This is a genomic window from Bacillus sp. SW14 (assembly GCF_047608225.1).
Lineage (GTDB): Bacteria > Bacillota > Bacilli > Bacillales > Bacillaceae > Bacillus > Bacillus subtilis_G.
Genome location: NZ_JBLKRW010000001.1, coordinates 1,618,873 through 1,731,852, shown reverse-complemented (window position 1 = coordinate 1,731,852; position 112,980 = coordinate 1,618,873). Strand labels below are relative to the sequence as shown.

The following is a 112,980-nucleotide window of genomic DNA, read 5'->3' as shown; positions in this document are numbered from 1 at the left end:
TTCGGGATATATTTACTCTTCTGTTTTTCGTTTCCGAAGTAAAAAATAGGATTTGTGCCGACCGAGGTATGAACGGAAAGAATGACACCGACAGCCGCGCTGATTTTAGAAATCTCATGAATCGCCAAAATATAAGAAACAACATCCGCTCCAGCGCCGCCGTATCGTTCCGGCAACGGTATTCCCATCAGGCCGTGTTCACCCATTTTTTTGATGAGCTGAAACGGAAATTCGTCCGTTTCCTCCATGATTTTCGCAGCGGGAGCAATTTCTTTTCGGGCAAAATCACGCACCATTTTTCGCATCATGACTTGCTCTTGGGTTTCATGCAACTCGCCACCCCCGGATGAAATGAAATGAACTTCAGAAAGTCCTCTCCACATATTGATAAAAGCCGCGTCCGCTCTTTTTGCCGAGCCAACCCGCTTTGACGTATTTGCGAAGCAGCGGACAAGGACGATACTTGGAATCGCCAAGGCCGGAATGAAGAACTTCCATAATCGCTAAACACGTATCAAGCCCGATAAAATCCGCTAGTCTAAGCGGTCCCATGGGATGGTTCATACCCAGCTTCATCACCTCGTCTATTGCCTCGGGCTTCGCCACCCCCTCATACACGCAATAGATGGCTTCATTAATCATCGGAAGAAGCACGCGGTTGGAAACAAACCCCGGAAAATCATTGACTTCTACCGGTGTTTTCCCCATCTTTTCCGCTAATCCCATAACATCTAAGGCCGTTTCCTCTGATGTAGCCAAGCCGCGAATCACTTCAACCAGCTTCATCACAGGGACAGGATTCATAAAATGCATGCCAATGACTCGTTCAGGCCGGTTTGTCACAGCAGCGATTTCTGTAATAGGCAAGGAAGATGTATTGCTGGCCAAAATCGTATGAGGCGGGCATATGTGATCAAGTGTGTTAAACATTTCGGTTTTCGCCGCCATGTTTTCTGCGATAGCTTCAATCACAATGTCCGCATGCTTTGCCTCCTCAAGCGTTTGAGAGAGCGAAATGCGGCTGATCATACCCTTCATTTCCGCTTCGGTCTTTCTCCCTTTCTCAACATCACGGGTCAGCTGTTTCTTCAACCGTTTCAATCCTGCCTCCGCAGCCTCTGGGTTCACATCGTACATCCTCACATCAAAGCCTGCGTCGGCAGCTGTTTGAGCGATCCCGCTTCCCATCTGTCCTGCACCGGCCACCATAATATGTTTCATCTCCATTTAAATCCCCTTTTTCGTCATTGTTTTAATGAACATGCACTAAGACAGCATCTCCCTGAGCCGCACCGCTGCAAATGGCGGCAACGCCCAGTCCCCCTCCCCGGCGCTTTAATTCATAAATAAGCGTCATAAGAATTCTTGCTCCGCTTGCACCGATCGGGTGGCCGAGCGCGATCGCACCGCCATTCACATTTACTTTTTCAAGATCGAAACCGACGATTTTTTCACATGTCAAAACAACAGAAGCAAACGCTTCATTTATTTCAAACAAGTCAATATCTTGAATGGTTAAACCGTTCTTTTTCAGCAGCTTGTTGATTGCAAATCCCGGGGCTGCCGCCAGCTCGTGCGCTTGCATTCCCATCGTCGAAAAACCAAGAATGGTAGCCAGAGGCGGTGTGCCAAGTTCAGCAGCTTTGTCCTCAGACATCAGCACAAACGCGCCAGCTCCGTCATTGACCCCGGGAGCATTGCCGGCTGTGACAGAACCGTCACTTGTATAAATCGGTGAAAGTTTCGCAAGTTGATCCAGACTTGTGTCACGGCGAATCGCTTCATCTTTGTCAACAATGTTTGTTTTACCTTTTCGTCCGATCCAGCTGACGGGAACCATTTCATCCTGAAACTTTCCTTTATCGGCAGCCTTAGCTGCCCGCGCATGACTTCTTAGCGCCCATTCATCCTGATCCCCGCGTGAGATTCCATATTCCTCGGCCGCTGTATTTCCGTGAACAGCCATATGCACCTCGTCAAACGCGCACATTAACCCGTCATAAACCATTAAGTCCCTAAGCTCGCCGTCTCCCATCCGTGCTCCCCAGCGCCCGGCGGGGACGGCATACGGAATATTGCTCATGCTTTCCATTCCCCCGGCAACAAGAATGTCCGCATCTTGCGCCCGAATCATTTGATCACATAAGGTGACAGCGCGCAGTCCGGATGCGCAGACTTTATTCAGCGTTTCTGACGGCACATGCCAAGGCATTCCAGCCAGACGGGCAGCTTGCCGGGAAGGTATCTGCCCTGAGCCGGCTTGGACAACCATGCCCATGACAGTTCCTTCAACCTCGTCTCCAGAGACGCCAGCGCGATGCAACGCCTCCTTCATCGCAATGCCTCCAAGCTCCGCAGCTTTCACCTCTTTCAACGCTCCACCGAACTTGCCAAATGGTGTTCTTGCGGCACTTACAATGACTGTATTCCTCATGGTTTCACCTCATTCAGAAGATAGACAGCGCTTACAATTTCTAGTTGTCTTCTATGAATGTATGCTTTGTAACGGGCTTGAATGAATGAAAAAAGAAGGCTGCGCCAACAGCCTCCTTCTAAAACAACTATTTATTTTTCAACAATGCCAAAGCCTTTGCAGGAAAATCGGTGAAAATGCCGTCCGCCCCCGCTTCAAAGAGACACTTCATATCTTCCGGCCGATTGACTGTATACGGCCTTACCTTGATCGAACTGTTCCTCATTTTTTTCAGTACTTCATCCGCGGTCCCCGGGCTGTTCAGCTTAGGGTGATAGCCGGAAGCCGGAATCGATGTGATATACCGGTCAGCCTGATAAAGCACATCTGAAGTCAACACCGCCCGTTCAATATGGGGAGCGAGCCGTCCGCATAGCGCCAAGCTTTCATGGTTAAATGTGGACAGGATCACTCTTTCCTCTATTTTGAATCGCTTCACTGACTCCAGCAACTTTTCTTCCATGCCTTCATATCGGATCACACTGTTTTTTAATTCAATGTTAATAAGGAAATCCTTTTTTTCCGCCCACGAGAGAACGTCTTCTAGCAGCGGCACTTGGACATCACTGTATGTTCGACCGTGACCAGCAGCCACATTCGCAGTCTTTATCACATCATACGCTGTATCCTTCACGAATCCTTTGAGCGATGTCGTCCGGTCAAGCCTTTCATCATGGATCACAACAATACGTCCGTCTTTTGACAGCTGCACATCAAGCTCTATCCCATCCGCTCCGGCTTCAATTCCTTTTTCAAAGGCTAGCATTGTATTTTCGGGAAATTGGCCAGATGCCCCCCGATGGGCAAAAATCTTTGTCATCGTTTCACCTCAAGCCCTAAAGTTTCCTGTTTTCTCCATTATACTGTTTTTAGTGCTTCCACTCTAGGATTAAGGCTGTATTACAATCTACTGTTCGTAATAAGAATCAATGCCATTGAAAGTCGCATCCGCGGCCTTTTGCTGATATTTCGCGAAAACCATCATGAGGGTTCCACATTTTTCAAAAACCTTTTAAAGAATATTTCTTTACAGAAGTTAAAGCTATGAAAAATTCGTTCTCCTCTGGCTGCAGCGGTCTTTACTTAAGCCTTCAAGGACCCCGAAAAGGAGCGGAGAAAACACCTCGCTGTAACTCAAGATATTCAGCTGGTAAAGCAGATCAATTGCATTAATTTTTATATATAGGCTAGAATATTTGCGAATCCAAACGAAGGAAGATGATCAAATGAACCCTAAGTATAAACCGCTGTTTGAACCATTTACGTTTAAAAGCGGCGTTACAATCGACAACCGGATCACAGTAGCACCAATGACTCATTACGCTTCTAATGAAGACGGTACGATATCTGAAGCAGAGCTTGACTACATCATCCCCCGCTCAAAAGAGATGGGAATGGTGATTACAGCCTGCGCAAACGTCACACCGGACGGAAAAGCATTTCCCGGGCAGCCGGCCATCCACGATGACTCGAACATTTCAGGTTTAAAAAAATTAGCGCAAGCCATTCAGGCGCAAGGTGCTAAAGCCGTTGTGCAAATTCACCACGGCGGCATTGAATGCCCGTCTGAGCTCGTTCCGCAACAAGATGTCGTAGCGCCAAGTGACGTATTTGATAACGGCAAGCAAATTGCCCGCGCTTTAACAGAAGAAGAAACGGAAAATATCGTAAAGGCATTTGGAGAAGCGACAAGACGCGCCATTGAAGCCGGCTTTGACGGTGTCGAAATTCACGGCGCGAACGGATACTTGATCCAGCAGTTTTATTCTCCGAAAACCAATCAGCGCACAGACCGCTGGGGAGGAAGCGATGAAAAACGGTTAGCCTTCCCGCTTGCTATTGTCGATGAAGTAAAAAAAACTATTGCAGAACATGCGAAGGGCGCGTTCTTAGTGGGCTACCGCTTGTCTCCGGAAGAACCTGAGACACCAGGATTAACAATGACTGAAACCTTTACGCTTGTTGATGCTTTAGGGAATAAAGAATTGGATTACCTTCATATCTCACTGATGGACGTGAACTCAAATGCGCGCCGCGGTGCAGATCCGGATCGCACACGCATGGACTTATTGAATGAACGTGTCGGAAACAAAGTGCCGCTGATCGCCGTCGGTTCCATTCATTCCGCAGATGACGCGCTGGCCGTGATCGAAAGCGGCATTCCGCTAGTCGCAATGGGACGCGAAATTTTAGTTGACCTTGACTGGACTGTGAAAGTAAAAGAAGGCCGGGAAAAACAAATCGAAACCGTAATCAAAGGAACAGATAAAGAAAAATATCACTTACCTGAACCGCTATGGCAAGCCATTGTGAACACGCCTGGCTGGGTGCCTTATAAAGACTAATGTGTTGAGGCTGCCGAAACGCTTCGGCAGTCTTTTTCAACTTTAAATAAATAGTTTACGTAAACATCTAAACAGCAAGAGAAGAAGCTCGCCAGCTGCTTCTGGAAGCAAATCTAGGAGAAGCCCGTCACGCTTTCTTGCTTTTTTCTTTTTCATTCGTACGTCTCCTTTGTTCATGTATGCTTCCTTACTTACGATTTTACAGAGAAAGGGTTTCAATTTGATTCTGATTGCTTGGCTTTGATTCTCCAAGCAGAGAAAACACAAGAAACCATGACTGTAAATGAGATAAAGTCGATCAAGGTGCCTAGTATGCGTGATTCTGTAATGATGTTCGAATTGACGCAAAGCGCAAGAATAAATAGCGCAATGAACAATCCATACTTTTCAAACACATGCATCACTCCTTGCGGAAAATAGATCCTTCCTATCATTATATATCCCCAAAACAAAACGCCTCCTATTTATCAGCGCGAACCAATAAATAAAAGACGTTTGATTTAATCGTCGCTTGATATTCTCATGCTTAAGAAGCCTTATGTTCTAATCTCAGCTTATCCGCAACCATCGCAATGAATTCGCTGTTGGTAGGCTTAGCTTTTGTCATGCTGACTGTATAACCGAACAGCGAGGAAATGGAATCAATGTTTCCTCTGCTCCATGCGACTTCAATCGCGTGGCGGATTGCTCTTTCTACACGGCTAGCGGTTGTGTTGAATTTTTTGGCGATGTCCGGATAGAGAACTTTTGTAATGCTGCCGAGCAATTCGATGTCATTGTATACCATTGAGATTGCTTCGCGCAGATAGAGATACCCTTTAATATGCGCTGGGACGCCGATTTCATGGATAATGCTTGTAATGCTCGCGTCGAGATTTTTCTTCTTTGGTTCAGGCTGGCTGCTGCGTATAATGCTGCTTTGCGATGATGGTGCGCGATGCGTCACGCTGCTTGCATTCCCGCTGACCTGGCGGATATGTCCGACAAGGTTTTCCATATCAAACGGTTTGAGAATAAAGTAGGAAGCGCCTAAATCGACGGCCTTTTTCGTGACATCTTCCTGTCCAAAGGCTGTCAGCATAATGACATTCGGCTGTTTCTTCAGTTCTGATTCCCTCAGCCGCTCTAAAACCGCAAGTCCGTCCAAATGCGGCATAATAATATCTAATACGAGCACATCGGGATCTTTTTCTTTAAACAACGACAGGCATTCCTGTCCATTGTAAGCAACACCGATGACTTCCATGTCTTCCTGTCCTTCAATATATTCACTCAACAGGCTTACCAGCTCTCGATTATCGTCAGCAACACAAACTTTAATTTTCTCCACGTTTCTTCCTCCCCAAATGTAGTTAACAGGATTCACCCTTGCTACATGTTTACATTCGACAAAACCGCTATATACCCTCTAAAAAAATCATAATAACCAATATTAGTGGCATATCTTTGTTTTTCTATGTTTTTCTCCGTTTTTCGACTAAATATGAAATTTGACAAATAAGGAAACGTGAATTTGTCGAAAAATCTTCTTTTGTACATTTTACCGTATGTATTCTGAGAAGTGAAGAGGGATCAAAGCAAAAAAACTGCCGGAAATTCCGGCAGTCAGCTTGCTTTTTCTTTTCCGTAAATATCAATTCCCGCTTCTGACAGCATCCATTCAATATGAACGCCGTAGCCGCTTGTCGGGTCATTTACAAACACATGGGTGACAGCGCCGATCACTTTGCCATTTTGGATGATCGGGCTTCCGCTCATTCCCTGAACGATGCCGCCTGTTTCTTTTAATAGCCTCGGATCGGTTATTTTCAAGACCATTCCTTTTGTTGCCGGGAATTTTTGCGGGGTTGTGCTGACGATTTCAATATCAAATTTTTCTACCTTGTCATCATTAATGACCGTTAAAATTTCAGCCGGACCTTTTTTGACTTCAGTAGAAAACGCAACCGGCAGTCCTTGATCTGAAATCTTGTTTTGAATCGGCTGATGCAGTGTCCCGAAAATCCCAAACGGGCTGTTTCTGTTAATATCCCCGATCGTTTTGCGTTCTGAGGAAAATCGCGCCAGTTTTTCTCCCGGATTTCCGCCTGTCCCTTTTTCAATTGATGTTACAGTTGATTTAACGATTTCTCCATTCTCCACTACAATCGGTTTCTTTGTGTCCATGTCGGAAATCACGTGGCCAAGTGCTCCGTATTTTTTTGACTTCGGTTCATAAAAGGTCATAGTGCCGATGCCAGCGGCAGAATCCCTGATATATAACCCAATTCTGAACTTGCCTTCTGCTTCATCCTTTTCCGGAATGAGCTTTGTTTTGATTTTCTGTTTATCACGTTTAATAAGCAAATCTAAAGATTCGCCGGTTTTACCGGCATTCTGAATAAATGGGGCCACATCATTCATTTTTTCAATTTTCTGTCCATTCATCTCAATAATGATGTCGCCCGCTTCAATACCGGCCGTTTCTCCCGGGGATTTTTTACCTTCACTAGTGTTGATTTGATGAAATCCGACGACAAGAACACCGACGGAATGAAGTTTAACACCAATCGATTGTCCGCCAGGTATGACTTTTAAATCAGGAAGAACTTGCACTTTTGTTTTTTTGATTGGAAATCCCGCAAGATCGTATACTAACTCTGATTCACCTGATTTTTTGCCTGTCACCTTGACTTCATGCGGGTCTTTCTTTACTGTAAACGCTTCTGAAGATTCTTGTGTATGAGCGTTTACCGATAAACCCGTTTCAATCGCTTGTGTTTGGGTTTCAAATACTCTCATTTGCGTTGGAATCAGTAAATACTCTTTTAGCGGTTTGCATAAACCTACACTTAATAACGAAACAAGGAGAATTAAACCTACTGCTTTTCTGATGTTATCGGGCATTTACTACTTCACTCTCCTCGCTCCTATCCCACACCTTCTTTATGACTTGCTGCTACATCATTTAATTTTGCCTTCTGACGCCTTATTTATAACTGTCATATAAAGAAAAACATTGGATATACTGATGAACGAATGGATGTGCGCGAAAAAAATAAGCTGCGCTTTTCGCGCAGCTCACCCCGTTGTTTTGACTTGGTCCGCTTGTCTTAAAAGTTCTTTTGCATGGCGTTTCGTTAAGTCTGTTACTTCGACTCCTGCAATCATACGCCCGATTTCCGTTACCTTTTCCTGCTTAGACAGCGGTTTGACATGTGTTGTCGTTCTGCCGTCTTTTAACTCCTTCGCAATATAAAGATGCGTATCTGCCATGGCAGCCACCTGAGGCAAGTGTGTAATACACAGTACTTGCGATCCTATTGACACTTTATGGATCTTCTCAGCGATTGCCTGTGCGACTCTGCCGCTTACACCGGTATCAACCTCATCGAATATAATCGACGTCACATCCTGTTGAGAGGAAAAAATGCTTTTAATAGCTAGCATCACCCGTGACAGCTCTCCTCCGGAAGCGACTTTCGAAAGGGATTTCAGCGGTTCGCCTGTATTGGTTGAAATTAAAAACTTCACCAAATCAATCCCTTGTTCAGTCATCTGAACAGGCTGGCCGTTTACAATCGGCGCCTCCTCATTTCGGGGCGCTGTTCTGATCTTAAATTCCGTATCAAAAGTTGATTTTTCCATGTAGAGGCTTTTTAATTCCCGATGAATCTCATCAGCCAGCTTTTTCGCCCATGCTTTGCGGATTTTTGAAACATTTGCCGCTTCCACTGCGACATCTTTGCCGACTGAGTCAAGCTCCTTCTTCACGCTTTGAAGATGGCTGTCCCTGTTTTCAATTTGGTCAATCTCTTCTTCAATTTTAGAAGCGTATTCCAAGATATCCTCAACAGATGCACCGTATTTTCGTTTCAGCTGTTTGATTTCATTAAGGCGCGTCTCAATATAGTTCAGGCGTTCCGGATCATATTCAAGTTCATCGAGCATATTTCTCATCTGAAATGTAGCGTCCTCCAGAAGATAGTAGGAGTTCGAAACATTTTCAGACAGTTTTTTCAGCGGTTCGTTAATATCGGATATATCTTCAAGCTGCGCTGATGCCATTCCGACCCAGTCCAGTCCGCCCTGCTCGCTGCGAAGCGCGTTATATGCATTTTGCAGCGATTCATATATCTTCTCAAAGTTTGAAATTTGCTGGCGCTCTTCCTGAAGCTGCTCATCTTCATTAAGCTCGAGCTTAGCCGATTCGATTTCTTCGAGCTGAAATTGAATGAGATCAAGACGGTGGGCCATTTCCTGTTCGCTTTCAGAAAGCTGCTTTAGCTTTTTAAGCAGCTTCATATACCTCTGGTACCCTTCCTGATACGTTTGAAGCGCGCTTTCCGCTTCGGCTCCGGCAAACTTGTCCAAAAGCTGGAGATGATTTTCATCCTCCATTAACAGCTGGTTATCGTGCTGCCCGTGAATATCTAATAAAAGCCTGCCGATCTCTCTTAGCGAGGCAATCGTGACAAGCTTGCCATTAACTCGGCAAACGCTTTTTCCGCTCGTGCTGATATCCCTTCTCATGATGATCATTTCGTCTGAAACGTCAATTCCCTGCTCAGCGCATACGTCAAAAACGGGATGGCCGCTCTCCAATAGAAACAACCCTTCAAGCTCGGCTTTTGTCTCCCCATATCTGACAAATTCGGATGAGCCGCGGCCTCCGACTAAAAGAGAAATGGCATCTATGATGATGGACTTGCCGGCTCCGGTTTCTCCTGTTAAAACCGTGAGCCCGCGTTCAAAAGAAACCGTCAGTTCCTCAATAATGGCAAAGTTTTTAATGGATAGTTCAGCTAACAAACAGCATTACACCTCTTTATCTTTATTAGATTTTCTATTACAGCAGCTCAAGCAGCCTGTTTTTTACGCCGTCTGTATCTTCAGGAGTCCGGCAAATCATTAAAATCGTGTCATCTCCGCAAATGGTTCCCATTATTTCATCCCAGTCCAAATTGTCCATCAGCGCCCCGATTGCCTGGGCGTTGCCGGGCATCGTTTTCAGCACAATCATATGGCTTGCTGAGTCTATTTTCACAAATGCGTCCATCAGTGCCCGCTTCAGTTTGGACAGCGGATTGAAACGCTGGTCTGCCGGAAGGCTGTATTTGTAAGAGCCGTTATTCGTAGGCACTTTCACTAGGTGAAGCTCTTTAATATCGCGTGAAACCGTGGCTTGCGTCACTTTGTATCCATCCTGCTTCAGCATGTCAACCAATTCGTCCTGCGTTTCGATTTCATTGCTTGTAATGATCTCTCTGATTTTAATATGCCTCTGGCCTTTGTTCATGTAAGCACCTCTATTTCCAGCTTATCTGTTCTTTTATGTTATATGTTTCTCTGCAAAATGTACATAAATGCAGAAAAAAGGAATAATAGCGCCCTATTATTCCGGTACATCTGCTTTTTTTTCTTTTAACGTCGCATGTGCCTCTTCTACAACGCGGATGATCTCTACTTCCGGCAGCTCCTGTCCTTCCTGTCCCTCTCCCGGCCAATGCAAATGAAGGAGAAATTCAATATTTCCGTCTCCTCCCGTGATTGGAGAAAATGACAGGCCTTTGCAAATATAGCCTTCTGCAGCAGAAAAACTGATCATTCGCTTGAGAACATCAGCATGTACTTTAGGATCTCTGACAATCCCTTTTTTGCCGACGGATTCACGTCCCGCTTCAAACTGCGGCTTAACAAGAGCCATGCAGTCACTGCCAGGCACAAGCAATGTTTTGAGGACAGGCAGGATAAGCCGCAGTGAAATAAAGGACACGTCAATCGTAGCAAACTCCGGCATGCCCTTTGTAAAGTCTGCCGGTGTTGCGTAACGGAAGTTTGTCCGTTCCATCACGACGACCCGTTCATCCTGTCTAAGCTTCCACGCAAGCTGATTGTAGCCTACATCTACCGCGTATGACTGTTTAGCACCGTTTTGCAGAGCGCAGTCCGTAAAACCGCCGGTGGAGGAGCCAATATCAATCATGATTTTATCCTTAACAGAGATGGGAAACTCCTTCAGCGCTTTTTCAAGCTTTAAGCCGCCTCTGCTCACATATTTCAGCGGGTTTCCTTTGACTGTTAACGGCAGATCGCGGTCAATTTTTTCCCCAGCCTTGTCCAAGCGGTTTTCGTTTGAATAGACGATTCCCGCCATAATGGCTCTCTTGGCTTTTTCCCGCGTTTCCGCCAACCCTCTTTCTACTAGTAATACATCTAATCGTTCTTTCTTTGACGTCATGATCCAATTCCTTTGTGTGTCTTCGGCGGCATCAGTAATCTAATGCGGTTTGCTGCCTGCTGTTTTGTTAGTCCAATTTCTTCAAGGAGCGCCGTTACGCTTCCGTGTTCAATAAACCGATCCGGGATACCCATTCTGTCAATCGGTGTAAGGAATTCACCTTGATCATGAGCGAATTCTAAAATCGAGCTTCCGAAACCGCCTTCTAAGACCGCTTCTTCAATCGTTAAAATCGGCAAGCCTTCTTTTAAGATATCCTTCATCATTTTTTCATCCATCGGCTTAATAAAACGCGCATTGACAACGCGCACGGACAGGCCTTCTTTTTGCAGCTCTTCAGCTGCTTCAAGCGCCATTTCGATTGTTGTTCCAAATGTTAAGATGACTGCGTCGTTCCCCGGGCGCAACACTTCCCACGTGCCGATCGGAATCGTTTTCAGCTGTTCATCCATTTTTACGCCGAGTCCGTTTCCGCGCGGAAAACGCATCGCAATCGGGCCTTCGTCATAGCTGAGTGCTGTATGAACCATATGCTGTCCTTCATTTTCATCTTTCGGCATCATTAAGACCATGTTTGGAATGTGGCGCATAAATGCAATATCAAACACGCCTTGGTGTGTCTCTCCGTCAGCGCCCACAAGCCCTGCACGGTCAATGCCAATAAACACATTGGCGTTTTGGCGGCAGATGTCATGAACCACTTGGTCATATGCCCTTTGCAGGAAGGTTGAATAAATCGCCAAAAACGGCTTCATCCCCTGCATTGCCATAGCTGCAGCCATCGTTGCCGCATGCTGTTCGGCGATTCCTACGTCAAACATGCGATCAGGGAATTCGTTTGCGAAGCCTTCAAGCTTTGAGCCGACAGGCATAGCCGGCGTAATGGCTACAATGCGTCCGTCCTCTCGCGCCATTCGCTGCACAGTCCCGCTGACAAGACCGCTCCATGAAGGTGCTGCGGCTTTCGGTTTTACAAAGTCACCGGTATTAATTTTATATGGTCCGGTACCGTGCCATGTTCCGATCGTATCGGTCTCAGCCGGTTTGTACCCCTTCCCTTTTTTCGTGATGACATGCAGGAGAACAGGGCCTTTCGTTTTTTTGGCGTATTGAAGATTCTCAATCAACTCATGGTAAGAATGTCCGTCCACCGGGCCTAAATACGTAAAACCAAGCTCTTCAAAAAACATGCCCGAGACAAGCATGTATTTCAGGCTGTCTTTCACGCGTTCCGCCGTGGCGGCAAGTTTGCCCCCAACTGCCGGGATCTTTTTAAACAAGTATTCGAGCTCATCTTTCACCCACTGGTATTTACCGGCAGTGCGCAGCCGTCCGAGCATAGAATGAATGGCTCCGACATTCGGGGCAATACTCATTTCATTATCATTTAGGATGACAATCATGTCTTTTTTCTCGTCGCCGATGTGGTTCAGCGCTTCAAGCGCCATTCCGCCTGTCAGCGCACCGTCACCGATGATCGGAATAATAAATTCATCGGTTCCTTTTATATCACGCGCGGCTGCCATTCCCATCGCACCTGACAGAGAGGTTGAGCTATGCCCTGTTTCCCAAACATCATGCTCGCTTTCACTCCGCTTTGGGAATCCGCAAAGCCCTTTGTACTGGCGAAGCGTCGCAAATTCTTTTCCGCGTCCTGTCAGCAGCTTGTGGACATACGACTGGTGGCCTACGTCCCACAGAAATTTGTCTTTCGGGCTGTTAAATTCCTTATGCAGCGCAACAGTAAGCTCTACGACACCTAAGTTTGGGCCGATATGGCCGCCGGAAGCGGATAACGTTGTAATTAAAAATTGGCGGATTTCATCACTTAATTTTTCTAATTCATCAATGGACTTGTTTTTTAAAAATGACGGGTCCTGTATTGATAAAAGATCCAAAGCGGATCAACTCACTTTCAGCATGAATTTCTGCAATGATACATGTCTTCCGCATGCCGAGCTGGACAATGGCCAGTTCTCAGACATAAAAAAAGACAAACGGGCTTTTCTCTTTCATTTTTCATATAAACTGCTTACATTTTACCATATCTCGTGCAGCCGCTTCAAATTAGGATCGGTTTAGTGATCTCTAGCCGCAATTAAATCACAAAGCTCATATAAAAGCTCTTTTTGAAGAGAGAGTCCGCCGATCAAACGCTTCGCCTCTTTTATGTGAACATCCAATTTATGTTTGGCCCCTTCCAGTGACAGAAGGGACGGGTAAGTCGATTTGTCGTTTGTTGTATCCGAGCCGACACGTTTGCCGATTTTCTCTTCACTGCCTTCTAAATCTAAAATATCGTCTCTGATTTGAAAACCAATTCCAATATGGCTGCTGAAGGTACGCAGTGTTTCAATGTCTTCTTCAGGCACATCCGCCAAAATAGCACCGGCGGTTACGCAAAAACCGAGAAGCTTAGCGGTTTTCCGTTCATGAATGGATTCAAGTTCTTCAAGCGTGACCTGGCGGTTCTCCGCTTCCATATCAGCTACTTGTCCACCGACCATGCCTTCAGTGCCTGCTGCTGAAATCAGTTCATTCACAAGCCGAAGGCGCTTTTCTGCTGACACCCCGTCCGACAAGTGGGAGGTGATCAGCTTAAAGCTTTCCGTGAGCAGCCCGTCACCCGCTAATACTGCTGTCGCTTCACCGAACACTTTATGGTTTGTCGGCTTCCCGCGGCGTAAATCGTCATCATCCATACAAGGAAGGTCATCGTGAATTAACGAATACGTGTGAATCATTTCGACAGCACAACCTACCGGAATGCCGTCCTTTTCACTTTTCCCATATGCCTTTAAAACGGCCAGTACAATGAGAGGACGCAGCCGCTTTCCGCCAGCCTCAAGGGAATACAGCATAGACTTTTTTAATGAGTCCGGCATATCGAGCTTTTCTGTATAGACAGAAAGCTGATTTTCAATCGTTTTTTTCCGCTCCGCCAGAAAAGCCGTTAATTTATTTGTCACCTTCGTCTTCCTCCTGAACACTAAAAGGTGCCAGTTCGCCGTCTTCTTTTAAAATGAAATCCATTTGTTTTTCGACTTTTTGCAGCTTTTCGTGGCACATTTTTGAAAGAGCCATGCCTTCTTGGAAATAGTTAATCGCTTGCTCTAAAGGCACATCGCCCTCTTCAAGCTTTGACACAATGCTCTCAAGCCCTTTCATCGCTTCTTCAAATGTCATGTTTTCATTTTTTTTCACGTCTGTCATTTTTCTTCCCCTCTCTTTTCTAATACTTCACAGGTCAGCACGCCATCCTTCAGCTTGACTTCAAGCTGGTCCTTCTCTTCTATCTGACTGACACTTTTAATGAGTTCGTCTTCTTTATAAGCCAAGCTGTATCCTCTTTCCATCACTTGAAGAGGACTCAACGCATTTAGCTTGCCAAGAACCGTCTGAAATTGGGAATGCAGCTGTTTCATTTGGATAGTCATATTTTTTCTCAGCTGATTTGTCTGTTCCTCATATCGTGTTCTCGCTTGCTTCAGCTGTTCATGAGGGTGCAGCGCTTCTAATCTGTACGTTTCACGCTCCAGCTGTCTGCTTTTTCGATCTAAAAGAGCGGTTAACTGTGATTGAAACTGCTGATAGGCAAGGTCAAACTGCTGCTCTTTTTGGGCATACAACCGCTTTGGAAAACGAAAGGCATACGAGGATTGCAGCGTTTGAATCCGTTCTTTTTTCTGGCCGAGATGCTGTTGCATTGCTCTTGTCATTCTAACTTCCGCTGTTTTTGTCCGTTCGATTAAATCAGTTGTATGCGGTACGGCAATCTCAGCTGCTCCTGTCGGCGTCGCGGCTCTGATATCAGCGACAAAATCACTGATCGTAAAGTCCGTTTCATGCCCGACTGCCGATATAACCGGAATGTTAGAAGCAAAGATCGCGCGTGCTACAATTTCTTCATTAAATGCCCACAGTTCTTCTATCGAACCGCCGCCTCTCCCAACAATTAATACGTCGCAAACCTCTTTTTCATTTGCCTCTTCAATGCGCGTAACGATGGATCTGCTCGCATTTTCGCCTTGTACGAGCGCTGGAAGAACAATGACTTTTACAAGGGGATATCTTCTTTTTAGAGTTGTAATGACGTCTCTGACAGCGGCACCCGTTGGAGATGTCACAACCCCGATTGTGGCTGGAAATGCGGGGATTTGTTTTTTATAGCGGTCGTCAAATAAACCTTCTCCGGCAAGCTTCTTTTTTAACTCTTCGTACGCTAAATAAAGCGCTCCGACCCCGTCAGGCTGCATTTCTTTAGCATATAATTGGTAGTTTCCGCTCGGTTCATATACGGAAATTCCGCCTCTGACCAGCACCTTCATGCCGTTTTCAGGTTTAAAAGGCAGACGCTCGCTCTGTCTTGCGAACATCACCGACTGCATTCTGGCGTTTTCGTCTTTCAATGTGAAATAAATGTGGCCTCTTGTATGTATTTTTACATTCGATAATTCGCCTTTAATCCAAATATTTTCAAGGTGAGGATCTACATCGAATTTTCGTTTTATATACTTTGTCAGCGCTGAGACGGTAACATACGCTGTTTCACCCATGTCTCAAACTCCTCTCATAAGCATTCCTGCACCATAACTAAAGAAAACCCGCCCTGGCTGTAGGAGCCTGAAGAAGCGGGTATCGTGCTCATATTCACGGCGGGCAAAATCTCCCGCCTGTGAACATCTCCAATTATCTATGATAACGTACGTTTCGCAGATTTAACAGTATTATGTGCAAGCATCGTGATAGTCATTGGACCAACTCCGCCAGGGACTGGCGTGATGAAGGACGCTTTTTCCTTTGCTCCTTCAAATTCAACGTCTCCGCAAAGCTTTCCGTTTTCCAGTCGGTTAACGCCGACGTCAATCACAACAGCGCCCTCTTTGATCTGGTCTGCATTGATGAAATTGGCTCTGCCGACTGCCACCACCAGGATGTCCGCTTTTTTCGTATGTTCGGTTATATTTTCTGTTCTTGAATGACAGTAAGTAACCGTCGCGTTCTCATTTAATAAAAGCTGGCCGACAGGTTTGCCGACAATATTGCTTCGGCCGACTACAACAACCTCTTTACCGGAAAGGTCGATATTGGTTTTCTTCAAAAGCTCAACAATTCCGTGAGGCGTGCAAGGAAGAAACGTATCTTCGCCAAGCAACATTTTCCCTACGTTTAACGGATGAAAACCGTCTACATCTTTATCAGGAGAGATACGTTCGATCACCGCTTTTTCAGAGATATGGTCTGGAAGCGGGAGCTGAACGAGGATGCCGTGAAACTCAGGGTCTTGATTGTATTGATCGATAATGGAAAGCAGTTCCGTTTCTGTTAGACTGCTGTCGAATTGATCGAGCTTGAAATTCATTCCCATAGTTTCAGCCGCTTTTTTCTTTCCTCGCACGTAAGAGTGAGAAGCAGGATCATCTCCAATCAAAATAACTGCGAGCCCGGGAGTGACGCCTTGCTTTTTAAGCTCTTCTACCTCTTTTGCCAATTGTTCGCGTTTTTCTCTAGCCGTTTCTTTTCCGTCGATGATTGTTGCAGTCATTTTCTTTCCTCCTATGATTGTTCAATATCAGATTTAATGTTAGAAAGAACCCCGTTTACAAACTTTGTCGCTTTGTCATCACCAAACCGTTTTGCCAGCTCAATCGCTTCGTTCATAGAGACATTCACCGGAATGTCTTCGGCATACGCCATTTCATATGCTCCCAGACGCAAAATCGCGCGGTCAACATTGGCAATCCGATCGAGCTTCCAATTCACCAGATGATTGGAGATCATTTCATCAAGCTGGACTTGGTGTTCCAATACCCCGTGTACAAGCTGTTCAAAGAAAGGATCTGTTTTTTCTTCATCCAATGCGTGTTCTATGGCTTCATTCACTGCAATATCGCTGATATCAATTTGAAATAGTGCCTGCAAAGCTTTTTCTCTTGCTGTTCTTCTTTTCATTTTCTTTCTCCTTTGATCCTCTTTATCCGCTTGTCGTTAAGCCATAAAGAGATCATAACATATTTTTTTCGTATCCGCATATTGAAATCAAGGTTTTTTCACCCTATTACCGAATATTTTCACACACCTTGATATGATCATTCGGATTTCACGATCATGAAGAAACTCGGCTGCCTTGAGCCGGCTTTCTTCATGCTTTGAAATAAAGGGTAACGTGTAAAAAAACCAAAGGGCCGCCCTCCCCTTGGTTTCTTGTTAAGCCATTTTACATTTCTTCGTCGATTTGGACTTCCTGGGCTTTTGTGTCAAATTGAATGCCGACGATATGAATATTGATCTCGTTAATCGAAAGAGACGTCATATTTAATAAGGTTTGACGAATGTTTTCCTGAACGGACGCTGCAACTTTCGGAATTGAAACGCCGAATGTAACGACGCAGTATACATCGATCGTAATGCCGTCATCCGCCAGGTCGACTTTGACACCTTTGCCATGATTTACTTTACCGAAGCGTTCGACGACACCTGTCGCAAAGTTTCCGCGCATTTCGGCAACACCATCAACTTCTGAAGCTGCTATGCCGGCAATGACCTCGATGACTTCCGGTGCAATCTCAACCTTACCTAAATGCGTATCTTCTTGATTCATTTTAAGCAAGCTGTTGTCTTTCATTCAATTCACCTCCGTAAAAATTATGAGCCCATTACATCATATGTTTCTAAAAATTTCGTATTAAACTCTCCGCCAACAAATGTTTCATGTTCAAGCAGTTTTAAGTGGAATGGGATTGTTGTCTCAATGCCTTCAATGACGAATTCGCTCAATGCGCGCTTCATGCGGGCAATCGCTTCATCTCTCGTTTTTCCGTATGTGATCACTTTTGCAATCATGCTGTCATAGTACGGAGGGATGGAATAGCCCGGGTAAGCAGCTGAATCTACACGGACACCAAGACCGCCCGGAGGCAGGTACATTTTAATTTCACCAGGAGACGGCATGAAATTTTTACTTGGATTTTCTGCGTTGATTCGGCATTCGATCGCCCAGCCTTGGAATTCGACATCTTCTTGGTTAAGGCTCAGTTCCATTCCTGATGCCACTTTGATTTGTTCCTTAATCAAGTCTGTTCCCGTCACCATTTCTGTGACTGGGTGCTCCACCTGGATTCTCGTGTTCATTTCCATAAAGTAGTAGCGCTGTTCTTTGTAGTCATAAATAAATTCAACTGTTCCCGCGCCTGAATAGCCAACTGCTTTTGCAGCCTTAACCGCTGCATCTCCCATCTGCTCCCTGATTTCTGAATCAAGCGCCGGAGATGGTGTTTCTTCCAAAAGCTTTTGCAGGCGTCTTTGAATCGAGCAGTCGCGTTCACCTAAATGGATGGTATTTCCGTAGTTATCGGCAAGCACTTGGATCTCAACGTGACGAAAATCTTCTATGTATTTTTCGATGTAAACACCTGGATTTCCGAATGCTGTTGCAGCTTCCTGCTGTGTAATCTTAATGCCTTTGATCAGTTCCTCTTCGGTGCGGGCAACCCTGATTCCTTTTCCGCCTCCGCCTGCGGTGGCTTTTATAATTACAGGATACCCAATTTCATTAGCAAGTGAAACCGCTTCTTCCATATTTTCTATAATTCCTTGCGAACCCGGCACGATCGGCACGCCGGCCTGTTTCATCGTTTCCCTCGCAACGTCTTTTGTTCCCATTTTTGAAATGGCGTCAGCGCTCGGGCCGACAAATGTGACGTTAACTTCTTCACATAATTCCGCGAAATCTGCATTTTCAGCTAAAAATCCATATCCCGGATGAATAGCATCCGTTCCTGTCAGCTTCGCAACACTCACAATATTTGTAACATTTAAATAGCTGTCTTTTGATGCTTTCGGCCCGATACAAAAAGCTTCATCAGCCATTTGAACATGAAGGGCATCTTTATCAGCTTCTGAATAAACAGCGACAGTCTCAACTCCGAGCTCTTTGCAGGCTCTGATGATTCTGACAGCAATTTCTCCTCTGTTGGCGATCAATAGCTTTTTAATCATGTTAAGTCTCCTTACTCTGCTTTCACAAGAAATAGAGGTTGTCCGTATTCGACCAGCTGGCCGTTTTCTACTAACACTTCAACGATTTCACCTTTTACTTCCGCTTCAATTTCGTTGAAAAGCTTCATCGCTTCTACAATGCAGACAACTGTGTTTTCATTTACTTTTGAACCGGCTGTTACATATGGGCCAGCTTCAGGTGATGAAGACGCATAAAACGTTCCTACCATTGGTGAAGTGATTTTATGCAGATTCTCATCTTGCTTCGGTGCTTCTTGGGCAGGTGCCGGCGCTGCTTGCTGCGCTTGCGGCTGAACTGCCTGCGGAGCCTGTGCCTGCACTGGTGCTGACGGTGCCTGCTGCATCACTTGAACAGTGCCTGCTTCATGTTTTTTCAGTTTTAAGGAAACACCTTCATTTTCATATACGAATTCATCAATTGCAGACTCGTCAATTGCTTTAATCAGCTCGTGGATTTCTTTAATATTTAACATTCAATCGCACTCCTATGTATAAAATGTCTTTTTTTATAGGTTACTACTAAAAGTACATACTATGTTTATCTTACAGGAGCGGACTTTTGAATTCAACTCTAATATGATTGGCACACAAAAAGCCCGCTGCTTAAGCGGGCGTATTTTTCATCTTATTTACTTGGATGGCTCAAATGTGACAGCGACGTCTTTCATTGTTTTGATTTCTTTTGCCACAAGGTCTATGATGGCTGTCGCCTTAGATTTAGAATGTTTGTCTGATTTGACTGTAATGTTGATTTTATCTCCTTCAGCATTGACGAGCGCGTCTTTGTAGCCTTGTGTTTTAATAAGGGTTTCCAGCTGTTTTTCTGTTCCTTCCACTTCACTGAGAGCCGTCATTTTATCATATGCTTCGCTCTTTTCCTTTGCTGTCGCATCATCGCTTGACACTATGGCATTCAGCTCTTCTCTTTCTTTGCTTCTGGTATCTTCTAAATCTAGACGGTATGTTGTAAACAAATCATCATCGGCTGTTTCTGTTACCACAGTTCCTTTTTCACTTGCTTCAGCGGATGTTTCCTTGTCTGCTGATGAATCTTTCGTGCCCTTTGTTCCATCTTCTTTTTCCGTTTCTGTTTCAGTTTCCGGACCGCTTTTTTCCTTCGTGTCTTGCTTGGCAGGCGCTTTTTCAGTTGCGACCTCTCCTGAGTCAGACGCATTTTTTTCACTTTTCATTTGCACGGCATTTTTGCTTTCCGGAGACATGATATAGTAGACGCTTAACACCACGACAAGACTAAGCATTGTTAATAGCCAAACGGTTTGTTTTTTGAGCATTTATGAATCCTCCTTTATTTTTTTAGGGGCAACCGCAACCCGGTGGCTTGGAACATCCAGGACCCGTGTCACCGCTTCAATAATCGTTTGTTTTATTTGAACGTTGTCCACTCCTTGAGCAACAACGAGTACACCGCGTATATCAGGTTTTTTCGTTTGGACGACGACGGGTGTTTCTTTATCGCCGTTTTTGATCATCACAATTTCTTCTTCCGATGTCTGGTCTGTGACGCTTCTTGTCCCGCCCTCTTTGTCTGTTTCTTCAGTGGTTGTATTTTTGTTTGATTTGTTTTTTTCATATACTTTCAGCGACGTTGCATCAACATTCACGACAACCGAGACATCGTCTACACCTATGATCGTTTCAAGAATTTCTTTCAGCTGATTTTCGTATTCTTTTTCATAATCATCGATCGAGTTTTTAGGTTCATCAGATTTTGAGGCTTTAAACACTTCGGCTGTTTTCCCTTTGCCGGCTGCGGTATCCTGTGATGATACCGCCGTTATCGGTTTGGCGTTTTCCGTTTTCTCCGGCGATGAAAACAGATGGCTGACGAGCATGAAGGAAACTCCGAGAACAAAAACGAACAGAAAGTAATGATATTTGGTCAGCTTCGGCTTTTCGCCGTGCTTCGTTTGCCCCGGAAGAAACTGCTTTTTCAATACATTCCATAATCCGTTTTTATTCATTGCCGACACTCTCCCCGCCTTCCATTTGAACCGTAATTTTCTCACTTTCGATCTCCCAAATGTCCGCAAGCTGTGACTGGATCTGTTTTGCTTCTTTTTGTTCGGCTGCATCTTTTGTTGTATACGCATGATCTGTGTCAATGCGAACCGGCGCGACCGTTTGGACCGTGTTTTCAGAAGACGGGGCCATATACACGCTGATTGTTTTAATATCCTCTTCTGAATCTACCTTTTCTCCTGCCGTGAGTTTGATGTGGTCTACTTTGTATTCATCATGACTGAATCTCTCCTCCGCTTTCTTTTTTAGTTGGACAGCCATTTCTTCTAAAATATATGCACGCTGGGAAGCTTGTATTTCTATTTTTTTTGAATTGATTTGATTTTTTATGTCGGCAGACTCTGACTGCCTGTTTTTTGTGAGGTATTCAAAGATGACTTCAGGATCTGTGTTGAAAAGCTTGAAAATCGGTGTAAGCATGACGACAATCAAGAGCAGGCTGACCACCATTTTTGCGTACTTTTGCATGCTGGAGCTCGGCAGCAGCATATCAATCACAATTGCAAATAGGATAAACAATACGATGGTGGTAAGCCATTCAGTTAGAAAACTCATCCGCAAGCCTCCTTTATTTCATCATCATCGTGAGGTTTCCGGCTGTGATGATGACGGTAAGGCTTAAAAAAAACATGAGGGACACAATGGCGAGAGCTGCAAAAATATAAATGACGCTTTTGCTGATGACATCGAGGCAAGTAATGACGGGTCCGCCTCCAAGCGGCTGAAGAATCGCGGCTGCCAGCTTATAAATAAAAGCGAGGGAAAGCACTTTGATTGCCGGAAAGGCCGCGATACAGATTAAAATAGCAACACCGAGAATCCCTACGGTATTTTTCAGCAATAAGGAAGCGCTGATCACTGTATCTGTCGCGTCTGTAAACATTCGGCCAAGAACGGGAATAAAGTTTCCGGTTATAAATTTAGCCGTTCTGAGCGTAATGCCGTCTGTCACTGCAGCTGAGGCTCCCTGAACAGAAATAACACCGAGAAAGATGGTGAGAAACACGGCCAGTGCTCCGATGGCGATATTCCTGAGCAGGTTGGCCAGCTGCGTTACTTTGTATTGTTCAGTCATAGTGCTGACAATGCTTAGAATCGCTGATAAGAAAATCAGCGGCATGACGATATTCTGAATTAATAGACCGCTCGTATTCATCAGAAAGAGGATAACAGGATGAAAGAAGGCTGCAGATACAGCTCCGCCTGAGGAAGCCAAAAGCGCCAAGAGGAGCGGAATGAGCGCCAATATAAAGCTGGTCATCGTCTGAATGGCCTCCGTCGCATAATTGATTGCCACATGAAAACTGTTCAGCGCAAGAATAATCAACACCATATACACAATTGAATAGGCGACCTTGCTGACGGTGCTTTTCTGAAACGCATTTTGCAGAAGCTGCAGGATGACGCAAAAAATGGTGAGTAAAATTAATGTGCCCAGCAGCTTGCCGTTGGCTAGCACTTCATGAAACAAATAAGAAAAGAGAGCTTTCAGCCATTCTTGCGGTGAAAATGATTTATCGCCATTGATAAACTCAATTAAGCTGCCTTTTTGGCTTTCCGGCAGCAGTCCGCCATATTCTGTCATAATGTCATTCCAAAATTCACCGATCTTGTCTGTTTCAAGCGAGGCCGCTGTCCTTTCCGCTAATTGCTCAGCTGTTTCAGCATGTTCATCCGCTTGTTCGGCATCACCGGCTGCTTGTACCAATTCTGCACGGCCCGCTATGATCAGCACGGCCAGAACTAAAGCCCAGTGGAAACGCTTCAATCTACCGCCTCCCTTCGGTTATGACATAGAAGGTATAAGTCCGAGAATCGTTTCAATAATGACTGTTATAATAGGCACAGCCATAACAAGAATTAAAATTTTCCCCGCCAATTCTATTTTCGAGGCGATGGCCCCTTGACCGGCATCTTTTGTAAGCTGCGCCCCGAATTCAGCGATATAGGCGATTCCGATAATCTTTAAAATGGTTTCAACATAGACCATGTTGACGTTTGCGTTAATTGCAATTTTTTCTATCATTCGAATAATGTCGTAGATTTGGTCTACCAAATAAAGAAAAATAGCACAGCCTGCAAACACGACGATTAAAAACGCAAAAGTCGGCTTTTGTTCTTTAACAATTAAAGAAAGGAAGGTGGCGATCAGCCCTAAACCTACAATTTGAACAATGTCAATCTGCAAGCCCCCCCTATCCTTGGAATAAAAACACAGCTTTTATCTTTTTAAATAGGTCGTCTACAATTGTGGCGACCATAAATAAAATATAGATAAAACCTAACAGCGTCACCCACTGGGCATATTCTTTTTTGCCCATCTGATCCAAAATCGTGTGTAAAAAAGCCACCACGATTCCCACTCCGGCGATTTGAAATATCACGTTCACGTCTACTCCCATTTTATTTTTGCTCCCCTCACGTTTACATCAATAGAAGAATGAGTAACAAGCCCGCTAAAAAGCCTAAACTTTTTATCATCTTTTCATTTTTCGCCTGTGCCTGCTCAGCATCCGCTTCCGAGGCTTCCAAGTGTGTAAGCGCCAGCTTGATGTGCTTTTGTTGCGAGATTCGGTCATGAATCCCGAGCGTCTCGCCAAATTGCTTCAGCACTTCATATTCGCTTTTTTTCAAAGACATGGTGTCCCACACCTTCTTTAAGCTTTGCTCCCACGCGGTTTTTGCGGAATCGCTGCCCTTGTCCAGCTGATTACTGAATGTGGTAAAAAGAGCCGAAACAGGCTGTGCCAGCTGCTTGGCAATCTGCTGTGAAGCGATATGAAGCGGTGTATGGCCGTACATGATTTCAGCCTCGAGGGATTGGAGCGCCGCACGCAGCTGGCGGATTTGCCGCGGTCGTTCCGTATAAACTTTCGCCATCTCAAAACCTGTCCATGTTGTCGCCACCACAATGAATACAGCACCCAGCAGCTTCAGCATGTCTTCACGCCCATCGTCCCAGACAGCACATTTCCATCTTTGTCATAAATGCGGCTTATTGTGCCCGGCCCCTTCGCTCTCGATAATTCCAAATAGCGGTCAAAGGCTCTTTCTTCCCACAATCGCTTTAATGAAGGCCGTTTCATCAGATCAGATATGCTCCAGCCATGCGCCGATACGATGACTGAAACACCTGCATGCAGCGCTTCAAGAAGTGCGTCTGTATCTTCCATACGCCCGATTTCATCGACAATGATCACCTCAGGGCTCATAGACCGAATCATCATCATCAGGCCCTCAGCCTTTGGACAGGCGTCTAACACGTCAATCCTCTGCCCGAATTGATGCTGGGGAATACCGCGCAGGCATCCGGCAATTTCTGACCGTTCATCGACGATTCCTGTCTTTACGGGCGACATGCGTTTTTTGCCGGTGCTCGAGAGTCTCGCAAGATCTCGGAGAAGTGTTGTTTTTCCAGTTTGCGGCGGACCGATAATCAGCGTATTCAACCAGCTGTCTTGATATAAGTATGGAAGCAGCGGCTCCGCAATCCCCAGTTTTTGCCGGGCAATTCGTATATTAAAAGATGCGATGTCACGGAGGCCTTTCACACCTCCGTTTTCCGTAATGACTCTGCCTGCCAGCCCGACTCTGTGGCCGCCTCTGATCGTGACATACCCTTTCTTCAGCTCTTCTTCGAGCGTATACATACTATAGTTGCTGAGCCGGCTGAGAATCAGATGGGCATCCTCGGCCGTACCCGCATAGGATAAAAAAACAGGTTGTCCTTTTCGAATTAATTCAACAGGGCGGTTGACCCGAATTCTGACTTCTTCGATTTCCAGCCATTGATGTTCCGGTATTTCAGAAAGGGCGTTTTTCATGGATTCAGGGAGAACCTCAGCGATTTCATTCAAACAGAGCCTCCTCCTTTCTACCGATTGGCTTCTTTAAAATGTATGATGTGAGGCAGAGTTTATGACAAGCCTCTCTTTATTTATGAACACCCGCCAAAATTAAAACAACACCCGTAAAAATCAGAATCAGCTTTGCATACGACAGCTGCCCGGCAATTTGATAGATTCCGACAGTCATGGTGATGATAAAAATCAGCGGACCGACAATAGCGAGAATGCTGTTAACCACAACCGCCTTCCGGACATCATTTGTCACAAGCATGATAATCGCTGCCGTCAGCTCAATCATAGAGGATAAAACGCGCAATCCGGCCATTGTTAAAACAGTAGAATTGATATTTCCAAGCAAAAATTTCATAGCACTCTCCCAACCTCCCATTTTTTTATATGATATGCTCTAGCTTGCGGAAGTAGTCTTGTCATTTTCGTATAAAAGGAAGATTCTCTTTTTAGGCACAAAAAAAGCCTGCTCCCATTTGGGAACAGACTTCTCTTTTCTTTCTATGCTCTTGAAACGTATGAACCGTCAGATGTATTGACAACAAGTTTGTCGCCTTCATTTACAAAGAACGGCACGTTTACAATAAGTCCGGTTTCGGTTTTCGCAGGTTTTGTACCGCCAGATGCTGTATCACCTTTAATGCCGGGTTCAGTTTCAACAACTTTCAGTTCAACTGTGTTTGGAAGTTCGATACCGAGCGTTTCTTCTTGGTACATCATGATATGCACAGACATGTTTTCAAGCAGGTATTTTAATTCCTCTTCGATTTGAGTCTCGCTTAGTTCAAGCTGCTCATAAGAAGAAGTATCCATAAATACGTGCTGGTCTCCGTTTGCATATAGATATTGCATTGTTTTTGTTTCGATTTGCGCTTTCGCTACTTTTTCACCAGCGCGGAATGTTTTTTCCTGAATCGCGCCAGTTCGAAGATTGCGGAGTTTAGAACGGACAAACGCCGCGCCTTTACCAGGTTTTACATGCTGGAAGTCAACGACGCGCCAAATGCCGCCGTCTACTTCGATTGTTAATCCTGTACGGAAATCGTTAACTGAAATCATGTTTAATGTCCTCCTATATTCCAATCACAAAATAATAAGTTCTTTTGGGGAATGGGTGATTGTCCGGTTGCCGTTTTCTGTAATCACGATGTCATCTTCTATGCGGACACCGCCTGTTTCTGGTATGTAAATGCCCGGCTCCACTGTCACCACCATGCCCGGTTCAAGGATAGCTGAAGATCTGACGGACAATCCCGGTGATTCATGAACCTCCATGCCGAGCCCGTGTCCGGTTGAATGGCCAAAATATTCACCGTAGCCTTTTGCCGCAATGTGATCCCTTGTGAGGGCGTCAGCCTCTTTTCCTGTCATTCCCGGCTTAATATGTGCGACGCCTAATGCCTGAGCATCAAATACGACCTGATAAATCTCCTTCAATTGGTCACTTGGCTCACCTACAGCGACCGTACGGGTAATATCAGAACAATATCCTTTATAATAAGCGCCAAAATCAAGCGTAACTAGGTCTCCGCTTTCAATCAGTTTGTCACTGGCCACACCATGCGGAAGGCTTGACCGAAGGCCCGAGGCAACAATCATATCAAAAGAAGAGCTGTCAGCTCCCTGGCTTCTCATATAAAACTCCAGCTCATTGGCAACAGCGATTTCAGAAATGCCGGGTTTCATAAACGTCAAGATATGTCTGAAGGCATCATCTGCAATCTTCGCAGCTTCCTCTAATATCTTAATCTCTTCATTAGACTTAATCAAGCGCAACTTTTCCACGGATTCAGCCACAGGCACTAATTCAGCCTCACTGATAACTGCGCTGTACGACGCATATGTGCCGTATGTCATGCTGTTTTGCTCAAAGCCGAGGCGTTTGATGCCGAACGCTTCAATCGTGTCGGCGGTGGTCTGAATCAGGCTTCCGCCATGCTCAATGATTTCAAAGCCCTTTACCTGAACCTTCGCCTGCTCTGTATAACGAAAATCCGTAATAAACGCCGCCCTATCACCTGATATAACAGCCAGACCCGCTGAACCTGTAAATCCTGTCATATAGCGTACATTCGTGCTGCTTGTGATCAGCATTCCGTCAATCCCCAGCTGTCCAAACTGGTCTCTTAATTTCTCTAGCTTCATCTTGATTCTCCCCCTTGCTGGCTTAATAAGTAGCGAATCGCAAGCTTATAGCCTTCAGCTCCAAGACCGACAATCTGCCCTTTCGCAACCGGAGCAATGACCGACTGATGTCTGAATTCCTCCCTGGCATATAAGTTTGATAAATGCACCTCAACCACAGGAAGGCCGATGCTCGAAACAGCATCCCTGATTGCATAGCTGTAATGGCTCAGCGCTCCGGGGTTCAGAACTATGCCGTCGTATTGCTCCGCTGCCTCATGGATGGCATCAATCAAATCACCTTCGTGATTAGACTGGAAGAAAGTGATCTGGATATGTAAGGCTTCAGCAAATTGAAAAAGATCTGTTTCTATGTCGGTCAGTGTCTGGCGGCCGAATACCTTCGGCTCACGCTTCCCCAGCCGATTGACATTCGGCCCGTTCAAAATCAAAAAATGAGGCACATGAATCTCTCCTTTTCGTGAGGGTATCTCATGTAAAAAAATGTCCACTTCTCGTGAACATTTTATCATACTGGAAAAGGATAATACACTATTCTCTATGCACTGTTCCCAGCGCACGTGCCAGCTTCTCCGAATTCAGCTCATTGTATTCAAATGAGATGGAATAACCGACAAACAGCCCGTAAAGCAAATAAATGCAAATGGTCGTAATAACTGTATCAGCTTTCAGTTCGGTCACCGCGCGCACATCAGGAAAAATGGGATTAAAAACAAAAAACACGAGCATCCAAAGCAGAAAGCCATATAAAATACCCGGCCACATTGTTTTTAACCGTTTCAATAGAAGAAAATATAGGAATGCTGCGCCGATTGAAAGAATTCCGATTAAAATAATGCTGATTACTGTCCCCAGTCCATGTTTTTTCCACTCTCCGAGTACAAACGGCTGCAAAATCATATTGGGACTGACTTCGGAAAAATGAAACAAATACGCAATATAAGCGATGAAACTCCATAATACGCCTCCGAAAAAACCTGTTGCCGCCACCCTGCTGGCCATCGGAACAGGCGGTCCCTGCTTCTCATTCGATTGTTCATGTTGTTCTGTCTTTTTTTCGCTTGTCATCATGGCACCTCCAGTTAAAGTGTGCCCAAAAAATGAAATGTCAATAAAAAAGCTCACACTTTTTGACAGCTGCGAGTAAAATTTGAAATTAACGGGTATAATGCATGTAGATAAAGCAAGGCTAGACAATTTTTCAGCCTGTCAATCTAGAGGTTTAGCGCTGTTTCCTGTACAATAGAGTGAAAGGAAATGGTTAGCAATCCTAAAGAAATAGGCAGGTTGATAATATGTCAAAACATAAAATTCCGCCCGCTTACGGCGGTCAGGCAGTTGTGGAAGGCGTTATGTTTGGAGGAAAGCATCATTACGTTACAGCAATCAGAAGAACGGACGGAAGCATTGACTTCTTTAAGCTTCCCCGCAAACGCAACCCGAAACTGAACATCGTGAAAAAGATTCCGTTTTTACGAGGGATCGCGGCCATTATTGAAGCGAGCGCAAACGGCACCAAGCATTTGAATTTTTCTAGCGAACGTTACGGGCTTGATCCATCTGAAGACGAGACACTTGAGCAGGAAGAAAAAAAATCCTCCGGGCTGTCTATGTATCTCAGCCTCGCGGTTATCGGCGTCTTATCATTTTTGTTCAGTAAATTTGTATTTACATTGGTTCCTGTTTTCTTAGCTGAACTGACAAGGCCGGTTTTTTCATCGGACACAGCGCAAATCGCGGTTGAAAGCCTATTTAAGTTGGTTTTGCTGCTCGGTTACATTTATTTTTTATCCATGACACCGCTCATTAAAAGAGTGTTTCAATATCATGGAGCCGAACATAAAGTCATAAACTGTTATGAACAGAATTTGCCAATTACAGTAGAGAATGTTCAAAACCAATCTCGGCTTCATTACCGCTGCGGATCAAGCTTTATTTTATTTACGATTATTGTCGGCATGTTTGTCTATTTGCTCGTTCCGACAGATCCGCTTTGGCTGCGTGTTATAGATCGTGTCGCGCTGATACCGGTCGTACTCGGCATATCCTTTGAAGTTCTGCAGCTGACAAACAAAGTGCGTGATATACCCGGACTGAAATTCCTTGGGTATCCGGGGCTCTGGCTTCAGCTGTTAACAACAAAAGAGCCTAAGGATGACCAGGTTGAAGTTGCAATCGAAAGCTTTAACGAGCTTCTCAGACTCGAAGAAATGTCTGCACAAAATCAGAAGCCTTCTCACAACGTCATCTAATATCCGTTGCCCTGCTATTACTTTCGGAGGTGGACAGTTATGAATCATCGTGTACAACCTATTATTGCTGTATTAATTGCGCTGGGAGCGTTCGGTTTCCTCTATGTACTGGTAACCAATCCCGGAGAAATGGCAAAAATGGCGGTAACCGTCATCGTGGCAGGTATCATTATTTATTTTATTGTGAAATATGTAATGAATCGAAATGCGGGCAGCGAAGGAGCGGCCTTCAAAAAAGCGGCGAAACAATCCCGGCGCCGGATGAAAGAACAAAAAGCAAAGCACCGCGCCGGACATAAGGGACGTGTCAGCCACCTGCGCAGCGTTCCGAGCGCCAGCAAGCCTAAGCCGATGATTCTCAAGAAAAAAAGCCAGACTCAGCTGACTGTTATAGAAGGGAAAAAAAATAAAAAGAAAAACAGAGCGCTTTTTTAATAGGTCCACTGTTTTAAAAACTGCTCTGTCCGTCTTTTACCTAGCTCAATCAGGGCTAGTTTTTTTTGTTGTGTTAAATGAAATTCGGTCGCCATGACGTCATCAACCGGGAGAAAAATGATGTTTTGTTCATAGCGTGACGCAATGTGCCTTGCGTCATGTGCATCCTTCATCGTTTCAAACAGGGCGCCGAACAGTTCGAATGCGTTGCGGATATTTTTTCGCGGACGCTCCCTTTCCCGCGGTGCAAGCGTCACACCGATAACAGGGCGTTTTCTTTCCTTTGAAAACAGCCAGATGGGAAAATTGCTTAGCACCCCTCCGTCAACAACCGTGGCGGTGTCTGTGTCCGTTTTTAATTTTATCGGTTCAAAGAAATACGGAATGCTGCAGCTCATTCTTACCGCCCTGGCAACCGGAAACATATCGGGATTTAACCCGTAACGGACCAAATCGTCCGGCAAAACAATCATGGTGCCGTTTGTCAGATCAGAAGCGATAAGGCGCAGAGACCCCTTCTGCAAATCACCGAAAACCCTTATGCCTTTCGCTCTTAACAGATCAGCAATCCATTTTTCTATCGTATCGCCTTTATATAAGCCAAGACGCCAGTAAATGGACACCCACTGAAGCATTTTCAAGGGGAGAAATGAGTACCGCTGGTCCAGCAATTTCTCTCCGTCCACTTCTTCAATTAAAGCATGGATTTCTTTACTGGTGTAACCTGAGGCAATGAAGGCGGCTATAATTGCGCCCGCGCTTGTACCCGCAAGCCGTTTAAAGCGGAAGCCTTTTTCCTCAAGCGCTTCATAAGCGCCTGCCAGAGCAATGCCTTTTACTCCGCCGCCGGAAAATACACCGTCAATATACATCTCATTCCCCTCCCCCTCCATCCAATCGTTTATTACCATTTTAAGAAAACATGCGAAGAAATAGACCAACGAATGACGCGCGGCGCAGCGAATTAAAAAAAGACGGCCTCCTTCGAGACCGCCTTTTTACTGATTATGATGTTCTGTTTTCTTTTGGATTGATTTCAGATCTTTTTTACGCGCATCATCTTCTTCAAAATATTGAACAAGATCCCCGATGCGATCAATGCTGTTCCAGCTTAAATGATGTTCGATTCCTTCGACATCGTTATATATTTTCTCTTCATCAACACCAATGATTCTTAAAAACTGCTCAAGCAATTCATGTCTGTATACCAGCCGTTTGCCTATTTTTTTCCCTTTAGACGTTAACACGAGACCGCGATATTTTTCATAAATTAAATATTCGTCTTTATCTAGTTTTTGAACCATTTTCGTTACAGAGGAGGGATGGACTGCCAATGCTTCCGCAATATCGGAAACCCGTGCATATCCTTTTTCTTCAATCAGCATATAAATCTGTTCAATATAATCTTCCATACTTGGTGTCGTCATCGAAACCCTCCCAAAAAGCACCTTAACTTTATAAACCATTACAAGTTTACACTAATGAACTTGAAAAAACAAGGATGCTCCGCGGGCCAAAAGCCCTGTTTACCGCTTGTAATTCCATTCATCTGAAGCGTATTTTGTTTCTGCCAAGTGATGTACAAAATCAAGCTCTTCCTGAGATAGTTCGTATGGCTCCAAATGAATGTTAAGGCCTGTTTCAAATCCTTCTTTAAAGGCTTTACGGGCCTCATCCATCGTTACCTGTTTTTCAGTGAGTTCATTAATGGCAACCGCTTTATTTTTGAAATTGCGCTGCATCCGCTCTCTGACTCTTTCACTCGGATACAAGAACAAATCAAACAGCTTGTCCTCATCTAAGTCGAGCAGAATGGATCCGTGCTGAAGAATCACGCCTTTTTGCCTCGTTTGCGCGCTTCCCGCCACCTTGCGTCCCTCAACCACTAGCTCATACCATGAGGGCGCGTCAAAACAAACGGATGACCGCGGGTTTTTTAAGCTTTCTTTTTCTTTGTCAGTTCTCGGAATGGCAAAATAAGCGTCCAGACCAAGATTTCTAAAGCCTTGGAGTATGCCTTCTGAAATGACCCGGTATGCCTCAGTGACCGTTGCCGGCATTTCGGGATGTTCTTCTGAAACAATCACGCTGTATGTCAATTCCTGATCGTGCAGCACACCTCTCCCGCCGGTCGGGCGTCTGACGAATCCGAGATTATACTTATGTACGGCTTCAAAATTGATTTCCTTTTTAATATTTTGAAAATACCCTACAGAAAGAGTCGCCGGATTCCAGCCGTAAAAACGGATAACCGGGGGAATTTTTTCTTCGCTGTGCCAATATAAAAGCGCTTCATCAAGCGCCATATTGAATGCAGGATTTGCATTGCCTGAGTCTATAAACCGCCAAGTTTCTTTTTCCATTTTGAGACCTTCCTTACCGTTTTAATAGAATTAGTTTATCAAACTGCCGGGAAAATGAAAAATATTTTCGTTTCATTATGGATGACAATCGCGCCATGCTTTACTATAATAGTATTTGTCGAAAACGGCTCTATGGCCTTGTTTTACGAAACAGGGTTTTGATTTTATATGCTAAAGGAGTAGGATCACATTGTCTAATATGATCGTTTTGATTATTTTTGCTGCGTTTATCGTGTATATGATTGCTTCATATGTCTATCAGCAGCGAATTATGAAAACACTTACGGAAGAAGAATTCCGCGCGGGTTACCGAAAAGCGCAGCTCATTGATGTCCGTGAACCAAATGAGTTTGAGGGCGGGCATATTTTAGGCGCCCGCAACATCCCGCTTTCCCAGCTGAAACAGAGAAAAAATGAAATCCGTCCGGACAAGCCCGTTTATCTGTACTGCCAAAACAGCGTCCGCAGCGGACGCGCGGCACAAACCCTGCGCAAAAACGGCTGCACTGAGATTTACAACCTAAAAGGCGGCTTTAAAAAATGGGGCGGAAAGATTAAAGCAAAGAATTAAAGCAAACAGCTGTCTTTTTACAGACAGCTGTTTTTTTACTTCTCTTTCGTCTCATACCTGAGCACTGGATGTCTCGCCGCTTTTGTTTCATCCATTCTTTTTACAATTGTCGTATGTGGCGCCTCCTGGACGATCTCCGGATTCTCCTCCGCTTCTCTTGCGATTTGAATCATAGCGTCGATAAACGCATCCAAGGTTTCCTTTGATTCCGTCTCTGTCGGCTCAATCATAAGGCATTCTTCAACATTAAGCGGGAAATAAATCGTAGGCGGATGATAGCCGAAATCAAGCAGCCGTTTTGCTATATCAAGCGTACGCACCCCCAGCTTTTTCTGCCGCTTACCTGACAATACAAATTCATGCTTGCAATGACGGTCAAACGGAAGATCGTAATAAGGCGCGAGCTTTCTCATCATATAGTTGGCGTTTAACACTGCGTTCTCCGTAACAGCCTTTAACCCGTCAGGCCCCATGGAGCGGATATACGCATACGCTCTGACATTGATGCCGAAGTTGCCGTAATACGGCTTTACGCGGCCGATCGAATGAGGGCGGTCATCATCAAATGTAAAGCGGCCTTCCTTTTTGATTAAAACTGGTTTTGGCAAATAAGGAATCAGATCTTTTTTTACACCGACAGGGCCTGAGCCGGGACCTCCGCCGCCATGAGGGCCAGTGAATGTTTTATGCAGGTTGAGGTGCACTACGTCAAATCCCATATCGCCCGGTCTCGCTTTGCTTAAAACCGCATTTAAATTGGCGCCGTCATAGTACAATTTCCCCCCCGCTTGGTGAACAATTTCCGCCATCTCGGTGATCTGCTCCTCAAACAAGCCAAGCGTGTTCGGATTCGTCAGCATCAGAGCAGCAGTTTCTTCATTCACTGATCTTTTTAAATCCGCCAGATCGACAAGCCCATTTTCATTCGATTTCACCGTAATCGTTTCAAAGCCAGCTACTGTCGCTGAAGCAGGATTTGTCCCGTGCGCGGAATCAGGAACAATGACCTTTGTCCGCTTGAAATCCCCGCGCGCTTCATGATAGGCGCGGATCATCATCAGCCCCGTCCATTCGCCATGCGCCCCGGCAGCTGGCTGAAGCGTAACCTCATCCATTCCCGTAATTTCCTCGAGGTGCTCACTTAAATCATATAAAAGCTCTAAAGCGCCTTGCACCGTGTCTTCATCTTGAAGAGGATGAATTGCAGCAAAACCGGGGATGCGCGCGATTTTTTCATTGATTTTCGGATTGTATTTCATTGTGCAAGAACCGAGAGGATAAAAGCCGGAATCCACCCCGTGATTCCGTTTGGACAGCGCTGTATAATGGCGCATGATATCCAGCTCAGACACCTCCGGCAGCTCTGCGTCCTCGCCACGAATATAGGTGTCTGATAAGAGGTCCTCCAATTCGACTTCCGGTACATCGAGCTCCGGCAGACTGTAGCCGATGCGGCCTTCTCTGGAAAGCTCAAAAATAAGTGCCTGATCTTGATTACTCATGGCGATCCCCCAATTCCTGAATGAGTGCGTCAATTTCTTCTTTTGTTCTCAGCTCCGTTACAGCAATCAGCATATGACAGTCCAGCTCCGGATACGTCAGCCCAAGATCGTATCCGCCGATGATGCCTTTTGCCAGCAAACGCTGGTTCACAGCTTTCACCGGTTCATCCAATTTGATGACAAATTCATTAAACATCGGTCCGTCAAATATGACGGGGAGGCCCGCTTTTTTTGCTTCTTGCTTTGCATAGTTGGCTTTTAGTAGATTTTGGCGGGCGATTTCTTTTACGCCGTTTTTCCCGAGAGCTGTCATGGCAACAGAAGCTGCCAGCGCATTTAAAGCTTGGTTCGAGCATATATTTGATGTCGCTTTATCCCTGCGGATATGCTGTTCTCTTGCTTGTAATGTAAGCACAAAGCCTCTTTTTCCATTTTCGTCTTCCGTTTGTCCGACGAGACGGCCTGGCATCTTTCTCATTAATTTTTTGGTGACGGCGAAAAAGCCGCAATGCGGGCCGCCATATGCTGATGGAATGCCGAAAGGCTGCGCATCGCCGACGACGATATCAGCCTGAAACTTGCCCGGCGGAGCGAGCTGGCCTAACGCAAGCGGGTTGGCTGACACAATAAACATGGATTTCCCTTGATGAGAAATAGGTTCAATATCCTTTAACGGCTCGACCCGGCCAAAAAAATTCGGGTACTGAACGATCACTGCGGCTGTATCCTCGCAAACGGTTTGGCGCAAAGCGTCAAGATCGGTAACGCCATCTGCAGCGGGGACTTCAACGACTTCAATATACTGACCTTTTGCGTACGTTTTCAGCACTTCTCTCGATTCAGGATGCACGGTTTTTGACACAACGATTTTTTTCTTTTTCGTATGGCCGGAAGCAAGCATTGCCGCTTCTGCCAAGGCTGTTCCGCCGTCATACATAGAGGAGTTGGCGATATCCATTCCTGTCAGTTCACAGATCATCGTTTGGAATTCGAAAATGGCCTGAAGCTCCCCTTGCGAAATTTCCGGCTGGTAGGGTGTATATGCCGTATAAAACTCAGAGCGTGAAATGACATGATCCACAATCACAGGCTGGTAGTGGTCATATACACCCGCTCCCAAGAAAGACGCGTGTTGTAAGGTATCCTTATTTTTAGAGGCCAGCTTTGTCAGTTCTCTTGTGAGTTCCGTTTCTGACTTCGCTTTTTTGATTTGATACTCTTTTTTATATTTGACGTTTTCCGGTATATCAGCAAATAGTTCATCGATGCCCCTTACGCCGATAGCGGCAAGCATTTCTTGTTTATCCTCTTCTGTTGCGGGCAAATAACGGTGCTTCATGTGTTGACTCCTCTCCCCAAGAAAAAATATTAGCGTTTATAAAATGGTGTTTTAACAACCTTTGCTTTCACTAATTTTTTGCGAATCTCCACCTCTACAACTGTCCCGATTTCACTCGCTTCCGCAGCAACTAGGGCAAGGCCGACGTTTTTCCCAAAGGTCGGCGACTGCGTGCCGGTTGTAACCTTTCCGGCAGGCTTGCCATTATAGAACACTTCATATCCGTGCCGCGGTATCCCTTTTTCGATCATTTCGAGACCGACAATCTTCCTCATTGCTCCGTTTTCTTTTTGTTCGCTCAATACTGACTTGCCGAAAAAATCAGACTCCTTTTTGTGTTTTACGGCAAAGCCTATACCTGCTTCAATCGGTGTAATATCCCGGGTCAGCTCCTGTCCGTAAAGCGGGAGCTTCGCTTCAAACCGGAGGGTATCGCGTGCGCCGAGACCGCATGGAATCAGCCCATATGCTTCCCCCGCATCAATAATTTGTCTCCATATATACACAGCATCCTCATTGCGGCAGTAAATTTCATACCCGTCCTCACCCGTATAGCCGGTGCGCGAAATAAGTGCTTTGCAGCCGCTGATATCAGCTTCATCGATAAACGCAAACGGCTTTAATGCAGATAAATCTGAAGACGTAAGCGTTTTTAAGATTGTTTCTGCTTTTGGACCCTGTACAGCTAAGAGCGCGATCTGATCAGACAAATTATCAATCTGCACATCACCTGCGGCATGTTCTTTCATCCAAGCCAAATCTTTATCTATATTAGATGCATTAATGACCAGCAAATAACTGTTCTCACCTTTTTGATAGATAAGTAAATCATCGACGGTTCCGCCATCCGAATAGCACATCGCCGTATATTGCGCACGACCTGGCGTTAACGCGGAAACATCATTGGTCATCAGCCTTTGCAAAAAAGACAGACTATCGTTTCCTGACACTTCGATCTCTCCCATATGAGATACATCAAACAGCCCGGCCGCAGTTCGGACAGCCTCGTGTTCCTTTTTTATAGAAGAAAATTGAACAGGAAGCTCCCAGCCCCCGAAATCAATCGTTTTCCCTCCATATTCCTTATACAGGTCAAATAACGGCGTTCTTTTCAGCATCGAATTCCTCCCCTTTTTTAACGGCGCAGCTAAAAAAACATACAAAAAAGGACAGAGAAACACCTCATGTAAAATGAAGGTTCTCTGTCCTGGCACCTGAAAGTTTACTTTGCATACGCAAAGACGTCCCCTTTGGTGGTTTGCGCATCCGCACAAACACTCTCCAGAGTTGCGTCGAGCAAGAGTTCTTTTGCCTGAGAGATTCACTCCGCAGTTTGCTCCTTCGGCGCCTGTATCCCGAAGTTCTCGGTCAGGTCTCTCCCCTTGCTGTCATTCGCTCATATTTTCATGCTGTTATGGACATACTATAGCAATATCTTACATCAAATACATACTCATATCCTACCACCATCACTATATGCTGGGCAACAGCAATTTGGGCAGATTTTTCTTATATTGTGCATTTTAAGAATCGAAGAATAAGAAAGGCGGTTTCAAAACAATGGACGCTGAAATAATCTACGATGCAAAATGGCCTGATGAATTCGCTGAAAGACTTCAACATGATGGCCCGTGGGCGAACTGGGAACTGTACAAGCTTTCTGCAGAAATCCAGAAAACATTAGCCATTCCTGAATTTGAAGGCTTACGGGCCCCTTTATACCTGCCTTCCTTTACGCCGCTCCCGCACCAGCTTGAGGTTGCGCAAAAAGTGGTTGAAAAAATGAACGGGAAAGCGATTTTAGCAGACGAGGTAGGCCTTGGGAAAACGGTTGAAGCGGGACTGATTCTAAAAGAATATATGATTCGCGGTTTAGCCAAAAAAATATTGATCCTTGTGCCCGCTTCCCTTGTATCACAGTGGGTCAAAGAGCTTCAGGAAAAATTTTTGATTCCGGCTGTTGAACAAAAAAAAAGCTATGTATGGGAGCAATGCGATATTGTCGTATCATCAATCGATACCGCAAAGCGCTCGCCCCACCGTGAAATCGTGCTGTCAATCCCATATGATCTCGTGATTATTGATGAGGCGCACAAACTGAAAAATAGTAAAACGAAGAACTATGAATTTGTCCGGAATCTCGTAAAAAAATATTGCCTGCTGCTTACCGCGACGCCAATTCAAAACCGTATTGAAGAAATTTTCAATTTGGTGTCCTTATTAAAACCCGGCCATTTAGGCAGTCAAAATCACTTTCAGGAAGAGTTCGCTAACAAGAAATCCAGTTTAGAAGCGCATGAGCATTTAAAAGATCTTGTGAATAAAGTCATGATCCGAAACAGGCGGCATGATACCGGGCTGACTTGGAAACAGCGCCATGTTGAAACAGTGCCGATTGAATTTTCTCCATCAGAGCAGGCGCTTTATGATGAAATTTCCCGCCTGAAGGAAGGCATCGATAAGCCGGCCAGCATGTTCTCGATTATGACATTGCAAAGAGAATGCTGTTCGAGCAGAGAAGCAGTATATATGACGCTGAAAAAAATGCTTGATCAAAAAGAAAAACAAGCACCGGCCATTGATGAACGCACCATTTCGGTTTTAATAGACCGCATCAACCAAGTCACACAAAACTCTAAAGCACTGCAAGTCGTTGATCTGATCAAGAAGATAGACGATAAGGTCATCATTTTCACAGAATACCGGGCAACCCAGATTTACCTGCAATGGTTTCTTCAGCAAAACGGCATCAGCTCCGTGCCGTTCAGAGGCGGATTTAAACGCGGGAAAAAAGACTGGATGAAGGATCTTTTCCGCGAAAAAGTCCAGGTTCTGATTGCAACTGAAGCCGGCGGAGAAGGGATTAACCTGCAATTTTGCAATCACATGATCAACTATGACCTGCCATGGAATCCGATGCGTCTTGAGCAAAGAATCGGAAGAATTCACAGGCTCGGACAGGAACGTGACGTGCACATTTACAACATGGCGACAAAACATACTGTGGAAGAGCATATTTTAAAGCTCCTGTATGAAAAAATTCACCTGTTTGAAAAAGTGGTCGGCGAACTTGATGATATATTAACGAAAATTCAAGTGAACAATTTTGAAGAACATCTGCACGATATTTTGTGCCATTCAGCAACAGAGGAAGACATGAAAATCAAAATGGACAACTTAACTTCATTTTTGTCTTATAAAAAACAGCAGCCTGCTGAAAAAAGAGGATCTTAACCTGTAAGGAGGTTTTATAAGTGAGACAGCAAGAGATTCACGATTTTCTGCTTCGTTTTTTTCAGGCAAACAGCTGCCCGATCGTCGATCAAGGTTCCGGCTATATGACAGTGCAGCTTACAGTTGAAATGGACAAACAGATCATGAACCGCCCTTTCTACTGGCACTGGCGCGAGAAGACAGGCGGCGATCCGAATCCAATGAAAATCACTTTTATTACAGATAAGGAAACCGCTCCAAAAGACCTAGATGGCGAATTTATTTATTTTGGGGCGCCGCGCCTCTTTCAAATTTTCAAAGCTGTTAAACAAAATGGGAGATTTACCAGAATGTATGAGAAAATTGAATCAGCCGGAGCCAAAGTCCCACTTCAACCTTGGCTTGGTATAAATGTCACGATTTCATACCAGTCCGACATGAAAAAGGATAAGCTATTGTCACTAGGTCTTCATCTAGTCTCTGGAACCATAATTGAACATTTTCAAAGCAAGCTGACACACCTTTCATTGACGTCGCAAATAAGCGACTATTGCTTCACCATATCGCCTATGATCAAACCAGCAAGCGGCCTTACGCGGATGGAAAACTATATTGCTAAATCCGCCATGCAGGAGCCGTCAGACTGGGCAGAACAGGCGGTAAACAGGTGGAAGAATGATATGTCATTGCTTGACAAGTTTTATGAGCATGTAGAAGAAAAACCAGAAGAGTATCATCTAGAAAAACAGGCGCTGAAATCCTTGTATCAACCAAAGATATTGGTGGAAATTGAAAATGGCGGATTATTTTATTTGCAAAATAATATTTCAAGCTAACTTTTTTAACATTCGACATCGTTCTCGTTTTTTTTGAAAAAATGCGATTATAATAAAGGTATACTGGAAAAAAATTCTGGCAATTTCAATGGCAAATGACTTCCAGAGACGCTGAAGGCATACAATGAGTCATGGCCGGACTGGCTGAAATACATAAACAAGTATTTTAGGAGGAGAAACTGCATGAAAAATGCAAAACAAGAGCACTTCGAATTAGATCAAGAATGGGTTAAATTGATGATGAAAGCCAAAGAGGCAAATATCAGCCCGGAAGAAATACGAAAATATTTACTTTTAAACAAAAAGTCTGCTCATCCTGGTCCGGCAACCAGAAGTCATACCGTAAATCCTTTCTGAATGTGCTATAATATCACAAGGAAGGTGATGACATTGATTGGCCAGCGTATTAAACAATACCGTAAAGAAAAAGGCTACTCACTATCAGAACTAGCTGAAAAAGCTGGGGTAGCGAAGTCTTATTTAAGCTCAATAGAACGAAATCTACAAACGAACCCCTCCATTCAATTTCTCGAAAAAGTCTCCGCTGTTCTGGACGTCTCGGTTCATACTTTGCTCGATGAGAAACATGAAACCGAATACGATGGTCAATTAGATAGTGAATGGGAGAAATTGGTTCGCGATGCAATGACATCCGGGGTATCGAAAAAACAATTTCGTGAATTTTTAGATTATCAAAAATGGAGAAAATCTCAAAAAGAGGAGTAGTGCCCGAGCAGAGGCACTGACTCCTCTTTTGTCAATCAACATAGAAACAGCCCAGTACTCGATATACTGGGCCATGTCTTTTTTATTGCTATTAATTTTTATCCTCACTGTGCGCTTTTTCATTTTCTTTAATGTAACCGTCTTTATCAGTATGTTCCTTTTTGATTGTCAAGCCGTTCCACTGTGTCGCTTCGAATGAGAATTGAAGCTGCACTGAGTTGCCTTGATATTTATTTTGAACCATTAGCCCGTTTTCGTCTTTTGTTTTATCGTCTTTGAATTGGATCTCCATTTGGACTTGGTCAAAATCAATCGGTGTTTTTGGAATACCATCATATTCAGGAGCAGTTTTACCGTCAATAGTTGCTACATTGACTTTACCGCTTGCATGTAAGAATTTAGGGTCAATTTGTTTTTTGATTTTTTCAGCAGCTGCTGCATCATTCTTAGCGGACATCAAATACAAGTCCTTGAGGTTTGCATCATCTAAAATAATATTTTTCGGGTATCCATTGCCGCCCTCTTTTCCAACTGTCAATAGAGTCACTTCAAACTGGCTGAGAAAATCTTCTGCAGATGTATTGCTGCCGCCGTTTGCTTTAAATTCACCGTAATTCAGTGCCATTAATACTTCTTTGATCGCAAGTGAGCCGTTATTTTCAAAATGGAAGTCTTTCGTCAATTTGTCTCCCGGCTTTAGATTTGACAGGTTAACACTCGCTGAATTTTCTTTAGCAGATAAATCAAGTGTACCTGATGCAAAAGTAGCATCCGTTGATTTAATGTCGTTAAATGCTGCCCATGTTCCTCCTCCTACTAAAGCTAATCCTAATGCCGCCGAAGCCACTCCTAAACTTAATTTCTTTTTCATACCCATGGCAAACTCCCCTTTTATTGAATGATTTATATCGAAACCTGTTGCCAGGTTTACAACTGAAGTTAAGTGGACATGGTGCTGTCCTTTGTATCTGTTTCCAAAGCTTTTGTCTTTCTTTCAATTTCTCTAATGGCGCTTGTGATCGTCACAAAAGCGTACATCAGCAGCATCACACCGGGAACAATCAGTAAAACAGCAGTTCCGATTGGCTGACTGGCAAAATGAAGCATATAGCCGGCATACGGAAGCTGAAAACCCGTATATTGCGCGCGGACATTTTCTTCCGATACTAGCGCTGAATCAGCTGCGGCGTTATTGTCCCCTTTTGTTTTAAATAACAAATGGCCTCCTTGCTTCGTCACGTCAACAATCCTGTGGGTGACCGCCGTATTTGCATCCTGCATAAATGTAATGACGTCACCCTTTTGGAGCTCTTTCACATCGGTGATTTCCTTGACCAATATTAAAGAACCTGTGTTGAACTCGGGCTCCATTGAACCCGAGAGAACTGATTTCAGCGTGTATCCAAACACTGCCGGCTCTCCCCCGGATGAACGTGTTGATATCACGACAAGCGTAAGTACAATAATGAGAGTAAAGATGATCACGTAGAGAATATTACTGATCAGCTTCATTGCTTTTTTCATCCTCTTCCCCGCTTTCCTTCACAACTGATTGAGTACCTTTTTCTTCCGTTACTGCTTCTTGAGATGCATCCTCTTTATTTGGTTTTTCTTGCACATCCTTTTGCGGTGTTTCCTTCTCCTTTTTGACCGCATGCTTTGTTTCTTTTTTCGGGACTGTCGGTTTTTCATCGCACCTTGCAAGCGTCATTGGCTCCGACCACTCAAATGTACTGCCGTCTGCCGGATAGCCGGCCGGTTGATATACTTTAAATGCATAAATGCCGGGTTTCATTTTTTTCTTCGTCTCAATTTTATAAAGTGAATCGCCAATTTGATTGGAAATGAACCCTTTTTCGATCACGTTCCCATCCTTTAGCGGTTTGCGGGCATTTTTCAGCTTATGAAGCTCCCACTTCCACTTTGATTTCTTCAGTTTCTCGCCTGTATTTTTAAGCTCAGCAAATAAAGTGACAGGTGAGCATACAGTACCTTTTGTATCCGTTTGATCTGACAGATGCAAATCACTTTGATCCCAGCGTTTATCGTAATGGCAGTTTTTATCTGTATGCTGAAAATCTTTACACGATTGAAGCGAAGCATTAAATGTTTCTATATCATGAAAAACAGCGCTTGTATCACCGGAAAATTGTAAGCATATCGCGGCAGTCAGACTAAAAATGACTGAAAGCTGAAAAAAAAGCAGCACTTTTAGTTTCGTCTTCGCCTTTTGCTGATTGTAGAACAATCGAAACATATCTTACCTCCTGTAAAACACTGTAACTTATTATGACAATTGTTCTTTTTAAAGAACCACACAAATTGAGTATAATCAACGTTTAATGGATTGAAAAACACCAAAATTGACCGTTTAGTTCGTTTAAAAGAACATATTCATCATCTTACTAAGCCTTACTCAGTATTGCTCATCTTTTTGAAATTTTTAGATTGTTATGTGAGAAAGTAAATGCATATCCAAGTTCGATTTGGAAATCATAAACAAGGAAAGGGTGACAGCATAATGTTCAAACAGTGTGTGATTTGTCTTTCTCTTCTCGTTTTCGGCACCCCTGCCGCTCACGCAGAAGAAGTGCCGCTTGTGACCGCCGCCCGTCACATATCTAAATGGGAAGAGCTTGCAGTAAAAGAAGCAAAAAAAAGATACCCGCTCGCACAGGTACTGTTCAAACAAAAAGTATGGGACCGCAAAAGAAAAGATGAGGCAGTGAAGCAATACCATTTAACCCTAAGAGAAGGATCAAAGGAATTCGGCGTATTTGTCACGATTTCATTCAATCCCTATAGCCAAAAGGTTAATAAAATTGCCATATTAGAAGAATATCAATAAGGTCCTCCATTTTAGAAGGACCTTATTCGCTATAGCAGTGCAATTATTTTTTTCGCTTCAGCCATAACCTGAAACCATAGGGTAAAATACCGAACCACTGCTGTGAGGCAGGTGTTTTTGTTTCTTTCCGCACCTCTTTTCGTTCTTTTCGTTCATCTTTCGGAGTATCTATATATTTGACAAATTGCTGAGTCATGTATTTGACATAATCATTTGTTTTCACGTGATCACCTCATCATTCAATTATTATGAGTGTTGGCTCACAGGACTTTTTTTATACCCTTTCTTTGCTTTATTCTGTCCAGCTCAGCAGTTGTTTCTGTTTTTGATCAAACACTAGCTGTGCAGTTCTTTCTGTTCCCGACTCCGTCATGGCTTTTAAATTGATTTCTTTTTGCTCTTTTATCGATGTATCATGAATGTCATAAGAAACCTGCCCATATGTAAACTGCTGTGAACCCTTTTGGCCTTTCCGTTGCTCAAGAATATGCCGCATAGACAAAAGCGCGCCATTCTGAAGTAAATTCTCTCCTGTGTAAAACTCTTTTGTTTCCTTTTCAAACATGCAGCGTGAAATATATTGAGCAGCAGTAAAGTTCACGATCAGCAGTACAAGCGCGGACACAAAAAGAACAGCGGGATAAACAAACCCTCTCGTGCGGTACATTCACCCTCCTCCTAAATACCGATAAACCGGAAAAGCAGTTTGATACACTTTTTGATTCTCACTCTCAATTTTTAACAAAACCATCCCATTTTCAATATCGGCTTTCATGACTGTAATATGATCTAGTATCGGAACATGCCCTTTGCCATCTACCCTTTTTCTTATCATTGATTGATAGGTTTCAAAACGGATGTCTTGCCCGGAAAGATTGGTGCAAATCAATACGCTCCCATGCTCAGTTGTCTTGACTGCGCGGGACTGCTTGCACTCGTTCATCATCTGCTCCACCGAAATCATCCATTCTTGCTCTGTTAAACCGTCATGTCCCTGTTGGCGTGACAAAAACAGATGGAAGATCATAGCTAACGATCCTGATATGAGTAAAAAGACAGAAAGCGAAAATAATACGTTAAGAAGCGTATAGCCAGTCTGTCCGCATAATGCTGAGGCAAAATGGTTTTTCTTTATAAGCTGCTGCTGAGATGCATACGTTTTGATCATGACCCTTCTCCTCCCACTTCAGCGCATAGATCTTATTGTTCTTTATAACCGTTTTTGAAGCATCTCTTTCACCAGTCATTATATATTCGCCAATGCTTTCATTCATTATCTGGTAGCCGGTTTCTCGTGATTCCGCCATCTTTTCATCAGCTATCAGCTTGCTCCACATGGGAACGACTGTCAGCAGCAGAAACAGCCACAGACTTAGCGCAGACATTGTTTCTATTGTAGAAAATCCTTTATTTTCTCTCCACATTGACTCTCCCGCTCCCTAAATAAACTGTTATGTCGTAAGCGGCATGTCCTTTTACTCGTATTTTTCCGCCTGCATTCGGATGCCCTTTCTCATTAAATTCCAAACGGTCTTTTAATGTCAGCGGCTCTATAGAAAGTCCTGTTGGATAGGGACGTTCAATCACCGTATCATCCATGATTAATTGATAGTCTTTTCCCTGAAAGAGAATTTTCGTTCTTTGATGACTGGACATTGCAGTCTGCTGTGCAAGCATAATATCGTTTTTCAGCTGCCATGCCGCCTGACGAACCGCTGTATTGCCATAAACAGGAGGAAGTGCGGTAAACACGGCAATCAAGAGGATAGAGGCGAGGCTTAACACAAGTAAGCTTTCTAAAAGAGTAAATCCCTCCTCCTCGTTTAATTTAATGTTCAACCTTAACTTCTCCGCCAGTGATGACAATATGCTTCCCATCTGGACAAACCGCATCCTTTTTCACATAGCCCTCTGACTGTAAATCGGCAAGGTTCGGTGTCTGTCCTTCATGATCGAGCTCATATGCAGTCATTTGTGCCTTAATCATGTTTTGCAGGCCCTCACAGCCCTTTTTCTGAATGGTTTGATTATGTTTCGTGACGTTCGGTATCGTAATTAAAAGCAAGATTGAAATAATAAAGAGCACAATTAGCATTTCAACAAGAGTGAATCCTTTCTCATTCATCGGCCTCTTCCTTTCACATTTGATTCATCATCTGATACATAGGCAAGAGCATAGACAAATACACAATTAAGATCATCGCAGCAACAAATCCATAAATCATAGGCTGAAGGATGCCTGTCCATTTCTGCACCTTGTGTTCCAGCCGCTGCAATATGAACTGGCTGTATGTGAAAAGCTCCCTGTCTAGGCGGCCGCTCAGCTGGCCGTGAGATATGACTTTTGAAAAATCTGTTTCATAAAAAGGGCTGTCACAAATAGCGGCTTCAATAGATTCACCAGCTTTTAACCGTTCAATCACTTGCTCAGCCTCGCAGTGGTAGAAAGGGAGAAACGATTGATGTTTAAATGCATTAAGGCTGTCATAAATTGAGAGGCCTGATTTTAAAAGGCTGCTTAGCTGCAAAGAAAAAAAGTAGCTGTTAAACAGCCTGACAAGTTTTCCAACTAAAGGTATCCTGACACAAATAAGCATTTGCCGGACAGGTGACTTTTTCTTAAACACCAACGAATAATAAAGCCCGATACCTGCTGCAAAAAGAGCAGCCGAAACGACCATCAGATCACTATGCTGAAAACAAGCGAAAAGCATATCGGTTGAACGTGAGGTTTCCATATTCATCGATTGATAAATACCGGAAAACTGCGGAATGATGATGGACTGTAACATATAAAACATGACAGCGACTGTAAAGATGAGGAAAAGCGGATAGCGCAGCACCCTTTTCAGCTGGTCTGCCTGTGCGATTTTTCGTTCCAGCAGCTCTCCGCTCTGGATCATGGAAGCAGGCAATTCACCATGTGTTACAGCAAAATAACAAATACCTATGGCTTCCTTATGAAATGACAAACTCTTTAATACTTGATAAAACGGAGCCCCTTCCCTCAAATGAGTGACCGCGTCAGCCAAGTCGGCCACCTGCCTCTTCTTCATCTGAAGCTCCATCAGGCGTAATCCATCCAGAAGCGTATATCCGCCCGCCATCATTTCACCAAGCCGCTTTAATAACAAGGCTTGATCCTTTAGCGGCCAAGTTTTTCTAATCTGTTTCATGATAAACCCACCGGTCATAGTTGTTTGTCGTCAAGTAGCCAAGTGCAATTCCTTTTCTGATAATTTGACGCAGTGTTTGATATTGGTAATTTGCATGATTGCCTTTTGCCTCCTGAATACACTGCTGAAGGTTTTTTCCGTAAAGCAGCTCATAAACGCTTACTCTTCTGGTGTTTCGAGACTGGTGGCAATATACCGATGAACATCTGTTTTCACAAAACGGGCAAGCTAAATCAACCAAGCGCTGAGCCGCTATCGCAATGACGGTCTGTTCGATTTCATTCATATTGATGCCGAATTCAAGCAGCCTGTAAATCGCGCCCTTCGCATCTCTCGTATGAAGGCTCGTCAGCACTAAATGCCCCGTCATCGCTGCTCGCACGGCAATTTTAGCTGTTTCCGCGTCTCTGATCTCACCTAAAATAATCATATCCGGGTCATGGCGCAAAATAGCCTTAAGCCCTGCCGAATATGTCACACCGGCTTTTTCATTCACCTGCACCTGAAGAACATCCTCGTCCCTTGTTTCAACAGGGTCTTCCAGTGTGACAATATTTCGATTAAAGTGTTTTTTTGCATATTGAACGAGAGAGTATAATGTGGTGGTCTTCCCTGAGCCAGTTGGCCCGGTAAAAATGAGCATGCCGTGAGAATGTTTTAAAAATGAGAGTAAAGTGGCTCCTGTCTTAGGAAATAACGACAGTTTATGAATTGATGGGATATTGTATTGAGGCATCACTCTGATCACGAGGCTTTCTTCATTAATAGTGGGAAGTGTTGACATTCTTAAATGAACATTTCCCTTTCCCAGTTTTAACGTAAGCGAACCATTTTGCGGCTTTCTCCTTTCCCCTATGTCCATCGCTGAGAGAAATTTAAAATGTGAAATCAGTCTTACGCACTCTTCTTTTTTCATGTTCCTTTTTTTCAGCAAGGCGTGATCTACCCGAAAATGAATGATGGCGTCCTGCTCCCTCGGCACAATGTGAATGTCAGAAGCCTTTGTTGAATACGCCTCTTCAATCAAGGTTCTGCTTATCGTTTCTATTGAATCCAATTTGATTCCCTCTCCTTTCAATGCGTATTGTAGAAAAATAAGGACTGGTAATCAAACGGAGAAAAAGTGATTTTCCGGAGATGTTATATGCCGAAAAATCAATTTCTGCTGACAGAAAAGATTGTTTCAGCTGAATGTTCCTCCTTGATTTTATTATTTTTCTTAATAAAAAAGCAGGCATGATGACCATCATGCCTGCTTTCCTCTATCTTTCATTATGCTGATTTAGAAATTTCACTTAATGCTTCTCCGGCTTTTTGGTCTGTATTTTTCTCAACGGAAAGATCGCCTAATGCAACAATACCGGCAATTCGTTCGTTTTGAAGAATCGGTAAACGGCGGATTTGGTGCTCTGCCATAAGCTGACTCGCTTCTTCAGCAGACATATCAGGGTGGCCGGATACGATGTCAGCGCTCATGATGTCTCTTGCTTTTGCATCCATCTGATTCTCAGCTAAGCATCTCGTCACAATATCCCGATCAGAAACAATTCCCTTAAGTGTGTCGTTTTCACAGACTGGAATAGAACCGACATTGGAGTCTTTCATCTGTTTCGCTAGTTCTGTGATTGAAGCGGTTGGTTCACAGCATTCTACATTCTTCGTCATAATGTCTCTTATTTTCATTTCAATTCCTCCTTTACCGTGTTCTATTTATTTTTTATCCGCTGCACAAAAAATGAAACATCCTACAGTGTCTGCCTTTTTTGAGATTTCTTTTTCTTCTTTCCCTCCTGCAGCATATCTCCCGTCCAGCCTTTCTTCTTCAAATAGAGGTAGATCAGGACCGTAGACGTGCCAATCAATAAGAGCGATAAGAGATATCCGTATTTCCAATTCAGCTCAGGCATCACTGAAAAGTTCATCCCCCAGAGGGCCCCAAGTGCTGTAACCGGCGTAAAAAGCGTCGTGAAAATGGTCAGCGCTTTGAATATTTCATTTCCCCTGTGAGAGGTAATGACTTCCTCTGAATGCAGCAGACTATTAAGCTCCCCTTCAAATTCACTGATGTATGTAAACCCCCTGTCAATTTTGAGTTGTGTCCGCTGATAAACCTTTTTATCTTCATGTTGAGACAAGAAGGTTTCTTTCAATGCCATTTCAATTTTTTTAGTGTTTAGGATTAAGTTTTTCCAGATCATCAGCTCATGGTGCAAGAGATGGACACGGTTTAAAATGCTTTTGCTATTGTCGTCTTTGATTTGCCATCTGAGCTTTCTCAGCTTTACTTCAAATTCATCTAAACCGATTAGATACGCATTCATTAACTCGCTGAGAAGGATCAAAAATCCCTCCATGGTGCTATCTGCTCTTTCCATTTGCTGGACAACTTGTTTTCCCTTAATCCCATTCAAAATCGAAAAATCAAAGTTTATTGTAAAAAAATATTGTCTGGTAATATAAAAGTGAAAAACGGTATGGTCTTTTTCCTCACCCAGCCCCTGATCATATATAATTGAGCCAAATACTGCTTCATTTTCCGTTTCAGTTGTGTCCACACGCAAAAAGTTAATATGATGGTTATTTTCAAACCACTTTTCGCATTGAGGCCAGTGAGAAAAATGGATCAGATCTCTTGCCTTATCTCTTTCCTGAGGCCCCATTTGGTACCAAAACCAATCCTTTCCCGTATGTGCCTTCATGTCAAGCTCCTCCAAACTTTTATTCTTTTGTTCTTTAATTGCCCAAGAAAGGCCTCGCTAAACCAGTCAGCCGCTTCAACACATGTTTTGTGAGCATTTTCCTGTGGTATGGAAAAAAGAAAGACATCGGAAAAGGGAGGTGCATGCCTTCCTTGGAGAAGGCAGTTGTTTTGGAATTTGTCAATTTACTAGCAGTCGCTATTCTCATTTTGTTAACAGGATTTTTTGTTGCCGCAGAATTTTCAATCGTAAAAGTGCGGCGTTCCAGAATTGATCAGCTTGTCGCAAAAGGAAAGAAAGGCGCTAAAGCAGCAAAGCATGTCATCACTCACCTTGATGAATATTTATCAGCCTGCCAGCTGGGCATCACAGTGGCAGCTTTAGGATTGGGCTGGCTGGGGGAACCGACCGTGCAAACCTTACTTCGTCCCCTTTTTCATAAAGCAGGCTTGAATGAGTCGCTCACCCACCTTCTTTCACTTGTCATTGCCTTTTTAGCGGTGACGTATTTAAATGTCGTCATAGGGGAGCTGGCGCCAAAGAGCTTCGCCATTCAAAAAGCAGAAAGCATTACATTGATGCTTGCCAAACCGCTTATTTGGTTTTATAAAATCATGTTTCCATTCATTTGGCTGCTGAACCACTCTGCCCGGTTGATTACAGGGTTGTTTGGGCTGAAGCCGGCATCAGAGCATGAACTGGCGTATACAGAGGAAGAACTGCGGGTTCTTTTAGCTGAAAGCTATAAAAGCGGTGAAATCAGAAAAAGTGAATTAAGGTATATGGATAATATCTTCACCTTCGATAAACGAATGGCTAAGGAAATCATGGTGCCGCGAAATGAAATGGTCAGTTTGTCACTTGATGAAGACTCAATCCCAAGTCTGCAGGAAACAGTAAAGCAAACAAAATATACACGGTACCCAGTTGTAAGAGAGGATAAAGATAACGTTATGGGCGTAATCAATATGAAAGAAGTGCTGTTTTCAATGCTGGCGAAAGATTTTTCACTGAACAAGCAGCATATTGAACCTTTCATTCAGCCCGTTATCCATGTTATTGAGACAATTCCTATTTATAAATTACTGCTGAAAATGCAAAAGGAACGCACCCATATGGCGATTCTCATTGATGAATATGGCGGAACTTCCGGTTTGGTCACTGTCGAGGATATTATCGAAGAAATTGTAGGAGAAATCCGCGATGAATTTGACGAGGATGAGGTGCCTCATATCCGCGAGCTCGGAAAGAATCACTACTTATTAAATGCAAAGTTATTAATCAGCGATGTAAACAACCTGCTTGGAACAGATTTATCAGAAGCTGAAGTGGACACCTTGGGCGGCTGGTTTCTGACACAAAACATAGACGCCGAGGCTGAAAGTGTGATTGAATATGATGGCTACTCTTTTAAGGTAAAAGACATTGACAGCCATCACATTTTATTCATAGAAGTTAAAAAAGCTGAATAGCCCACGGGAGGCTGTCCAGCTTTTTTCCAGAATGAACATGGTTGTGATTGTTCAGGGTATTATGATTCTTCTATCTTAAATCCTTTATTGGCCAGGGCTTTAGCAAGACTTTGCTCGGTTTTTACATTCGAAAAATCCAGACCCAGCTTCACCACAGTTTGGGCAATTTCTGGCCTGATTCCTGAAATAATCGTCTCAATTCCGAGTAGTTTGGTGCTGTCAATCACTTTAAAAATTTGATAAGCCACCATTGTATCGACGATGGGAACGCCCGAAATATCTAAAAATAAATAGGAAAGTTTTAACGCTGAGCACTGCTGCAGCACCGACTCCAAAATCGTCCTCGCTCTGCACGTATCAATTTCACCGACAAGCGGAAGAATCCCTATCCCCTCAGAGATCGGCATAATCGGCGCACTCAATTCATTAATCATTTCTTTTTGTGCGTTTAATTGTATCATCGTGACCTGGGAATATTCTTCAGTAAACACTTCGATGATCTCATCAATGGTTTGATTCAAGATCCGGCTCCACTCATAAATGTCCTGAATGCTGATTTCTTGAGAAGAGGCTTCGCTGAATGTCTGAATCCATTTAAACATGATGTGCCTGAAGGCGTTAAGTTGGCCGACACTTTCTGTTACAGTCACTTCATGAACGGCACGGTCTCTGGCGCATTGAAGAGACCATCGATTGAGCTCATCCTTTACGTCTTCTGCTTTACTAAGGGGTTTCGCCACGATGGTCACTAATGATTCATGCTGGTCTTTTAACTTTTGTTCTAATTTCTTTTGATCTTGAGCGGAATGCAGCCCACTTCCTTTTGACATGCAAGTTTCCAGCCATTGTTTGATAATATCTTCTTTGTGCTCTCTTAAATACTGATCAAGAGCTATCATCTTAATGAGCTACCTCCTGTTTTTTTGAAAAATATATGTTTCCTATGTATAATGCGTCTTCCTCAGCACATACTATGTTTACATTCGATGGGCTATAGCCAAGCGGTAAGGCAATGGACTTTGACTCCGTGATCGTTGGTTCGAATCCAGCTAGCCCAGTTTCTGAACAGGTGAAAAACCGAAGATAAGCTGATTCGTAAAAATCAGCGGATCTTCGGTTTTTCATCATGCAGATTGATGAACCGTTTTCTTCTTCGATAGCTTCAACAGTTCTCCCGGATTATAACCGATCACCAGCTTTTTGTTGTCCACAAGAATCGGACGTCGCAAAAGCTTCGGCTTCTCGATTAAAAGTTCCAGCACCTCATTTACCGTCATCTCTTCGATGTTTAGATTTAAATCTTTGAAGGTCTGGCTTCTTGTCGCTAAAATTTCATCAATACCTTCTGTCGTTAACGATAAAATGTACCTTAATTCTTCTATTGTCGGGGTTTCTCTGAATAAGTGCCGTTCGTTAAATTCAATTTGATGCGCTTTAAGCCAATGTTTTGTTTTTCGACATGACGTGCAGCTTGGATATGAGTAAAAAATTAATTGTTCCATTCGTTTTTTCCTCCTAGTTAACCATCTCTTTGTAGAATAACTACCCGGATCATTTTTTATTTAAACCATTTAAAGAACTTTTTTTCGGCTTATTTTAAAAAAAACAGCCATATAATAGAAAACGCAATCAAAGGAACAAATTCCATTTGTATAACAACAATGAAAATGTTTACATTTCTAGGTGTGATCTATTATAATAACAGTCAGAGGTACTCTCGGGAGGGGATAAAAATGAATCGCATGTTCCGGGTGTTAGGATTTTGGACGGGAATTTTTGCAGTCATGTTTTATTTAGGTGATATGAAAGATGCTTCCCTATTATTTTTTGGACAGACGATCCTATTTGTATTTCTATCGTATTTGAACTTAACTGAACGCATGTATATTTATATTTTTGGCGCTTATTTAACGATTTTCTTTGCCGGCTTTACATATTACTCAATTTTTATTATGGTGCCCGGCGGCGGAGGCCATTAAATGCAAAAAGAGACAAACCTTATCGGTTTGTCTCTTTTATTACAATGAAAACCCATTTAAAAACGGATTTTGATCCTGCTCATTCTGCACGTCTGTTTCAGGTCCATGGCCGCTTAACACCAGCGTGTGCTCCGGCAGCGTAAGCAGTTTTTCATGAATGGACGTCAGCAGCGTCTCTTGATCGCCGCCTATCAAATCCGTACGCCCTATGCCGCCTTGAAACAGGACATCTCCGGAGATCACCAAGTCTGCATCCTTCACGTAGTAAGAAACACTGCCTGGCGAATGTCCCGGCGTAAATAATGTTTCCAAATGAAACGGTCCGATATTGAGCTCACCGTCTCCTTCAATCAGATGATCTGCAGGCTTAGCTGTGATTTCTATCCCTCTCAGCATGCCGGAGCCGTTTAAGGAGGCATCCGTAAGCCAATTCTTTTCATTCTGATGCAGGTAAACAGGGATATCCCATTTTTCTCTCACTTCATCCAGCGCTCCAATATGGTCGAAATGGGCATGTGTAAGCAAAATGGCTAAAGGCGTCAGCCCTTTATCTTTTATGTATTGATTGATTTTATTTCCTTCTCCGCCTGGATCAAAAATCAGGCATTGATCATCATTGATGAGAAAATATGCGTTCGCTTGAATCGGCCCAACTGGCATTCGTCTCCATTTCACTATGATCACCTCTTTCTTTTTATGCTCCTATTATGAGGGTTTTTGAAAAAAGATTCAAACAATCGCAATGAAAACGCTATCGACAAACCTCTAAAAAACAGGTAGAATAAAAATGGAAAGAATTGCAGGTTTTTCAATGTAAAGGGGGCTGCGTAATGTTACTTGTCGTGATTTTCGGCCTTGTCGCTCTTTTCGCTTTATGGGGAGTCTTGCGTTCTGTTAAAAATAGAAATATACTTGGATTTTTAATGGCCGGAGCCACCTTATTTGTCTTTGGCTGGTTTACGGTGATGACCGTGATAAACAGCGGCTATCCAACCGCACATTAAAACCTGTATCCCATTGGATACAGGTTTGTTTTTATTGCTGTAAACGTTTATTGACACTTTCTATTTTGCTTTCAAGCGTCGTTTTTTTGTCACGTCTGTCATCAATTCGGATGTTTGTTGCCACTCTGTGCAGCCCTTTTTGAAACGGTGCTTCGTGAATTTCCTGAATAACTGTGAAAAGGTCACTGAGTTCTCCCTCGATCAGCGTGTTCATCGGTGTTAGCTGGTATTTGATTTTCCCTTCAGCTTGATATCCTTCTAAAATTTTTTGGACATCGGCCACGTAAGCACTCACACTAGGTGTTTCCGTTCCGATTGGGATAATGGTTACATCTGCGATAGCCATCGTTATTCCATCTCCTTTTGATCAATGATGAGTTGCTTCATTTCATGTGATTCCAATAAAATGATCTGTTCAAAATGAAAGCCGTATAGCGCATATTTCCCGTTCGGAGAAATTTGTATCGGCTCCATTTTCGGCAGGGAGAAAAGATCGCTTGCCTTTCCCGATGCCACATTGACAGCTGCGAGCTTATATGAATCGCCGCTTTCTTTAAACGTATAAAAAAGAGCTTTTGCTTCATCATAATCATACTCCATCGGAGCCAAATTTGTATATTTTGTTTGGAGCGGCCATTCCGCTGTAACTGGCGATTTTGTTTGCGGCGTATTAAACTGATACGTCCCTTTTTGTCCGGAAGCTGATTTGACAGTAAAACTCATTTGATGGAAAGAATCAAAGAAAAGAACATCATCCTCGAGCTTTTCTTCCGTATTGGAGGCCGTATCGAATGTATATAAAGGCCCTGACTTATCCTCTCTTCCCTCTTTTACATAACCAAATGTACTTTTGGATGTCCAATGAATAAATGGAACCTGTACCGGACTTAAGGAAGACTCGTCTTTTTTGGCATTCACCTGATATGTATGGAAATCCCAGTTTTCAGAGAATACCGTAACCATCATTTGATAAGGATCATACTGGTTCCAAGCAGCCTCGAGCTCATACGTTTCATATTCTTTTTGGTAAAGCGTCTCTCCTTTTGCATTAAGCAAAACCACTGCTGTCTTTTGGCTGTGCGTAACTTGCAGCAGAATCATCTGCTTTTTCGGATTGATTTGAACATCAACGATTTGGCCATCCGTCCGATAAAGCTTTTTCGCTTTGCCGGTATAGATGCGGTACGAAAAAAGCTCTGTTTTCGTCGGATCGGACCCAGTATATAAAATTGTGCTGTTATTCAGCCATCCTTCAGCTCCATCCGCTTTTTCCGCGGAAAGCGGAATGATGTCTTTTTCCTCATCTTTTGCCGCCGATGCTTGTTTTTGCTGCTGATGAGATGGTTCGCATGCCGTTAAACTAAACAGCAAAGCCGACAGCAGAATGAAACAAACTGATCTCATCAGCCTTCCCCTCCGATCATCTTTATTGTCGCATATTTGCTGCGGCAGAAAAAAGAAAAAGTTTTCAGTTACTCATGAAAAAATAGCGACCTCCATAAAATGCCGTTTGTCGCATTATAAATATGTGAAAACTGCTGAAACGGCAAAGGATTTTGACCTTTTCCAAGTTCCACCGTATATCCTTCTTTAAAATAATAGTGAATAAACCAATCGCGAAATCCCGCATAGCTGTCTATATCCCTTATCCCTTTATAAATGTTCCCGCTTAACTTCTCAAAATCCTTTATGACTGCAGCAGATTCTTCAGGTTCAAGGCCTTTGTAGCCCCAATAAATTTCTTCTCCCTGAGTATGGAGGGCCAGCAGTCTGTCAGGCGGATTCTCCGTTATCAGACGGTACATCGCGATGGATTCCGGTTCCGTAAGCGGAGTGATTCCCGGAAAATCGCGGTAGGTCGGTGCTGTCGGTTTGCGGTGTTTCTCAATTTCCCATAATGACGGAAATTGTTTATTTAAATCAACGCCGTTTATGTTTGCCTTCCATTCATTAAAATTCGGACGATGGCCATTTAGCCGTTCGAGCTCTTCTTTTCTGGTTTCCATGCCTTCTGATCCGTTCAAGACAAGATCAACGCCATCCGGATTAACAAGAGGAACGAGAGACAGAGATGTACTGCTGAACATCTTCATGGGAGAAAAGCCGAAGAAAGGCGAGTTGCAGCATAATGACATGCAATATTCCTTAAACCATTTTAGCAGGACAGACGTGGTGATCCACTCATTCGCATGAAACGAGGCGTTCATATGAACCTTTTTTACAGCATGCTCTCCACCTGCCTTCAGCTCCCAGATTGGTCTGCCAAGTACAGAACGGCCAATTTTTCGGCATGAAACAAAGGGAAATACATCAATAATCTTCTTTACTTCCTTTTCAACACCTGCATCATCATAGATTTTTTCTTGCTCTACCCAGTTATCAGAAAGATCAAGCTGCCGAGGCTGTAAAAAGCTCTTGATCTCCTGAATGGTTTGAAGCTCCTTATCGTTATTCTCTTCAATCAAATAACCAGGACAATACAATTGGTGCTTCTGTGCGGTGCGATTTGCGCTTTTAAGCAGTTCCTCGTCTATCTTCAGTTCTCTCGCCACTCTGGTCAAGTTGTGCTTGATCTCAGGTTTCACCGTAATAAACGCCATCATCATCCCCCTTTTTTGTTACTATATGACAGCGTGTTTATAAAAAGAAAGCCTCCCGCCACTTTGTTGGGGGAGACATTGTGATTACGATGCCTGATCGATCATTTGTTTTTCTTTTCGTTTGGACGAATGGTCCAGCCTTTTCTGATCATAAAAACGCAACAAATCACCATAGATGATTTCATCAGAAAGTGACAGCTCCTGTTTCGCTTTATCAGCAAATGCTTCACATTGTTTTGCCTCTTTTAGCGGCTTACCGGTCTCTTTGTCATAACAAACACCGTCAGTATATACAACCTGATCCGTGATAAAACTCCCGTCCCGGAGCACTGTAAAGTCCATTTTTTCCTCTGAAAGCAGATCGTTGCCAAATTGAATTTGATCTTTCGTTTCAATCCCTAAAAGATTCATCAGCGTCGGCCTGATATCAATTTGTCCGCCTACTGTTTCAATGGTTTGCGGCTTTTTATCAGTAATACCGGGAATATGAATGACAAGCGGCACCTTTTGGAGCTGTACTTCTTCAAATGGTGTAATCTCTTTCCCTAAAAATTGCCCCATCGCTTCATTATGGTTTTCCGATATACCATAATGGTCACCGTATAATACGATAATAGATTTGTCGTATAATCCGTCTTCTCTCAGCTTTTCGATAAACCGTTTCAGCGCCTCATCCTGATAGCGTACGGTCGGGAAGTATTTATTTAGCGTCTGGCTGCTTGAATCATATTCATCAATCAATTTGTCCTCTTCATCAAGATCAAACGGGAAGTGGTTCGTCAGTGTGATCAGCCTTGAGTAGAACGGCTGAGGCAGATTTTTCATCAGCTCTGAAGACTGCTCAAAAAATTCTTTGTCCTTCAGTCCCCAGCCGACTGAATTTTTGTCAGTAACATCATAAGAGTTAATATCTAAAAACGAATCATATCCAAGCGATTCATACATTAAATCCCGATTCCAAAAGCTTTTATTATTAGCGTGAAGGACAGCTGAATAGTAACCGCTGTTTTTCAGAATCTCAGGTGCGGCCCTGTATTCGTTGCCCGCATTTGTAAAAAACACGGCGCCTCTTCCAAGCGGATATAGTGAATTGTCCACGATAAATTCAGAATCCGATGTTTTTCCCTGGCCGGTTTGGTGGTAAACATTATTGAAATTGTAGCTCTGTTTTATAAAGTCATTCAGAAAAGGCGTGATTTCTTTTCCATTCACCTTTTCATTGACCACAAAGCTTTGCGTCGACTCTAAGGATACGAGAATGACGTTCCTGCCTTTTGCAGCGCCGAATAAACTTTTGTTGGCGTCTTTCGCATTAGCAGTTACGTAGTTTTCAATTTCCGTCAGGCTGTTGCTGTCAGCCAAGGCTCTTTGTGCAGACTGCTTCGACTGAAGAACACCGTCGTAAATATGAAAATTAAACAAACTGATGTTTTTAACAAGCATTTCTCTGTCAAATGAACGTGTCAATAGCTGAGGTCTTTCTGCTTCAGACAAGCCCAAATTGAAGAAATAAACAGAAGCAACAAACAGAAAATATGCCGCCCGTTCATTTTTCGTGGAGGGAATGTCCGATTGAAAAGCTTTTTGCCCAATGTGAAGCCATATTAAAACCGCAATATCTACAACCAATAGAAGGTCTGTCGGCTCTAGAAGTGTTCCGATGCTGCTTCCGAGATCACCCATATTGCTCGTTTGAAAAAGAACAGGAATCGTTAAGAAATCATTGTAAAAACGGTAAAAAACCATATTTGCCAGCAATACAAACGTGACAAGACAGCTCATCGCAATCATGTAACGATTTCTGTTTTTGCCTTTTAAAAACAGGCTGAAGCCAAAAATGAACAGCAAAAAGCTCAATGGGTTGATAAACAGAATAAATTCCTGCGTTAGATTGTCGATCTTAATATGAAAACTGGTTTTGTAAACAGCATACGTTTTCAGCCACATCAATAAAATGGCAATCAGCATAAATGAAAACTTCGAAAAAAACGTTTTTCGCATTTCAACCTCCTATGCAGCACGCTCGAAAAATCAGTCTATTCCTAACATTCTCATTATCACATCAATTTAAATCTTAACCTGAACATAACAAAAAATCAATTTCATTTATACAATTTTAACAATTTTGGTGTTTCATCCATTCGTTTTTAGCAATCCAAGCGCCGCCGATAACGCCGGCATCATTTCCAAGTGTAGCAATTGAAATATCAGCCGCTTCTGCCGCCCGTGGAAACGCGCATTTGCGGAATGTTTTCTCGACTTTTGATCTCAGCAGTTCTCCAGCTCTCGAAACGCCGCCGCCCAGAACGATTTTTGACGGATTAAGCGAGCTTGCCAAATTTCCGAGCACCAAACCAAGGTGTTCGGATACATAATCAATGACTTCAAGAGCAATTTCGTCATTTTCACCCGCCGCTTCAAATACATCCCTCGCTGACAATTGTTCAGATGCTTGTAAACGTGTCGTCTGCTTAGCATCTGCAATTTTCTCTTTTGCAATTCTTACAATTCCGGTTGCGGACGCTATTGTTTCGATACAGCCCGTCTTTCCGCAGTTGCAAGGCGCTCCGCCTTCAGGAATGCTGCAAATATGGCCGATTTCCCCGCCGGCGCCATTTATGCCATGTACAATTTCACCATTTACAATGATACCGCCGCCAACTCCCGTGCCAAGCGTCACGAGAATGACGTCTTTTGCGCCGTCACCCGCTCCCTTCCACATTTCCCCGAGCGCAGCAATATTCGCGTCGTTTTCTATCACAGCCGGGATGCCGGTTTCTGTCTCCAGATGGTTCTTTAAAGCATAGTTTTTCCACCCCAGATTTACTGTTTCATAAACGACTCCGGCTGCCATATCTACAGGACCTGGTGCGCCCATTCCGATGTATTTAATGATATGCTTCGGTTTTTGCAGCTCATCCAGCTTGCTGTCGATTGTTTTTGCAATCGCAACGGTAATGGTATCGCCGGTTTTATCAGTCGGGACTTCCCACTTATGCTGAATTTCACCATATTGATTAATAAAAGCGAGTTTAATCGTCGTTCCTCCCAGATCAATGCCTGCAAACCATATCTCGTCCATTTTTATCACCTTAGCCTTTACATCTTTCGTTTTTTTGTTTGTTCCAATTCTTTTCGAAGGACAGCTGCCGCTTTGGCCCATTGCTCTTTCTCAATCATATGGTTCATGTATAATTCCTTTAATTCATCCAGCATAAACTCTATTTCAAGCTCTCTGTCTCCAAAATAAACAATGTGGCCAAACGTTTTTAACAGCTGCTGCACATCATAAAATGTATTCATTTTTCCTCACCATTCTAGTTCTTAACTATCATAAGCGTATTCATATAGATGCAGCCGGTCAAGAAGAAAACGCTGACAAAAAAGCCAGTCTCCCTCCCCGGCATGTTCCATTCCTTATGATTCTTTATTGTTTTCAATTTGTCGCTGCAGCTCTTTATAGCGCTGCTCCTTCGGCTCTAGGTTTACAGCCGACTCGATAGCCTTTCCTGCTTGGCCAAGCTCGTTTTTTTCCGCATACAGCAAGGCTAAATAGTAATAGGAGTCATGGTCTTTAGGTTCTTTTTCCACTGCTCTTTCCAAAAGGGAAATCGCCTGATCATATTCACCGATTTGAATATCTGAAACAGCCAGAATTTTCAATAGATCAACAGAGGCATCTTTTTGCTCCGCTTCTCCGTTCAGCAATTCCGTTACTTCTTTATACTTTCCTTCCTGATACAGCTCTCTCGCCTGCTGTATCAGCGCCGACTCCTGATGGGACGGCGAATGCAATCCGTAGTATAAAAACCCGGCCGCCAAAGCAAGCAGCAAAACCGCTGACAATAATCTTCTTCCCAATGCTCGGGCTTTGGGCAATCCTAGTGCGGCAGCTGCGAAAAAGCCGCCAATCAATCCGCCGATATGTCCCGAATTATCAATATTCGAAACCGCAAAACCAAAGCCCAGATTGATGATAATAATGACGATAATATTGGTTCCGATCGTTCTAAAAAACATTTTCCGATTTGACAAAGCTATATACAGCAATGCACCTAAGCATCCGAATATGGCTCCTGAAGCGCCTGCTGAAGGATATGGGCTGAACACAAAGCTTGCGATCGAACCCGTGATGCCAGCAGCCAGATAAATCAGCAAAAATCTGCCCGATCCGTACATCCGCTCAACCGCTGTACCGACCGACCATAAAGCCAGCGTGTTAAACGCTAAATGCGCAATGCCGATGTGAAGCACAATCGGCGTCAAAAGCCGCCACCATTCTCCAGCTGCAATCAGGCTGTTTTCCTTTGCTCCAAAAGCGACAAGCGTCTCCGTATTTGTACTGCCCCCGTTTAATTCAAGCAAGAAAAACATCAAGATCTGAAGCGCGATGAATAAATATGTAAAGATTGGTTTTCCGTTTTGAAAAACCGCCGCTTCATTTTTTCTCTGTTCTTCTTGTTTCAGTACTAGCGAAAGGAAACGTTCTCTCGCCATTTGCGCGTCTTCAAACGAAGCGCGGGCTTCTGTGCATTCTTCTGCAGGAAATGATGGAAAAACAGCTTGAAGATCCTCACGGAGCATCGTTCTCCTCACGATCGCCGGCTCAACTGATACAGGCCCCTTCTCAAAAGGCTTTTCGGCGATCTCTTGCCAGTCATCAACAGGGGCTTCCGCTGAAATAAACACATTCAGCAGTTTCATCTGACGATTGCCCATCGACACCCTGATTCGTTCTACTCGTTCAGCCTGCTCTTCTATGTCTCTTGCCATTTCCTGGCGAAAATCAAAATCATGTTTATATAGGCGAACCAGATCATAAGAGGACTTGTCCGGTGCTTCCAGCCATATTTCATCTGACTCACCGGCTTGTATAACGCCATACCCGCTTTTCACTAGGTACGCCGCAATTTTCCAATATGTATACTCCAGCAAATACATGTTTACCGCTCCAATGGTTTTTTTTCATTATAACAGCTGATGCTCCGAACGCCTACCGAAAGCAAAAAATCCCGTTTTTCACGGGATTTTAGAAAGCTTGCTGTATAAACTTATTGCGGATAAACGGAATTCTTAAAAATAAATGAATAAAAGACCGCCTGATTCCCGGCTGGCTGAGTACGGTATTCATAAGACGGTAGCGGTTTTGATAAAACATGACGGCAGAAACAGCGAAAATGGCATAAATCATAAGTTTTTTCATCATATCCCTCCTGCCAATTAGGGTTTGTCATTCTTTCTTATTTATTCTTAAATAAGGAGCAGGAACGTTAGGGACAACAAAAAACGATTCGATCCTCTGTTATCAGCTGATGTACCGGGATGTCATGCGGCAGACGGGGAACGTGTGAAAACAGCTGGCACTCCAAAAGCAAAGAGACTGTCTTCCCTTCATAATCGCTTAAAAAACGGTCATAATAGCCGCCGCCAAAGCCGACCCTAAACCCGTCAGTATCGAAACAAACACCCGGAACGATTATCAAGTCAATTTGTGATGGTTCCACTTTTTTTGTTTTTTCGATTACCGGCTCAAGAAGTCCGGCGTAAACGGTTTCGAGCTGATCATCGGTCTGATATGTACGGAATTGCATGTTCTTCGATTTCGGGTCGCATTTGGGAATACAAACTTGTTTCCCTTCTTTCCAAGCCTGCTTAATGACGGGACGCGTCGGTATTTCCAGCCCTCTGGAGATGGTGACGGCAATGGTGCTGGCATTTTGCCACTCCGGCAGAGAAAACAAACGCTTGTACATACGCGCTGTTTTTTGAAGAAGATCTTCACCTGATACAGCAGATAGTGCCTCCATCGTCTTTTTTCTTAATTGTGATTTCATCTCTCATCCCCCTCGGAAAAGAAAAAAGCCAGAACCTTTTTTCAAAGCTCTGGCTTTTTTACACCTCAAACAGCTGAGCTGTTATTTTGTTTCACGGTGTAACGTAGATTTTTTATCACGTGGGCAATATTTTTTAAATTCAACGCGGTCTGGATTGTTGCGTTTGTTCTTTTTAGAAATATAGTTACGCTCACCACATTCAGTGCAAGCCAAAGTAATATTAACGCGCATTATTTTCCCTCCAAACTAAAATCATTTACTTATTCAGACTTATATATAATACCACTATAATGGACGGAATGCTAGGCTGTTTTTCAATGAATTATTGAATTATGAATAATACGCTCATAAAGCTGCAAATATGATTCCGTAATGAGCCGGGGATGGTGTAGTTTGATCACTTGTTCTCTGCCGGCTTCTTTTATCCGGCGGGCTCTTTCCCGGTCTTTTAAAAACCTGTCCAGCAGATCAGCCGCTTCCTGCGCGCGCGTAAAATCAACGGTGAATGCTGTTTTGTCGTGAAGGGCAAAGTCACAAAAACCGCCCGACTGAGAAACGGCAGTCAGCACACCTTGTTCCATGCTTTCTTGCGCGGCAAGCCCAAACGGCTCATAAAAACTAGGGAAAACAGCCATTTCACAGTGAGACAGAAACGTTCTGATGTCTCTTCTATGCAGAAACGGCAGGAACATAACACGTTCCTTCAAATTCAATGCTGCAGCCAGTTTTTCATAGGAGGAGAGAGACGGACCTTCCCCAGCCAGCACCAAATGCAGGTCAGGCTGACGCCGCCTCAGGATAGCAAACACCTTTAACAGCTGAGAAAAACCTTTTTCCGGAACAAACCTACCAAACGAAAATATGAACCTTCCATTCATGTTCCTTGGAACTTCCCCCTTTTCCACCTCCATAGATGCAGGGCTTGGGATGACAGTTATTTTTTCACGTGCTGCCTTATCAAGCGACCGTTTCATAAAAGAGCTTAGTACAATCAATTCATCAGCAGATTCTATCAGGAGCCGTTCGGTCTGCAGTCTGTATGGATGCGGGGCTTCTTGGCACACCTTCTTCCTTTCGCTTTCAAGACCGTGGATAGTCACTGCAAGCGGGATGCCAAGCCGTTGTTTCAAATAATGAGCAGCGGGAGCTGTCATGTCGTCATGGGCATGAATCAGATCGAAACGCTCATTGCAGGATAACACATGCTGAACCATTGTAAAGTTAGCATCAGCCATGAAATCTTCAAACTGCGCATATGTAAACAGCCGCCTGCTTGGAGTAAAAACAGTAATGTTGATATGCGGGTTTAAATAAGAAATAAGATGGTTTAAATGGACACCGAGCCCACTTTTCGGCTCATGAGGATGTTCAAGTGAAAGCATGAGAACGTTCATCTTTCTTTATCCCCTCCTCCATAACACGTGTAGGCAGAAAATTGCTTCTCCCACCAGGTGTACGCGTCCTCAGCCTGAAAGCTTTTTAGATCACTAACCCCATTTTCCGCAAGATAGATGTCCTCTGTATCCGCGAGCTTGAGAGAGACATTCATTGAGTTAACCATTCTGTATTCAGCCCGATATACAGCATCACCAGCTGCCTGTCCAATTATCCATTCCCCTTTATGATACGTTATGCGTTTCGTCCTGACAGCTTCGATGTTTTTTCTTTTGATGACAATGCGCAATTCTTTGATCATATCCCGCGGGCTTTCGAAAAGCACAGCTTCAGCCAGCCGCATTGTTTCTTCTGAGATGTCCCAGCGTACGGTCAAGGTGCGGGCGTTTTGAATCATCATATCGAATGTATCCCTAAAAAAAGAAAACTTATGTCGTATATTATAGAGAAATGGGTATTGATCCATGGATTTTTAACATTCTCCTTTCCTATCGTTCACTCGGTGTTCCTATTAAATCATTACATAGAGTGGAAGCAAAGAAAGACTTCTCGACAAAATCTCGTTTTTTTCGCGAATACCTTTAGAATCTATTGGTTTTATGGTATAAAAAAGAAGGATAAAAAAAGAATAGAAGGTGATGAAACGTGGAAATTGCTATTATTGCGTTGTTTATCGTCAGTATAGCGCTAATTGCATTCTCATATTCTCAAAGAGATCCGATGAAAGATGTAGAGCAAGAGCTCGAAACACTGCAGCTTTCTGCGATGCAGGAAATTTACAAGCTCAAAAAGAAAATGACAGTGCTTGAGGAAGAATTACTGGAAACAAACCTTGTCATCCGCAAATCAAAGCATAGCGATATCAATCAAAAGATCGCTAAACAAATACTTTCAAAATATAATAATGGCATGTCCGCTGAAGCGATCGCTAAAGCTGAGCATGTATCAGTGGAAGACGTAAATACGATTATCAAAGATAACGAGAGGGTGCTCGTATGACAAAACGGGGCATTCAGGCATTTGCAGGCGGCATTATTTTAGCGACAGCTGTTCTTGCAGCTGTTTTTTATCTAACAGACGAAGACCAGGCCGCTGCTGTAAAAGAAAATAAAACAGTAACCGAACAAGACGTGAGCAATTACCTTGATTCTAAAAAAATGGTTTCTGTTAACCGTGATGAATATCAAAAACTTCTTGATTCAAAAGAGAAATCCTTGAACGACGATGACAGCAGCTCAGACGCAAAAAAAGACAAAGTCAAAACATACAAGCTCACCATTAAAGACGGCATGAGCACCGCAGATGTATCAGCTATTCTTGAAAAAGAAGGCATCATTTCCTCGGCTCAAAACTTTAACGACTATGTCATTGATGCCGGATATCATAAAGAAATCCGCGCCGGCGAGTTTAAAGTAAAATCAGACATGAGCTTCAAAAAGATCGTAAAAACGTTAACACGATAAAAAAACAGGCTGACTGTCAGCCTGTTTTTTTATCCAAACTTTCCTGTGATGTAATCGAGAGTTCTTTGATCCTGCGGGTTAGAGAACATTTTATTGGTATTGTCGCATTCAACAAGCTCGCCCATGTAGAAAAAGGCGGTTTGATCAGAAACCCTTGCTGCCTGCTGCATGTTGTGCGTAACGATTACAATAGTATATTTATTTTTCAGCTCAAGAATCAGTTCTTCAATTTTTCTCGTTGAAATTGGATCTAGTGCAGATGTCGGTTCATCCATCAGCAAAATATCAGGATTTGTCGCAAGCGCTCTGGCGATACAGAGACGCTGCTGCTGGCCGCCTGATAGAGAAAGGGCTGATGAATGCAATCGATCCTTCACCTCATCCCATAACGCCACGTCTTTTAATGACTTTTCCACAATGTCTTGAAGCTTCTTTTTATTTTTGGTGCCGTGGACTCTCGGTCCGTAAGCGACATTATCAAAGATAGATTGCGGAAACGGGTTCCCTTTTTGAAATACCATGCCGATATTTTTTCGCAAATCCACGATATCCACTTTATCCTTTAAAATGTTGCTGCCATTATAATTCAGTTCACCTGCAAGCTTTACATTCGGCGTCATTTGAATCATTAAATTCAATGTTTTAATGAAGGTCGATTTCCCGCATCCTGACGGCCCGATAATCGCGGTGATCTCGTTTTCATGAATACTCAAATTGATATTTTTTAAAGCGTGATGCTGTCCATACCATAAGTCCATTCCATTGACTTGATAGACTTCCTGTTTCATTACAGTTTCGGTAGCAATACTCATTGCCGACCTCCTATCCGAATTTCCCGTTAATATAATCCTCTGTCTTTTGCTGTTCCGGACTGGTGAAAATTTGTTCAGTCTGCCCATATTCTACAAGCTCGCCGTTTAAAAAGAATGCCGTCCGGTCAGAAACCCGCAGCGCCTGCTGCATATTGTGCGTGACAATAATAATTGAGTATTCGCTTTTCAGTTGTGTTATTAATTCTTCTATTTTTGCATTTGAAATCGGATCTAGCGCTGAAGCTGGTTCATCCAGCAGAAGAACGGCCGGCTTCATCGCAAGCGTTCTCGCGATGCATAAACGCTGCTGCTGGCCGCCTGATAACGAAAGTGCAGACGAATGCAAACGATCCTTCACCTCATCCCAGAGTGCTGCTTTTGTTAAGCTTTCTTCCACAATCTCATCTAAAACAGCTTTATTGCGCTCTCCGGCATATTTCAAGGCATGTGTGATATTCGCATAAATCGATTTCGGAAATGGATTCGGTTTTTGGAAAACCATTCCGATTTCTCTTCTTAAGCTGACAACATTAATATGGCCGCCCAGTATATTTAATCCTTCATAAAGGATTTCACCTTCAGCCCTTGCAGAAGGAATTAAATCATTCATTCGGTTAATGTTTCTCAAAAAAGTGGACTTTCCGCACCCTGACGGTCCAATCAAAGCGGTCACCGCATTTTTTTCAATATCCATATTCACGCGGTGAACTGCCTGTTTATCTCCGTAAAAAATAGACAGATCTTTCACTTCGAGCACGTGGCGCTGTTTCGGAACGAAAACAGCACGTTCAGGCTTTTCTTTTACCATTTGTTCAGACATGTTTTTCGCCTCTTTCCGTTCTAATTTGCCGTAAGCTTTTTGTAGATCATCGTGCCAAGCCATCTCGCTGCGAGATTAAATACAAGAACAGAAATGACCAGCACCGCAGAACCTCCGTTGGCAATCGCTTCAGCATCCGGAATAATTCCTTGCGTATTTACGTTCCAAATGTGAACCGCAAGTGTTTCAGCGGGCCTGAAGATATTAAATGGCGATGTTTCAGAAAACGGGTTCCATTCCGTGAAATTAAGACGCGGTGTTGTCAGACCGGCTGTAAATAATAATGCCGCCGCTTCCCCGAACACCCTTCCTGACGCTAAAATCGCTCCGGTGATGATAGAAGGGATTGCACTTGGAATTAAAACCGTTTTTACGGTATGCCAGCGTGATACACCTAAAGCGAGAGAGGCTTCCTTCAAATCTTTAGGGACTGAACGAATCGCGTCTTCTGTCACACGCACCATGACAGGAAGGTTAAAAACAGTTAATGCAAGCGCCCCGCCTATGATCGTATATCCCCAGCCTGTTAAGTTAACAAACATCAATAATCCAAACATCCCAATCACAATTGACGGAAGAGATGAAAGCACCTCTATACATGTTCTGATGAAATCAGTCACTTTGTTATTAGGCGCGTACTCAGCCATGAACACTCCGCCGCCCACACCGAGCGGGATTGTAATCAGCATCGTGATAAACAAAATATAAAAGGAGTTGAAAAGCTGGTCGCGTATTCCTCCTCCAGCTGCAATGGCACTTGATTTTGTCGTAATAAAGTCGAAGCTGAGCTGGGAAACACCGTTAATAATAATATAGGAAAACAAGCCTACCAGAATTGCCGCGATAATGGCTGCGCATAAACCAAATATTCCAGTTGCCAGTTTATCTGTTAGTTTGCGGTTCATTACACTTTCCTCCTAGATGACAAGTAGCGGATAAACAGGATGAACAAGAATGACATCACCAGAAGCACAAGCCCCATTGACCACAGCGTATTGTTTTCAACGCTGCCGTATGTGGTATGCCCCATATTCAGCGTAATGATCGTTGTCAGGGTTCCGGCAGTGTCAAACAGGCTTTCCGGCAATACTCTTGTATTTCCAATGACCATCTGAACAGCCAAAGCTTCGCCAAACGCCCGTGCCATACCAAGCACAACAGCCGTCATTAATGTCGGAAAAGCTGCGGGTACAAGTACTTTTCTGATCGTCTGCCATCTTGTCGCACCGAGTGCATAAGAACCTTCTCTTAAACTCTTCGGAAGAGAAGCCATCGCATCAGCAGAGATCGATGTAATGGTCGGCAGGATCATAATGGAAAGAACAATCGTTCCCGCCAATAAACTGTGCCCTGTTCCGCTCGATTTGAACTGAGCGATAAACGGCACTAATACTGTAAGACCTATGAATCCATAAACAACAGATGGAATGCCGACTAAAAGCTCAATCACCGGCTGCAGTACTTTCTTTCCCCAATTCGGCGCAATTTCTGTCATAAAAATCGCACCTGCAATGCCGAGCGGCGCAGCAATGAGTGCAGAAAGAATCGTTACTGCAAATGATCCAAAAATAAATGGAAGCACTCCATATTTCGGATCCGTATCTGTAGGGTTCCAATTTAGGCTCGTTAAGAATTCAATTGGGCTTACACCATTTACAAGAAAAGATTGCAGCCCCTTCACGCCGAGGAAAATGGTGATCGCAACAGATGCCGCAATCATAATAAGCGCACAAGCTGTCACAATCATTCTTCCCCGAACTTCATCCAATTGCCGATTTTGCCTTGAGCTGATTAAACGCTCGCTCACAGACATATTTTCTCTATTGTTTATCATTGTTTTACACTCCTATGAATGTGTTAAGAGGAGAAACGGTTGCCACCGCACTCCTCTTTTTATAAAGATCAGCTTTGTTTCCCGTTGGCATCGCGTGTCACTTTCATATCAGTAACCGGAATGTACCCTTGGTCGGTAACAATGCTTTTTTGAATGTCATCACTCTTTAAATAATCAAGGAATTCCTTAGCTAAATCTGTCGCTTCACCTTTTGTGTAAGAATGCTGATAAGCCCAGATTGGATACTCGCCAGCTGCAACATTTTTCGCTTCAGGTTTTACACCGTCAATAGATAGAGCAGTTACTTTGTCATCTGTTAAATATGAGAATGCAAGATACCCAATCGCTCCCGAAGTATCAGCAATGATTTTTTTCACTGTGTTAGATGAATCTTCAGTAATGCCTTCTGCAGGTTCTTCTCCGTCAAGCGCATATTTCACAAATGTAGCACGTGTGCCAGAAGAATCAGGACGGTTTACAAGTGTGATCTTTTGGTCTTTGCCTCCAAGCTCTTTCCAGTTTTTGATTTTGCCGGTGAAGATTTTTTTCAATTCATCTTTTGAAATATCCTTCACACCGGCATCAGGGTTTACAGCTGCTGCCATACCGACTACTGCGACTTGATGATCGACTAGCGCTTTTGCATCAATTCCTTCTTTTTCTTCAGCAAAAACGTCTGAATTCCCGATCTGAACAGCTCCTTCAGAAACTTGAGAAAGCCCTGTTCCAGAACCGCCAGCTTGTACCTGTATATCTGCATCAGGGTTTTCTTCCATAAATTTTTCTGCGGCAGCGAGTACTAATGGCTGCATAGCAGATGAACCAGAAATGGTTAAAGATCCTGATGCCTTTTCTTCCCCTTTTGCAGAATCGCTATTCGATTTTTCACTTTCTCCTGCATTTCCGCATGCAGCTGCAATCATCATAAAAGCAGCCATTAGAAGCATAAGCACCCATTTGTTTTTTTTCATTTCCTGAATTCCCCCTGCATATAATGTGTAATTTGTCCTACACGTATAGAATAAAGGTTCTGTGTAAAAAGGGTTTGAATCGAATGTTAAGGTTTTGTAAATCAATGCGTTTTTTTGTATAAAAAAACGCCCACATCATGTGAGCGTTTCATTTTAGTCATTAGAAGACGTTGCGTTTTCTTCGATTTTGTCTTTATTCTTTTGCTGAGTATCTTCTTTGTCCTGCTTCGATTTCAGCTCAAAATATTTATCCAATACTTCTCTGCCGATTTCGTTTGTAATGGTATATTTAGCGCCATAATCAATATAAGCCCAAGGTACTACGACAGAGATCGCAATCTCAGGATTATCGGCCGGCGCATAAGCGACAAGTGTCGTATTATAAGCCGCTGTTCCTGTTTTTGATTTATCAGGCCCATCATAGAAAGACTGCGCTGTTCCTGTTTTGCCGGCAGGCTGATAGGAAGCTGAAGCAAATTGGGTCGCGGCTGTCCCTTTTGTCATCACTCGTCTGAACCCGGCCTGTACCTCTTTAATATAATCGCTTTTCATATCAATTTTATTCAGCACTTCAGGCTGAACAGATTGTACTACTGCTCCGATCCCTTTTTCAGCATTGGGTTCTCTGACTTCTTTTACAAGCTGAGGCTTCAAGCGATAGCCCCCGTTTGCAATCGTTGATACGTATTGCGCCAGTTCCAGCGGTGTATAAGTATCGTACTGACCGATCGCATAGTCAAGCAAAAATCCCGTCAATCTGTTTGTTCCTTTATAGCCTGTCATTTCATTTGGAAGATCAATTCCAGTTTTGACACCCAATCCAAACTGGCTAAAATGATTACGGAATGTATCAAAGGCCGCAGTATCAATCGGTAAAGCTTGATGTGGTTTATACTCGCCTTTACCGATTGCAATCGCAGTTTTAAACATAAATACGTTGGAAGACTGCTCTAACGCTCTTTGAATATTAACCGAACCTAAATTCTTCCAAGATTTTTTACCATTTTTATCTTGACCGATATATAACGGCTCATCTTGAAAAACCGTATTTAAGTTGATGGCGCCGGTTTGAAGACCCGTTAGTACGGTTGCACCTTTAACAGCTGATCCCATGGCATAGGATGAAGTCATATTTCCTAATGCATAATCATCAAACTTGTATGCTCCATTTTCTAGTTTAATCTGCTTGCCCGCCATTGTCAGCACTTCACCGTTTCTTGGATCCATCATGACAACGAAAGCGCGGTCTAACAATTGAGTGCTTGCTCTTGCTTTAGCTGATTTTAAATTCTTCTCAATGATTTTTTCAACTGACTTTTGCAAATCAATATCAATCGTAAGCACGAGATCTTTACCGGCTTTGCCTTCAGAAACGGTTTTCGTTCCCGTGACATTGCCGTTTGAATCTGTAATGTTTTCTACCTTTGCTTTTTGTCCTTGCAGAAGGCTTTCGTATTGGTATTCCAAATAGCTTTTTCCGACCCTGTCATTTCGGCTGTAGCCAAGCGACAGGTAATGCTCGAGCAAATTGGACGGCAATCCTTCATCAGAGCTGGAAACACTTCCGAGCACTGAGCGGAGAAGGTTTTTATACGGATAGTCACGTTCCCAATCGGACGTGACATCAACACCCGGCAGTTCGTCTAAATGTTCACTTACCACTGCCATTTCCTTCGCTGATACATCTTCATTTTTGATATATTGAGGGGTCAATGCGTACCCTGAATCCATCTGTCTTTTGATGGCGAGGATCTGCATGTCTTTATCCGTCAGGTCATTCATCTGCTTGTCAGTAATTCGTTTTAGCTGAAGCTGATATAAATCGTTATCGGATAATTTTTTGTCTTCTGCCTGCTGTCTTTCTTTAGAGGTAATCAGCTTTTTGGCTTCTTTCGGCCTAGTCAAAATCCAATAATCCTTTTTATCCCGTTCTGTTACTTTTTTTGTATCGACTTTAATCATCTCAGACAGCTTTTTTGCGATCTTTAAACGCTGCTCTTGCGAGGTCGATTTAGATCTGGTGTATGTGATTGCATTTAAAGCCTTATTTGTCACGATGGCATTAAAGTTTCGATCATAAATTTTACCGCGCGGCACTGCGGAGCTGACTTCACTTTGTTCCTGCTTATTGGCTTGATTTTTGTAATCATCGCCTTGCACGATCTGCTTGATCCCCAGTTCCACAATGATCCAGGTAAATATAACAAAGGCGGCCAAGAATAAAATATTCAGCCGGATCGGCAGCGACTTCTTTTTCTCTTTATGATTTTGTGTTTTTGGTTTATTTCTCCTCATAACATCACCTTTTTCTATTTACAGAAAGAAAAGACACTCAAGTAAGAGTGCCAGTTTTCATTTTAAAGGTTTTTTCGACTTTTTTCTACAGATAACCCCTTTTTGACAAAAAATTATCTTTCGCCTTTTAAAAGATTCGGTTCAGTGACCCTTTTTTGGCCATCCTCTTCCATGGTTTGATTTTCCTCTTCTTTCTCCTTAAAACGGATATCCTTGACAAAGTAATAAATCAGCGGATGTCCTACGCCCAAGATAGCAAGTGACAAAGGAATTCCCACATCTTCTTTGAGAAGAGCCACGATCAGGAGAAAGCCTAAAATGGAGACAATCCTGCCGGCGTTTAAAAACAATTCCCTCAGCACGATATATTCAATTCTTGCTTTTCTGGCATGTCTCGCCCGGCCTATCACATCATATGTAAGTGAAACATATGGCACGAGCAAAAGAGGATAGCCGATGGCAATAAATACGCCGTACGTCAATAATGTCGCAAAGCTCATATGAAACAGAATCAAAAACAGCGCTCCATACAAAATAAGGCCGCCCAGCAAAATCGATTTTTTTCTGGCCTTTTTCTTAATCAGCCTGGATGCAAAGTAATAGGCAAAGAAAGAAACAGCTGAGTTGACAAGGCCGAATGTGCCGAGGGCCAGTTCGCTGTTTGTCTCAATAAATACAAAAACACTGATTAAAAAAACAAAAATCCCTTCTCTTAAGCCTTGAAAAAAATGCGCATTCGTAATTCTCCGCCAATTCATATTGCTATGGCGCTCTCCAAATACTTTGCTCAGCATAAAACGGCCCTTTGATTCTCTTCGTTTTAAAAAAAAGCTCATCACAACAGCCAATGCAAACAAACTGAGGGAGAGGCTGAAAATCACTGTGTAACCCGTATTATTTTCAAGCCTTGAGATAACAAATCCCGCTACAATCGGGCCGATCATTCCTGCCGAGGAAGACAGAATGCCCATAAATCCGTTGAAAAAGTCTCGCGTATCCGGCTCTGTGATTTCAAAGGTCAGAACGTTAAACGCAAGCCAATAAAAGCCATAGCCCACTCCGAGCACCGCGCCGATCAGCACGAGCCGGCTGGCTGCCGTTTCTCCGGCTAAAAGCACACTTAAATAAAAGGCAGCTAAAAAAATGACGCCGAACCTTAAAATGAACACCCTGTCTATTTTTTTGGCTAACCGTCCAGCCAAATAAAAGGTTATCGGCTGCATTGTCACAATGGATAAATTATATATCGCCAAATCAATAAATTTCCCTGACTGCTTCCAAAGATACACATTAACAAATGTATTGGACAGTGCAATTCCCAGTGAGTAAAGCCCGCCAATAGTCAGCAGAAAGAGTAACCCTTTGTTTACGTCTACATCGCCAATCACTTTTTTTAGTTTGCTCATTACTGACTCCCCTTTACTATCCCTTAGTCTGTCTCACTCAAACCGAGATATGTAAAAAGAAGACATAAAAAAACAAGGCCCTGTATCGAGGACCTTGCTAGTGTCATTATTTTGCTTCGCTGTATAGACGAGCCACTTCGTCCCAGTTCACAACATTCCAGAACGCTGAAATGTAATCAGGGCGGCGGTTTTGATAGTTAAGGTAGTAAGCATGCTCCCAAACGTCAAGACCTAAGATAGGCGTTTTGCCTTCTGAAAGCGGAGAATCTTGGTTTGGCGTGCTTGTGATTTCAAGTTTGCCGTTGTTAACAACAAGCCATGCCCAGCCAGAACCGAAGCGTCCAGCTGCTGCAGCTGCGAATTGCTCTTTGAATTTGTCAAAGCTTCCAAATACACTATTGATCTCATCAGCAAGCGCGCCAGTCGGCTCGCCGCCGCCGTTTGGAGATAAAAGTGTCCAGAATAATTTGTGGTTTGCGTGTCCGCCGCCGTTGTTGCGGACAGCAGTGCGGATGTTTTCAGGAACAGAATTAATATCTGCAACCAGCTCTTCAACTGATTTGGTTGCAAGAGCAGTGTTTCCTTCAACCGCTTTGTTTAAATTTGTAACGTATGTGTTGTGGTGTTTCGTATGATGAATAGTCATAGTTTCCTTGTCGATATGCGGTTCTAAAGCATCGTACGCATAAGGTAATTCTGGAAGTTCGTAAGCCATGATAATTCCTCCTTTAATATATATATGTACTGAAATGCCGCTTCACAGCGAGCCTTTCTTCATTCAATGTAACAAAAGTATGCTTTGTAAGCAATGAAAAAGCTCACATCTTGGCTCATTTCAGCGAACATATTTCACTTTAACCGATAATTCGCCCCATTAAACATGCCGTCCGCAATTCTTATAGGACCGTCCATAAAAAATATCCGATCATCAAAAGCTGTATCATGCCCTTTGCAATAACCCCTGTTAAAAAGCCAATGAGTGAGCCGAGACCGATTTTAAACGCTGACTTGACGTCCTTTTGGTGGACGATAAGTTCTGCACAAACAGCCCCGATAAACGGACCTAATATGATTCCCGCAACCGGAATGACAAAAGGCCCGATTAATAAACCGATCGTGCTTCCCCATATAGCGGCTTTGCTTCCGCCGAACCTTTTTACTCCGAGCAGATTAGACACGTAATCCGCGGCGAATAATACTGCGGCAAAAACAGCTTCGACGAGCCAGAACATATAAGAATAAGGACTGAATGAAAACAAAAATCCATACAATACAAATCCGGCAACGATAAATATGACACTCGGAATAATGGGATACACCAGCCCAATAAAGGCGATGATAAATACCGCCCCAATCAACAGCCAATACAACATATCCATAGCATTCTTCCTCCCTTTTTCATCTGTTTTCTTCATGTCTTCCTTGTATTCACACGCGGGCAACGATACAATAAGCAACATATATTAGTATAGCTAGGAAGTGAAGATAGTGAATATATTTCAGCTTTTCATCAAAAGTACATACTCTCCCCGCGATATCGCAAAAACACGATTTCAAGGAATCGGTAAAGCGATTCTTTATGTATTTTTGCTTTCTGTCCTTTTTGCAATTCCTACCGCTTATTATGTAAGCTCAGGGACCGTAAAATCAATGAACGGCTTTAAAACCGTGTTAAACAAAGATTTCCCTGATTTCACAATTTCAAACGGCAAACTTCAAACGGATGAGAAAAAAGCGACGGAATCACAGGCAAATGGTTTCGTTATCGTATTTGATCCGACGGACGCTTACGGTACCAAGCAAATTGAAGCAAAGCAAAATGCGATCGGCATCCTCCAGAACAAATTTGTTTTGGCCATTGACGGACAGGCTCAGGAAATGCCTTACTCAATGATACCGTCAGAGTTAAAGAAAAAAGATGTCATCGCAGGTTTAAACCAAAATAAAACGATGATCGTAACTGTTCTCTCAGCTCTCATTTTCCTTGTAACTGCCGCAGGAAAATTCATTGAAGTATCATTTTTGGCGCTTATCGGATTAATCATTAAGAATTCACAAAGAAAGCATCTATCCTACCATCAGCTCTGGAAGCTTTCGGCCTATTCCATCACCCTTTCGACCGTATTCTTTACGATCATGCGCGCATTAGAAGCGGCAGTTCCAAGTGAATTTTTGCTGAACTGGTTTGTCAATATTGTCATCCTGTTTCTCGTGTTGAAAGAGATTCCGTCCAAAAAAGCTGCTGTATAATCCGAGACTGCATTCGCAGTCTCTTTTCTTTTGTCATGGATTAAAAAGGACAAGCATACGATGGTATAAAATCTTGTATGCGGGAGGAAAAGTGATGAAGCGTCTCACCTTTGTATGCAGCATTGTTTTTATTCTTTTTATTCTTTTTTATGATCTTAAAATTGGAACAATACCCATTCAGGACCTCCCTGTCTATGAAGCATCAGCAAAAACGGCTGCACAAGGACCAGCGTACAAAACGGTGAAGGTTAAGCCGGGTGACACGGTTATGTCAATTGTCGGATCAGCAGGTTCTCCTGACGACATTGTAAAGGATTTTGAAGCACTGAATCCGAATGTAAGGGCCAACGCCATTCAAGCGGGAACAGCGTACAAATTCCCGGTCTACCCTTAATTAACGTTAATTTCTTGTCAGTTTGGCGAAGACACTGTTACAATGTAATTTGTAAAATAAATTCACATAAACCATACTAGAATTGTTACATCTAGAAGCGGCAACTACAATTAAGGAGCGATTGCAAGTGAGTGAAATCACACATCGTACAAAAACGCGTCCCGTCAAAGTGGGACCTTTAACAATAGGCGGCAACAATGAAGTTGTCATCCAAAGCATGACAACAACAAAAACACATGATGTGGAAGCAACGGTTGCGGAAATTAACCGGTTGGCTGAAGCCGGATGCCAAGTCGTTCGGGTAGCATGTCCGGATGAACGGGCGGCAAACGCCATTGCAGATATTAAAAAACAGATTTCCATTCCGCTCGTTGTTGACATCCATTTCGATTATAAGCTTGCGTTAAAAGCCATTGAAGGCGGAGCTGATAAGATCCGAATCAACCCTGGCAACATCGGCCGCCGTGAAAAAGTCGAAGCGGTCGTTAAAGCGGCGAAAGAAAAAGGGATTCCGATCAGAATCGGAGTAAACGCCGGTTCACTTGAAAAACGGATTTTAGAAAAATACGGTTATCCGACAGCCGACGGAATGGTAGAAAGCGCACTTCACCACATTAAAATTCTTGAAGACCTTGACTTTCACGATATTATTGTCAGCATGAAGGCATCTGACGTCAACCTTGCGATCGAGGCTTATGAAAAAGCGTCGAAAGCATTTGATTACCCGCTGCACCTTGGGATCACCGAGTCAGGAACGCTGTTTGCCGGCACAGTTAAGAGCGCAGCAGGACTCGGCGCGATTTTAAGCAAGGGCATCGGAAACACCTTGCGTATTTCATTAAGCGCAGATCCTGTGGAAGAGGTAAAAGTAGCAAGGGAGCTTCTGAAATCTTTCGGCTTAGCCTCCAATGCTGCCACACTCATCTCATGTCCGACTTGCGGCCGTATTGAGATTGACCTCATCAGCATCGCCAATGAAGTGGAAGAGTATATTTCTAAGATAAAAGCGCCGATCAAAGTTGCTGTTCTCGGCTGTGCCGTAAACGGACCGGGTGAAGCTAGAGAAGCCGATATCGGAATCGCCGGCGCACGCGGTGAAGGACTGTTATTCCGGAAAGGAAAAATTGTCCGTAAAGTTCCAGAGGAAACAATGGTAGAGGAACTCAAGAAGGAAATCGACATTCTTGCTGAGGAACACTATGCAAAGCTTGAAGCTGAAAAAGCTAAATCAAAAGAAGAGACACAAAAAGCTTGACGGGAACCCGTCAAGCTTTTTATGTTAAAAAAACGGAATAATAAATATTCCAAGCACTAATGAAACGACACCGATACCCATCGCCCAAGCTCCCAAGCCCTGAGCACCTCTTCTTCTTGCGATATAGCCGACAATAATACCGGCAGCTCCCAATAAAACAGGCAGTACAAACAATGAAATAATGGACAAGGCTAACGCAATATATCCCATTCCCCGTCCTTCATTGACATTGCCGCCGCTGCGGTCATTGTCTCGATCATTGTTGCGATCAGCAGTACGGAAAGGCTCTGCGATTTCTGCAGCCGTTTCCTCAAAAAAACCATCATTGTCGCGGGTAATATTTGTTCCTTCAGAACCATGGTCAACATAGTAGCTGTTGTTGTCACGTTTTTCGTAATCTGCCACCTTCAATTCCCCCTTCTGTTTTATTAAAGGAGCTTTTATAGTTTGAACCATTTTACCCGTTTCATGTTTGCTAAACTTTTCTGGTAATGTTAATTGTTTATGTTACACTTGAAAGGATGAAACTGAAGGAGTGTGGGCATGTTACGCTTAGGAATAGATATTGACGGCACAATCACGGCTCAGGATACATTCGTCCCTTATTTGAACCGCTCGTTTAATCTTTCCATTTCATTAGAAGATATGACGGATTATGATTTGACAAAGCTGTTAAACATTACGCAGGAAGAATTTTGGGATTGGATGAATCAAAATGAAGCGATCATATATAAGGAAGCAATGCTTGCGCAGCACGCAAAACAGTCACTTGACCTCCTCAAAGAGGAGCACAAGCTTATTTATATTACAGCGAGGCGAACTCATTTAACTGATATTACCTATGAATGGTTTGACAGACAAAACATTCATTTCGACCATATCGAACTCGTTGGCGGCCATCATAAAGTTGAGGCAGTCAAAAATCATAACATCGACTTGTTTTTCGAGGATCATCACGGAAACGCAATGATGATTGCGAAAGAAGCCGATATACCGGTGATTTTATTCAATTCCCCTTATAATCAGCTTCCAATTGATTCGAACATCATCAGAGTCAGCAACTGGCTGGAAGCCGTTCAATGGATGAACAAAAACAAACATCATTTGATACGTGTCAATAACTGAAAAAGGAGCCCAGGGCTCCTTTTTCTCATATATACAATTACGCAGTCGTGTTTTCTTGATTTTCCGCTGTACAATCAGGGCATGTGCCGTAAATCTCAAATTTATGCCCGCTGACCTCATAGCCATCTAAATCATCATAAAGCTTGTCCATCGGACATGACTCAATTTCCTTTGTTTTGCCGCAGGCAAGACAAATAAAGTGATGGTGATGATGAGTAAACGAACACTTAAATCGGAAGAGCTTTTCACCAGACAGCTCAGTTGTTTCCAAAATGCCTAGTTCTTCATACAAAGAAAGGTTTCTGTAGATTGTATCAAAGCTTAAGCCGGGATAATCATCATTTAATGCAGACAGTACGTTTTTAGCGGTAAGATACCTGTCTGAATCAGCAAAAAGCTGCAGCATATCTTCCCGTTTATTTGTATATTTATACCCATTTTCTTTCAGTAGGTTCAACGCTTCTTGTACGTTCATGAAGGGTCCCCCTTTTCACTTTGCTTAAGAACACATGTATGAAAAAGAAAATGGCAGCTGTCTGACCAGCAAGCCATTTTCTTTACCGCAGATAAAATTATACCCATAAAATGAATAAAAGTAAATGAAAGCCTAGTGGATTGCGTTTTTGAATTTCCCGCCTCTCGTTTCATGGGTATTCATAATGGTAATGAAAGCGTTATGATCAACTTCAAACACGATCGTTTTAAGCTTTGTCACTTCCAGTCTAGTGACAACCGCGTAAATCACGTCCTTTTCTTCGTCAGTATATCCGCCTTTCCCCTTCAGCTTGGTTGTTCCTCGACCGAGACGGTGCAAAATCGCGTCGGAAATCTCATCATACTGATCTGACACAATAATGACAGCTTTTGTTTCATCAAGCCCTTGGATCACGGCATCAATGGTTTTCATCGCAATATAATAAGTCATGAAAGAGTACATTGCTTGCTCAGGACCGAACACAAACCCAGCCCAAATGAAAATGAATACATTGATGAGCATAACGAACTCACCTACTGAAAACGGCAGCTTTTTCGTCAGTAAAATCCCGAGAATTTCCGTACCATCCATTGAACCTCCGTTTCGAATAACGAGTCCGACGCCAAAGCCGAGTAAAAGACCGCCGAAAACAGTCGCCAAAATAGGTTGGTTTGTAATGGCTTCTACATGGTGAAGCGAGGATTCAATAACGGCAAGCCCGACAATCCCAATCATCGTAGAGACTAGGAAGGTCTTACCAATATATTTATAACCGAAGATCATAAAAGGAATATTTAAAATGACAACAAATATAGCGAAATTCAAAACGGGAGTTGACATGAAGAGATGGTCTAAAATAAGTGATACACCGATGATTCCGCCATCAATAAAATGATTGGGGATTAAAAATAATTCGATACTAACAGCCGCAGATGCAGCTCCTGCCAGAATCATGAAGACCCTGAACATAAAGTGGAAAAACGTTTCTCTCTTATGCTGTTTTGTTGGGGTCATAAAATCTCCTCTCCTGCAATAACTATTTTAAATATATTATAAATCTATTTTACCATTAAACACTGACACATTTTGATGATTTGCCCATACATTAAGTTTGGAGGTGGAATGGTCGATGATTTTATTTCAAAGAATTATTTTGCAGCGACTTAATCAGGCTACTGCTGACGATTTGCTGAAGTACTCAACACAATACGGAATCAGCCTAACAAGACCGCAGGCCATTGAAGTAGCAAACCTGTTATACGGGAAAAATGTGAACATCTTTAATGAAAATGAACGAATGCGGCTGCTGAAACAAGTAGAGGCAATTACATCAAAAGAAACAGCGCAAACCGTTAATGAACTATTCAAACAATTTACAAGCTAAAAAATGGGGGAGCTATCCCCCATTTTTTATTGCTGTAAAATCTTTTCGAGCAATGTGTCATCAAATTTTTTTTCTTTCAGCATGTCAATCTCAAAGCGGTATGGCGGTTTTTTATTCTTTTTATCTTCACCGACATACGGTGTTTCAAGGATTTTTGGAATGTCTTTTAACTGCTCATGATGAACAACATATTGCAGTGCGTCAAATCCGATTTCACCAAAGCCGATGTTTTCATGTCGGTCTTTTCTTGCGCCTTTGACATTTTTGCTGTCATTAATATGGAGCACTTTAATACGGTCAATGCCAACGATTTTATCGAACTCATTCAGCACTCCGTCAAAGTCTTCGACAATCTGATATCCGGCATCATGTGTATGGCACGTGTCAAAGCATACTGACAAAAGCTCATTGTGTGTAACGCCATCAATAATCTGTGCAAGCTCCTCAAAGCTTCTGCCGCACTCTGATCCTTTTCCTGCCATTGTTTCTAATGCAATCTGGACATTTTGATTCGGATCAATTACTTCATTTAAGCCTTCAATAATTTTTTTGATGCCTGCTTCAGCTCCCGCTCCTACGTGAGCGCCCGGGTGAAGCACAATCTGCTTCGCTCCGATGGCCGCTGTCCGTTCAATTTCAGAACGAAGAAAGTCGACACCCAGCTCAAAAGTGGACGGGTTTGTCGTGTTGCCAATATTAATAATATAAGGCGCATGTACGATAATCTCGTCAATTCCATTTTCTTGCATGTGTGTCCGGCCAGCTTCTATATTTAAATCTTCAATTTTCTTCCGGCGCGTATTTTGCGGTGCGCCTGTATAGATCATAAACGTGTTCGCCCCATAAGAGGCTGCTTCCTGGCTTGCAGCCAGAAGCATATGTTTCCCGCTCATAGAGACGTGTGAGCCTATTCTCAACAACAGGTTCCCCTACTTTCTTTTCTTAGATTGGTTTCTTCTCTGTTTTTTCTTGATTTTCTCCATCTCGTAGCTCATTTTCTTTTTATATCCAGGCTTAACCTTCTTCGGCTTTTTCACGAGACGATGCGCTATTTCATCCGCTTCATTCTGCGTTTTTTTGCGTTTTTTGCGGCGCTGGCGGTCATCGCCTTTTTTCCACTCGCCCTTTTCAAGCTCTAAGTAATCAAACTCGATGCCCATTTTCTCAAGTCTGGCTAATGCATCCTCATCAGAAAGCTCGTAAATGGTCATCGCTTGTCCTGATGAGCCGGCGCGAGCTGTTCTGCCCACACGGTGAACATAGAAATCGAGATCATCCGGCAGCTCATAGTTGATCACATGGCTGACACCTTTAATATCAATGCCTCGTGCGGCAAGGTCAGTTGCAATGACATAAGTGAATTCCAAATCATTAATCTGCTTCATGACTTTTTTCCGCTCTCGAGGCGTTAATCCGCCGTGCAGCAGCCCGATTTTCATGCCCTTGCCAGTCAGATATTGAGCGATATGATCAGCAGCGTTTTTCGTATTGGCAAACACAATGCCCAAGTATGGATTCAGATGAGACATGATGTCAAAAAGGAGCTTGTCCTTGTCACGATGTTTCGAAGGAATGAGAATATGCTCGATTTTCGCAGCAGTCACCTGTTTTGGCTCCACGTGGGCGTATTTTGGATTTTCCATATATTTCTTCAAAAATGGTTTCAGCTTTTCCGGAATGGTCGCTGAGAACACAAGCATCTGCAGGTCCTCAGGCATGCGGGAACCAATGTAATCTACATCCGCAATGAATCCCATGTCCAGCATTAAATCGGCTTCATCAATAACAAGGGATTCCGCTTTATGAACACTTAACGCCTGTTCTTTGATTAAATCGGCAATCCGACCGGGCGTACCGACGACAAGATGCGGCTGTGTCTTCAGTTTATCAATCGATTTTTGTTTATCTGTGCCTCCGATAAAACATTTCGAGCGAATCTGACTGCCTTCTTCACCCTCGGTGATTTTAAGTGCTTCCTGATGAATCTGGTTGGCAAGCTCTCTTGTCGGAGCCGTAATGACAGCCTGAACGACATCCTTAGCAGGATCGATTTTGTTTAATAATGGCAGTAAATAAGCGTGAGTCTTTCCGGTTCCCGTCTGTGACTGGCCGATGACGCTTTCTTTTTTTAACACTGCAGGAATCAGCCTTTTCTGAATATCAGTCGGTTCGTAAAAACCAAGGCGGTGTACTGCATCTATAATAAACGGTTTCAATTCATATACTTCAAATTTAGTTTCTTTCATTTTTCCCAGCTCCTTAAAGCGGCACATTATGTATCCATCATTACATTATACCCGATCTTGCTTAAAAACACCACGTTTGCAAGGCTTTTGTTTTATTCGGTTATGTAAAGCAAATCCGAAGCACATGCATATTCTAATAGCAGAGAGAGCTGAAAGGAGGTACAAGTATGTTTTCACCACAGCAGCCGATGAGAAATTACCCGCAGCCCGGACCGCCCCGCCCCATGCCAAATCAGCAAATGATGGGAAGAAGACCGCCTAATATGCGAAGACCTTCATTTGGACCGCAGCAGCAAGGTTTTCAGCAATCCGGACAATTTCTTCCTCAGGCAAATGCCGGGGCGAGAAATGGTGCGGGCGGAGGCATAAAAGGAATGCTGTCAAGGTTCTTACCCGGAGGAGGAGGCGCTGGCGGCGCCGGAGTTCCTGGAGCTGGCGCCGCAGCGAGCGGAGGCTCAAGTCTCCAAGGGATTCAAAATATCGCCAATCCTGCATCTTTATCCAGTATGCTCGGGAATGTGCAAAAAGTGCTCGGCATGGCGCAGCAAGTCACTCCCATGATCCAGCAGTACGGCCCGTTAGTCCGCAACCTGCCAGCAATGATGAAGCTGTACAGCCAATTAAGTAAAAGTGATGATACAGAGAGCAATGAGGAAAATGAAAAACAAACAGATTCGGAAGAAACCCCAGAAACAGAGAACGAGGCTGAAGTAAAGACCTCAGGCGGAAACAAAAAATCAAAACCAAAAAGTTCTTCTCTCCCCAAGAAATCAAAAAAACCTGACGGAGAAGAACACACATCAAAAACATCTGCCCCGAAGAAAAATGAAGCCGCCTCTCCTTCTTCAAAAAGAACATCAGGCAGTTCAAAGCCGAGATTATATATTTAACATTCTTTGATATCTGAAGTGAGATTGGCTATAATGAGATCAGAAGAATGCAAGAATAGAGCCGTTTGATTACGGCTTTTTATATTGCCTTTACTCACTTCAGTATTGGAGGACAACCGAAAATGGACGTAATTAAAATATCGCCGCGCGGCTATTGCTATGGCGTTGTTGATGCTATGGTTATTGCCAAGAACGCGTCACTTGATAAGAGCTTGCCAAGACCCATCTATATACTCGGGATGATTGTTCATAATAAACACGTCACTGATGCGTTTGAAGAGGAAGGAATCTTTACTTTAGACGGCGCTAATCGTCTGGATATCCTGAAGCAGGTTGACAAAGGAACTGTGATTTTTACTGCGCATGGTGTTTCTCCCGAGGTCAGAAAAATCGCCGACGAAAGAGGATTAGTCGCAATTGATGCTACATGTCCGGATGTGACGAAAACTCATAATTTAATTCTAGAGATGAAAGAAAAAGGATATCACGTAATCTACATCGGCAAAAAAGGGCATCCAGAGCCTGAAGGAGCCGTTGGCGTAGCCCCTGAGATCGTTCACTTAGTTGAAACAGAAGAAGATGTGAAAAATCTCGATATCCAAGCTGAGAAATTAATCGTGACCAATCAAACAACGATGTCTCAATGGGATGTTCACGACATTATGGAGCTTGTACAAGAGAAATATCCTCATGTCGAATATCACCAAGAGATTTGCCTCGCTACTCAGGTACGGCAAGAAGCTGTATCAGAACAGGCGAAAAAAGCGGATCTAACAATCGTTGTAGGCGACCCGAAGAGCAACAATTCAAATAGGCTCGCTCAAGTATCGGAGGAAATAGCAGGCACTAAAGCATACCGAATCGGCGACCTAAGCGAATTAAAGCTCGAATGGCTGAAAGGCGTTAATACCGTCGCTGTTACTGCGGGAGCTTCAACACCAACGCCGATCACAAAAGAAGTCATTCGCTTTTTGGAGCAGTTTGATCATGAAGATCCATCAACTTGGACAACTGAACACAGTGTACCGCTCAAAAAAATACTCCCGAAAGTAAAAGCAAAAAACTGAGGCTGTAAAAAGCCTCAGTTTTTTTTATAGAAATGCAAATGGATTTGTATCTGTTTCAGAAACAAAGATATTCACATCCAGTTTTTTATCATTGCACATGGATGTTAGTTTTCTCGTGACGCCTTCTTTCATAATTTTTTCCGCGTAATGGCCCGGATCAACAACATTCAGGCCAAGCATCATCGCATCATGGGCCACATGGAAGTATAAATCTCCTGTAACGTAAACATCGGCGCCCTTTCGTTTCGCATGATGAATATACTTGTTGCCATCCCCGCCAAGAACAGCCACCTTCTTCACCATGCTGTCAGCTTCACCCACCATTCTGACACCATTGACTTCAAGCTTGTCTTTCACAAATAAAGCGAATTCCTTGAGCGTCATCTCATTTTTAAGTGTTCCGACACGTCCAAGCCCTTTTTCAGCTGGAGACTGCTCGACAGGATAGATATCGTAAGCTACTTCTTCATATGGATGGCTTTTGATCATTGCATTTATAACAGCTTTTTCAATGCTTTTAGGAAACACAGTCTCCAGCCTAACTTCATGAACAAGCTCAAGCTCTCCCACTTCACCGATAAAAGGCTTAGCGCCGTCCAATGGCTTAAAGCTGCCGATTCCTTCAGACGAAAACGCACAATGGCTGTATTCGCCGATATGGCCGGCTCCCGCATTTCCGAGCGCCGCTCTGACCTGCTCTTCATATTCCTTCGGCACGTATACGGCCAGCTTTTTAAGAGGATCAGTATAAGTAGGCGCCAGCACCTCCGTCTCACTCAGCTCTAATGCTTCAGCAAGCAAATCATTCACGCCGCCGTCCGCAACGTCTAAATTTGTATGAGCTGCATAAACAGCGATATCATGCTTCATACACTTTTCAATTAACCTTCCGGCTGGCTGATCTGTTGAAATATGCTTTAGGGGCCTGAAAATAGGAGGATGGTGTGCGATAACCAAATCAACCTCTTTTTCAATGGCTTCATCGATAACGCTCTCCAACACATCAAGCGTAACCATTACATTTTTAATCGGTTTGTTTAAGGTGCCGATTTGCAAGCCGATTTTATCGCCTTCGACCGCATAGGCTTTCGGAGAAAATTGTTCAAACAGCTGGATGATCTGCTGCCCATTTACAGTTTTAGTCATGATCGATAACCTCCTTTAGCAACTCCATCCGATCGGAGAGCTCCTTTAATTTTTGTTTGTTTTGTTCTGTACCTGAAGCTCGGTTGATCTGTTTATAAATGCTTTCTGTATGCTGAAGCTCTTGTGTCCATTTTTTCAAAAATACAGGATTCTTTTCTTTTGCCAAGAAAGGGCCGACGAGCATTCCGGCTGATAAGGAAATACCGGCATAAGCCGAATCTCTGTCTCCCGCTTCGGCGACAAGCACCTCATAGCACTTTCCGTCCTCTTCAAGGATCACCTCATCTATCAGCGCATATCCTTCTTTATAAAGCCACTCCCTGATATGAACAGCATGAATATTCGGCTGTAAAATAAGCCGTTCCTTCCCTGTTAATTTGTCTTTACCCGCTTCTAAAATGTGCGCGATCAAAGATCCGCCCATTCCCGCAATCGTAATGGCATCGGCTTCACCTTTTTTAATGACTTCCAGGCCGTCTCCCTGCCTTACAGAAATGTGCGGGGCTAAGCCTGATTTTTCAACCTGTCGCTTGGCGGACAAAAACGGGCCGTCTGTTATTTCTCCGACAATTGCCCCGCTGGCTTTATGATTCAGCACCGCATAACAAGGAAGGTAAGCGTGGTCAGATCCGATATCGGCCATCACCGCTCCATTCGGTATGTACTCCGCTACTGTTTGCAATCGTTTCGATAATTTTAATTCGTTCACTTGTCATCACAACTTTTCTCAATCATTTTTTCCTTTTCTATCATATAAAAAATCAGCCCGGAATCCAAGCTGAGTGAATGATTTTCAGTGTTTTCTTTTGAGACGGCTCTGCACACGGCAGATAAAAATAAAAGGCTGTCGAGAATATCTCGGCGGCCTGAGAACGTATAAGGAGAAAGATAGATCTTTTATTTAATTTTTGACACCCACTCTGCCATATCATCCAGCTTATCGGGCGGAACAAGACCAGAAGGCATTCCATTACCGCCTTTTTCGATCTTGGTTTTAATGTCAGCGACATCTTTCTTATCGCCTACACCTTTTAAGCTCGGACCTGAAACACCTTCATAATTTTCACCATGGCACGCGATACAGTTTGCCTTGTAAATATCCTCAGGTGAAGCGTTTGCATCTTCTTTTTCAGCAGATTTGCTTTCTCCGCCGCTTGCAATCTCTCGAGAATCATCAAGCCCCTTTACTGCTAAAAAGAAAGTCAGACCAATACCTAAAACAGCGATCAGTAAAAATGGAATAAGCGGATTCCATTTCATTTCCCTTCCCCCTTTTTGATCCTTCCCCTATGTAAACACTTCTAATTCTAACTTAATTTTACAAAAAGTAAATGGATTGCTATACAAAATTTTTTTATTCACACTTTATACAAAATTGAATTGAAACATGCCTATTTCTCCGATATCTATTTTATTCTATTGTATAATGTATTGTATACGCTTACAATAGAAAATATGGATTCATATTTGAATTTTTTCACCACAATGTTCATTTGCAAATGACACCATTTTTCAGTAAAATAAAGGCATATTATCCATATATCTTTTTGATAAAAAAGAAGAACGGATCTACAAGACCCGTTCCATCTTATTCCAGGAAATCTTTCAAACGTTTACTTCTGCTAGGATGTCTAAGTTTCCGCAACGCTTTAGCTTCGATTTGTCGAATACGCTCTCTCGTTACTCCAAATACCTTGCCGACCTCTTCTAGTGTTCTTGTACGGCCGTCATCAAGACCAAATCGAAGACGCAATACATTTTCTTCACGATCAGTTAACGTATCAAGTACATCTTCCAGCTGCTCTTTCAACAGCTCATATGCGGCATGGTCTGAAGGTGAAGTTGCTTCTTGGTCTTCAATAAAATCACCAAGATGCGAGTCATCCTCTTCACCGATCGGTGTTTCCAGCGATACCGGCTCTTGTGCGATCTTTAAGATTTCGCGTACTTTTTCAGGTGTTAAATCCATATCTTCCGCAATTTCTTCAGGTGTCGGTTCTCTGCCTAAATCTTGCAGTAATTGACGCTGCACACGGATCAATTTATTAATGGTTTCAACCATATGAACGGGAATCCGGATCGTTCTCGCCTGATCGGCAATGGCGCGAGTAATCGCCTGTCTGATCCACCACGTAGCATACGTACTGAATTTATAACCTTTGCGGTAATCAAATTTTTCAACGGCTTTCATCAGACCCATGTTACCTTCTTGAATCAGGTCAAGGAACAGCATTCCGCGTCCGACATACCGTTTTGCGATACTGACAACAAGCCGCAGGTTCGCTTCAGCCAATCTGCGTTTAGATTCTTCATCACCTTCTTCAATCTTTTGAGCGTAGGCGATTTCTTCTTTTGCAGATAGAAGGTTAACCCGGCCGATTTCCTTTAGATACATCCGAACTGGGTCATTGATTTTGACACCCGGCGGTACACTTAGGTCATTAAGGTCAAATTCTTCTTCGGCTTTGGCAAGCTGCTGAATATTAGGATCTTCTGTTTCTTCATTCTCACTAATTAATTCAACACCTTGTTCACCTAAAAATTCATAATACTCATCCATTTGGTCTGATTCAATTTCAAAGCTGGACATACGCTCGGCAATTTCTTCATATGTCAAAACGCCACGTTTTTTACCAGACTCTGTTAATTGCTCTTTTACTTGATCGAATGTTAATTCTGTCTCGTGGGTTTGTTTATCAGCCATTATGGATCCCTCCTTCCAAAGCTTGCAACGAATTCTATAAGCGGTATGATTCTTATTCGGTCCATTCAGGCGTTTTCTATGTGAACTGCCTTTAATAATGTGCGAATAATGAAATGACAATTCATGATGAGGTCAAGCGATCTATTTGCTCCTCCGCAAGGAATCATTGCCAATAAACGCTTCTCACCAGTTTTTCCAGTTATTTTAAAGATCGGTTCAATGTAACGATTTCTTGAGCAAGAGAAGCAGCTCTTAAAAAATCTTTTTGCCTTTCGGCTTCGGCTCTTTCCGTCTCTTTTTCTTTTATCATTGACCAATTTCTGTGATTCAACACTTTTTTTACATAATCTGATAACTCGGCTTCACTGAGTTCTTGATTAATCTGAAGCATTAAAATATCAGACAAGAGCTGGCTTATATGATCATCCGTCACCCTGGCCATCAGATGCTGAGGCGTAAGCTCGGCTCCCTCCTCATAAAAAGCGTAAAGATAGGCGGCTAATGCGCGGTGCTCATCAATATTAAATTGAAAGCCTACCCGGTCAATCACTTTTTTAATGACGCTCCGATCTCGAAGCATGTGGGCGAGTAACAGCCTTTCTGCATTTTCATACGCCGGACGCAGACGTTTTTGCCTTGCCTTTGTGGTCAGATGCGCACGCCGTGTTTTCGTTTCACCGCCATTGTCAACAGGTTTGCTTTGCTTGCTGAAAACAGTCAGCTGCTCGGTTAAAGACTCCTGTGAAAGCGAAAACTCTGAAGCAAGCTGTTTTACATAGACTTCCTGCTCAAGCGATCCTTTAAGCGTGCTGATTTCTTTCAGTACAGCTTTAATGTAAGTCAGGCGATCGCCTTCATCGGACAGGTTCTTTCCTTTTCGGAAATATTGCATTTTGAACGCCATCACGGTGACACTGGCATCGATAATGTCGTTTTTGAATTTTCCCCCGCCGAACTTTTTGATGTAATCGTCAGGGTCCAATCCGTCAGGAATCATTGCAACTCTGACTTTGCAGCCTTTACTTTGGAGAAGCTCAGAAGCTTTTAAGGTGGCTTCATATCCGGCTTTATCAGAGTCGTAGCAAAGAATGATTTCTTCGACATTTCTTCTCAGGATCTTGACATGATCATCTGTCAGAGACGTTCCCATCGTGGCTATACTCTCTTTCACACCCGAGTTTACGGCCGATATGACATCGGCAAATCCCTCAAATAAGACCGCTCTTTCCTGCTTTCTGATATGAAGGCGGGCTTTATAAAAATTGTAAAGCAGTTTACTTTTATGAAAGAGCGGTGTTTCAGGACTGTTCATATACTTAGGCTGCTGGCTGCCAAGAGCCCTGCCTGAGAAAGCAACAACAGCTCCGTGATGATCATGGATCGGAAACATGACGCGGTTTCTGAAACGGTCAAAATATCCGCTCCCGTCTTCACGTCTGATCAGAAGACCCGCTCTTTCCATTTCCGCCTCACTATAGCCCCTCTTTACGAGAAACTTCGTGATGAAGTCCCAGGAATCAAGAGCATAGCCGATCTGAAATTCATCAATCAGCTCTTTCGTAAAACCCCTTGAAAGCAGATAATCCAGTGCCTCTTGACCTTCTTTTGTATTTATTAACAAATGATGGTAAAATTTCTTCAAGAGCTCATGAGCCTCTGCCATTTTTTGTTCTCCAGAAGATTCTGGCCGGGCTCCCGAATGAACTGTTATATCATCTGGAAAATCAATTTGGTATTTGTCAGCAAGGTGAGAAACCGCCTCAGCAAAAGAATAACCTTCCATCTGCCTTAAAAAAGAGAAAACATTGCCGCCCGCTCCGCAGCCAAAGCAATGAAAAATCTGTTTGTCGGGCGATACGGAAAACGAAGGTGTGCTTTCTCCATGAAAAGGACAGAGTCCAAAGTAGTTTCGGCCTTGCTTCTTTAATTGAACATAATCACCTATGACTTCAACGATATCTGCCGACTTTTGCACCTGATCCACAATTTCATCTGGTATCCGATTTCCCATCTTATAACACTCCGTCGTACATTATTCGATGCTTTAGTGCAAAATCCCTTCATCGTTCGACAGGATTTTTTGCAGCAGTGTAATAAATCGTTCTCGATCTTCTTTATTTAATTTTTTAGGCCCTTTGGCGTATATGCCTTTTTTTCTTTGTTTACCGGAAAAATGACGGCTCTCAAGAGCAAAATCAATCGTATCTTCTTTGTAAAGACGCCCTCTTTCCGACATAACTGAGACATTTCTGTTCAGTAGCAGGGATGCTAATCCGATGTCCTGCGTCACAACAATATCTCCCGTTTTTACGTGATTTGCGATATATAAATCAGCAGCTTCTTTATGAGGATCAACATACTTCCATATTTCTTCCTTGCTTCTGGAAAGCTGATAATGTTCAAATGAAGCGACAAAAAGAACTTGAACGTCATAATCGGATGCTGTTTGTAAAATTTCATCTTTTACCGGACAAGCGTCAGCATCGACAAAAATCGTCTTTTCTTGTTCATTAAGAAGAGTAATTCTCCATCCCTCCATTAAACTCCTGCATAAAAGCAAGCAAAATCGCACATCCTTTAGATCATTGCGGATGTATATGAATTTGTCGAAAAATTTCCGGGAGAAATTCTTGACATCTTACCCATAATAGTTTATTCGTATCACACGAACCTTAAACCTAAAATTAATCATTTTATCACAATTTTTTATTATAATACAAACTTCCCAAAGATGCTATTGTTTTTCATTATTCCCTTTTGGCATAGCCAAAAACCCAGGATAGAGCGTCCTGAGTTACATGTTTTTTGTTTTGAGATGATGAATAATATTCGCTGTTTCTTCAACCGCTTTATTTGAAACATCAACAACCTGGCATCCGATCCGGTCCACAATCTTTTCGAAATATTCCAGTTCCTCTTTGATTCTGTTGATATTTGCATAGATCGCTTTGTCATTAAGTCCGAGTGATTTTAACCGTTCTTTTCTGATATGATTCAGTTTATCCGGGCTGATCTTTAAACCGATGCATTTTTTCGGATCGACGTTAAAGAGTTCTTCCGGCGGGTCAACCTCAGGAACAATCGGAACATTGGCAACCTTCAGGCGCTTGTGGGCGAGATATTGAGACAGCGGTGTTTTAGACGTTCTCGATACGCCGATCAAAACGATATCAGCTTTTAAAATCCCTCTTGGATCCCGTCCATCATCGTATTTAACTGCAAACTCGATGGCCTCCACTTTTTTGAAATAGTCTTCATCAAGCTGGCGCACCCGCCCTGGTTCGTATTTCGCTGTTAAACCGTAGGCCGTTTCCATTTTATCAATTAACGGGCCGATAATATCATAATATAAAACATTTGCTTTTTCCGCTTCTGCAATCAAATATTCTCTTATTTCCGGCACCACGAGTGTAAAACAGATAATGCCGCCGTCTGCCGTGGCGAGTGAAATCACTTCATTGATCGTGCCTATATCTTCAACATAAGGAATTCTTCTGACATGTGTATCGTCCGCTGACCCGTTAAATTGGCTGAGTGCTGCTTTTACTACCAATTCAGCCGTTTCACCGACAGAATCTGATACGACATAGATGATGCGGTTATTCATATTATCCCCCCGTTAGTTTGCGATGTTATAGGATTTCATTTTCTGATAAACTGACAAGTATTTTTGTCATATTCGTTTTTGTCACTCTGCCGATCACTTCAAAGCCTTTATCGGTATCTTTGATAACAGGCAGTGCATCAATTTGTTTTTCTATCAAGTGCTTTGCAATGTCCATCACATAATCCTCGCGTCTGCACACCGTAATGTTCGGCATCCTTGTCATGATGATATGAACAGGGACAGATGTAAGCTCCTGCTGGCCAATGCTCGCTCTCAGCAAGTCTTTTCGTGAAAGCACACCGACTAAAACAGCATCGCGGTCCACCACAAACAGAGTACCTACATCTTCTAAAAACATGGTGCAAATCGCATCGTACACAGAAACGTTTTCGTGAATCACAACGGGGATAGATTGAAAGTCTTTCACCTGAAGCTTTTTGAGTTTATCTGCCAAAAGCTGGGTGCCGGTTTTCCCTGTGTAGAAATAACCGACTCTCGGGCGCGCCTCGAGGAATCCTGACATGGTGAGTATGGCTAAATCCGGACGCAATGTTGCCCTGGTTAAGTTCAGCTTTTCTGCAATATGCTCCCCTGTAATCGGCCCGTTTTCTTTTACAATCTGCAAAATATGTTCTTGCCGTTTATTTAGTTCGATCGTACTCACCACCTTTTCACTTCATATCTATGTAAAGAAATAATAATCCATATTATATCGTAAATATCTTGTAATCAAACAAAAAAACTTATAAATGGGGAAAAGACGATTACCGATCACACAGCAACCGCCTTTTCTATCTTTATTTTACAATAAGGGCATTCATATTCGCAAAGGACTTGATCTCATCCGCCAAGCTTATCATTTGCGCTAAACGGTTTGCCTTTAATGTCTCGTTATGTGCTATAACCATTGTATGGTCGAAGTAAGCATCGATTGGTTCTTTTAAGGCTGCAAGTGAAGCAAGCGCCGCTTCGTAATCTTTTTTGCTGAAGTTTTCCTGCAGGTTTTGCTTCGCTGTTTGGTAGGCATCAAACAGGTTTGCTTCGTATTCATTTTCAAACAGATCAGGCTGAATGTCTCCGCGGACTCCTTTTTTGCTGATAGAGATGACTCGGCCTAATGCTTCCGCTGTTTCCTTAAAGCCTGGTGCACCAAGCTTTTGTTCCAGCACTTGTGCTTTATGCAGCGCTGAGTACGGCTCAAGCTTAGAGCTTTCCAGCACGGCGTCGATGACATCGTGTCTGATTTGTTCAGCATTCAAGACATATTTCAGACGCTGAGTGAAGAAATCCAGCAGTTCATTTTCTTTTTCCGTTTGTACGAAAGTAAGCAGCTCTTCAAACGAAATTCCCCAGTTGCGGTCAAGAAGAATCGCAACAATACCGCTCGCTTGGCGGCGCAAGCCGTAAGGATCCTGTGAACCAGTCGGAATTACGCCGATAGAGAAGAATGAAGCGATTGTATCCAGCTTATCCGCCATTGCTACAACAGCTCCGGTGAAAGTAGAAGGCGTTTCTCCGCCTGCTGATCTAGGCATATAGTGTTCGTTTACTGCCGCAGCCACAGCTTCATCTTCTCCAAGCATTTTCGCATACTTTTCACCCATAATTCCTTGAAGCTCAGGGAATTCGTATATCATATGTGTGACAAGATCGAATTTAGAAATTTCAGCAGCCCGCTTCACATGTTTTAATGTATCTTCATCAGCCTGAAGACGGACGGCAAGCTTCTCTGCGATTGCAGTGACTCTTCTGACCTTATCAGCAAGAGAACCAAGCTCTTCATGGAAAACAATGTTTTCAAGCTTCTTCACATTTGCATCAATGTTTAATTTCTGATCTTCCTTGTAGAAGAATGAAGCATCAGATAAACGCGCGCGCAGCACTTTTTCATTGCCACGGGCTACATTTTCGATCGCGTGGCTGTTTCCATTTCGGACTGTGATAAAGTGAGGCAGCAAATCACCGTTTTTGTCTTTGACAGGGAAGTAGCGCTGATGCTCTTTCATTGTCGTGACAAGCACTTCCTCAGGAATTGTCAGAAACTCAGATTCAAATGAACCGTAAAGAGCTGTCGGGTATTCTACTAAATGATTCACTTCATCAAGAAGGTCTTCGTCTACTGGAATGTTCCAATTGTTTTCTGCTGCCATCGCTTCCAGCTGAGATTGAATCATATGTTTCCGGATGTTAGGGTCAGCGATGACATGCTGTTCTTTCAGCTGCTCTTCATAGGAAGAAGGTGATTCAATCGACACTTCATGTCCGAGGAAACGGTGTCCCTGTGTTGTCCGGCCAGACTCAACGTTTGTGATCGAAAATGGAATGACATCCTGTCCAAATAAAGCGGCAATCCATTTGATTGGCCGGATATAACGCAAATCTTCATTTCCCCAACGCATGTTTTTCGGGAAGTGCAAGCTCGTAACCAAACCGCTCAGTTCCGGCAGAAGCGACTTCGTTTCTTGTCCGGCTTGGAATTTTTGCACAAATACATACTCTGTGCCTTTTACTTCTTTGATGTACAGATCTTTCACGTCTGCGCCTTGGCCTTTTGAAAAGCCGATTGCCGCTTTTGTCCAGTTCCCGTCTGCATCAAGAGCAATTTTTTTCGCTGGCCCTTTTGCTTCTTCTTTTATATCATCCTGCTTTTCTGCTACATCCTTTACGAATACAGCTAGACGTCTAGGTGTATTGAAGAGCTTCACTTCACCGTGAGTGATATTTTTTTCTTTCAGCCAGCCTGTCAGCTTCTCTCCAAGCTGAACCATGCTGTCATTTAAAAAGCGCGCCGGCATTTCCTCTAATCCAATCTCTAAAAATAAATCCTGTTTACTCATGAGAAGCACCCTCCCCTTTAAGCATTGGGAACCCTAGTTTTTCTCGTTCCTCATAATAGGTTTTTGCTACTTTTCTCGCTAAATTCCGCACTCTTGCGATATAGCCTGTCCGCTCGGTAACTGAGATCGCACCTTTGGCGTCAAGCAGGTTGAAGGTGTGCGAGCATTTTAGCACATAGTCATATGCTGGATGAACAAGCCCGTTATCCATTTGTTTGATCGCTTCTTTTTCATACGTGCTGAACAATTGGAACAGCATATCGACGTCTGACGTTTCAAACGTATAAACGGAATGCTCGTATTCCGCCATCATGAATAAATCTTTTACTGTGAACCCTGACGTCCATTCCAAGTCGAACACATTCTCTTTATCCTGGATATAAGACGCGAGACGCTCAATTCCGTACGTAATCTCTACAGAAACTGGCTTACACTCTAGTCCTCCGACCTGCTGGAAATACGTAAATTGTGTAATTTCCATTCCGTCAAGCCATACTTCCCAACCAAGACCCGCGCAGCCTAAAGACGGGTTCTCCCAGTTGTCTTCAACAAAGCGAATATCATGTTCAAGCGGATCAATTCCAAGAGCGCGCAAGGAATCTAAATACAGCTCTTGAATGTTATCAGGAGACGGTTTAATAATGACCTGGAACTGATGATGCTGATACAGTCTGTTCGGGTTCTCCCCGTAGCGGCCATCGGCAGGCCGTCTGGAAGGCTCTACATAAGCCACTTTCCACGGCTCAGGGCCGATACTGCGCAAAAATGTATACGGGCTCATCGTGCCGGCCCCTTTTTCTACATCGTAAGCCTGCATAAGCACACAGCCCTGACTGGACCAATGCTGCTGCAAGGTTAGAATCATGTCTTGAATGTTCATTTCAAGCACCTCCACTTTACTTTTCCTTATCAGATGACTGCGGCGGCAACCAAAAAACTCCCGTCTCTATGCTTGCCAGCCGCAAACATAGGGACGAGAGTTCTCCCGCGGTTCCACCCTAGTTGCTGAGATCAAAATCCCAGCCTCTTTTTTTAAAATTGCTCAAGAATGCCTTTCGTTGCGTGCTCATCCTTAGCTTACACCGCCCTAAGGTCGCTTTCATGAGGTAAACGCAAGTACTTCTTTCTCTCACTGCAACATATTTTATAATAAATGATAATATAAAAAGATGGACCAGATGTCAACTTTTGTTTTCACCCATAAGATGTTTCATGCTCTCCATTTGATCTAAAAAGCGCTTTGATTTTAAATATAACCCTGAGTATTCTTCATAATATAAATCAATCACTTGCTTCAATTCAGCTTTTGTTTCCTGTTTTAAGGAGACATTGCCCAGCCTTGATAGATCGAAGTAATAAAACAGTCTCAACAGCCTTGCCGTTTGCGGTTTAATCGGAACCCTGTAAGGATCTTTTTCAAAACAGCGGTGGCAAATAAAACCGTTATCACGGATAGAAAAATGAAAGCTCCCATCCTGGCTTTTACAATGCACACAGTGATTGAGCTCGGGATACAGCCCCATGACACCGAGCATTTTCATTTGAACGATAAAGATGATAACATCCGGGTCTGTTCCTTCGTTCAGCTGTTTAAGCGATTCTAAAATAAATTCAAACAAATAAGGGTTTGGCTTTTTTTCTTCAGTGCCTCTGTCGACTAACTCGGTAATATATGCAGCATATGCTGTTAAAAACAAATCTTCCCTGATGCCTCTCATGCTGAGGATCATTTCACCCTGCTGAAGTGTTCCGAGGCCGGTTGTTTTTTGCATTAAGAATGAACCATACAAAAAGGGCTGGCTGACTGCTGATAAACGGCTGTTCGTTTTTTTGGCGCCTCTTGCCATAACACCTACTTTTCCGTGTTCTCTTGTCAGTAAAGTAACGATTTTATTCGTCTCTCCGTAATCATTTGTGCGAAGAACGATTCCTTCACATTTTGTCAGCATTTCCGCACCTTCCTAAAGCAGGAGCGGCCAAGAGGTTTATAAAATTGGATAATCAAATCGGGCTAGCTCATCTTCTAGTTCTTCGGGTCTTTCTATGTTCTCTTTTTCCAGTTCTTTAAAAAGAAGATACGTATCAACATTTCCTGTTTGAGAAAATACGTTCCAGGTAAAATTCAACACAAGAAACCCACCTTTCTGTAGTTAAACTAGCTTACCTAAACTCCAAATTCTTACCTTTATCTTGACCAGATGTCCTCCATTTCATGTTAAACAAAATTTGTTAATGTATCCCTGATCCTGTGAGATAATGACACAGCTAGAGATTAATATTCATCCTCTTTAAAGCCAAAATCGCGCAGCTGGGACATTTTATTACGCCAGTCTTTCTGCACTTTGACCCATAATTCAAGGTAGACACGGGAGCCTAACAATGCTTCAATATCCGCTCTCGCTCTTTTTCCGACCTCTTTCAGCAGGCTGCCTTTTTTCCCGATCACAATGCCTTTCTGGGAATCCCGTTCGACCACAATCGTCGCCGCTACGTGTACAGAACCATTGTCCTGCCCTTTGATTGATTCGATGGCCACCGCAATGCTGTGCGGGATCTCTTCTCTTGTCAAATGCAGCACTTTTTCCCTGATGAGTTCGGAAATGATAAAGCGCTCCGGGTGGTCGGTTACCTGGTCACTCGGATAGAATTGCGGTCCTTCCGGCAAATACGCTTCAATCTGAGTGAGCAATGTTTCGATATTATTTCCTTCTAGAGCAGAAATCGGAACAACTTCCTTAAAAGGATAACGCCCGCGGTATTCGTCAATTAACAGTAGCAACTGATCGGGATGAATTTTGTCAATTTTGTTTACGATTAAAAATACAGGCGTGGACATATTCTGCAATTTCTCAATGATGAATTCGTCGCCCTTCCCGTAGCCTTCCTCGGCGTTGATCATAAACAAGACCAAATCGACTTCTTTTAATGTATTTTGCGCCACTTTCATCATAAAGTCCCCAAGCTTATGCTTAGGCTTATGAATCCCTGGTGTGTCAATAAAGATGGTTTGTGATGCACCTGTCGTCAGAACTCCTTGCACCTTGTTTCTCGTCGTTTGGGGCTTATCGCTCATGATAGCGATTTTTTGTCCAATGACTCTGTTCAAAAATGTAGACTTTCCAACGTTTGGTCTTCCAATAATAGATACAAATCCTGATTTAAAGCTTTCGTTCGTCATGTAAATCCTCCGATGAAAATGCGCCTGGCAATAATTCTTCCACAGTCATTTCTTTTATTTGTCCTTGTAAATTAGTCATCACGACAATAACGTCCTTTGTGCAAAGCTCAGAAATCACCTGGCGGCATGCTCCGCACGGAGATACCGGACCAGGGGTGTCAGCCGCAACGGCCAGCATCTGAAACTCTGTATCCCCTTCAGAAACAGCTTTAAATAAAGCGGTACGCTCAGCGCAATTGCACATGCTGTATGCCGCGTTCTCGATGTTGCAGCCTCTGTACACTTTTCCATCTTTGGTAAGAAGAGCGGCTCCGACTTGAAACTTGGAATACGGCACATACGCCATATCACGTGCTTTTAATGCTTCTGTTATCAATTCCTGTCTGTTCATGTGTACATGTTCCTCTCTTACCTATAAAATGGTACCGCTATCACTTTATATTTTACATAATCGCGCGCATTTTTTCACGCCCATTTCTAAAAATGTAAAATAAATGTAAGAATTTTCAACCTTACAGCTTTGGCAAAAAAATAAGTAAACCAATGATACACGAAATGACGGCAAAAACGCAAACAGCCCCGGCGGCAGCGTCCTTAGCCGCTTTAGCAAGTGGATGATGTTTGTCTGTTATTAAATCAACCGTATGTTCAATGGCTGTATTTAAAAGCTCTAGCGAAAGCATTCCGCCGATCAAAAGGAAAATAATCGCCCACTCAATCAGACTGAGCCCCACGAGGAAGCCGCAAATGAGAACAGCACACACGGCTGCAGCATGAAACTGGAAATTACGCTCCGTCCGCGCTGTTTCCCGGATACCTCGGCCTGCATGCACGAAGCTTTTGAAGAATCGCTGCAGCTCATTTCTATGATCTCTTGAGTCCATAGGCGTCCAGCAAATCCTTTTGCTTTGTAAACATCTCCTCTTCTTCCTCTTTCGTCATATGGTCATATCCTAAAAGATGCAGAAATCCATGCACGGCAAGAAATCCGAGCTCTCGCTTAAAAGAATGGTTATATTCTTCGGCCTGCTCCCTTGTGCGGTCCGCACTGATGATAATATCACCTAAAACCGGGGGCATTTCCGCGCCCAAAATTTCGACCTCGCCCTCGCCCTCCTCTTCAAGAGCGAATGAGATGACATCTGTCGGGGCATCCTTTCCGCGGTACTCTTTATTAATCTGCTGTATGTCTTCATTGGTAACGATCGTGACAGAAACTTCAGCCTGATCCTGAACGCCTTCACGCTCAGCGGCAAATTGAAGCAGATGCTCTACTTCTTTGAGCATTTCTTCTGAGACACTCCCCGTTTCATCAACAATATCAATCAGTAAACTCATTTATTTCACCTTCTTAGTAGCCTCCGGATATTCGATCCGGGAGTGGAAAATTCCTTTTAATGTTGCACAGAGTGTTTTGGCGATTGTATCCAGCTCTTTAAATGTCAAATCGCATTCGCTGAACTGTCCGTCCTGCAGCTTATCGGATATGATACCCCGGACAAGCTTTTCAATTCGTTCTGGATTTGGATTATGCATGGATCTGACGGCCGCTTCAACACTATCAGCAACAGATATAATCGCAGCTTCCTTTGACTGCGGCTTCGGTCCCGGATAACGGAACTCTTCTTCTGTAATCTGGTCGCCTTTTTCCTTCGCTTTATAATAAAAGAACTTTAACAGCGAGGTTCCATGATGCTGCTCAGCAATATCGACAAGCTCTTGCGGAAATTTATAGCTTCTCAGCATGTTCGCACCGTCAGTGGTATGCGAGATGATAATATTTTTACTCAGCTGAGGAGACAGCTTGTCATGCGGATTGTCAATATTCATTTGATTTTCAATAAAATATTGCGGGCGCTTTGTTTTTCCGAGATCGTGATAATACGCGCCAACTCTAGCAAGCAAACCATTAGCCCCCACCGCCTCACAGGCTGCCTCTGACAAATTGGCGACCATTACACTGTGATGATATGTACCTGGTGTTTCTGTTAATATTTTGCGCAGCAGCGGATGGTTAGGATTAGACAGCTCGAGCAGCCTCATAGTGGATAAAATGCCAAAGCCTGTCTCAAAAAACGGCATCAGGCCGATGATTAATACAGACGAAGCAAACCCCGAGACAATCCCCATCAGCATTAACGTGCCGATTTCAAGACCCGACAGCGCAGTGTTTTGAATCAATAATAAGGAAAGAACGACAATCATATTAATAAACGCCACGAAAAGCCCGGTCTGCAAAATCTTTGATCTGGCATTGTGTTTTCCTAAAAATAAAACACCTGAAATCCCGCTGATCAAATAATAAATTCCTATGACATAATTGAAAGTTCCCGTCACACCCTGATTAAACATCATACTTCCGCAAATCGCAAGAATGATACTTCCCAAAATGGCAATGCGTTCATTCATCAGCAGCTTGATTAAGATCGCGCCGGCCGCAATAGGAACAAGATAGCCGATATTATTATATTCCATCTTCTGAAATAAACTGACAACCTCCATGATAACAAGCAAAAGCGTTGTGATAATGGAGAACAGCAGGATAGATTGTTTTTTAAACTTCAGGTTTTGTTTTTGTTTTTCAAAGTAGTATACAAGCGTTGCGATGAAAAGTCCGATCATAATTAATAGGCCGCTGATCGGTTTAAAGAGATTTGAGTTATTTAATAACCCGGTCAGCTCGAGTTTCCTGTACACTTCCCGGTCAATGAGGTCATTTTCTTCCACAAGCACCTGGCCCTGTTTGATCTGAACCTGCTGGACATTGTCTGACGCTTCCTGCCTTTTTGCCTCAGTCGCTTTCGGATTGAAGACGTAATTCGGAATAATAGCAAAACGCCCGATTTCTGTCGCAGCTGCCAAGTATTTAGACGGGATCGAATTGCTCTTTAGCTCTTTTTCTACAAGATCCTTTGCATCAGATAGTTTATCCGACGAAATTTCACTGCTCATGACTGTATTCACTGCCGTAATGACTGTATCTCTGACAAAAGAAAAGTCTTCACTGTCCGCTTTCAGCAATGTTTTGATGGTATCCTCTGATATGGAATCATTCACATCTGACGTTAGTTTGTTCTTAACGGACTTTACCATTGATTTTTCCGATGGTGATTTGCTGTCTTCTTCTCCTGATTTTTTCACTTCGCTGATACTGTCGAATATAGATGACACAAGGTCAATCCGATTATCTGTATATTCTTTTTTCAATGTATATTGATCTTCCACCGCGTCCTCAGCGGCTTGTTTTTTTTCTTCTGTGGCTTTTTGATCTTCGACGGTTGCCGGAGCATAAATGGTCTTGTCGCTGACTGAGAACAGGTCTAAATCAAGTGTTTCCGGCTTAACATGTACAAAGAGCAAAGCAAACATAATGGCAGCCAACAGAAGATACAGCAGTACATGCATGGCGCGGGCATTTTTAAAGCGGCTCCATTTTTTTGAGCTGCTTTTGGTCTTCCCCTTCTTTTTCAACACAAGAACCTCCTCTTGAAACATCAAGCCCATAAGCAATCATAAAAATGACCCGATAACGCGCGATCGGGTCATTCAGCATTAATTTTGCTTATCGTATGCTTCAATAATTTTCGCAACAAGCGGATGTCTGACCACGTCTGTCTGGTCTAGCTCAATCATAGAAATGCCGTCTATTCCTTTCAGCATCTCCTTCGCTACTGCAAGTCCCGATTTGACGCCTTTCGGCAGATCAATTTGGCTAACGTCACCTGTAATGATCATTTTAGAGCCAAAACCCAGTCTCGTCAAAAACATTTTCATTTGAGCAGGTGTAGTATTCTGTGCTTCATCAAGTATAACATAAGCATCATCAAGCGTCCGTCCCCTCATATATGCAAGCGGAGCAATTTCAATGACGCCTCTTTCCATCAGACGTTCTGTATGATCTGCCCCAAGTACATCATGAAGAGAATCATACAGCGGGCGCAAATAAGGATCTACTTTCTCTTTGAGGTCACCTGGCAGAAAACCAAGGCTTTCACCGGCTTCCACGGCAGGTCTTGTTAAAATGATTTTTTTGATATGTCCGTTTTTTAAAGCATGGACTGCTTTTACGACAGCCAGGTACGTTTTCCCGGTCCCCGCCGGGCCGATGCCGAATACAAGGTCATTCCGCTTCATGGCAGCCACGTATTCCCGCTGTCCCATCGTTTTTACACGGATTGGTTTGCCTTTTGCGTTTTTAGTAATTTCTTCTTCATACATGCTTTCAAAGTAATCAAGTTCATTCTTTTTTGCCATTTTGACGGCGTAAATCACATCACGTTCAGAGATCTCTATCCCCTTGCGAATTAAAGCGAGGAGCGATCCCAGCAGGCTATCTGCAACCTGAAACGAATCTTCATCGCCTGAAACATAGATCGTTTCACCGCGCGTAATGATATTCACATTCAGATCTTTCTCCATCAATTTCAAAAAAGAATCTTGGTTCCCGAACAGTGCAAGCGCCTCGTCCGGGCTTTTCAGTTTTTGATTCATCGCAAGTAAATGTTCTGTCATTCTTCAGTCTCCCTGACAATAGGTGTGGTTTGAACGATATCTTCTATAACTTGGTAAAGAATAATCAACTTTACTTTACCATTCTCGACAGTATGGTGCAAAACTTTTTCACTTTTCACCTCGCCGTTTTCGCCTATTTTATTCTCTACATCCTGTTTACCCATTTTAATGCCTTCTTGAACTGCTTCTTCTTTCGAATATTTTCGCAAAGCCTCTTCACTTTCTCTCGTTTGCTCTTTGATATAGGATACAGGGAGCTTAAATCCGAGAAAATTAAGCGAATGCTTTTCTTGTTCTGTTTTTGGGTGCTTCAATTTCTCTTTTTTAAACGTTATGCCCCAGATCGGGATGGCCAAAGAGCCAAAAGAAAGCTTGTGCTTTGTCCTTACTTTGCCCGTGTAAACGTTAAATAATGTTTCAAGCGGAACCGTCACTTCAGATTTGTACCAGGTTTCTCCGTAAATTTCTGCTTTTGAGGCGACTTCCTGCTGATGCTCTTCACTACCGATCAATCCTGAAACAAGCAGCTGCCCCTTTTCTACATGATCGTGTATTGCAGCCATTGGCTGTCCTTTTTGCACAAACATTCTTGTAATGGTCGCTTTCTTTTTGGCGACAATATCGCGCGGGCTTACATACTTTTCTTTTTCAGGCTCATTTTTCTCCACAACTTTCATATGAATGGTCGTCCCCTTTAAATCAACACCGACCCAAGTGATATTGTCTATTCCGTTGGTTAACGATTTTTGTATTTTTTCTGGAGACATCATTAAAAACTGCAGACGACCCTTTTTAACGCCGATTTCATTCAGATGCTGCATCATTTGATGTTCCGTTTCAGGCTTAGCGCCTGTCACATCAATTTTCCACACCATATTGGAAAGCAAAAACAAAAGGATGAAAAACATTGCAAAACCGATCGTAAACCCTATATTCAGCTTTGATTTCAGCAATAAGAAAGGAAATCCCTTCCGATTGATAAATCGGGCTTTACATTTAAATTTTCTTCTCACCCGCCGAAAGGCATGTACATCCTGAAGCTGTATATATAACGATACGGCTTCTTTCTTTTTTTTGACATGAAAGACTGGAATCCCCTGTCTAGTGCATTCATTCAGGAGCCGTTCAATCCCTCTTCCCGTCAATTCAAGCTGGACCTTACCCGAAAAAAAAGACAGCCATTTATTTTTCACAACATTTCCCCCCCGGCTTTATGACTCAACATATCGAACGACATCAATCGTACCCTCCAAAAGAATTTCTTCCGGAAGAATCGCCTTGATGACAAAATTTTTTCCTGATATGATGCACTGGCCCTGCTTTAGCATCAGCCTCACTTCATTCTCACTGAAAAGCAAAAGGCCTCTGTGGTTTTCTATGTAGATATGAAGTCTGCCAACCATTGTAATCCGCGGCAGATCCATCATAACGTCCGGGGGAATTTCCAATGCTCTTGTCAGCCAAGCTTTCACACGATTCTTTCTTTGCCCCATACAAAAAGAACCCCCTTTCATCTCATATGTATGATTTGAAAGGCGGTTCTAACACTTTAATTTTTACGGACCGTGCGCATCGTATGGTGAGGTTTTTTTGCCCTTGGAGGTCCGAATACCTCCCCTAAGACGATCCCCTGTACCACAGTGTCTTTATTAACCTGAAGCATTTTTTGTTTTGTGTATACTGCTTTTTGTTTAACTGCAGTAAGATCACGTTCCAGTCCTTTCAGGTTTCTTTCTGTTTCCCTGCGTCTTTCTTCCGCTTCCCGTCTTGCCTGTTCTATGCGGTTAGGAATAGGTACAGGAGCTTCTTCAGACTGCTTCTTTTGAGGAGAAGCCGTTTGCACCTGCTGAGGTTTTTTCCTGTTTTGGCTGTTTTTATTTTCCTCTTTGCTCTTTTTACCGAAAATCATAGATATGATTCCGATAACCGCTGCGATAATGAGCGGATTGGTCAGTATATCTTCCATCAGCGTTCTCCCTTCTTAGAGAGATTATGATTTACTGTCTTCATCAGACGAATCTTTCGTCAGCTTGCCGAATGAATCACGCATGTCTGTGTCAGCATCAATATTTTTGATATTCATGTAGTCCATGACGCCAATATTCCCTTCACGCAAAGCTTCTGCCATCGCAAGCGGCACTTCCGCTTCGGCTTCTACCACTTTCGCGCGCATTTCTTCTACGCGGGCGCGCATTTCCTGTTCTTGAGCGACAGCCATTGCACGGCGTTCTTCCGCTTTTGCCTGTGCGATGTTTTTATCAGCCTCGGCCTGATCGGTTTGTAAAATCGCGCCGATGTTTTTACCAATGTCAACATCAGCAATATCGATCGAGAGAATTTCAAACGCAGTTCCTGAGTCCAATCCTTTTCCAAGAACTGTTTGAGAAATCATGTCAGGATTCTCAAGCACTTTTTTGTGGCTTTCGGATGAACCAATTGTAGAGACAATCCCTTCTCCGACACGGGCCACAATGGTTTCTTCCCCTGCTCCCCCAACAAGACGGTCGATATTCGCTCTTACTGTAATTCTCGCTTTCGCTTTTACTTCAATCCCGTCCATAGCCACACCGGCAATGAACGGCGTTTCAATTACCTTAGGATTAACACTCATTTGAACGGCTTCCAATACGTCACGGCCGGCAAGATCGATAGCGGCACAGCGTTCGAATGATAGTTCAATGTTGGCTCGCTGAGCAGCGATCAGCGCGTTGACGACTCTGTCAACATTTCCTCCGGCGAGATAATGGCTTTCAAGCTGATTGGTGGCAACATCAAGCCCAGCCTTATGCGCTTTAATCAGCGGGTTCACCACTCGGTTTGGTATAACGCGGCGAAGCCTCATTCCTATCAGAGTGAAAATGCTGATTCTCACTCCAGCTGCTAATGCTGAAATCCAAAGCATAACAGGCACAAATGTAAAAAATACAGCTAAAACAATGATCCCTACTACGACAATAGCCAAAATCATTAGTGTTGATGGATCCATATCAATTCTCCTCGATTCTGTTTAAATTTCTCTGACGACGATGCGTGAGCCTTCCACTTTTACCACTTTTACTTTCTTATCTTTTTCTGTAAACGATCCCTCCGAAACGACGTCAAGGCGTTCATCTTCAATAATAACGGTACCAGCAGGACGCAGCTGTGTAAAGGTTACACCCACTTTACCTATTAAGTCCGTGCGCGTTTGATTTGATACGTAGCCGCTCTCCGTATTTGTAGAATCATTTAATACAAATTTTTTAAAGAATTTCATACGCTTTCCCAACACCCTTGTCAGTAAAATAAAAGCTGTAATAGAAACAGCTGAGGCGATCAAGAGAGAAATCGCCATGACAGTGAAGCTCCCCGCGGCTAAAAATAGGCTCGCAATAATCGCTCCTAAGCCCAGTAATCCAATGATTCCTCCGGGAAGGAAAATCTCAAGCAGGATGAGGATCACCCCTCCTGCAAAGAGAAGAACTGTCTCGTATCCGGCAAGGCCGGCTGCGAGATGCCCGTAAAAGAACAGCAATAACGCGATGAATCCAACCGTTCCAGGGATGCCGACACCCGGGGAAAAAAGCTCCACCGTCAGACCTAAAAAAGCTATCGTCAGCAGAATAGGCACAATAACCGGGTTTGTCAGCCATCTTGCTGTCTTTTCCGTAAAGCTTTCCTTTGCATAACTGATATGCGCATTTTCGAACCCAAGCTTCTCTACGAGTGTAGATAAATTGTCAGCAGTCCCCTCTGAATAGCCTACATCAATCGCCTTACCAGGGTTAAGTGTAAGCAGATCTCCCTTCGGCGCACCAGCTTCCTTGGCATCTATATCCGGGTCAGCCATAGCGAGCGCATATTTAGGATCGCGATTATTTTTCACTGCGGCATCCTCCAGCTCTGCCAGCCAAAGTGATTCAGCTTTTTGGTCAGCGGCATTGCCTTTACCGTCAATAATCGCGGCCGCTCCTATTTTTCCGCCGGGCGCCATATAAATATTATCGGCTTGCAGGGCAATATATGCACCAGCTGACAACGCGCGTTTGTTTACATATGCAGTTATAGGGATCTCGCTTTCGGTTATCGAGTCCGCTATATCAATAGCCGATTTGACCAATCCTCCAGGCGTATTGATATCAAGAATAATATGATCTGCATGCGCTTCTTTTGCATCTTGTAACGAACGGGATAAAAACGAGGCGAGTCCCTGTTCGACATTTTTCTCAACCGGGATCACATAAACCGTTTGTTTTTCTGCTTTGGCGTTCAGCTGTACGCCTAATAAAGAAAGTAAAAATATGCTCAAAAGAGCAGCACGAAATCCTTTGGTTTGAAGCAAGGGCAGTGTATCCCTCCTTCCTTTTATAATAAGTGCCTTCTCTTTATACGTAACAATGTATCAAAGGTTTCATTTTTTTATGTATAAAAAAAAGACATCTCTCTTAGAAAGATGTCCTTTTTTACGCCATTTAAGACAATTGATTGCTAACAAGCTTATTAATTAAGCTTCCATCAGCTTTACCTTTTACTTTAGGCATAATTGCACCCATTACTTTCCCCATGTCCGCTTTTGAGCTCGCACCAACCTCAGTAATGGTTTCATTTACGATTGTAAGCAGTTCTTCTTCTGACAGCTGCTCGGGTAAATAAACTTCTAAAATGTCCAGCTCTTTTTGAACTTTATCTACTAAATCTAAACGATTAGCGTTTGAAAATTCCTGGAGGGAGTCTTTACGTTGCTTAAGTTCACGAGAAAGGACAGTGAGTTCCTCATCCTCGGTCAAACTGTCTTTCTTAAGCTTAATTGCTTCATTTTGAAGTGAAGCCTTAACCATTCGAACGACAGTCAGTTTGTCTTTCTCACGGCTTTTCATATATAGCTTCATATCCTGGTTAAGACGCTCAAGAAGACTCATAAATCCACCCTCTTTTAGAATTTGCGTTTTCTAGCAGCTTCAGACTTTTTCTTGCGCTTTACGCTAGGTTTTTCATAAAATTCGCGCTTTCTTGCTTCTTGCAAAGTACCTGTCTTTGATACACTGCGTTTGAAGCGACGAAGAGCATCTTCAAGCGATTCGTTTTTTCTAACGACCGTTTTTGACATTCTCTTTCCCTCCCTCCGAATACACCAATCGACTACCTTTAAGTTACACATATAAACATGTACTTTGACATTATAATATAAGCCATCAGTCAGGTCAACTAAGTGAGTTCACTTTTCCGTCATGAGTACGACTGCCTGTCTATATAATGGTGGAAAGGGGTTGGTGAATAAGATGTTGATTCTGATCGGTTTTACTGCTCTTATATTATTCTTTCTCGCAGGCATGAACATGCTTCGAAAAGGCTTAATTTCAATGGCGTACTCAAAAATTGAAGAACGTTTGCTATTTTTTACGGACCATCCATTAAAAGCGTTCCTGATCAGTATTGTATTTACAGGGATTCTTCAGAGCAGTTCAGCCTTTATGGTCATTGTCATCGGTTTTGTAAGCGCGGGCGTCCTTCCTTTTAAACGGACAATACCGATGATTCTCGGAACAAATGTCGGATCTACCTTTACAACTGAATTTATCGCCATCAAAATGGATGTTTTGATTTGGATTCTTTTGATTGGCGGTTTATTGTTTTTTCTGACTGGCAGGTATCCCTTAAAACAGTTGGGAACAAGCCTCCTCGGACTCGGTATCATCTTTTTTTGCATCAGCGGGTTCAGCCACCTTGCAGGACCGCTTACAAAACTGAAAACGGGAGCCGACATTTTATACCACGTTAACGATTCAAACTGGTCCGCTTTGTTCATCGGTATGGCGCTAACTGCCATGATTCACTCAAGCTCCGTTTGTATCGGCATTTTGATGAGTTTTATGAATGAAGGCATTATCGGACTGACACAGGCGATGAGCGTCGTACTCGGGTCAAATATCGGGACCTGCATTACAGCTGTCATGGCTGCTGTATCCGGCGGATATGCAGCGAAACAGACAGCGTATGCCCATGTGGTGTTTAACATGCTGGGCGTGGCTCTCATATTTCCTTTTCTGGCGGGAGCGACCGGCTTTGTAGAACAGTTATCAGTTGACCCTGCACAAAGGATTGCACATTTCAGTCTTTTATTTAATGTGGTGACAGCTTTTTTATTTCTTCCGCTTACAAACTTGTTTTACCGCTTGATTCACTTTCTTATCCCAGCAAAATAAAAAACCGGTACATTTAAATGCACCGGTTTTTAGATTAAGAAGACAAACGCATGTGTTCAGTTATTTCGTCCTCAACAACACGGACGAATTGCCCTTCGTTGTAAGGATAGCCCGCTTTAAGGATTTTGACTTTCACGATTTTGCCGATCATCTCTTCCGTACCTTTGAAAACAACCTTCATATAGTTGTCTGTGTAACCGACAAACATGTTCTCTTCTTCTGTTTCTTTATACGCTTCCTCAGGGATAATCTCAAGCACTTCATTTTCATACTGAGAAGCGTATTCCTTCGCAAGCTGGTCGGACAGAGAAATCAGGCGATGCACACGCTCATTTTTAACGTTTTCATCCACTTGGTTTTCCATTCGCGCAGCCGGTGTGCCTGTGCGTTTACTGTAAGGGAAAACATGCAGCTCAGAGAATTTATGTTCTTTAATAAAGTTATAGGTTTCCATAAATTCTGCTTCTGTTTCGCCAGGGAAGCCTACAATGACATCAGAAGTTACAGCTAAGCCAGGCAATGCTTTTTTCAGTTTGCTTAAACGGTCTGCAAAAAATTCCATCGTATATTTACGTCTCATCCTTTTAAGCACAGTGTTTGATCCGGATTGGATAGGAATATGCAAATGATTCACTATCTTATCCGAGCGGTCTAAGACATCGATCACTTCATCTGTGATTTGGCTGGCTTCGATTGAAGAAATTCTGATCCGTTTAACGCCTTCAACACGAGTGTCTAATTCTCTCAAGAGCTTAGCGAAGCTGTAATCTTTCATATCTTCGCCATAGCCGCCTGTATGAATACCGGTAAGAACAATTTCTTTATATCCGGCATCGACAAGCTGCTGCGCTTGTTTAATGACTTCTTCAGGATCGCGGGAGCGGAGCAGGCCGCGCGCCCACGGAATAATACAGAATGTGCAGAAATTATTGCAGCCTTCCTGTATTTTCAATGACGCTCTTGTCCGGTCCGTGAAAGCAGGCACATCAAGCTCCTCATACACTCTTGCTTTCATGATGTTGCTGACACCGTTAATCGGCTGGCGTTCTTCACGGTATTGGTCGATGTAGCCGAGCATTTTTTCCCGGTCCTGCGTTCCAACTACAATATCGACACCAGGGATCGCCATAATCTCAGCAGGTGAGGTTTGCGCATAGCAGCCTGTGACACAGATGACACCGTCAGGATTTTGACGAATGGCACGTCTGATCACTTGGCGGCTTTTTTTATCTCCCGTATTGGTTACCGTACATGTATTAATGACATATACATCAGCTGTTTGTTCAAAGTCTCTTCTTTCGTAGCCCGCTTCTTTGAAAAGCTGCCAGATTGCTTCTGTTTCATAATGGTTGACTTTACAGCCAAGCGTATGGAAAGCAACAGTTGCCATTATTGATCACCTCTTAATAACTCTGTTTGATAAGAAATTGCACTCAACGCGTATAGCGGTGCGGTTTCTGTCCTTAAAATTCTCGGTCCAAGGCCGCCCGGCACACCGTCTTTCTCTGTGAGCCGTTCAACTTCCGCTTCTGTTAAACCGCCTTCAGGACCAAATACGATCAAAAGGGATGATCCTTTCGGAAGGCTGCTTACAATCGCGCTGAATGCGCTTATTTCTCCTTGCTTTGATGACTCCTCGTATGCAACGACACATTTATCGAAATCCTGCATCCTTTGAAGAAGCTGCTGAAAAGAATGGACATCCATCACTTGCGGCACTTCGTTACGGTACGATTGTTCAGCCGCTTCCTTCGCAATTTTCGTCCATCTTTCCCGCTTTTTCTTTGCCTTTTTGTCATCCAGCTTGACAACAGAACGAGCGGCTTGGAAAGGAATGAAGGCATGAGCTCCAAGCTCAGTCCCTTTTTGGATAATCCATTCAAGCTTATCTCCTTTCGGGAGGCCGCTTGCAATATAAACCTTTATCGGAAGCTCTCTGTTTTCATTCGTCCATTCTACCACAAGACAGGACACATGGTCCTTGGAAACAGATTGAAGTTCACACTTTGCCTCAAAGCCGTCCTGAGAGCAGCAGATGATCTGATCACCCTCATTCATTCTCATCACGTTCACAATATGATGAACATCTTCGCCGGTTATCGAAAAAGCCGGCGCTTCCTCCATTTGCTGCTTCGTGAGCTCGATAAAATATCGTTGCATACGCTGTGACACCTACTAACTGTTATTTTTTCGCAATAATGCTGACCCAATCTTCCATTGAAAGGATTTCTACAATGGTAAAGCCGGCTTGCTCCAGTGCTTCTTTTACTTCTTGTTTTTTATGAGCGATGATACCTGACGTAATAAAATGACCGTCTTCTTTTAACAGGCTGTACGCTTGTGAAGTAAAGCGAAGAATGACTTCAGCCAAAATGTTGGCAACAATCACATCATGTTCCCCTTCAATTCCGTCTAACAAATTGTTTTGCTTCACTTGAGCAATATCGCTCACTTTGTTCAGCTTGAGATTGAGACGTGCACTTTCTACAGCTACGGGATCAAGATCGTAGGCATGAACCGATTCAGCCTCAAGCATTGCAGCAGCAATACTTAATATTCCGGAACCTGTACCGACATCAATCACCTTATCACCCTTTTGCACAAAGCGTTCAAGCGCCTGAATACAGAGTACGGTTGTCGGGTGTGTGCCTGTGCCGAACGCCATTCCCGGGTCCATTTCAATAATCAGTTCATCCGTATGGACCGGCGTATATTCCTCCCACGTCGGAACAATTGTAAACTTTTCAGAAATTTTCACAGGATGATAATACTTTTTCCAGGCAGTCGCCCACTCTTCTTCATTCACTTCAGAAATCGTGATATGATTTCTGCCCAAATCAATATTATAAAGAAGCAAATTATTAATCGTTTCTTTAATGCCATCCACCGTTTCGCCAAGGAAGCTGTTGACCGGCAGGTATGCTTTGACAATGACACCCTCGTCTGGATAATCATTGGGGTCGAGCTGGTAGATTTCCCCGTACACATTCTCACGTTCTTTAATTAAATCAAGCGGGTCCTCTATCACAACCCCACTTGCACCAGCTTCATGCAATATATTTGAGATAGGTTCGACCGCTTCATGTGTTGTGTGAATGCTTAATTCGGACCATTTCAAAACTACCAACTCCTCATCCAATAATTAATCGCCTTTAAACGCGCGTTTTACCTTGTCGAAGAAACTCATTTCCTGTTCGTCAGGCAAGTTTCCGCTGACCTCGGCAAATTCGCGGATAATGTCTTTTTGTTTATCTGTCAGGTTTGTCGGCGTGACGACACGTACGACGATATGCTGGTCACCCTGTCCATAGCCTCTGACATTTTGAACACCTTTGCCTCTTAATCTGAATTTTGTTCCTGTTTGTGTACCGGCTGGAATTTTTAATTTCACTTTTCCATGCAACGTCGGAACTTCCACTTCATCTCCAAGAGCAGCCTGAGCGAACGTTAACGGCATTTCACAGTAAATATCATCGCCGTCACGCTCGAAGAACTCGTGAGCGCGCACGTGGAACACGACAAATAAATCCCCGGCAGGGCCGCCGTTTACTCCTGGTTCACCCTGTCCCGAGAGACGAAGCTGCTGCCCGTCATCTACACCGGCTGGAATTGTGACGTTGATTTTCTTGCGTTTTTTGACTTTTCCTTTACCGCCGCAATCCGCACATTTATTTTTAATGAATTTGCCCGTACCTTCACAGTGATGGCAAACCCGTCTGTTAACGACTTTTCCAAACGGCGTATTTTGCTCCACGTTTAATTGGCCGGAGCCTCCGCAGTGCGAGCACGTTTCCGGGTTTGTTCCAGGTTTCGCACCTGAACCTTTACATGTATCGCATGTTTCCTCACGCGGAATTTCGATGGACGTCTCTTTACCAAAAACGGCATCCTCAAACGACAAAGTCATCGTATACTGCAAATCGGCACCTTGGCGCGGGGCGTTTGGATCTCTTCGTCTTGTGCCGCCGCCGAAAATACTTGAGAAAATATCATCGAAACCAAAACCGCCGAAATCTCCGCCGCCAAAACCGCCGCCGCCGAAGCCTTGGTTAGGATCAGTATGGCCAAATTGATCGTAATGAGACCGTTTTTGGTCATCAGACAGCGTTTCATACGCTTCTTTTACCTCTTTAAATTTTTCATCTGATCCGGCTTCTTTGTTAATATCAGGATGATATTTTTTTGACAGCTTCCGATAAGCTTTTTTAATTTCATCCTTAGAAGCGCTCTTACTTACTCCCAGCACTTCATAGTAATCACGCTTACTCATCTCGCTTCACTCTCCCGAATTTATCACATAAATTAGATTGTATCATTTTGAATTATGATTTTTCAATTCCTTTTATCCCGGGCAAGAAAAAAAAAGTCAAAGCCAAGAGATGCCTGACTTTGACTTTCTAATCATTGAATCAGATTATGAAATGTGTTCTTTTCGGTCAGCCCCGGAAGCGGGACTGACTCGGAAAAGCACTTTATTTTTTGTTTTGGTCGTCGTTTACTTCTTCATATTCAGCGTCAACAACGTTGTCATCCGCTTTGCCTTCAGCATTTGCATCGCCTTGAGCTTGCTGTTGTTTGGCAGCTTCTTCATAAAGTTTCATAGAAAGCTCTTGAACGATTGTTTGAAGCTCATCTTTTTTCGCTTTGATCTCTTCAAACTCGTTTTTCTCAATCGCCGCTTTTAAAGCTTCTTTGGCATCATTGGCTTTTTTCACTTGGTCTTCATCCACTTTGCCTTCAAGATCTTTTAATGTTTTCTCAGTTTGGAAAACAAGCTGATCTGC

Annotated in this window: 132 protein-coding genes, 1 tRNA gene and 1 riboswitch (2 of these 134 cut by a window edge); of the genes, 23 read left to right on the top strand and 110 right to left on the bottom strand. The window is 43.3% G+C overall.

The genetic code is table 11. The features are described from left to right. The 4 genes from ACMX2I_RS08960 to ACMX2I_RS08945 all read right to left on the bottom strand — a co-directional run. Positions 1–332, bottom strand: partial view of an acyl-CoA dehydrogenase gene (locus ACMX2I_RS08960; RefSeq protein WP_289347667.1) — the beginning only. The gene continues 802 nt to the left of window position 1, outside the view; the window shows 332 of its 1,134 coding nt (coding positions 1–332); its start codon is at positions 330–332; its stop codon lies off the left edge, out of view. A gap of 31 nt (positions 333–363) precedes the next feature. After that, entirely contained in the window at positions 364–1,227 is an 864-nt protein-coding gene (locus tag ACMX2I_RS08955) for a 3-hydroxybutyryl-CoA dehydrogenase (protein WP_414956728.1), read from the bottom strand. Positions 1,228–1,252: 25 nt separating this feature from the next. Continuing rightward, positions 1,253–2,434: an acetyl-CoA C-acetyltransferase gene (locus ACMX2I_RS08950; RefSeq protein WP_414956727.1), complete on the bottom strand. Its 1,182-nt coding sequence runs from the start codon at positions 2,432–2,434 to the stop codon at positions 1,253–1,255. A 127-nt stretch (positions 2,435–2,561) separates the two neighbouring features. Next, a complete protein-coding gene (locus ACMX2I_RS08945) occupies positions 2,562–3,293 on the bottom strand; it encodes a glycerophosphodiester phosphodiesterase (protein ID WP_414956726.1) in 732 nt (243 codons plus the stop codon). Between the two features lie 406 nt (positions 3,294–3,699). Between ACMX2I_RS08945 and ACMX2I_RS08940 the strand changes: the two genes are divergently transcribed. Beyond that, entirely contained in the window at positions 3,700–4,818 is a 1,119-nt protein-coding gene (locus ACMX2I_RS08940) for an NADH-dependent flavin oxidoreductase (protein WP_414956725.1), read from the top strand. Positions 4,819–5,033: 215 nt separating this feature from the next. Here the strand turns inward: ACMX2I_RS08940 and ACMX2I_RS08935 are convergent, their stop codons facing one another. From ACMX2I_RS08935 to ACMX2I_RS08800, 28 genes are all read right to left on the bottom strand, one after another. Then, the gene (locus tag ACMX2I_RS08935) at positions 5,034–5,219 is read right to left on the bottom strand and encodes a hypothetical protein (RefSeq protein WP_414958315.1); all 186 of its coding nucleotides are present in this window, start codon (positions 5,217–5,219) and stop codon (positions 5,034–5,036) included. Between the two features lie 125 nt (positions 5,220–5,344). Next, positions 5,345–6,148, bottom strand: coding sequence for a sporulation transcription factor Spo0A (spo0A, locus tag ACMX2I_RS08930; RefSeq protein ID WP_148962014.1), 804 nt, complete (start codon positions 6,146–6,148; stop codon positions 5,345–5,347). 275 nt (positions 6,149–6,423) lie between these two features. Further along, positions 6,424–7,704, bottom strand: coding sequence for a SpoIVB peptidase (gene spoIVB, locus ACMX2I_RS08925; protein ID WP_148962015.1), 1,281 nt, complete (start codon positions 7,702–7,704; stop codon positions 6,424–6,426). 174 nt (positions 7,705–7,878) lie between these two features. After that, complete coding sequence (recN, locus tag ACMX2I_RS08920) at positions 7,879–9,609, bottom strand: DNA repair protein RecN (RefSeq protein WP_394715982.1); 1,731 nt, start codon at positions 9,607–9,609, stop codon at positions 7,879–7,881. Positions 9,610–9,646: 37 nt separating this feature from the next. Then, positions 9,647–10,096 carry an arginine repressor ArgR gene (gene argR, locus ACMX2I_RS08915; protein WP_087990667.1) on the bottom strand — a complete coding sequence of 150 codons (450 nt, stop codon included), beginning with the start codon at positions 10,094–10,096 and terminating at the stop codon, positions 9,647–9,649. 96 nt (positions 10,097–10,192) lie between these two features. After that, entirely contained in the window at positions 10,193–11,038 is an 846-nt protein-coding gene (locus ACMX2I_RS08910) for a TlyA family RNA methyltransferase (protein WP_414956724.1), read from the bottom strand. Then, the gene (dxs, locus tag ACMX2I_RS08905) at positions 11,035–12,936 is read right to left on the bottom strand and encodes a 1-deoxy-D-xylulose-5-phosphate synthase (protein WP_087990669.1); all 1,902 of its coding nucleotides are present in this window, start codon (positions 12,934–12,936) and stop codon (positions 11,035–11,037) included. The genes ACMX2I_RS08910 and dxs overlap by 4 nt, the downstream gene beginning before the upstream one ends. A 180-nt stretch (positions 12,937–13,116) precedes the next feature. Continuing rightward, the gene (locus ACMX2I_RS08900; protein WP_414956723.1) at positions 13,117–14,007 is read right to left on the bottom strand and encodes a polyprenyl synthetase family protein; all 891 of its coding nucleotides are present in this window, start codon (positions 14,005–14,007) and stop codon (positions 13,117–13,119) included. Continuing rightward, complete coding sequence (locus ACMX2I_RS08895; RefSeq protein WP_003226409.1) at positions 13,997–14,251, bottom strand: exodeoxyribonuclease VII small subunit; 255 nt, start codon at positions 14,249–14,251, stop codon at positions 13,997–13,999. Before ACMX2I_RS08895 ends, ACMX2I_RS08900 begins: the two co-directional genes overlap by 11 nt. Then, entirely contained in the window at positions 14,248–15,594 is a 1,347-nt protein-coding gene (gene xseA, locus ACMX2I_RS08890) for an exodeoxyribonuclease VII large subunit (protein WP_414956722.1), read from the bottom strand. Before xseA ends, ACMX2I_RS08895 begins: the two co-directional genes overlap by 4 nt. Positions 15,595–15,731: 137 nt before the next feature. Beyond that, a complete protein-coding gene (gene folD / locus ACMX2I_RS08885) occupies positions 15,732–16,583 on the bottom strand; it encodes a bifunctional methylenetetrahydrofolate dehydrogenase/methenyltetrahydrofolate cyclohydrolase FolD (RefSeq protein WP_414956721.1) in 852 nt (283 codons plus the stop codon). An 11-nt stretch (positions 16,584–16,594) separates the two neighbouring features. Next, positions 16,595–16,990 carry a transcription antitermination factor NusB gene (gene nusB, locus ACMX2I_RS08880; protein WP_414956720.1) on the bottom strand — a complete coding sequence of 132 codons (396 nt, stop codon included), beginning with the start codon at positions 16,988–16,990 and terminating at the stop codon, positions 16,595–16,597. A gap of 265 nt (positions 16,991–17,255) precedes the next feature. Then, complete coding sequence (gene yqhY / locus ACMX2I_RS08875; RefSeq protein ID WP_010328286.1) at positions 17,256–17,663, bottom strand: fatty acid biosynthesis protein YqhY; 408 nt, start codon at positions 17,661–17,663, stop codon at positions 17,256–17,258. 20 nt (positions 17,664–17,683) lie between these two features. Further along, on the bottom strand, positions 17,684–19,036 hold the full coding sequence (accC, locus tag ACMX2I_RS08870; protein WP_414956719.1) for an acetyl-CoA carboxylase biotin carboxylase subunit: 1,353 nt from the start codon (positions 19,034–19,036) through the stop codon (positions 17,684–17,686). Positions 19,037–19,047: 11 nt separating this feature from the next. Next, the gene (accB, locus tag ACMX2I_RS08865) at positions 19,048–19,530 is read right to left on the bottom strand and encodes an acetyl-CoA carboxylase biotin carboxyl carrier protein (protein WP_414956718.1); all 483 of its coding nucleotides are present in this window, start codon (positions 19,528–19,530) and stop codon (positions 19,048–19,050) included. Between the two features lie 156 nt (positions 19,531–19,686). Further along, positions 19,687–20,349 (bottom strand): stage III sporulation ratchet engulfment protein SpoIIIAH, encoded by a 663-nt coding sequence (spoIIIAH, locus tag ACMX2I_RS08860; protein ID WP_202327216.1) that lies wholly within the window; start codon positions 20,347–20,349, stop codon positions 19,687–19,689. Continuing rightward, on the bottom strand, positions 20,350–21,039 hold the full coding sequence (gene spoIIIAG, locus ACMX2I_RS08855; protein WP_087990678.1) for a stage III sporulation protein AG: 690 nt from the start codon (positions 21,037–21,039) through the stop codon (positions 20,350–20,352). Then, entirely contained in the window at positions 21,032–21,652 is a 621-nt protein-coding gene (gene spoIIIAF / locus ACMX2I_RS08850; protein ID WP_414956717.1) for a stage III sporulation protein AF, read from the bottom strand. Before spoIIIAF ends, spoIIIAG begins: the two co-directional genes overlap by 8 nt. Positions 21,653–21,665: 13 nt before the next feature. Continuing rightward, positions 21,666–22,865 (bottom strand): stage III sporulation protein AE, encoded by a 1,200-nt coding sequence (gene spoIIIAE / locus ACMX2I_RS08845; RefSeq protein ID WP_087990680.1) that lies wholly within the window; start codon positions 22,863–22,865, stop codon positions 21,666–21,668. An 18-nt stretch (positions 22,866–22,883) separates the two neighbouring features. Further along, entirely contained in the window at positions 22,884–23,285 is a 402-nt protein-coding gene (gene spoIIIAD / locus ACMX2I_RS08840; protein WP_414956716.1) for a stage III sporulation protein AD, read from the bottom strand. 7 nt (positions 23,286–23,292) lie between these two features. Continuing rightward, on the bottom strand, positions 23,293–23,499 hold the full coding sequence (gene spoIIIAC, locus ACMX2I_RS08835; protein ID WP_003153142.1) for a stage III sporulation protein AC: 207 nt from the start codon (positions 23,497–23,499) through the stop codon (positions 23,293–23,295). A 22-nt stretch (positions 23,500–23,521) separates the two neighbouring features. Beyond that, positions 23,522–24,037, bottom strand: coding sequence for a stage III sporulation protein SpoIIIAB (gene spoIIIAB, locus ACMX2I_RS08830; protein WP_202327206.1), 516 nt, complete (start codon positions 24,035–24,037; stop codon positions 23,522–23,524). Beyond that, a complete protein-coding gene (gene spoIIIAA / locus ACMX2I_RS08825; protein ID WP_087990682.1) occupies positions 24,031–24,954 on the bottom strand; it encodes a stage III sporulation protein AA in 924 nt (307 codons plus the stop codon). The genes spoIIIAB and spoIIIAA overlap by 7 nt, the downstream gene beginning before the upstream one ends. A gap of 76 nt (positions 24,955–25,030) precedes the next feature. After that, positions 25,031–25,312, bottom strand: a complete 282-nt coding sequence (locus ACMX2I_RS08820; RefSeq protein ID WP_003226379.1) for a YqhV family protein — start codon at positions 25,310–25,312, stop codon at positions 25,031–25,033. 143 nt (positions 25,313–25,455) lie between these two features. Continuing rightward, positions 25,456–26,013 carry an elongation factor P gene (gene efp / locus ACMX2I_RS08815; protein WP_148962031.1) on the bottom strand — a complete coding sequence of 186 codons (558 nt, stop codon included), beginning with the start codon at positions 26,011–26,013 and terminating at the stop codon, positions 25,456–25,458. Positions 26,014–26,037: 24 nt separating this feature from the next. Beyond that, positions 26,038–27,099, bottom strand: coding sequence for an aminopeptidase PapA (gene papA, locus ACMX2I_RS08810; protein ID WP_087990684.1), 1,062 nt, complete (start codon positions 27,097–27,099; stop codon positions 26,038–26,040). Next, positions 27,096–27,542 (bottom strand): type II 3-dehydroquinate dehydratase, encoded by a 447-nt coding sequence (gene aroQ / locus ACMX2I_RS08805; RefSeq protein ID WP_087990685.1) that lies wholly within the window; start codon positions 27,540–27,542, stop codon positions 27,096–27,098. The genes papA and aroQ overlap by 4 nt, the downstream gene beginning before the upstream one ends. A gap of 88 nt (positions 27,543–27,630) precedes the next feature. Next, positions 27,631–28,170 carry a YqhR family membrane protein gene (locus ACMX2I_RS08800; protein WP_414956715.1) on the bottom strand — a complete coding sequence of 180 codons (540 nt, stop codon included), beginning with the start codon at positions 28,168–28,170 and terminating at the stop codon, positions 27,631–27,633. Positions 28,171–28,394: 224 nt separating this feature from the next. Between ACMX2I_RS08800 and ACMX2I_RS08795 the strand changes: the two genes are divergently transcribed. Both ACMX2I_RS08795 and ACMX2I_RS08790 read left to right on the top strand, forming a co-directional pair. Then, positions 28,395–29,351: a DUF1385 domain-containing protein gene (locus ACMX2I_RS08795; RefSeq protein ID WP_414956714.1), complete on the top strand. Its 957-nt coding sequence runs from the start codon at positions 28,395–28,397 to the stop codon at positions 29,349–29,351. Between the two features lie 39 nt (positions 29,352–29,390). Continuing rightward, complete coding sequence (locus ACMX2I_RS08790; protein WP_003226367.1) at positions 29,391–29,786, top strand: SA1362 family protein; 396 nt, start codon at positions 29,391–29,393, stop codon at positions 29,784–29,786. Here the strand turns inward: ACMX2I_RS08790 and ACMX2I_RS08785 are convergent. The 3 genes from ACMX2I_RS08785 to lipM all read right to left on the bottom strand — a co-directional run bounded on the left by ACMX2I_RS08785 (position 29,783) and on the right by lipM (position 32,149). Continuing rightward, positions 29,783–30,658 (bottom strand): patatin-like phospholipase family protein, encoded by an 876-nt coding sequence (locus ACMX2I_RS08785; RefSeq protein WP_414956713.1) that lies wholly within the window; start codon positions 30,656–30,658, stop codon positions 29,783–29,785. The two genes, ACMX2I_RS08790 and ACMX2I_RS08785, sit on opposite strands and share 4 nt — an antisense overlap. Positions 30,659–30,784: 126 nt before the next feature. After that, positions 30,785–31,213, bottom strand: coding sequence for a transcriptional regulator MntR (mntR, locus tag ACMX2I_RS08780; RefSeq protein ID WP_003236923.1), 429 nt, complete (start codon positions 31,211–31,213; stop codon positions 30,785–30,787). A gap of 99 nt (positions 31,214–31,312) precedes the next feature. Continuing rightward, the gene (lipM, locus tag ACMX2I_RS08775; protein ID WP_087990689.1) at positions 31,313–32,149 is read right to left on the bottom strand and encodes an octanoyltransferase LipM; all 837 of its coding nucleotides are present in this window, start codon (positions 32,147–32,149) and stop codon (positions 31,313–31,315) included. Between the two features lie 190 nt (positions 32,150–32,339). On the opposite strand from lipM, the gene ACMX2I_RS08770 reads away from it, so the two are divergent. Beyond that, complete coding sequence (locus ACMX2I_RS08770) at positions 32,340–32,720, top strand: rhodanese-like domain-containing protein (RefSeq protein ID WP_064814188.1); 381 nt, start codon at positions 32,340–32,342, stop codon at positions 32,718–32,720. Between the two features lie 35 nt (positions 32,721–32,755). Here the strand turns inward: ACMX2I_RS08770 and gcvPB are convergent, their stop codons facing one another. The 3 genes from gcvPB to gcvT are packed head-to-tail and all read right to left on the bottom strand — an operon-like array spanning position 32,756 to position 36,679. Beyond that, complete coding sequence (gene gcvPB / locus ACMX2I_RS08765) at positions 32,756–34,222, bottom strand: aminomethyl-transferring glycine dehydrogenase subunit GcvPB (protein ID WP_414956712.1); 1,467 nt, start codon at positions 34,220–34,222, stop codon at positions 32,756–32,758. Next, positions 34,215–35,561 (bottom strand): aminomethyl-transferring glycine dehydrogenase subunit GcvPA, encoded by a 1,347-nt coding sequence (gene gcvPA / locus ACMX2I_RS08760; protein WP_414956711.1) that lies wholly within the window; start codon positions 35,559–35,561, stop codon positions 34,215–34,217. Before gcvPA ends, gcvPB begins: the two co-directional genes overlap by 8 nt. A gap of 29 nt (positions 35,562–35,590) precedes the next feature. Continuing rightward, positions 35,591–36,679: a glycine cleavage system aminomethyltransferase GcvT gene (gene gcvT, locus ACMX2I_RS08755; protein WP_394715967.1), complete on the bottom strand. Its 1,089-nt coding sequence runs from the start codon at positions 36,677–36,679 to the stop codon at positions 35,591–35,593. A 172-nt stretch (positions 36,680–36,851) separates the two neighbouring features. Continuing rightward, positions 36,852–36,953, bottom strand: a riboswitch (glycine riboswitch). A 168-nt stretch (positions 36,954–37,121) separates the two neighbouring features. On the opposite strand from gcvT, the gene ACMX2I_RS08750 reads away from it, so the two are divergent. The 4 genes from ACMX2I_RS08750 (at position 37,122) to sinR (ending at position 40,336) form a co-directional block, all read left to right on the top strand. After that, on the top strand, positions 37,122–38,795 hold the full coding sequence (locus ACMX2I_RS08750) for a DEAD/DEAH box helicase (RefSeq protein ID WP_414956710.1): 1,674 nt from the start codon (positions 37,122–37,124) through the stop codon (positions 38,793–38,795). Between the two features lie 20 nt (positions 38,796–38,815). Further along, a complete protein-coding gene (locus ACMX2I_RS08745; protein WP_414956709.1) occupies positions 38,816–39,610 on the top strand; it encodes a YqhG family protein in 795 nt (264 codons plus the stop codon). A gap of 183 nt (positions 39,611–39,793) precedes the next feature. Next, complete coding sequence (gene sinI, locus ACMX2I_RS08740; RefSeq protein ID WP_414956708.1) at positions 39,794–39,967, top strand: anti-repressor SinI; 174 nt, start codon at positions 39,794–39,796, stop codon at positions 39,965–39,967. 33 nt (positions 39,968–40,000) lie between these two features. Next, on the top strand, positions 40,001–40,336 hold the full coding sequence (sinR, locus tag ACMX2I_RS08735; protein ID WP_003226345.1) for a transcriptional regulator SinR: 336 nt from the start codon (positions 40,001–40,003) through the stop codon (positions 40,334–40,336). 91 nt (positions 40,337–40,427) lie between these two features. On the opposite strand, the gene tasA is transcribed toward sinR, so the two are convergent. The 3 genes from tasA to tapA form a co-directional block, all read right to left on the bottom strand. Beyond that, positions 40,428–41,213, bottom strand: a complete 786-nt coding sequence (gene tasA / locus ACMX2I_RS08730; RefSeq protein WP_087990695.1) for a biofilm matrix protein TasA — start codon at positions 41,211–41,213, stop codon at positions 40,428–40,430. 62 nt (positions 41,214–41,275) lie between these two features. Further along, positions 41,276–41,848, bottom strand: a complete 573-nt coding sequence (sipW, locus tag ACMX2I_RS08725; protein ID WP_414958314.1) for a signal peptidase I SipW — start codon at positions 41,846–41,848, stop codon at positions 41,276–41,278. Continuing rightward, complete coding sequence (gene tapA, locus ACMX2I_RS08720; protein WP_414956706.1) at positions 41,832–42,593, bottom strand: amyloid fiber anchoring/assembly protein TapA; 762 nt, start codon at positions 42,591–42,593, stop codon at positions 41,832–41,834. Before tapA ends, sipW begins: the two co-directional genes overlap by 17 nt. Before the next feature lie 261 nt (positions 42,594–42,854). On the opposite strand from tapA, the gene ACMX2I_RS08715 reads away from it, so the two are divergent. Continuing rightward, positions 42,855–43,184 (top strand): YqzG/YhdC family protein, encoded by a 330-nt coding sequence (locus ACMX2I_RS08715; RefSeq protein WP_289349119.1) that lies wholly within the window; start codon positions 42,855–42,857, stop codon positions 43,182–43,184. A 43-nt stretch (positions 43,185–43,227) separates the two neighbouring features. Here ACMX2I_RS08715 and ACMX2I_RS08710 read toward each other — a convergent pair whose 3' ends face one another. The 10 genes from ACMX2I_RS08710 to ACMX2I_RS08665 form a co-directional block, all read right to left on the bottom strand. Next, positions 43,228–43,407 carry a YqzE family protein gene (locus tag ACMX2I_RS08710; protein ID WP_087990697.1) on the bottom strand — a complete coding sequence of 60 codons (180 nt, stop codon included), beginning with the start codon at positions 43,405–43,407 and terminating at the stop codon, positions 43,228–43,230. A gap of 69 nt (positions 43,408–43,476) precedes the next feature. Continuing rightward, positions 43,477–43,851, bottom strand: a complete 375-nt coding sequence (gene comGG, locus ACMX2I_RS08705) for a competence type IV pilus minor pilin ComGG (RefSeq protein WP_394715962.1) — start codon at positions 43,849–43,851, stop codon at positions 43,477–43,479. Then, positions 43,852–44,229, bottom strand: coding sequence for a competence type IV pilus minor pilin ComGF (comGF, locus tag ACMX2I_RS08700; RefSeq protein ID WP_414958313.1), 378 nt, complete (start codon positions 44,227–44,229; stop codon positions 43,852–43,854). It abuts the gene before it with no gap. A 31-nt stretch (positions 44,230–44,260) separates the two neighbouring features. Then, positions 44,261–44,608, bottom strand: a complete 348-nt coding sequence (gene comGE / locus ACMX2I_RS08695) for a competence type IV pilus minor pilin ComGE (protein ID WP_414956705.1) — start codon at positions 44,606–44,608, stop codon at positions 44,261–44,263. Then, complete coding sequence (comGD, locus tag ACMX2I_RS08690) at positions 44,592–45,023, bottom strand: competence type IV pilus minor pilin ComGD (protein WP_414956704.1); 432 nt, start codon at positions 45,021–45,023, stop codon at positions 44,592–44,594. The genes comGE and comGD overlap by 17 nt, the downstream gene beginning before the upstream one ends. After that, positions 45,013–45,309 (bottom strand): competence type IV pilus major pilin ComGC, encoded by a 297-nt coding sequence (gene comGC, locus ACMX2I_RS08685; RefSeq protein ID WP_414956703.1) that lies wholly within the window; start codon positions 45,307–45,309, stop codon positions 45,013–45,015. The genes comGD and comGC overlap by 11 nt, the downstream gene beginning before the upstream one ends. A 13-nt stretch (positions 45,310–45,322) precedes the next feature. Next, complete coding sequence (gene comGB, locus ACMX2I_RS08680) at positions 45,323–46,360, bottom strand: competence type IV pilus assembly protein ComGB (RefSeq protein ID WP_414956702.1); 1,038 nt, start codon at positions 46,358–46,360, stop codon at positions 45,323–45,325. Next, complete coding sequence (gene comGA, locus ACMX2I_RS08675; protein WP_414956701.1) at positions 46,347–47,417, bottom strand: competence protein ComGA; 1,071 nt, start codon at positions 47,415–47,417, stop codon at positions 46,347–46,349. Before comGA ends, comGB begins: the two co-directional genes overlap by 14 nt. Positions 47,418–47,632: 215 nt before the next feature. Beyond that, positions 47,633–48,043 (bottom strand): CBS domain-containing protein, encoded by a 411-nt coding sequence (locus ACMX2I_RS08670; RefSeq protein ID WP_333517117.1) that lies wholly within the window; start codon positions 48,041–48,043, stop codon positions 47,633–47,635. A gap of 62 nt (positions 48,044–48,105) precedes the next feature. After that, positions 48,106–49,059, bottom strand: a complete 954-nt coding sequence (locus ACMX2I_RS08665) for a magnesium transporter CorA family protein (protein WP_087990706.1) — start codon at positions 49,057–49,059, stop codon at positions 48,106–48,108. 143 nt (positions 49,060–49,202) lie between these two features. On the opposite strand from ACMX2I_RS08665, the gene ACMX2I_RS08660 reads away from it, so the two are divergent. Continuing rightward, on the top strand, positions 49,203–50,531 hold the full coding sequence (locus tag ACMX2I_RS08660) for a hemolysin family protein (RefSeq protein WP_087990707.1): 1,329 nt from the start codon (positions 49,203–49,205) through the stop codon (positions 50,529–50,531). Positions 50,532–50,590: 59 nt separating this feature from the next. On the opposite strand, the gene ACMX2I_RS08655 is transcribed toward ACMX2I_RS08660, so the two are convergent. After that, positions 50,591–51,430 carry an STAS domain-containing protein gene (locus ACMX2I_RS08655; protein WP_414956700.1) on the bottom strand — a complete coding sequence of 280 codons (840 nt, stop codon included), beginning with the start codon at positions 51,428–51,430 and terminating at the stop codon, positions 50,591–50,593. Between the two features lie 88 nt (positions 51,431–51,518). On the opposite strand from ACMX2I_RS08655, the gene ACMX2I_RS08650 reads away from it, so the two are divergent. Then, positions 51,519–51,589, top strand: a tRNA-Gln gene (locus tag ACMX2I_RS08650). A 66-nt stretch (positions 51,590–51,655) separates the two neighbouring features. Here the strand turns inward: ACMX2I_RS08650 and mgsR are convergent. After that, the gene (gene mgsR / locus ACMX2I_RS08645) at positions 51,656–52,033 is read right to left on the bottom strand and encodes a transcriptional regulator MgsR (protein ID WP_087990709.1); all 378 of its coding nucleotides are present in this window, start codon (positions 52,031–52,033) and stop codon (positions 51,656–51,658) included. 231 nt (positions 52,034–52,264) lie between these two features. On the opposite strand from mgsR, the gene ACMX2I_RS08640 reads away from it, so the two are divergent. Continuing rightward, positions 52,265–52,510, top strand: a complete 246-nt coding sequence (locus ACMX2I_RS08640) for a DUF2626 domain-containing protein (protein WP_003226300.1) — start codon at positions 52,265–52,267, stop codon at positions 52,508–52,510. A 39-nt stretch (positions 52,511–52,549) separates the two neighbouring features. Here ACMX2I_RS08640 and ACMX2I_RS08635 read toward each other — a convergent pair whose 3' ends face one another. Beyond that, positions 52,550–53,185 carry an MBL fold metallo-hydrolase gene (locus ACMX2I_RS08635; RefSeq protein WP_394715953.1) on the bottom strand — a complete coding sequence of 212 codons (636 nt, stop codon included), beginning with the start codon at positions 53,183–53,185 and terminating at the stop codon, positions 52,550–52,552. 155 nt (positions 53,186–53,340) lie between these two features. Between ACMX2I_RS08635 and ACMX2I_RS08630 the strand changes: the two genes are divergently transcribed. Continuing rightward, positions 53,341–53,514 carry a DUF2759 domain-containing protein gene (locus ACMX2I_RS08630; protein WP_202327183.1) on the top strand — a complete coding sequence of 58 codons (174 nt, stop codon included), beginning with the start codon at positions 53,341–53,343 and terminating at the stop codon, positions 53,512–53,514. Between the two features lie 31 nt (positions 53,515–53,545). On the opposite strand, the gene ACMX2I_RS08625 is transcribed toward ACMX2I_RS08630, so the two are convergent. The 12 genes from ACMX2I_RS08625 to ACMX2I_RS08570 form a co-directional block, all read right to left on the bottom strand. After that, positions 53,546–53,860: an MTH1187 family thiamine-binding protein gene (locus ACMX2I_RS08625; protein ID WP_148962056.1), complete on the bottom strand. Its 315-nt coding sequence runs from the start codon at positions 53,858–53,860 to the stop codon at positions 53,546–53,548. A gap of 2 nt (positions 53,861–53,862) precedes the next feature. After that, positions 53,863–54,918 (bottom strand): hypothetical protein, encoded by a 1,056-nt coding sequence (locus ACMX2I_RS08620; protein ID WP_414956699.1) that lies wholly within the window; start codon positions 54,916–54,918, stop codon positions 53,863–53,865. Positions 54,919–54,986: 68 nt separating this feature from the next. Continuing rightward, the gene (locus ACMX2I_RS08615; RefSeq protein WP_414958312.1) at positions 54,987–56,117 is read right to left on the bottom strand and encodes a M14 family metallocarboxypeptidase; all 1,131 of its coding nucleotides are present in this window, start codon (positions 56,115–56,117) and stop codon (positions 54,987–54,989) included. 81 nt (positions 56,118–56,198) lie between these two features. Further along, entirely contained in the window at positions 56,199–58,115 is a 1,917-nt protein-coding gene (locus ACMX2I_RS08610) for an LTA synthase family protein (RefSeq protein WP_414956698.1), read from the bottom strand. A 115-nt stretch (positions 58,116–58,230) separates the two neighbouring features. Next, complete coding sequence (glcK, locus tag ACMX2I_RS08605) at positions 58,231–59,196, bottom strand: glucose kinase GlcK (RefSeq protein WP_414956697.1); 966 nt, start codon at positions 59,194–59,196, stop codon at positions 58,231–58,233. Positions 59,197–59,213: 17 nt separating this feature from the next. After that, on the bottom strand, positions 59,214–59,417 hold the full coding sequence (locus tag ACMX2I_RS08600) for a YqgQ family protein (RefSeq protein WP_087990717.1): 204 nt from the start codon (positions 59,415–59,417) through the stop codon (positions 59,214–59,216). A 114-nt stretch (positions 59,418–59,531) separates the two neighbouring features. Further along, positions 59,532–61,055, bottom strand: coding sequence for a rhomboid protease YqgP (gene yqgP, locus ACMX2I_RS08595; protein WP_414956696.1), 1,524 nt, complete (start codon positions 61,053–61,055; stop codon positions 59,532–59,534). Positions 61,056–61,143: 88 nt separating this feature from the next. Next, entirely contained in the window at positions 61,144–61,317 is a 174-nt protein-coding gene (locus tag ACMX2I_RS08590) for a hypothetical protein (RefSeq protein ID WP_087990719.1), read from the bottom strand. Between the two features lie 67 nt (positions 61,318–61,384). Then, positions 61,385–61,948 carry a 5-formyltetrahydrofolate cyclo-ligase gene (locus tag ACMX2I_RS08585; RefSeq protein ID WP_414956695.1) on the bottom strand — a complete coding sequence of 188 codons (564 nt, stop codon included), beginning with the start codon at positions 61,946–61,948 and terminating at the stop codon, positions 61,385–61,387. Between the two features lie 81 nt (positions 61,949–62,029). Further along, a complete protein-coding gene (gene rpmG, locus ACMX2I_RS08580; protein WP_003153056.1) occupies positions 62,030–62,179 on the bottom strand; it encodes a 50S ribosomal protein L33 in 150 nt (49 codons plus the stop codon). Positions 62,180–62,262: 83 nt separating this feature from the next. Beyond that, on the bottom strand, positions 62,263–63,342 hold the full coding sequence (locus ACMX2I_RS08575) for a glycosyltransferase family 4 protein (protein ID WP_414956694.1): 1,080 nt from the start codon (positions 63,340–63,342) through the stop codon (positions 62,263–62,265). Then, on the bottom strand, positions 63,339–63,809 hold the full coding sequence (locus ACMX2I_RS08570; RefSeq protein WP_414956693.1) for a hypothetical protein: 471 nt from the start codon (positions 63,807–63,809) through the stop codon (positions 63,339–63,341). Before ACMX2I_RS08570 ends, ACMX2I_RS08575 begins: the two co-directional genes overlap by 4 nt. 179 nt (positions 63,810–63,988) lie before the next feature. Between ACMX2I_RS08570 and ACMX2I_RS08565 the strand changes: the two genes are divergently transcribed. After that, a complete protein-coding gene (locus ACMX2I_RS08565; protein ID WP_087990723.1) occupies positions 63,989–64,342 on the top strand; it encodes a hypothetical protein in 354 nt (117 codons plus the stop codon). Next, positions 64,339–64,806 (top strand): endolytic transglycosylase MltG, encoded by a 468-nt coding sequence (locus ACMX2I_RS08560; protein WP_414956692.1) that lies wholly within the window; start codon positions 64,339–64,341, stop codon positions 64,804–64,806. Before ACMX2I_RS08565 ends, ACMX2I_RS08560 begins: the two co-directional genes overlap by 4 nt. A 29-nt stretch (positions 64,807–64,835) precedes the next feature. On the opposite strand, the gene pstB (ACMX2I_RS08555) is transcribed toward ACMX2I_RS08560, so the two are convergent. The 9 genes from pstB (ACMX2I_RS08555) to ACMX2I_RS08515 all read right to left on the bottom strand — a co-directional run bounded on the left by pstB (ACMX2I_RS08555) (position 64,836) and on the right by ACMX2I_RS08515 (position 74,323). Next, the gene (gene pstB, locus ACMX2I_RS08555) at positions 64,836–65,618 is read right to left on the bottom strand and encodes a phosphate ABC transporter ATP-binding protein PstB (RefSeq protein WP_414956691.1); all 783 of its coding nucleotides are present in this window, start codon (positions 65,616–65,618) and stop codon (positions 64,836–64,838) included. A gap of 10 nt (positions 65,619–65,628) precedes the next feature. Next, entirely contained in the window at positions 65,629–66,438 is an 810-nt protein-coding gene (pstB, locus tag ACMX2I_RS08550) for a phosphate ABC transporter ATP-binding protein PstB (protein ID WP_414956690.1), read from the bottom strand. Positions 66,439–66,458: 20 nt separating this feature from the next. Beyond that, positions 66,459–67,343 (bottom strand): phosphate ABC transporter permease PstA, encoded by an 885-nt coding sequence (gene pstA, locus ACMX2I_RS08545; protein WP_414956689.1) that lies wholly within the window; start codon positions 67,341–67,343, stop codon positions 66,459–66,461. Continuing rightward, positions 67,343–68,272 (bottom strand): phosphate ABC transporter permease subunit PstC, encoded by a 930-nt coding sequence (gene pstC, locus ACMX2I_RS08540; protein ID WP_148962068.1) that lies wholly within the window; start codon positions 68,270–68,272, stop codon positions 67,343–67,345. The genes pstA and pstC overlap by 1 nt, the downstream gene beginning before the upstream one ends. A 68-nt stretch (positions 68,273–68,340) precedes the next feature. Beyond that, complete coding sequence (locus ACMX2I_RS08535) at positions 68,341–69,243, bottom strand: phosphate ABC transporter substrate-binding protein (protein WP_087990729.1); 903 nt, start codon at positions 69,241–69,243, stop codon at positions 68,341–68,343. A gap of 153 nt (positions 69,244–69,396) precedes the next feature. Beyond that, complete coding sequence (pbpA, locus tag ACMX2I_RS08530; protein ID WP_414956688.1) at positions 69,397–71,538, bottom strand: penicillin-binding protein 2A; 2,142 nt, start codon at positions 71,536–71,538, stop codon at positions 69,397–69,399. A 113-nt stretch (positions 71,539–71,651) separates the two neighbouring features. Beyond that, positions 71,652–72,944, bottom strand: coding sequence for an MFS transporter (locus ACMX2I_RS08525; RefSeq protein ID WP_414956687.1), 1,293 nt, complete (start codon positions 72,942–72,944; stop codon positions 71,652–71,654). Between the two features lie 106 nt (positions 72,945–73,050). After that, entirely contained in the window at positions 73,051–73,659 is a 609-nt protein-coding gene (gene sodA, locus ACMX2I_RS08520; RefSeq protein WP_087990732.1) for a superoxide dismutase SodA, read from the bottom strand. 181 nt (positions 73,660–73,840) lie between these two features. Then, on the bottom strand, positions 73,841–74,323 hold the full coding sequence (locus tag ACMX2I_RS08515; protein WP_414956686.1) for a DUF456 domain-containing protein: 483 nt from the start codon (positions 74,321–74,323) through the stop codon (positions 73,841–73,843). A gap of 109 nt (positions 74,324–74,432) precedes the next feature. On the opposite strand from ACMX2I_RS08515, the gene ACMX2I_RS08510 reads away from it, so the two are divergent. The 3 genes from ACMX2I_RS08510 to ispG all read left to right on the top strand — a co-directional run bounded on the left by ACMX2I_RS08510 (position 74,433) and on the right by ispG (position 76,843). Next, positions 74,433–75,194: a DUF1189 domain-containing protein gene (locus ACMX2I_RS08510; protein ID WP_148962073.1), complete on the top strand. Its 762-nt coding sequence runs from the start codon at positions 74,433–74,435 to the stop codon at positions 75,192–75,194. Between the two features lie 94 nt (positions 75,195–75,288). Continuing rightward, positions 75,289–75,588 (top strand): LysM peptidoglycan-binding domain-containing protein, encoded by a 300-nt coding sequence (locus ACMX2I_RS08505; protein ID WP_414956685.1) that lies wholly within the window; start codon positions 75,289–75,291, stop codon positions 75,586–75,588. A gap of 121 nt (positions 75,589–75,709) precedes the next feature. After that, positions 75,710–76,843, top strand: coding sequence for a flavodoxin-dependent (E)-4-hydroxy-3-methylbut-2-enyl-diphosphate synthase (gene ispG / locus ACMX2I_RS08500; RefSeq protein ID WP_333561572.1), 1,134 nt, complete (start codon positions 75,710–75,712; stop codon positions 76,841–76,843). Positions 76,844–76,867: 24 nt separating this feature from the next. Here ispG and ACMX2I_RS08495 read toward each other — a convergent pair whose 3' ends face one another. Next, positions 76,868–77,254, bottom strand: coding sequence for a DUF308 domain-containing protein (locus ACMX2I_RS08495; protein ID WP_414956684.1), 387 nt, complete (start codon positions 77,252–77,254; stop codon positions 76,868–76,870). A gap of 132 nt (positions 77,255–77,386) precedes the next feature. Here ACMX2I_RS08495 and ACMX2I_RS08490 point away from each other — a divergent pair, with 132 nt between their 5' ends. Continuing rightward, entirely contained in the window at positions 77,387–77,968 is a 582-nt protein-coding gene (locus ACMX2I_RS08490; protein ID WP_087990738.1) for a hypothetical protein, read from the top strand. A gap of 37 nt (positions 77,969–78,005) precedes the next feature. Here the strand turns inward: ACMX2I_RS08490 and zur are convergent, their stop codons facing one another. Then, complete coding sequence (zur, locus tag ACMX2I_RS08485; protein ID WP_087990739.1) at positions 78,006–78,443, bottom strand: zinc uptake transcriptional repressor Zur; 438 nt, start codon at positions 78,441–78,443, stop codon at positions 78,006–78,008. Positions 78,444–78,575: 132 nt separating this feature from the next. After that, positions 78,576–79,457 carry a YitT family protein gene (locus tag ACMX2I_RS08480; RefSeq protein WP_414956683.1) on the bottom strand — a complete coding sequence of 294 codons (882 nt, stop codon included), beginning with the start codon at positions 79,455–79,457 and terminating at the stop codon, positions 78,576–78,578. 115 nt (positions 79,458–79,572) lie between these two features. Here ACMX2I_RS08480 and ACMX2I_RS08475 point away from each other — a divergent pair, with 115 nt between their 5' ends. Next, positions 79,573–79,827: a DUF2624 domain-containing protein gene (locus tag ACMX2I_RS08475; protein ID WP_414956682.1), complete on the top strand. Its 255-nt coding sequence runs from the start codon at positions 79,573–79,575 to the stop codon at positions 79,825–79,827. A 26-nt stretch (positions 79,828–79,853) separates the two neighbouring features. On the opposite strand, the gene ACMX2I_RS08470 is transcribed toward ACMX2I_RS08475, so the two are convergent. Both ACMX2I_RS08470 and cshB read right to left on the bottom strand, forming a co-directional pair. Beyond that, a complete protein-coding gene (locus ACMX2I_RS08470; RefSeq protein ID WP_414956681.1) occupies positions 79,854–80,747 on the bottom strand; it encodes a deoxyribonuclease IV in 894 nt (297 codons plus the stop codon). Between the two features lie 9 nt (positions 80,748–80,756). Further along, positions 80,757–82,073: a DEAD-box ATP-dependent RNA helicase CshB gene (gene cshB, locus ACMX2I_RS08465; RefSeq protein WP_087990742.1), complete on the bottom strand. Its 1,317-nt coding sequence runs from the start codon at positions 82,071–82,073 to the stop codon at positions 80,757–80,759. 167 nt (positions 82,074–82,240) lie between these two features. Between cshB and vrrA the strand changes: the two genes are divergently transcribed. Both vrrA and ACMX2I_RS08455 read left to right on the top strand, forming a co-directional pair. Continuing rightward, the gene (vrrA, locus tag ACMX2I_RS08460) at positions 82,241–82,963 is read left to right on the top strand and encodes a VrrA/YqfQ family protein (protein ID WP_087990743.1); all 723 of its coding nucleotides are present in this window, start codon (positions 82,241–82,243) and stop codon (positions 82,961–82,963) included. A gap of 122 nt (positions 82,964–83,085) precedes the next feature. Beyond that, a complete protein-coding gene (locus ACMX2I_RS08455; RefSeq protein ID WP_087990744.1) occupies positions 83,086–84,030 on the top strand; it encodes a 4-hydroxy-3-methylbut-2-enyl diphosphate reductase in 945 nt (314 codons plus the stop codon). Positions 84,031–84,054: 24 nt separating this feature from the next. Here ACMX2I_RS08455 and ACMX2I_RS08450 read toward each other — a convergent pair whose 3' ends face one another. The 25 genes from ACMX2I_RS08450 to rpsU all read right to left on the bottom strand — a co-directional run bounded on the left by ACMX2I_RS08450 (position 84,055) and on the right by rpsU (position 107,100). After that, on the bottom strand, positions 84,055–85,176 hold the full coding sequence (locus ACMX2I_RS08450) for a Nif3-like dinuclear metal center hexameric protein (protein WP_087990745.1): 1,122 nt from the start codon (positions 85,174–85,176) through the stop codon (positions 84,055–84,057). After that, positions 85,169–85,819, bottom strand: a complete 651-nt coding sequence (gene trmK, locus ACMX2I_RS08445) for a tRNA (adenine(22)-N(1))-methyltransferase TrmK (RefSeq protein ID WP_394716048.1) — start codon at positions 85,817–85,819, stop codon at positions 85,169–85,171. The genes ACMX2I_RS08450 and trmK overlap by 8 nt, the downstream gene beginning before the upstream one ends. Positions 85,820–86,073: 254 nt before the next feature. After that, a complete protein-coding gene (cccA, locus tag ACMX2I_RS08440; protein WP_087990746.1) occupies positions 86,074–86,436 on the bottom strand; it encodes a cytochrome c550 in 363 nt (120 codons plus the stop codon). Between the two features lie 328 nt (positions 86,437–86,764). Continuing rightward, on the bottom strand, positions 86,765–87,880 hold the full coding sequence (gene rpoD / locus ACMX2I_RS08435) for an RNA polymerase sigma factor RpoD (RefSeq protein ID WP_003226225.1): 1,116 nt from the start codon (positions 87,878–87,880) through the stop codon (positions 86,765–86,767). 199 nt (positions 87,881–88,079) lie between these two features. After that, a complete protein-coding gene (gene dnaG, locus ACMX2I_RS08430) occupies positions 88,080–89,891 on the bottom strand; it encodes a DNA primase (protein WP_414956680.1) in 1,812 nt (603 codons plus the stop codon). Between the two features lie 33 nt (positions 89,892–89,924). Next, the gene (locus ACMX2I_RS08425) at positions 89,925–90,419 is read right to left on the bottom strand and encodes a YaiI/YqxD family protein (protein WP_087990748.1); all 495 of its coding nucleotides are present in this window, start codon (positions 90,417–90,419) and stop codon (positions 89,925–89,927) included. A 255-nt stretch (positions 90,420–90,674) separates the two neighbouring features. Further along, entirely contained in the window at positions 90,675–91,487 is an 813-nt protein-coding gene (locus tag ACMX2I_RS08420; RefSeq protein WP_148962082.1) for a pyruvate, water dikinase regulatory protein, read from the bottom strand. 25 nt (positions 91,488–91,512) lie between these two features. Next, on the bottom strand, positions 91,513–92,151 hold the full coding sequence (ccpN, locus tag ACMX2I_RS08415; protein ID WP_003237058.1) for a transcriptional regulator CcpN: 639 nt from the start codon (positions 92,149–92,151) through the stop codon (positions 91,513–91,515). A 133-nt stretch (positions 92,152–92,284) separates the two neighbouring features. Further along, entirely contained in the window at positions 92,285–94,324 is a 2,040-nt protein-coding gene (glyS, locus tag ACMX2I_RS08410) for a glycine--tRNA ligase subunit beta (protein ID WP_333516575.1), read from the bottom strand. Then, positions 94,317–95,204 carry a glycine--tRNA ligase subunit alpha gene (glyQ, locus tag ACMX2I_RS08405; RefSeq protein WP_087990751.1) on the bottom strand — a complete coding sequence of 296 codons (888 nt, stop codon included), beginning with the start codon at positions 95,202–95,204 and terminating at the stop codon, positions 94,317–94,319. Before glyQ ends, glyS begins: the two co-directional genes overlap by 8 nt. Before the next feature lie 301 nt (positions 95,205–95,505). Next, complete coding sequence (gene recO, locus ACMX2I_RS08400) at positions 95,506–96,273, bottom strand: DNA repair protein RecO (protein WP_087990752.1); 768 nt, start codon at positions 96,271–96,273, stop codon at positions 95,506–95,508. Between the two features lie 36 nt (positions 96,274–96,309). Further along, positions 96,310–96,453 (bottom strand): YqzL family protein, encoded by a 144-nt coding sequence (locus ACMX2I_RS08395; protein WP_087990753.1) that lies wholly within the window; start codon positions 96,451–96,453, stop codon positions 96,310–96,312. A gap of 143 nt (positions 96,454–96,596) precedes the next feature. Further along, the gene (gene era, locus ACMX2I_RS08390) at positions 96,597–97,502 is read right to left on the bottom strand and encodes a GTPase Era (RefSeq protein WP_414956679.1); all 906 of its coding nucleotides are present in this window, start codon (positions 97,500–97,502) and stop codon (positions 96,597–96,599) included. Beyond that, positions 97,483–97,893 carry a cytidine deaminase gene (locus ACMX2I_RS08385; RefSeq protein ID WP_010330699.1) on the bottom strand — a complete coding sequence of 137 codons (411 nt, stop codon included), beginning with the start codon at positions 97,891–97,893 and terminating at the stop codon, positions 97,483–97,485. Before ACMX2I_RS08385 ends, era begins: the two co-directional genes overlap by 20 nt. A 121-nt stretch (positions 97,894–98,014) precedes the next feature. Further along, entirely contained in the window at positions 98,015–98,386 is a 372-nt protein-coding gene (locus tag ACMX2I_RS08380) for a diacylglycerol kinase family protein (protein ID WP_087990755.1), read from the bottom strand. After that, complete coding sequence (gene ybeY / locus ACMX2I_RS08375; RefSeq protein ID WP_087990756.1) at positions 98,367–98,840, bottom strand: rRNA maturation RNase YbeY; 474 nt, start codon at positions 98,838–98,840, stop codon at positions 98,367–98,369. The genes ACMX2I_RS08380 and ybeY overlap by 20 nt, the downstream gene beginning before the upstream one ends. After that, positions 98,841–100,976: a cyclic-di-AMP phosphodiesterase PgpH gene (gene pgpH / locus ACMX2I_RS08370; protein ID WP_414956678.1), complete on the bottom strand. Its 2,136-nt coding sequence runs from the start codon at positions 100,974–100,976 to the stop codon at positions 98,841–98,843. 78 nt (positions 100,977–101,054) lie between these two features. Next, entirely contained in the window at positions 101,055–102,014 is a 960-nt protein-coding gene (locus tag ACMX2I_RS08365; RefSeq protein ID WP_087990758.1) for a PhoH family protein, read from the bottom strand. Beyond that, complete coding sequence (gene yqfD, locus ACMX2I_RS08360; RefSeq protein WP_414956677.1) at positions 102,011–103,207, bottom strand: sporulation protein YqfD; 1,197 nt, start codon at positions 103,205–103,207, stop codon at positions 102,011–102,013. The genes ACMX2I_RS08365 and yqfD overlap by 4 nt, the downstream gene beginning before the upstream one ends. Before the next feature lie 18 nt (positions 103,208–103,225). Next, positions 103,226–103,507: a sporulation protein YqfC gene (gene yqfC, locus ACMX2I_RS08355; protein ID WP_003237082.1), complete on the bottom strand. Its 282-nt coding sequence runs from the start codon at positions 103,505–103,507 to the stop codon at positions 103,226–103,228. A 56-nt stretch (positions 103,508–103,563) separates the two neighbouring features. Next, positions 103,564–103,980, bottom strand: coding sequence for a hypothetical protein (locus ACMX2I_RS08350; RefSeq protein ID WP_414956676.1), 417 nt, complete (start codon positions 103,978–103,980; stop codon positions 103,564–103,566). 24 nt (positions 103,981–104,004) lie between these two features. Continuing rightward, positions 104,005–105,000 carry a flotillin-like protein FloA gene (gene floA / locus ACMX2I_RS08345; RefSeq protein WP_087990761.1) on the bottom strand — a complete coding sequence of 332 codons (996 nt, stop codon included), beginning with the start codon at positions 104,998–105,000 and terminating at the stop codon, positions 104,005–104,007. A gap of 21 nt (positions 105,001–105,021) precedes the next feature. Beyond that, on the bottom strand, positions 105,022–106,335 hold the full coding sequence (locus ACMX2I_RS08340; protein WP_414956675.1) for an NfeD family protein: 1,314 nt from the start codon (positions 106,333–106,335) through the stop codon (positions 105,022–105,024). A 130-nt stretch (positions 106,336–106,465) separates the two neighbouring features. Further along, positions 106,466–106,912 carry a GatB/YqeY domain-containing protein gene (locus ACMX2I_RS08335; protein WP_087990762.1) on the bottom strand — a complete coding sequence of 149 codons (447 nt, stop codon included), beginning with the start codon at positions 106,910–106,912 and terminating at the stop codon, positions 106,466–106,468. 14 nt (positions 106,913–106,926) lie between these two features. Next, positions 106,927–107,100 (bottom strand): 30S ribosomal protein S21, encoded by a 174-nt coding sequence (gene rpsU, locus ACMX2I_RS08330; protein ID WP_003152957.1) that lies wholly within the window; start codon positions 107,098–107,100, stop codon positions 106,927–106,929. A 172-nt stretch (positions 107,101–107,272) separates the two neighbouring features. On the opposite strand from rpsU, the gene ACMX2I_RS08325 reads away from it, so the two are divergent. Beyond that, a complete protein-coding gene (locus ACMX2I_RS08325; protein ID WP_414958311.1) occupies positions 107,273–108,196 on the top strand; it encodes a Na/Pi symporter in 924 nt (307 codons plus the stop codon). Between the two features lie 34 nt (positions 108,197–108,230). Here ACMX2I_RS08325 and mtaB read toward each other — a convergent pair whose 3' ends face one another. The 5 genes from mtaB to dnaK all read right to left on the bottom strand — a co-directional run. After that, positions 108,231–109,586: a tRNA (N(6)-L-threonylcarbamoyladenosine(37)-C(2))-methylthiotransferase MtaB gene (mtaB, locus tag ACMX2I_RS08320; RefSeq protein WP_414956674.1), complete on the bottom strand. Its 1,356-nt coding sequence runs from the start codon at positions 109,584–109,586 to the stop codon at positions 108,231–108,233. Beyond that, entirely contained in the window at positions 109,586–110,356 is a 771-nt protein-coding gene (locus ACMX2I_RS08315; RefSeq protein ID WP_148962092.1) for a 16S rRNA (uracil(1498)-N(3))-methyltransferase, read from the bottom strand. The genes mtaB and ACMX2I_RS08315 overlap by 1 nt, the downstream gene beginning before the upstream one ends. Before the next feature lie 22 nt (positions 110,357–110,378). Continuing rightward, the gene (gene prmA / locus ACMX2I_RS08310) at positions 110,379–111,314 is read right to left on the bottom strand and encodes a 50S ribosomal protein L11 methyltransferase (RefSeq protein ID WP_253268425.1); all 936 of its coding nucleotides are present in this window, start codon (positions 111,312–111,314) and stop codon (positions 110,379–110,381) included. A gap of 24 nt (positions 111,315–111,338) precedes the next feature. Further along, positions 111,339–112,466, bottom strand: coding sequence for a molecular chaperone DnaJ (gene dnaJ, locus ACMX2I_RS08305; protein WP_087990767.1), 1,128 nt, complete (start codon positions 112,464–112,466; stop codon positions 111,339–111,341). Positions 112,467–112,668: 202 nt separating this feature from the next. Continuing rightward, positions 112,669–112,980: the final stretch of a molecular chaperone DnaK gene (gene dnaK, locus ACMX2I_RS08300; protein ID WP_148962094.1), read on the bottom strand. Its footprint extends 1,524 nt past the window's final position; 312 of the gene's 1,836 nt are visible here — the last part of the coding sequence; its start codon lies beyond the right edge, outside the window; its stop codon occupies positions 112,669–112,671.

Bases quoted from the DNA above. Each gene is read 5' to 3' on its own strand.
- ACMX2I_RS08955 (WP_414956728.1), bottom strand. From the start codon at position 1,227: ATGGAGATGAAACATATTATGGTGGCCGGTGCAGGACAGATGGGAAGC.
- ACMX2I_RS08950 (WP_414956727.1), bottom strand. From the start codon at position 2,434: ATGAGGAATACAGTCATTGTAAGTGCCGCAAGAACACCATTTGGCAAG.
- ACMX2I_RS08945 (WP_414956726.1), bottom strand. From the start codon at position 3,293: ATGACAAAGATTTTTGCCCATCGGGGGGCATCTGGCCAATTTCCCGAA.
- ACMX2I_RS08940 (WP_414956725.1), top strand. From the start codon at position 3,700: ATGAACCCTAAGTATAAACCGCTGTTTGAACCATTTACGTTTAAAAGC.
- ACMX2I_RS08935 (WP_414958315.1), bottom strand. From the start codon at position 5,219: ATGCATGTGTTTGAAAAGTATGGATTGTTCATTGCGCTATTTATTCTT.
- spoIVB (WP_148962015.1), bottom strand. From the start codon at position 7,704: ATGCCCGATAACATCAGAAAAGCAGTAGGTTTAATTCTCCTTGTTTCG.
- argR (WP_087990667.1), bottom strand. From the start codon at position 10,096: ATGAACAAAGGCCAGAGGCATATTAAAATCAGAGAGATCATTACAAGC.
- ACMX2I_RS08910 (WP_414956724.1), bottom strand. From the start codon at position 11,038: ATGACGTCAAAGAAAGAACGATTAGATGTATTACTAGTAGAAAGAGGG.
- ACMX2I_RS08895 (WP_003226409.1), bottom strand. From the start codon at position 14,251: ATGACAGACGTGAAAAAAAATGAAAACATGACATTTGAAGAAGCGATG.
- xseA (WP_414956722.1), bottom strand. From the start codon at position 15,594: ATGGGTGAAACAGCGTATGTTACCGTCTCAGCGCTGACAAAGTATATA.
- folD (WP_414956721.1), bottom strand. From the start codon at position 16,583: ATGACTGCAACAATCATCGACGGAAAAGAAACGGCTAGAGAAAAACGC.
- nusB (WP_414956720.1), bottom strand. From the start codon at position 16,990: ATGAAAAGAAGAACAGCAAGAGAAAAAGCTTTGCAGGCACTATTTCAA.
- yqhY (WP_010328286.1), bottom strand. From the start codon at position 17,663: ATGAAAGACAACAGCTTGCTTAAAATGAATCAAGAAGATACGCATTTA.
- accC (WP_414956719.1), bottom strand. From the start codon at position 19,036: ATGATTAAAAAGCTATTGATCGCCAACAGAGGAGAAATTGCTGTCAGA.
- accB (WP_414956718.1), bottom strand. From the start codon at position 19,530: ATGTTAAATATTAAAGAAATCCACGAGCTGATTAAAGCAATTGACGAG.
- spoIIIAH (WP_202327216.1), bottom strand. From the start codon at position 20,349: ATGCTCAAAAAACAAACCGTTTGGCTATTAACAATGCTTAGTCTTGTC.
- spoIIIAG (WP_087990678.1), bottom strand. From the start codon at position 21,039: ATGAATAAAAACGGATTATGGAATGTATTGAAAAAGCAGTTTCTTCCG.
- spoIIIAF (WP_414956717.1), bottom strand. From the start codon at position 21,652: ATGAGTTTTCTAACTGAATGGCTTACCACCATCGTATTGTTTATCCTA.
- spoIIIAC (WP_003153142.1), bottom strand. From the start codon at position 23,499: ATGGGAGTAGACGTGAACGTGATATTTCAAATCGCCGGAGTGGGAATC.
- spoIIIAB (WP_202327206.1), bottom strand. From the start codon at position 24,037: ATGCTGAAGCTGCTGGGTGCTGTATTCATTGTGGTGGCGACAACATGG.
- ACMX2I_RS08820 (WP_003226379.1), bottom strand. From the start codon at position 25,312: ATGAAATTTTTGCTTGGAAATATCAATTCTACTGTTTTAACAATGGCC.
- efp (WP_148962031.1), bottom strand. From the start codon at position 26,013: ATGATTTCAGTTAACGATTTCCGTACAGGATTAACAATCGAAGTAGAC.
- papA (WP_087990684.1), bottom strand. From the start codon at position 27,099: ATGAAGCTAGAGAAATTAAGAGACCAGTTTGGACAGCTGGGGATTGAC.
- ACMX2I_RS08800 (WP_414956715.1), bottom strand. From the start codon at position 28,170: ATGATGACAAGCGAAAAAAAGACAGAACAACATGAACAATCGAATGAG.
- ACMX2I_RS08795 (WP_414956714.1), top strand. From the start codon at position 28,395: ATGTCAAAACATAAAATTCCGCCCGCTTACGGCGGTCAGGCAGTTGTG.
- ACMX2I_RS08790 (WP_003226367.1), top strand. From the start codon at position 29,391: ATGAATCATCGTGTACAACCTATTATTGCTGTATTAATTGCGCTGGGA.
- ACMX2I_RS08785 (WP_414956713.1), bottom strand. From the start codon at position 30,658: ATGTATATTGACGGTGTATTTTCCGGCGGCGGAGTAAAAGGCATTGCT.
- mntR (WP_003236923.1), bottom strand. From the start codon at position 31,213: ATGACGACACCAAGTATGGAAGATTATATTGAACAGATTTATATGCTG.
- lipM (WP_087990689.1), bottom strand. From the start codon at position 32,149: ATGGAAAAAGAAACTTGGCGGTTTATAGACTCAGGCAATGCAAATCCT.
- gcvPB (WP_414956712.1), bottom strand. From the start codon at position 34,222: ATGAGTAATCAAGATCAGGCACTTATTTTTGAGCTTTCCAGAGAAGGC.
- gcvPA (WP_414956711.1), bottom strand. From the start codon at position 35,561: ATGAAGCACCGTTATTTGCCCGCAACAGAAGAGGATAAACAAGAAATG.
- gcvT (WP_394715967.1), bottom strand. From the start codon at position 36,679: ATGCTGAAAAGAACGCCGTTATTTGACCTGTATAAGGAATATGGAGGG.
- ACMX2I_RS08750 (WP_414956710.1), top strand. From the start codon at position 37,122: ATGGACGCTGAAATAATCTACGATGCAAAATGGCCTGATGAATTCGCT.
- sinI (WP_414956708.1), top strand. From the start codon at position 39,794: ATGAAAAATGCAAAACAAGAGCACTTCGAATTAGATCAAGAATGGGTT.
- tasA (WP_087990695.1), bottom strand. From the start codon at position 41,213: ATGGGTATGAAAAAGAAATTAAGTTTAGGAGTGGCTTCGGCGGCATTA.
- sipW (WP_414958314.1), bottom strand. From the start codon at position 41,848: ATGAAGCTGATCAGTAATATTCTCTACGTGATCATCTTTACTCTCATT.
- tapA (WP_414956706.1), bottom strand. From the start codon at position 42,593: ATGTTTCGATTGTTCTACAATCAGCAAAAGGCGAAGACGAAACTAAAA.
- comGG (WP_394715962.1), bottom strand. From the start codon at position 43,851: ATGTACCGCACGAGAGGGTTTGTTTATCCCGCTGTTCTTTTTGTGTCC.
- comGE (WP_414956705.1), bottom strand. From the start codon at position 44,608: ATGTGGAGAGAAAATAAAGGATTTTCTACAATAGAAACAATGTCTGCG.
- comGC (WP_414956703.1), bottom strand. From the start codon at position 45,309: ATGAATGAGAAAGGATTCACTCTTGTTGAAATGCTAATTGTGCTCTTT.
- comGB (WP_414956702.1), bottom strand. From the start codon at position 46,360: ATGAAACAGATTAGAAAAACTTGGCCGCTAAAGGATCAAGCCTTGTTA.
- ACMX2I_RS08670 (WP_333517117.1), bottom strand. From the start codon at position 48,043: ATGAAAATAAGAGACATTATGACGAAGAATGTAGAATGCTGTGAACCA.
- ACMX2I_RS08665 (WP_087990706.1), bottom strand. From the start codon at position 49,059: ATGAAGGCACATACGGGAAAGGATTGGTTTTGGTACCAAATGGGGCCT.
- ACMX2I_RS08660 (WP_087990707.1), top strand. From the start codon at position 49,203: ATGCCTTCCTTGGAGAAGGCAGTTGTTTTGGAATTTGTCAATTTACTA.
- ACMX2I_RS08655 (WP_414956700.1), bottom strand. From the start codon at position 51,430: ATGATAGCTCTTGATCAGTATTTAAGAGAGCACAAAGAAGATATTATC.
- mgsR (WP_087990709.1), bottom strand. From the start codon at position 52,033: ATGGAACAATTAATTTTTTACTCATATCCAAGCTGCACGTCATGTCGA.
- ACMX2I_RS08640 (WP_003226300.1), top strand. From the start codon at position 52,265: ATGAATCGCATGTTCCGGGTGTTAGGATTTTGGACGGGAATTTTTGCA.
- ACMX2I_RS08630 (WP_202327183.1), top strand. From the start codon at position 53,341: ATGTTACTTGTCGTGATTTTCGGCCTTGTCGCTCTTTTCGCTTTATGG.
- ACMX2I_RS08625 (WP_148962056.1), bottom strand. From the start codon at position 53,860: ATGGCTATCGCAGATGTAACCATTATCCCAATCGGAACGGAAACACCT.
- ACMX2I_RS08620 (WP_414956699.1), bottom strand. From the start codon at position 54,918: ATGAGATCAGTTTGTTTCATTCTGCTGTCGGCTTTGCTGTTTAGTTTA.
- ACMX2I_RS08615 (WP_414958312.1), bottom strand. From the start codon at position 56,117: ATGATGGCGTTTATTACGGTGAAACCTGAGATCAAGCACAACTTGACC.
- ACMX2I_RS08610 (WP_414956698.1), bottom strand. From the start codon at position 58,115: ATGCGAAAAACGTTTTTTTCGAAGTTTTCATTTATGCTGATTGCCATT.
- glcK (WP_414956697.1), bottom strand. From the start codon at position 59,196: ATGGACGAGATATGGTTTGCAGGCATTGATCTGGGAGGAACGACGATT.
- ACMX2I_RS08600 (WP_087990717.1), bottom strand. From the start codon at position 59,417: ATGAATACATTTTATGATGTGCAGCAGCTGTTAAAAACGTTTGGCCAC.
- yqgP (WP_414956696.1), bottom strand. From the start codon at position 61,055: ATGTATTTGCTGGAGTATACATATTGGAAAATTGCGGCGTACCTAGTG.
- ACMX2I_RS08590 (WP_087990719.1), bottom strand. From the start codon at position 61,317: ATGAAAAAACTTATGATTTATGCCATTTTCGCTGTTTCTGCCGTCATG.
- ACMX2I_RS08585 (WP_414956695.1), bottom strand. From the start codon at position 61,948: ATGAAATCACAATTAAGAAAAAAGACGATGGAGGCACTATCTGCTGTA.
- rpmG (WP_003153056.1), bottom strand. From the start codon at position 62,179: ATGCGCGTTAATATTACTTTGGCTTGCACTGAATGTGGTGAGCGTAAC.
- ACMX2I_RS08575 (WP_414956694.1), bottom strand. From the start codon at position 63,342: ATGAACGTTCTCATGCTTTCACTTGAACATCCTCATGAGCCGAAAAGT.
- ACMX2I_RS08570 (WP_414956693.1), bottom strand. From the start codon at position 63,809: ATGGATCAATACCCATTTCTCTATAATATACGACATAAGTTTTCTTTT.
- ACMX2I_RS08560 (WP_414956692.1), top strand. From the start codon at position 64,339: ATGACAAAACGGGGCATTCAGGCATTTGCAGGCGGCATTATTTTAGCG.
- pstB (WP_414956691.1), bottom strand. From the start codon at position 65,618: ATGAGTATTGCTACCGAAACTGTAATGAAACAGGAAGTCTATCAAGTC.
- pstB (WP_414956690.1), bottom strand. From the start codon at position 66,438: ATGTCTGAACAAATGGTAAAAGAAAAGCCTGAACGTGCTGTTTTCGTT.
- pstA (WP_414956689.1), bottom strand. From the start codon at position 67,343: ATGAACCGCAAACTAACAGATAAACTGGCAACTGGAATATTTGGTTTA.
- pstC (WP_148962068.1), bottom strand. From the start codon at position 68,272: ATGATAAACAATAGAGAAAATATGTCTGTGAGCGAGCGTTTAATCAGC.
- ACMX2I_RS08535 (WP_087990729.1), bottom strand. From the start codon at position 69,243: ATGAAAAAAAACAAATGGGTGCTTATGCTTCTAATGGCTGCTTTTATG.
- pbpA (WP_414956688.1), bottom strand. From the start codon at position 71,538: ATGAGGAGAAATAAACCAAAAACACAAAATCATAAAGAGAAAAAGAAG.
- ACMX2I_RS08525 (WP_414956687.1), bottom strand. From the start codon at position 72,944: ATGAGCAAACTAAAAAAAGTGATTGGCGATGTAGACGTAAACAAAGGG.
- sodA (WP_087990732.1), bottom strand. From the start codon at position 73,659: ATGGCTTACGAACTTCCAGAATTACCTTATGCGTACGATGCTTTAGAA.
- ACMX2I_RS08515 (WP_414956686.1), bottom strand. From the start codon at position 74,323: ATGGATATGTTGTATTGGCTGTTGATTGGGGCGGTATTTATCATCGCC.
- ACMX2I_RS08505 (WP_414956685.1), top strand. From the start codon at position 75,289: ATGAAGCGTCTCACCTTTGTATGCAGCATTGTTTTTATTCTTTTTATT.
- ACMX2I_RS08490 (WP_087990738.1), top strand. From the start codon at position 77,387: ATGTTACGCTTAGGAATAGATATTGACGGCACAATCACGGCTCAGGAT.
- zur (WP_087990739.1), bottom strand. From the start codon at position 78,443: ATGAACGTACAAGAAGCGTTGAACCTACTGAAAGAAAATGGGTATAAA.
- ACMX2I_RS08480 (WP_414956683.1), bottom strand. From the start codon at position 79,457: ATGACCCCAACAAAACAGCATAAGAGAGAAACGTTTTTCCACTTTATG.
- ACMX2I_RS08475 (WP_414956682.1), top strand. From the start codon at position 79,573: ATGATTTTATTTCAAAGAATTATTTTGCAGCGACTTAATCAGGCTACT.
- cshB (WP_087990742.1), bottom strand. From the start codon at position 82,073: ATGAAAGAAACTAAATTTGAAGTATATGAATTGAAACCGTTTATTATA.
- vrrA (WP_087990743.1), top strand. From the start codon at position 82,241: ATGTTTTCACCACAGCAGCCGATGAGAAATTACCCGCAGCCCGGACCG.
- ACMX2I_RS08455 (WP_087990744.1), top strand. From the start codon at position 83,086: ATGGACGTAATTAAAATATCGCCGCGCGGCTATTGCTATGGCGTTGTT.
- ACMX2I_RS08450 (WP_087990745.1), bottom strand. From the start codon at position 85,176: ATGACTAAAACTGTAAATGGGCAGCAGATCATCCAGCTGTTTGAACAA.
- trmK (WP_394716048.1), bottom strand. From the start codon at position 85,819: ATGGCCGATATCGGATCTGACCACGCTTACCTTCCTTGTTATGCGGTG.
- cccA (WP_087990746.1), bottom strand. From the start codon at position 86,436: ATGAAATGGAATCCGCTTATTCCATTTTTACTGATCGCTGTTTTAGGT.
- rpoD (WP_003226225.1), bottom strand. From the start codon at position 87,880: ATGGCTGATAAACAAACCCACGAGACAGAATTAACATTCGATCAAGTA.
- dnaG (WP_414956680.1), bottom strand. From the start codon at position 89,891: ATGGGAAATCGGATACCAGATGAAATTGTGGATCAGGTGCAAAAGTCG.
- ACMX2I_RS08425 (WP_087990748.1), bottom strand. From the start codon at position 90,419: ATGGAGGGATGGAGAATTACTCTTCTTAATGAACAAGAAAAGACGATT.
- ACMX2I_RS08420 (WP_148962082.1), bottom strand. From the start codon at position 91,487: ATGAATAACCGCATCATCTATGTCGTATCAGATTCTGTCGGTGAAACG.
- glyS (WP_333516575.1), bottom strand. From the start codon at position 94,324: ATGAGTAAACAGGATTTATTTTTAGAGATTGGATTAGAGGAAATGCCG.
- glyQ (WP_087990751.1), bottom strand. From the start codon at position 95,204: ATGAACATTCAAGACATGATTCTAACCTTGCAGCAGCATTGGTCCAGT.
- recO (WP_087990752.1), bottom strand. From the start codon at position 96,273: ATGCTGACAAAATGTGAAGGAATCGTTCTTCGCACAAATGATTACGGA.
- era (WP_414956679.1), bottom strand. From the start codon at position 97,502: ATGACGAACGAAAGCTTTAAATCAGGATTTGTATCTATTATTGGAAGA.
- ACMX2I_RS08385 (WP_010330699.1), bottom strand. From the start codon at position 97,893: ATGAACAGACAGGAATTGATAACAGAAGCATTAAAAGCACGTGATATG.
- ACMX2I_RS08380 (WP_087990755.1), bottom strand. From the start codon at position 98,386: ATGGACTCAAGAGATCATAGAAATGAGCTGCAGCGATTCTTCAAAAGC.
- ybeY (WP_087990756.1), bottom strand. From the start codon at position 98,840: ATGAGTTTACTGATTGATATTGTTGATGAAACGGGGAGTGTCTCAGAA.
- ACMX2I_RS08365 (WP_087990758.1), bottom strand. From the start codon at position 102,014: ATGACAGAACATTTACTTGCGATGAATCAAAAACTGAAAAGCCCGGAC.
- yqfC (WP_003237082.1), bottom strand. From the start codon at position 103,507: ATGGGGCAAAGAAAGAATCGTGTGAAAGCTTGGCTGACAAGAGCATTG.
- ACMX2I_RS08350 (WP_414956676.1), bottom strand. From the start codon at position 103,980: ATGGAAGATATACTGACCAATCCGCTCATTATCGCAGCGGTTATCGGA.
- floA (WP_087990761.1), bottom strand. From the start codon at position 105,000: ATGGATCCATCAACACTAATGATTTTGGCTATTGTCGTAGTAGGGATC.
- ACMX2I_RS08335 (WP_087990762.1), bottom strand. From the start codon at position 106,912: ATGAGTCTTCTTGAGCGTCTTAACCAGGATATGAAGCTATATATGAAA.
- rpsU (WP_003152957.1), bottom strand. From the start codon at position 107,100: ATGTCAAAAACGGTCGTTAGAAAAAACGAATCGCTTGAAGATGCTCTT.
- ACMX2I_RS08325 (WP_414958311.1), top strand. From the start codon at position 107,273: ATGTTGATTCTGATCGGTTTTACTGCTCTTATATTATTCTTTCTCGCA.
- mtaB (WP_414956674.1), bottom strand. From the start codon at position 109,586: ATGGCAACTGTTGCTTTCCATACGCTTGGCTGTAAAGTCAACCATTAT.
- ACMX2I_RS08315 (WP_148962092.1), bottom strand. From the start codon at position 110,356: ATGCAACGATATTTTATCGAGCTCACGAAGCAGCAAATGGAGGAAGCG.
- dnaJ (WP_087990767.1), bottom strand. From the start codon at position 112,466: ATGAGTAAGCGTGATTACTATGAAGTGCTGGGAGTAAGTAAGAGCGCT.